Origin of the sequence: Novosphingobium sp. GV079 (genome assembly GCF_003058045.1) — a bacterium.
Taxonomy (GTDB): domain Bacteria; phylum Pseudomonadota; class Alphaproteobacteria; order Sphingomonadales; family Sphingomonadaceae; genus Novosphingobium; species Novosphingobium capsulatum.
This window is the reverse complement of the sequence record NZ_QBUE01000003.1, coordinates 339,465-442,013: the sequence shown is the minus strand read 5'-3', so window position 1 is coordinate 442,013 and position 102,549 is coordinate 339,465. Positions and strand designations below refer to the sequence as shown.

Sequence of the window (102,549 nt, the reverse complement as noted above, 5' to 3'; positions counted from 1 at the left end):
GCCACCACCACCGGCAAGAACGTTGCGCCGCGCGTCGCTGCGCTGCTCGACGTGGCGCAGGTATCCGACATTCTCTCGGTCGAAGGGCCCAAGACCTTCACCCGGCCGATCTATGCCGGCAATGCCATCGCCACGGTCGAATCCAGCGATGCCAAGCTGGTGGTGACGGTGCGCGCCACCGCCTTTGCCAAGGCAGAGGCGAGCGGCGGCAGCGCCAGCGTGGACGCGGTGAGCGGCGTGGGTGACGCGGGCCTCTCCAGCTTTGTCGGCGCGGAAATCGCCAAGAGCGAGCGCCCTGAACTGACCAGCGCCAAGATCATCGTCTCGGGCGGCCGCGCCTTGAAGGACGCGGAAACCTTTGCCGCGACGATCACCCCGCTGGCCGACAAGCTGGGCGCCGCGATTGGCGCGAGCCGCGCGGCGGTGGACGCCGGCTATGTGCCCAACGATTACCAGGTCGGCCAGACCGGCAAGATCGTGGCGCCGCAGGTCTATCTCGCGGTGGGCATTTCCGGGGCGATCCAGCACCTTGCCGGCATGAAGGACTCAAAGACCATCATCGCCATCAACAAGGACGAAGACGCCCCGATCTTCCAGGTGGCCGACGTGGGCCTGGTGGCTGATCTGTTTACCGCCGTGCCGGAGCTGGTGGGCAAGCTTTGAGCATTTGCGTCGGTCTTCTCGTACGGATTAGCTTCCGGGATCGGCGCTAAAGCTTACCTTCTTTTCGACGCGCTTGGGATTGCCCGGTTCGTCGCGAAACTTGAGCCGCCAGAGCTTGCCGCCCGATGGCTGGACCAGCAGGAACAAGCCCTTTTCGTCCGCCAGCTTATAGGGCTTCGCTTGGGGCTTTGCATTGCGGATTGCGGTGTCCGTCAGCGCCATTGGGGGCCACGCCTTTCGCCGTTTTCAGGATGGCCCTCAAGGTGGCCCCCTGAATTACCCGATTGCGGGCGAACAAAGGCGGTCATCAGCGGTTAGGCCGATAGTGAAAATGGCAGAAAACTGCGCTTTTTTCAACTTTTGGCGAATGGTGGCGAATAAGGCAATGGTGCCCGGGGACGGAATCGAACCGCCGACACCGTGATTTTCAGTCACGTGCTCTACCAACTGAGCTACCCGGGCTTGCCGCGCTGGCGGGCCGTTTGGCCGGCGCCTTGCGTTTGGTGAAGCGCCCTATGGCGAGGTGGCCGAAGGTTGTCCAGCCCTCAATTGCATCTATTTTTCCACAATCGGCTTTTTGGCTTTAGCCGCGGACGCTTCAATCCGGGCCTTCCTCTTCGGCGTCGGCGGGCGGGCCGGGCAGGGCATAGCCGTCTTCCAGCCAGCGCATCAGGTCGCGGTCGCGGCAGCGGGCAGAGCAGAATGGCTTGTGCGCATCGCTGCGCGGTTTGCCGCAGATGGGGCAGCGTTTGGGGGTGGTGGTCATGGGGCAATGGCCTGGGCAAATCCGGCGGTGGGCGCAAGGGTTTCGTCGAGGGACCAGTGCAGCAGGCGGCCGGTGCGGCGGGCCAGTTCATCCTGCCAGGCGGGCAGCACGGCACGTGCGAGGGCAGGGTGGCAGGTCAGCAGCAGGGCGCCGGGATCGCGCACCTTTTCCGCGCGGCGCAGCAACTGCCGTGCCGCTGCGCCCAAGGGGTGGCGGGCAAACAGCGCGGGCAGCGACGGGCGCTCCAGCCGGCTGACCAGCTGGACGAAGCCATAGCCGTTCATGGCCGTGCGCTCACCACGCCAGCCGGTCTGGGCGCCACGGACTGCCAGTTCCTGTGCCAGTGCCGCATCCACCGCCTGGCGATCGCGCTTTTCACCCAGCGTGGGGAAATCGATACCGATCGACCCGCCGATATCCATGCGCATGATCGCGGCGGCGATGGCCGGCACTGCGGCAAGGGCAAGGGCGGTGAGCGGCGGGCTGCCGTCAATATCGATCAGGGTCATCGCCGGGGTCGGGCTGATGCACAGGGCGCCGCGCGCGAAGGCGATCTCGCCGCTCATCGCCTCGTCCACCAGGTCATCCCAGCCGGCCTGGTCGAGCGCGGGATCGGTGGCGTGGATCAGGCGCACGGGCTGGCCGGTGGCGGCCAGTTGCTGCGCCAGGGTGGGGGCAGGGCAGGCCTCTTCACCAGGGGCAGCAGGGCGCGCCATCGGCAGCTTGGTGCGGCCCTTTTCGGCAATGGCGGCGCGCGTGACGCGGAACAGGCCGCTGGCGCCCTCGGGCAGGTCGGGCGTCAGGCCATCGACCAGGGCAACGGCGCCGTCGGCAAACTGGACCGTGCCGCGCCGCGTGCCGGCAAGGCGGCTGGCGACGCGCGCGGGCGCTACCAGGCCCACGGCAAGCCCGCCCGGCCATGCAAGGCGCGCAGCCAGGATCTGCGCACCATCGACCAGGGCGGCGCGGGTTTCGCCAATGCCTTCTTCCACCAGCCAGGTGGCGGTCATGGCGTGCTCAGGCCAGCAGGCCGGCGGCCACCAGCAGGCGCCGGGTTTCGAACAGGGGCAGGCCGATCACGCCCGAATGGCTGCCGGCCAGCCAGGCGCAGAAGCCTTCGGCGCTGCCCTGGATGGCATAGCCGCCGGCCTTGCCGTGCCATTCGCCGCCGGCGATATAGGCGTCTATCTCAGCTTCGGAGAGGCGCTTGAAGCGTACGATGGTTTCGCTCAACGCTTCGCGCAGCGTGCCATCGGGCATCAGCAGGGCAACGGCGGAGAATACGCGGTGGCGGCGGCCCGACAGCAGCGCCAGGCAGTGGCGCGCGGTGGCCTCGTCCTCGGCCTTGGGCAGGATGCGACGCCCGGCGCCGACCACGGTATCGCCCGAAAGGATGGCGCCATCGGGCGCGAGTGCCGCCGCCGCGCGGGCCTTTTCCGCAGCCAGGCGCACGGCGTGGACACGCGGCGTCTCACCCGGCAGCGGGCTTTCATCGATGTCGGTGGCGATAATGCGATCGGGCACTAGCCCCAGGCGCGCGATCAGGTCACGCCGGCGCGGGCTGGCCGAGGCCAGCACCAGCGGCGGCACAGTCGCAGTCATCAGAACGAGCCCGGCAACGGTACAGGCCCGGGCATCAGTACTGGCCGGGGCCGCCTCGGCCAGGCATGAAGCGGTAGGTGATGCGCCCCTTGGTCAGATCGTAAGGGGTGAGTTCCACCAGCACTTCGTCGCCCACCAGAACGCGGATGCGGTTCTTGCGCATCTTGCCGGCGGTGTGGCCCAGGATCTCGTGATCGTTTTCCAGACGCACGCGGAACATGGCATTGGGCAGCAGTTCCACCACCGTGCCGCGCATCTCGAGGAGTTCTTCTTTCGCCATCGGCGGGGTCAGTAGCCTTTTGTCTTGAATGGCCGGAACGACAACCGGCACCGACGTGGCGCAAGCTGCATAGCCATGATCGAGGGGGTCGCGATAAAACGACGCGCGTGGCGCCCATAGCGTTCCGGCCGGCAAAAGAAAAGCCCCGCATTTGCAGCCAGGTTCCAGTGGTGATCCGGGCATCGGCACCGCGCCCGGCCAGCCGATGTTCATCCACGCTGGACGACAAATTGATACGATTTGTGTGTTGTTTCAATTTGTCAGGCGCGCCAGCAGGATCGCCTCGAAGCCATGATGGGGTTTGTTGCGCGTGTCTGTTCGTCTTGCCTTGCTGTGTGCCGTTTCCGCGCTTGCCGTTTGCGGGGGTGAGCGGGCCTTGGCCGCAGACCAGGCTGCGCAGGCGCCCGCTCCTGCCCCTGAGGCCGATGGCACCACCGGCGCAACCGCTGGCGGCAGCGGCCAGCAGATGGTCAATACCCAGGGCCAGTTGGGCGTGGATGCCAACGGTGACGGCGTGGACGACGTGACCGGTGAAATCCTGGTCAACGCCGCGCCGATCAAGGGCGTGGTGCAGGCCCAGCAGCCCCCGATCGTGACGCTGGATGAAGACGAAATCGCCGCCTATGGCGTCAATTCGATCCAGGATCTGCTGACCGTGCTGGCGCCGCAGACCGATTCCGGGCGCGGGCGCAGCAGCGACGGGCCGGTGATCCTGCTCAATGGCATGCGCATTTCCAACTTCCGCGAAATGCGTGGGCTGCCGCCCGAGGCAATCCGCCGGGTGGAGGTTCTGCCCGAGGAAGTGGCGCTGAAATACGGCTATCGCCCCGATCAGCGCGTGGTCAACTTCATCCTCAAAGACCACTACAAGAGCATCAGCAGCGAAACCGAGGCCAGCGTGCCGGGCAACGGCAGCTATACCGGGTTGAGCGAGGAAGCCACGCTGGCCAAGATCGCCAACAAGGCCCGCATCAACGTGACTGGCACGGTATCGACGCAAAGCGCGATCACCGAAGCCGAGCGCGGCATCAGCCAGGCCAGCGCGGCCACAGGCACTGGCACGGGCGGCAACAGCACCGTGGCGGGCGATCCCAACCAGGCCGATTACCGCACGCTGCAGGCCAAGGCCGATAGCGCCGCGCTCAACGCCACCTGGTCCAAGCCGATCGGCCTGGGCACCGGGTTGACGCTTAACGCGCTGGCGCAGCGTGATTACAGCCGCAGCTGGAACGGCCTCAATACCGTGACGCTGACCGATCCCGACAGCGGCAACAGCGTGACGCGCACCACCACCGCGCCCGAGCCGCTGACCACGCGCACCTATACCACCACGCTCTCGGCCGGCGCCGGGCTCAACACCGGCATCGGCGCCTGGCAGCTATCGGTGACGGCCGACGGCAGCCATGTTACCACCGATACGCGGATCGATCGCTCGGCCGATCTTTCGGGCCTGCAAACGCTGGTCGACGATGGCAGCCTGAGCGCCACGGGCGCGCTGCCCAGCGGCGCGATCATCGCTGGCGGGGCCGATCGCGCGCTGAGCCGCACCGACAGTCTGACCTCGCTGGCGACGGCCAACGGCCAGCCGTTCCGCCTGCCGGGCGGGGCAACTTCGCTCACAGTCAAGACCGGCTTTGCCTATTCCGGCATCCACAGCACCGATACGCGCACCGCCAACGGGGCGATCGATCTCAAGCGTGGCGACGCGCAGCTGGGTTTCAGCCTCGACGTGCCGATCACCAGCAAGCGCGAGAACTTCGGGGGTTTCCTCGGCAACCTGTCGCTCAACATGAATGCCGAGGCGCACACGCTGTCGGACTTTGGCGCGCTCTATGATTATGGCGCTGGGCTGACCTGGCGCCCCACCGACAAGCTGAGCTTCACCGGCACGTTCATCGGTGCCGAGACCGCACCGTCGTTGACGCAATTGGGCGCGCCGACGACCACCACGCAGAACGTGGCGATCTATGATTTCATCAAGGGCCAGACGGTGCTGGCTACGGTGACCAGCGGGGGCAACCGCGACCTGCTCAAGGAGCGCCAGCGCGACGTGAAGCTGGCCGGCAACTGGACCTTGCCGTTCCTGACCAATTCGACCTTCGTGGTGGAATATTTCCACAACCGCAGTTTCAACACCAGCAACAGCTTCCCCCTGCTGACGGCCGAGGTGGAAGCGGCCTATCCCGGGCGCGTCACGCGCAATGCTGCGGGCGATATCGTGTCGGTCGACGAAAGCCCGGTAACGTTCGCGCGCCAGGAAAGCGAAAGCCTGCGCTATGGCATCAACCTGGCGGGCAGTTTTGGCACGCCCGATCCCAATCTGGTGCGCCAGCGCGGCATGCGGGGCATGATGGGGCCGGGTGGGCCGCGCATGGGTGGCGGTGGACGTGGCGGGCATGGTGGTCCGGGCGGTCCTGGTGGGCCCGGTGGTCCAGGTGGTCCAGGTGGTCCAGGTGGCCCCGGTGGTCCGGGCGGCTTTGACGGGCGCGGGCGCTGGAACCTGTCGCTGACCCACACGATCATGCTGATGAACCGGGTACAGCTGACGCCGGGCGGGACGGTCTACGATCTGCTGGGCGGCAGCGCGCTGTCGAGTACCGGGGTGGCGCGGCACAGTATCGAGCTGGAAGGCGGCGGCTTCTATCGCAGCTTTGGCGTGCGCCTGACCGGCACCTACACCGGATCGGCCCACGCGGATTCGGGCACGACCAGCCTGGATTTCCACCCTATCGCCAAGTTCAACTTGCGCCTGTTTGCCGATCTTGGCCGCCGCCCCGGCGTGGTCAAGGCCGTGCCGTTCCTCAAGAATGCACGGCTTTCTCTGGCGGTGAACAACGTGTTCGATGCCCAGCAGAAAGTGACCGACCAGACCGGCGCGATCCCGCTGCGCTATCAGGCCGGCTATCTCGATCCCACCGGGCGGGTGTTCAAGCTGGAATTCCGCAAGATGTTCTGAGGGCCTAGACGAACCGCCGGCCCTGGACGAATTCTCGCGCCGCGGTGCGTTCCTGTTCGCGGCGGTGTTCGCTGAAATGATCGGCGAACTGGCGCAGGGCGATCACCTGTTCCAGCGCCAGTGACTCGTCAAAGTGAAAGCCGCAATGGCCGTCCCTGATCCACACGGCGGCGCCGAACCCTTCGAGGCGGTTGATTTCCAGCACCCCGGTTTCGCCCAGCGCCGGCGGGCATTGCAGGACCAGGCGCGCCCCGGTGCGCGACAGGTCTTCCACCAGGCAGGGGCACACGCCACGGCGCAAGATCAGGCGCCCGGGAATGTTGAGCCTTGCCCGTGCATCCGCGCGGCGGCCGCGCGTTGCACTATCACCGGTGACGGGGGCATTCACCATGGCTGCCACGTTTACCCCGGCATGGTAAAGGTATCATCTGCAATCATCTACGTAGATATACGGATGATACTTGTCCACGATCGGCATCCTTTCGGGCTCTCCCCAAACGGGGTAACAGCCACTATCTGGCAGGGATGGCCCGCAAGAGCGCATCTTCCCCTCCCGACCGTGATACCGAGCGCTTCCACGAAGACGCTGCGATCAGCACGATGCGTGGCAGCGATCAGCCCGATCTGGAACGCGGCGTGGAAACCATCCGCGACGTTGTCCGCACGCTCAAGCCCAAGCCCGGCGTCTATCGCATGCTCGATGCGCGCGGCGACGTGCTCTATGTGGGCAAGGCGCGCGCGCTGAAAAATCGCGTGGCCAATTACACCCAGGTTGATCGGCTGCCCAACCGCCTGCGCCGCATGGTCAGCCAGACGCGGTCGATGACGATCGTGACGACCAATTCCGAGGCTGAGGCGCTGCTGCTCGAAGCGCAGCTGATCAAGCGCTATCGCCCGCCTTACAACGTGCTGTTGCGCGACGATAAGTCGTTTCCCTTCATCCTGTTGCGGGCCGATCACGCGTTTCCGCGGATCATGAAGCATCGCGGCGCGCGCAAGGCCAAGGGCAATTACTATGGGCCCTTTGCCAGCGCCGGCTCGGTCAACACCACGATCAATGCGCTGCAAAAGCTGTTCCTGCTGCGCAGCTGCAACGATGGCTTCATGGCGCGGCGCGACCGGCCCTGCCTGCTCTATCAGATCAAGCGCTGCAGTGCCCCGTGCGTCGATCGCATTGCCGAGGCGGACTATGCCGAACTGGTGCGCCAGGCGAAGGATTTCCTCGGCGGCAAATCGGGCGCGGTGCAGCGCGAGATCGAAACCCAGATGAGCGAGGCGGCCGAGAATCTGGACTTCGAACGCGCGGCCATGCTGCGCGACCGCTTGCGCGCGGCCACGTTCATCCAGGGCAGCCAGGCGATCAATGCCGAAGGGGTCGGCAATGGCGATGTCTTTGCCATGGCCAGCAAGGGCGGCCAGATCGCCATCCAGGCATTCTTCATCCGGGGCGGGCAGAACTGGGGCCACCGCGCGTTCTTCCCCACCCACACCGAGGGGCTGGAAGAGGCCGAGGTGATGACCAGCTTCCTGGCGCAGTTCTACGAGGAAGTGCCGCCGCCGCGCCTGATCATGGTCGATCGCATTCTGCCCGAGGCGGAGTTGCTGGCCGAGGCCCTGCACGAAGGTGCGGGCGGCAAGGTGGAGATCACCGTGCCGCAGCGTGGCGACCGGCGCCGGCTGATGGAGCAGGCCAGCCGCAATGCGGTGGAGGCGCTCGATCGGCGGCTGGCGGAAACCGGCACCAAGGCCAAGATCCTGCGCGAACTGGCCGAATTCCTGGAACTGCCCGATGTGCCGCAGCGCATCGAGGTTTACGACAACAGCCATATCCAGGGCACCAATGCGCTGGGTGGCATGGTCGTGGCCGGGCCGGAAGGCTTTCAAAAGGGCCAGTATCGCAAGTTCAACATCAAGCGCGCCGAAACCCGGCCGGGGGATGACTTTGCCATGATGCGCGAAGTCATGGCGCGCCGCTTTGGCCGCGTGCAGGAGGAAGACCCCGATCGCCAGGGCGGCACCTGGCCCGATCTGGTGCTGATCGATGGCGGCAAGGGCCAGATGACGGCCGTGCGCGAGACGCTGGAGGAACTGGGCATCGAGGATGTGCCGCTGATTGCGGTGTCCAAGGGGCCGGATCGCAACGCCGGGCGCGAGCATTTCCACTTTCCCGATGGGCGCGAAAAGCTGCTGCCGCTCAATTCCCCGGTGCTGTTCTACTTGCAGCAACTGCGCGACGAGGCGCACCGTTTCGCCATTGGTGCGCACCGCGCCAAGCGCAGCCGGGCGATCACCGCCAGCCCGCTCGACGAGATTCCGGGAATCGGTCCGGCGCGCAAGCGTGCGCTGCTGTTGCATTTTGGTACCGCCGGCAAAGTGCGCGCCGCCTCGCTCGAAGACCTCATGCGGGCGCCTGGGGTGAGTGCTGCGGTGGCGCAAACCATCTATGATTTCTATCATCCCGGGGCGTAAACAGCTGCCCCAGTGGCATTTGTGGAAATTATCAGACAATTGTCGTGCTGGTGGCGTGCCAGCGTGAAGTACCGCAGTGGTTATTTGCGGTTTCCCTCAAATAGGGGATGACGAAAACACCCTTAATGCTCGATAACCGTGTTAGGCAACGTCTCTGCACATAGCTTGCGGCATGACAGGGATGACAAGCGTAATGTGGCAAGGATCGGCAGCCCACCAGGGGACGTGGTGGAGCAGGACCGACCGGCAGGGTGGTCCGTCGCTGCCTGGGGGGTACGATGAAGCAGGGGGTTGGGCGCGCGCCGCAGGTTGGCGCGTCGCACCGTAAGGAGTGGGGACAAGTCGTGGTGCCGGGTGTCGGTGCGGGGCGGCGGCCGGTTAGCCGGCTGGTGCTGCGCGTGGCGGCCTTGGGTGCCTTGGCGCTGGGGGCGCTGCCGCTGGGCACTGCGGCGGCCCTGGCGCAGGATGCGGCCGTTTCCGACAAGACGCTCGAACTGGAATTCTGGCGCTCGGTATCGACCAGCAGCGATCCCGAGATGTACGATGCCTATCTGCAGCAGTTTCCCAACGGTACCTTTGCCCCACTGGCCAAGGTAAAGGCCGCAGCGCTGCGGCGCGGGGCGACCAGTAGCCCGGCGGCAGCGCCGGCTACGCCGCCTGCGCCGGCGATTGCCGCGCCAGTGCCGGTTGCCGCCGCGCCGGCCGCAGTCACCCCGCCGCCCGCAGCTGCCCCAACCGCTGCGGTCGCTGCCACCGCGCAGGCCGGGCCCAACGAAACCGCCGCCGCCAGCCTGCTGGCGAGCCTGGCCGCCGCGCAGGAAACCCCCGCGGCACCGGCCGCAGCTGCCTCTGCTGCAGCCCAGGCTGCCGCCCCGGCACCGCAGGACATTACAGCCGGTCGGCCCCATCTGGAAACGGTGCCGGCGGTCGTCCTGCCCGCCCGTTTTTGCAGTGCCGAGGAACGCAACGCCTTCCACGCGCAAACCTATCGCCCGGCCAGCGAAGCGGCCGAGGCCAACAACGGCAAGGCCATCGCCTATCTGCAATCGATCCAGGCCCGCTATGACGCGATGGCCGCAGGCGATGCCGACATGCGCAATGCGCTGGCCAAGGAAGCACGCGATTACAAGCCGATAGCCGACGCTGCCTTTCAGGCGCAACAGGCGCTGGTGCGCCAGTTCGATGCGCTGATGGCGGTTCCGATCACGTCTTGCGGAGTGGCCAAATGATGCGACGCGTGCCCTTTGCCCTGGCGACCCGAGGCGTGATGCTGCTCGCCCTTTGCCATGCCCCGCTGGTCCAGGCCGCCGCGCCGCCGCCGATCTCGCCACCGGCCTCGTGCCTCGATAGCCCGACGTTCGAAGCCGCGCGGTTTCATCAGTTCCAGACGATGATGATGACCGTGTCGCTGCGCTGCAAGAGCCACGGCATGGATGTGGAAAGCAGCTTTTCGCGCATGATGATCGTGCACCAGGGCGTGTTCGCGGCCGCCGACAAGGCCATCCGTGGCTATATCAGCCCGGCCCACGGCTTTGCCGACAAGCGTGCCTTCGATAGCTATGCCACGCTTGTGGCCAATCGCTATGGCGGCGGCGCCACCAACCTGCAGGCCTGCACCGCGATCGACCGGGCGATCAAGACGGTGACGGCCGACATCACCGGCACCACGCTGCGCTTTGTGGCAACGGCCATGGTAGCCCACCCGGAAATGGAGCGCATGGCCTGCGCCCTGGTCGGTCAGCCTACCAGGCCTGGCACCACGCCCGCCCCGCCGGCCGCTGCCGGCGCGGCGACCATCGCAATGGCCAGCCCCGCAGCGCCGCGGCCCGGCAAGTAGCGCGGCGACGGTTCAGGCGCGGCGGCGCACCAGGCCTTCTTGCGCGGTTTCGGCCACCAGGCGGCCATCCTGGGTAAAGATGCGGCCACGGCTGAAACCGCGCATGTTCCCGGCCCACGGGCTGTCGCAGGCATAGAGCAGCCATTGATCGGCGCGGGCATCGGCGTGGAACCACAGCGCATGGTCAAGGCTGGCCACCTGGCCGCTGCCGGCCTTGCCGCTGATGCCATGGGGCAGCAGGCTGGTGCCGAGCAAGGTCATGTCGCTGACATAGGCGATCACCGCGCGGTGCAACCCCGGATCATCGGGCAGGGGCGCCACGCAACGCAGCCAGGTGTGCGCCACCGGTTCGGCCGGGGTTTCGCGGAGCCAGTTGAGCGGTTCGGCCGGGCGCATCTCGATCGCGCGCGGCCGCGACAGCAGGGCGCGGCGCTGCTCTGACAGGCGATCGGCATAGATCGTCAGCAGGTCTGCCTCGCTCGGCAGGTCATCGGGGCTGGGCACCGAAGGCATCGGCAGGCCGTGCTGCAGGGCAAGGCTCTCGCCGGCCTCGCTACGGCGGTGGAACGAGGCCGTCATGGTGAAGATCGGCGCGTCGCCCTGGCTTGCCACCACGCGGCGGTTGGCAAAGTTGCCGCCATCGAGATCGCGCATCACGGTATAGCGCGTGTCGGCATCCTCGCTGCCCGGGCGCAGGAAATAGGCATGCAGCGAATGCACCGGTCGATCGGCGGCGACGGTGGCCTGCGCGGCGGCAAGCGCCTGCGCCACGATCTGCCCGCCAAACACGCGTCCCACGCCCCCGGGCTTGCGCGGCCCGGTAAATAGATCGGCGCTGGCCTCGGGCTGAACCGTCAGCAGCCGGACAAGGCCGGCGGCCGTCGCGGCAGGATCATTGGAATCGGACATCAGAGTGGAAGAGAGCGGGTGCAGCATGATCGCGCGCCTATTCCAGGCGTTCCGCCAAGGTCAACGCATCGCGGCGGCTCGTCACAAATATGAAACCACGGGCAGGTGATGAACCACCCGGGCCAGGAAACAGGCCCCACCCAGCCTTGCGGCCAGACGGGGCCTGTCCTTCTCCTCCCCAACCTCGGGCCCATGCGGGCGGGGTTTTCCCCGCTTTTCCGCGTGTCTGCCGTGGGCCACCGGTCCAGCATGCCGGCAGCCCACGGAAGCCGGTTCAGCCTGCCGCGTGGCTGGCCAGGGCGGCCAGCAGCAGCAGGGCAACGATATTGGTGATCTTGATCATCGGGTTCACGGCCGGGCCAGCCGTGTCCTTGTAAGGATCGCCCACGGTGTCACCGGTCACCGCCGCCTTGTGCGCTTCGGAACCCTTGCCGCCGTAATGGCCATCCTCGATATACTTCTTGGCGTTGTCCCACGCCCCGCCGCCTGATGTCATCGACAGGGCCACGAACAGCCCGCCCACGATCACGCCCAGCAGCAGCGCGCCCAGCGCGGCAAAGGCATTGGCCTGCCCTGCCACCGCCATGATCACGAAATAGACCGCGATCGGCGCCAGCACCGGCAGCAGCGAGGGCAGGATCATCTCCTTGATCGCCGCGCGCGTGACCAGGTCCACCGTGCGGGCATAGTCCGGGCGGCTGGTGCCGGCCATGATGCCCGGATCGGCGGCGAACTGCTCGCGCACGTCCACCACCACGTCGCCAGCGGCGCGGCCCACGGCGGTCATCCCCATCGCGCCGAACAGATAGGGCAGCAGCGCGCCCAGCAGCAGCCCGACGATGACATAGGGGTTCTCCAGGCTGAAATCGACATTCAGATCCGGGAAGAACTCGCGCAGGTCGGTGGTATAGGCGGCAAACAGCACCAGGGCGGCAAGCCCGGCCGAACCGATGGCATAGCCCTTGGTGACCGCCTTGGTGGTGTTGCCCACCGCGTCGAGCGCATCGGTGCGTTCGCGCACGGTGTCTTCCAGGCCGGCCATTTCGGCAATGCCGCCGGCATTATCGGTTACCGGGCCATAGGCGTCGAGCGCCACGACCATGCCGGCCAGCGCCAGCATTGCCGTCGCGGCATAGGCAATGCCGATCAGCCCGGCGAGCTGATAGGCGACGATGATACCCGCGCAGATCACCAGCGTGGGCAGGGCCGTGGCTTCCAGGCTGACGGCCAGGCCCTGGATCACGTTGGTGCCGTGGCCGGTGACCGATGCCTTGGCGATCGATCGCACCGGGCGATAGCCGGTGCCGGTGTAGTATTCGGTGATCCAGATGATCAGCCCGGTGATCGCCAGGCCGACCAGCGCGCAATAGAACAGCGTGCGGCCGGTAAAGCCCTGGTCGCCGATCGGCGCTTCCATGCTGCCCAGCGCGGCCTGCGTGGCGAACCAGATCGCCGGGATCGAAAGCAGCGCGGTGACCAGGAAGCCCTTGTACATGGCGCCCATGATGTTGTTGCTGCGCCCCAGCTTGACGAAATAGGTGCCGATGATCGAGGTGACAATGCAGACCCCGCCGATCAGCAGGGGCAGCGACATGAGCGGCAGCAGCAGATCGCCCACGCCCTTGATCAGCAGTGCCGTAAGTACCATCGTGGCGCCCACGGTGACGACATAGGTTTCGAACAGATCGGCCGCCATGCCGGCGCAATCGCCCACGTTGTCGCCCACGTTGTCGGCAATCACGGCCGGGTTGCGTGGGTCATCCTCGGGAATGCCGGCTTCCACCTTGCCCACCAGATCGGCGCCCACGTCGGCCGCCTTGGTGAAGATGCCGCCGCCCAGCCGGGCAAAGATCGACACCAGCGAGGCGCCCAGCGCCAGCGTGGTGAGCGCGGTGACCACGGTGCGATCGCCCGGGGCATAGCCGGCTACGAACACCAGATACCAGAAGAAGCCCGCGATCGCGAGCAGGGCCAGGCCCGCCACCAGCATGCCGGTGATCGCCCCGGCGCGAAACGCCAGGGTAAGGCCTTGTTGCAGGCCGCTTTGCGCGGCAGCGGCGGTGCGCACATTGGCCCGCACCGACACGTTCATGCCGATGAAGCCAGCCACGCCCGAAAGCACGGCACCAATCACAAAGCCCACTGCCGGCAGCGGGTGCAGTGTCATCGAAACGATGGCGGCCACGACCACGCCCACCAGGGCAATGGTGCCGTACTGGCGTTTGAGATAGGCCTGCGCCCCTTCCTGGATGGCGCCGGCAATGTCTTGCATTTTCTGGTTTCCGGCCGGGCTTCCCAGCACCTGACGGCTGGTAATGAAGCCATAAAGCACAGCCAGTAACCCCAACCCGATTGCGGTTACGACAAGGTTCACGATGGCATCCCCCTAACTTCCCGTGCCCCGGCTTGTTTGTGTGCCAGGTACACCATGTCCCCGCACTTTGGTTGGGAACCAGATGGAAGCTAAATCATTTGCCGCCGCTCGCAAGCGGTATTGTACGGTTGTTCGGTTATTCCCGGCGACTACGTTTTAGCCGCGGTGTTCATAGCCCAGCGGCCCTTGCGGGCAGGCGCCATCGAGCAGCAAGGGTACGGGGCCAGCGGTCTGCGCCTCGCCGATGCAGGTGGCCGGGCAGGGGGGCGTGGTGCCCGCTGGCAGGGTGAACAGCAGTTCGTAGTCATCACCCCATGACAGCGCCTCTTGCCGGCGGGCAGAGGGAAGGTCTGGCGGCACGGGGCAGGCGGCGCTGTCGATCGCCAGGGTCACGCCGCTGGCACGGGCCATGCGCGTCGCATCGAGCAGCAGCCCGTCCGACACGTCCATCATCGCGCCGACCAGCGGGGCCAGCGCCCGCCCTTGGGCCAGGCGCGGCACCGGGCGGGCAAAGCGCGTGGTATCGCGGCCAGTGCGCCCCTCGCGCCCGTCACGCAGCGCCTCGAACCCCAGCATGGCATCGCCCAGGCTGCCGGTGACCCACAGCCTGTCGCCCACCTGTGCGCCGCTGCGCGTGGGCACGGGGCAATGCGTGGCGCGGCCCAGCGCAGTAAGGCCATGGGCCGCCGGGCCGACCCGGCGCACGGTGTCTCCGCCCAGCAGCGGCACGGCAAACGCCGCCAGCGCCTCCGCCAGCCCGGCCAGGAACCGCTCTTCGCCGCCACCCAGGCCATAGCCCAGCAGCACGCCGAGCGGCGCCGCGCCCTTGGCCGCCAGATCGGACAGGTTGGTCGCCACCAGTTTCCACGCCACGTCGGCCGGGTCCTGGCCCGGCAGCCAGTGCACGCCTTCCACCATCATGTCGTGGGTGAGCACGAGATGCTCCCCGCCCAGCGCGATCACCGCCACGTCATCGTCCAGCCCGCGCGCGGCAGGGTCTGGTGCCAGGGCGCGCAGGGCGGTGATGAAGGCTGCTTCGTCCATGGGTGCTGCGGTAGTGGCTGAAGCGTTGTTTGCAAGTAGCTTGACCCTGGCTGGCCGCGCCGCCTAATCGATCGGTTGAAGAGGACCACGGCGACATGACCAACGCAGGACCACAGACCGCGCACGACCATGCTGCGCCGCCGCCTGATGCGGCCGCTGCATCGGGCGGCGCACGCGATCTGCTGCTGGCGGCGGCCTCTGCGGTGATGCGCGAGGGCGACCTGGTCGATATCTCGCTGTCCGAACTCTCGCTGCGCTCGGGCCTCAATTCGGCGCTGGTGAAGTATTACTTCGGTAACAAGGCCGGGCTGCTCACCGCGCTGCTTGATCGCGACATGGCCGAGATCGTCCGCTCGGTCGACGCCCTGGTGGCCAAGGGCGACATGGCCCCGCAGGACAAGCTGCGCCATCACATTTCCTGCTGCATCGATACCTATTACCGCTATCCCTATCTCAACCGCCTGCTCATGCGCCTGGTGCGCGATAGCGACGATGCCGAGGCGCGGCGTATCGCCGACAAGTACCTGCGCCCGCTTAGCCGCGCCTATGACCAGCTGATCGGCGAAGGGGTGAAAAGCGGGGTGTTCCGCCCGATCGATCCGCAGATGTTCTATTTCACCGTCAGCGGCGCGGCTGACCGGTTCTTTTCCGCGCGGCTGGTGCTGCGCCACTGCTTTGGCCAGGATTCGTTGACCGAACAGCTGCGCGACCGCTATCGCGAACACACGGTTGATTTCATCATGGCGGGCATTCTTGCAGACTGAACAGGAAACCCAGGCGCCGGGCGCGCGCTGGCGCATCGGGGTGATCGGCGGCTCGGGGATCTATGATCTTTCGGTGCTGGACGATGTGCAGGAAATCGCGGTGCAATCGCCGTTTGGCGCGCCATCCGGGCCGGTTACGCTGGGGCGCATCGGCGGGCAGGAATTCGTGTTCCTGGCGCGCCACGGCGCCGGGCACCGGATTTCCCCCGAAGCCATCAACCACCGCGCCAACATCGACGTGATGAAGCGCTGCGGGGTGACCGACCTTGTCGCCATTTCCGCGATCGGCTCGCTGCGCGAAGAGCTGGCACCGGGCAGCTTCGTGGCGGTGGACCAGTTCATCGATCGCACCCATGGCCGCCCGCAAAGCTTTTTCGGGGAAGGGCTGGTGGCCCATGTCTCGCTCGCCGATCCGGTCTGTGCGCGCCTGTCGGGCCTTCTTGCCGATGCGGCCCAGGCCGCCGGGGCCAGCGTGCACCGGGGTGGTTGCTATCTGGCGATGCAGGGGCCGCAGTTTTCCACCCGCGCGGAAAGCCGCCTCTACCGCCAATGGGGTGCCGACGTGATCGGCATGACCGCCATGCCCGAGGCGCGCCTCGCGCGCGAGGCAGAGCTGCCCTATGCCCTGATCGGCATGGTCACCGATTACGATGCCTGGCGCGACGGCGATCATGTCGACGTTGCCCAGGTGCTGTCGGTGATGCGCGGCAATGCCGCAACGGCGAAGGCCACTGTCGTGGCGCTGGCCGGTCTTTTGCCGCAGCTGCGCACGCCCAGTCCGATCGACCGCGCGCTCGACGGCGCGATCATGACGGCGCCGGCGCAGCGCGATCCCGTGCTGGTCGCCCGGCTGGGTGCGGTGGCGGGCAGGGCGCTCAAGGCATAGCCGACAGGCGGCTGCGGTCTGTGATCCTGTTGCATCGCAGCGCGTATCGAAAGTTGCGCTGCGATAGCTTGTCTTGCACGATTGCAAGAGTTCATAGCGATTAAAGAGAAATATCGTTATTGCCATTGCCGCTGGTTTCCGTAGATACGAAACCATGCCCGGAACCCAGACCCGTCTTGCCGAATTCGTGCCTTATCGCATGGCCATCACCTCTGGTGCGGTGAGCCAGGCCATTGCCAACGAATATCGTATGCAATTCGGGCTCAAGATCTCGGAATGGCGGGTCATGGCGGTGCTCGGCGATGCCGGCCCGCTGACCCAGCGCGACCTGGTGCGCGCCACCCAGATGGACAAGGTTGCCGTCAACCGCGCGTGCAAGGTGCTGGAGGATCGCAACCTGCTGCAGCGCAGCCCGAATGTGGCCGATGGACGCTCCCACCATCTCGAACTTACCGCCGAAGGCCGCGCCATCCATGCCCAGATTTGGCCGCAAGCGCTTGAAATTTATGAGGAAATATTCTCCGCACTGACCCCGCGCGAAACGGAGAAGCTGCGTGCCCTGCTCGACAAGCTGCTGGGCGCGGTGCGGCGGTTCGAAGCGCGCGCCAAGTAACGTACAAGACAAAAACCATACCAGAATAGAACCGGGATAATATCGTCGCAGCTGAAACAGGAGAGGTGAACATGAAACTGGCATCGTTGCCGCAGGGGCGCGATGGGCGCCTGATCGTGGTGTCCGACGATCTCGCCTGGTATGCCGACGCCGATCATGTGGTGCCGACGATGCAGCGGCTGCTGGACGAATGGCACCGCCACGCCGATCTTCTCGAAAGCCTGAGCATCGAACTGGCGCACGGGGCGATCCCGCGCAAACGCTTTCACGAACGCGAGGCGGCCGCGCCCCTGCCGCGTACGTTTCACTGGACCGATTCGGCCGATGCCCTGCGCCACCAGCCTGGCGACGGGCTGATGGGCGCGCGCGATCCGCTGCGCCGGCCCGGTGCTTCGGCGGTGGGCCTGGTGGCGATGACGGCCGATGTGCCGCAAGGCGCCAGCGCGGCCGAGGCCTTGGGCCGGGTGCGCCTGGTCGGCCTGGCCCACGCGGTTGCCGTGCAGAGCGCGCCAGGGGCCACGGGGCATTTCTCGCCGGTCTTCGTTACGCCCTCGGCGCTGGCGGAAGCGTGGGTGGATGGCGCGTTGGCCGTGCCGCTCAAGGTGACGCGGGGCAGCCACACCCAGGACGTGATCCTGCCGCCCACCCTGGGCGATACCATCGCCGGTCTGGCCGCCGAACGCGCGCTCGCCGCCGGAACCCTGGTCAGCCTGTCGGCGCCGCTGCCTGGCGATCCGCTGGGGCCGGGCGAAACCCTGCGCGTCGAAGCCCGCAACAGCGCCGGGCGCAGCCTGTTTGGCGCGATCGAGCAGGCGGTGCGCGTTCCTGCTTGAGGTTTGGCGGTACAGTGTCAGGCCCAGCACCACCCCCCGACCCCCTCCTCTAAAGAGGATGGGGAATTAAAGCACTGACAATAAAAGCCCCCTCCTCTTCAGAGGAGGGGTTTTGGGGGTGGTGCGAAGCCCGGCACCAAGCCCGCCGCCCAAAGCCTTACGGCCCGGGCTTGCGGTTGATGAACTGGTCGCTGATCGCGCAGGCCGCCGGGCCCAGGATGACGATGAACAGCGTGGGCAGGATGAACAGGATCAGCGGCACGGTCATGATCGCGGGCAGGCGGGCGGCCTTTTCCTCGGCGCGCATCATGCGTTCGTTGCGGAATTCGGCCGACAGCACGCGCAGGGCGGAGGCCAGCGGCGTACCATAGCGTTCGGTCTGGACCATGGTGGTGGTCACGCCCTTCACCGAATCGAGGTTCACGCGATAGGCCAGGTTTTCAAAGGCCTGGCGCCGTTCGGTAAGGAACGACAGCTCGATCGCGGTGAGTGCGAATTCATCGCCCAGTTCGGGATAGGCGCGGCCTAGCTCGCGCGCCACGCGGCCAAAGGCAGCGTCCACGGTAAGGCCAGCCTCGGCGCAGATCACCAGCAGGTCCAGCGCATCGGGCAGGCCCTTGCGGATGGCATGGGTGCGCTTGGACACCAGGTTGGCGATCCAGATATCGGGGGCCTTGTAGCCGAAGATGACCATGACCGCGAAACCCATGAAGCGCTTGAACGCGCCCCATTCGGGAAAGAACTGCAGCACGTAGATCCACAGGATAGCGAGGCCGCCCAGCACGATCGGGCCGATCATGCGGCCAAAGATCACCGCGACGGCCCATTCCTTCTTGCGGATGCCGGCCTGGGCCAGCTTTTGCTGCACCACGGCCAACTGGCTGTCCTGCAGCACGCGCAGCTTTTCCAGCACGCCGCGGATCGTGTCGGTGGTCTGGTTGCGGCGCACGATCGAATGGCGCTTGCGCGCGGCCGAGGTGATGATCCCGGCCTTGAGCTGCTCGCGTCGCTCGCTCAACGCCTTGACCCGCTTGGCCATGGGATCGCGCACGGTGATCGCGGCATAGATCGCCAGGATCATCGCCGCGGCCGCGATCATCAGCATGATCGAGCCGGCATGGACGACATTGATGCCAAGCAGCGTGGGTGCGGGGTTCGGTTGCATCAGCGCGTTCCTTGGCTCAGATCTCGAAGCTGACCATCTTGGCCATGATGAAGGCGCCCAGGCCCAGCCAGCACAGCCCGCCCAGGCCGGCGATGATCAGGCGCTCGTCGACGAAGAACTTGCCCATGTAGACCGGGTTGATCCAGTAGATCAGGGCAAAGACGATGAACGGCAGGGCGCCGACGATATAGGCCGAAGCCTTGGATTCCGAACTCATCGCCTTGATCTTGAGCTTCATCTGCGCACGCTTGCGCAGCACGTCAGCCAGGTTGGCGAGGGTTTCGGCCAGGTTGCCACCGGTTTCGCGCTGGATCGCCAGCGTAATGCAGAAAAAGCTGAACTCGGCCATGTCGAGGCGGTCGGCGGTATCCTGCAGCGCCTCTTCCATGGTCTTGCCCACCTTGATGCGGTCGGTCACCAGCTTGAATTCTTCCCCCACCGGGCCGGGCAGTTCGCTGGCGACGACGCCCAGCGTCTCGGTGATCGGCAGGCCAGAGCGCAGGCCGCGCACGAGCAGTTCCAGCGCATCGGGAAAGCGGGTGACAAAGGCGTTGGCGCGCTTGGTGATCGCGCGGTTCACCACCATGTGCGGCAGCCCCGCGCCGACCAGAACGCCGGCCGGTATCGCGAGAAGCAGCGAGCCGGACTTGAGGAAGATCAGCGCGGCGATACCCAGCCCCAGGCCAAGCGAGGCATAGAGATACTGCGACAGGGTCCAGCCCTTGCCGGTGCGGTGCAGGCGCAGAGCCAGCGCCTCGGTGCGCGAGGCAGAGCCGGCGACGCGATAGGCGCGGGGTGTGCGCGAGGCGATCGCCTTGCGATACTGCGCCTCCACCTTGTCGACCGCGCTATCCGAATGGCGGAAGCGCACCTGTTGCAGGCGGCGTGCGCCTTCCTTGCCGGCGCTCGGCCCGCTGAACGCCGCCACGGCCAGCAGCAGCGCGATACCAAGCCCGCCAAAGAGCAAGATCAGCTGGGGATTGAGCATCGGGGAACCTGCCTACCTGAAGGAAACCGTAAACTGCATCGCGCGGTGACGGCGTGGCACGGGGCGTAAAGCGCCAGACCTGGCCAGCTTTAGACTGGGGCGCCGGTCTTGGCCTTGCCTTTTGCCGGCAACATCTTCTTGAGATCGAACTTGCCCAGGAGCGAGGTGGACTTGGCCTTGGGCTTGTCCGCCGGGCTGGCGTCGGTATCGGCGGCAAGGCTGGAGATGGCCTGCGCCACGTCCTTGATTGCCAGCGCCGCCTTGGTCGAGCGGTTGGCGCCGATGAACGTCTGCCCCAGCTTGGCGGCATTGGCTGCGGCCTTGGCATCGAACGGCACCTGGAAACCCAGCTTGCGCTCGATCGAGGATTCGAAATCGGCCCGGCTGATTTCGCCCACGCCCTGGTGCACCTTGTTGGCCACCACATAGACATGGGCGTGGCTGGCGTTGGACTTGAGCCAGGCCAGCAGGCGGATCGCATCGCGCGCGCCGGCCAGGGTCAATTCGGTGACCAGTGCCACCGCGTTCACATCGGCCAGCAAGTGCGGGAAGTTGATCAGCATGTTGCGCGGCATGTCGATCACGGTCATCTCGAACGCCTGGCGGAATTCCTCCTGCAACTGCACGAAGGCGCTGCCATCAGTCATCAGCGGCGCGGTGATCGGCGCTTCGGCCGAAAGGATCGCCAGGTTGTCGTTGGCCCGGATCATCGCGCGTTCGATGAACAGCCCGTCGATGCGGCTGGGGCTGTCGATCGCGTCGGTCAGGCCACGGCCGGGCTCGAGATCGAGCGTGAGCGCGCCGGTGCCGAAGTGCACGTCAAGATCGAGCAGCGCGGTCGACAGCTTGAAATCGGCGCCAAACGACCAGGCCAGCGAAGTGGCGATGGTGGAGGCGCCAGCCCCGCCGCGGGTGCCGACAACCGCAGTGGTCACGTGGCGCTTGGCCGCGCTGCCATCCTGGTTCTTTGGCGCATTGAAGATCGCCTGCGCCTGGCTCAGCGCGTCGCGCACCTGGGCGACTGACAGCGGCTTGAGCAGGTAATCCTGAATGCCCGAAGCGATGAGATCGCGATAGAGCCGCACATCGTTGACCTGGCCCACGGCGATGACCACCGTGCCGGGTTCGCATACTTCGGCCAGGGCATTGATATCGTTGAGGGGATCGCCGCTTTCCGACAGATCGACCATCAGGATCGCCGGGCTGGCGGTGATCGAGAGCGATTGCACGGCATTGCGCAGGCCGCCGCGCGCGCACTTTTCCGGCGCCCAGCCCATGTCGGCCGCCACGGCGCGCGCGACGTCGAGCGCCGCATCGTCGCACAGGAATGCTGCGAACAGGTCGCGATTGCCGGATTTCCAGGGTGCGCTCATGTCAGTTGCTCGCCGCTGAAGTGGAGGTGTTGACCTTCTTGACGGTGGCGCCCCCCATGCCGGAGGGTGCATTGTCGCGGTAGGCCTGGATCGCCTTGTTCGAGGTCATCACCGTGGTGCGGCCGTCGTCAGACTGGCCGTGCACCAAGTCTTCCTTGTTGGCCACCATCGCGGCCAGGTTGGAGTTGACCGCGCAGCCATAGTTGGTCGAGGTGGCGTTGTTGCCATTGCCATCGTTGTGGGTGGACCAATCCGGGCAACCCGGCACGGCAGCGGTGGTGCGCATGATTACCAGGCGCGCGATGCCCGGCGCCACGCTGCCAGCCGTAATCGGCGCGCCTTCGGCCAGGCTCATGCCGTGGCCGGCAAGCACCGCCTGCACGGCATCGTGCGTGGCCGGATCGCGGGCGGGATCATCCAGCGCCACTTTGTCGCCATAGCCAAGATCAAGCGAGTCGAACCATCCGGCCATGCGACGCTGTTCGCTGACCGAAACGCCGCCACCGGGCAGCGTATTGATGTCCAGCGTGTAGCTGGTGCGTTCGACCACCGGCTGGTGCACGCTGTTGAGCGAGCGGTTGGTCGGCTGGCCGCCGACGCAGCCGGCGAGGGCCGTGGTGAGGGCCAGGGCCAGGGCCACAGGGCCGATGCGATTGCGCGTTGTGGACATGGTCTGGTTCCTTGTCGCGTAGGCGGTCACAGGTTGAAGCCGGGTTTGGCGTCGGCCTTGGCCTGCTTGTTCTTTTCGGGCTGGGCGCCGCTGGCGTCGCCTACCTTCGGCGCTGGGCCGCCTTGCACGGTACCTTCGCGTTCGGTCGGCATCGGGCGACCTTCGCCCTTGGACGGTACGGTTTCCTGGTTGCCCAGCAATTGCTGCACGGCATCGGCGGCGCGGAAGCCATCGGTGGGCAGCTTGATATCCTTGGCATCCACCGGGTTGACCAGATACGGGGTAACCACGATCACCAGTTCGGTCTCGCCCTTCTTGAACGAGGTGGAGCGGAACAGCGAGCCCAGGATCGGCAGGTCGCCAGCGCCCGGTAGCTTGGTGATCGTGTTCTGCGCCGAATTGCTCAGCAGCCCGGCGATCATGAAGCTTTGTCCCGATCCCAGTTCCACCGTGGTTTCGGCGCGGCGCACCTTGAGCGCAGGGATGGAAAAGCCGCTGAGCGTGATCGCGCCGTCAGTGGTGAGTTCGGAGACTTCCGGCCGCACACGCAGCGAGATGCGGCCATTGGCCAGTACGGTGGGCGTGTAGGACAGGCTCACACCATACTTCTTGTATTCGATGCTGGTGGTGCCCAGGCCCTGCGAAAGCGGGATGGGAAATTCGCCGCCGGCCAGGAATTCGGCTGTTTCACCCGACAGCGCGGTAAGGTTCGGCTCGGCCAGGGTGTTGGACAGGCCGATCGTTTCGCCCAGATCCAGCGCGCCCAGCACATCCATGCCAAACAGCTTGCCGTTGCCGACCAGGCGGGTGCCTGTCGTGGCCGAGTTGACCACCGTGGTCGTGGCGTTCATCGCCACGTTGCCGCCAGCCAGTAGCGGCCCGCCCGCGACATACTGGGTGAACGCGTTGCCCTGGCCCACGCCGAACTTGAAGCCGCTGGTGGCATCGGCCGTGGCCCAGTTCATGCCGATCGCACGGGTCAGCGTGCGGCTGACTTCGGCAATCCGCACCTGCAGCATGACCTGCAGGGGCGTGGCCATCTTGAGGCGGCTGATCACCTGCATCTTGTCGCCCACGAAGGCCTTGACCAGGCGCTCGGCCTCGGCCGCATCTTCGGGGGCTCCCACCGTGCCGGTCAGCAGCACGGTGTTGTTCATCGTCGCGGTCTGCACCTTGGCGTCGGGCATGGCGAGGTGGAGCATCTGGTCGATGCTGTCGATGTTGGTGCCCACGCGCACATTGGCCGACCAGATCACGTTGCCCTTGGCGTCGCTGGCATAGACCGTGGTTTCGCCCGGGCCCTTGCCGAAGACATAGAGTTGGTTGGTCGATTTCACCTGCACGTCGGCGATCTTTTCGTCGGCGACAAACACATCGGCCATGCGCGAGGGCAGGGTGATCAGTTCACCCCGGCCGAGGCCCACCGCGATGGCGCGGGCCGGGCTGGTGACGCTCTGCGCCTGGGCCGCAGGGGCCAAGGCAGCGACGGCAAGGGGCGCGGCAAGCGGCGCGGCCACGATCATGGCGGTGCGCAGCGCGGAAACGAAGCGGTGGGACATGGCTTGGCCTTTGGCGCGATGCCGGAAGGGAATGGGCGGGCAGATCGTGGCAATCGTGCTCATCTCACTGCGCTCCCACGCTGACGGTGACAGTGTCCTTGCCGCGCGTGATGTTGACCACCGGGCCACGCGGGCGCGGCGGCACGGCCGGGCCGGCCATGGCCGCCACGGGCGCCGGGGCGGGCGGCGCGGTAAAGCCGCCGCCGCCACCGCCAGCGCCACCCATCGGCGGCATCGACTTGCGCTGGAAGCGCGAGACATCGCCACCCGTGGCAAAGCTGGTGCCGCCATCGAGCGGGTGGGCGAGGGCCTGCTTGAGCAGCTTTTCCTCGTCCTGCGGGGTGGCCCCGGCCGGAACCTTGACATCGCCCGAGGCGATCGCCTGCTCCAGCTCGGCCGAATTGTCGGCCAGCGAGCGCAGCGAGAGGCTGAGCGTGCCGATGGTCTGGGCCACGGCGATCTTTTCCGCGATCTTGGGCGTCACTTCCACGGTGACCGTGCTGAACGCCTTGACCTTGGTCTTGCCCTCGATCTGTTCCTGCGTGGCGGACTGGTCGGTGGCGAGCACGCGCAGGTTGCGGATGATGGTTTCCGATGCCTTGAGCGGCTGCGGATCGTTGCCCTTGACGGTCTGAGTCAGCACCAGGTCGATATGGTCGCCGGGAAAGACGAAGCCGGCCACACCGGTGCGGGCGGAAACCGGAATGGTGACGGCGCGCATGCCAGGCCCAAGCGCGGCGGCGAGGAAGCCGCGATCGCCCGGTGCCACCAGCGAACCCTGCGTAATCGGTTCGCCGGCGGTGATCGGGTTGCGCACCACGGTCCCGAGCATCTTCTGCATGTCGGCCTCGCCTTCCACGAAATAGGCGTCCTGCACCATTTCCTTGGGCCAGGCCTTGAAGCCAATCGAATCGGCGGTGATGATCGTGCCGACGGGCAGGGCGCGCTGGGCCACCAGGACCTTGGAACCCATTTCCACCTTGGCGGCAGCGATCGCCTGGGGCGAACCCGAGCCACGAATGAGGCCAAGGCCGAACAAGGCCGATGGAATGCCCAGCACCAGCGAGGCCCCCAACAACAGTAGCTTCTTCTTGTCCATCGCCAGTTTATCCCGCCCTTACAGAATAGCGCGCAGCCATCCGACAAATTGGTTAAGTTGGCCTTAGCCCGCAGCGAGCGCGTGAATGCCCGCGCCATAAGTGGTGCCAAGAACACACAGCCCCGCCGTGGCGATCGCCACGCCATAGGGAATCTTCAGCCGGTCCTTGCGGCGCCGCATCAGGTGCCACATGCCCATCCCCACGGTGAGCAGGCCGCCCACCAGGGCCATGATCAGCAGCAGCTTGGCAAACAGCACCGGCCGCAGCCACAGCGCCAGCGCGGTGAGCAGCTTGACATCGCCGCCGCCCATCATGCGCAGGGCAAACAGCCCCGCCAGCACCACGAAAGCGGCCAGCGCCACGCCCAGTTGCAGCACGACATCGGGCCACAGGTGCAGCCCGCAGGCCCACCAATAGACCGGGGCCAGCGCCGCGATCGCGGCGTTGAGCCAGTTGTCGATCTGTCTGCGGCGCAGGTCGGTAAAGGCTGCGATCAGCAGCGCGATTGCCAACACTCCGGCCAATCCGTAAACCATGGAAATCCCCCTCGATGATGTGGGGATACCGGAAAATCACTTACCAAACGGTAACCAAGCCAAGCGGCGGGATCGGGCGTGAAACAGGGCGTCGCAAGCAATGGTTAAGCATGTCTGGAAGGGCATCGGTGGGCGCGAGATCCCCGCTGGTGCGAGCGAATCGACCTGGTCCGCCAGCGATGGCACCGCCATCCGCCGGATCGACTGGCGGCGCGGCGATGGCCCGCCGAGGGGGTCGATCCTGTTCCTGCCCGGGCGCGGGGACTTTTATGAAAAGTATTTGGAAACGTTCGATTACTGGGCGTCTAAGGGCTGGTGCGTAACCGCCGCTGACTGGCGCGGGCAGGCTGGCTCTGCCGGGCCGCAAAGCGGGCCACCGGTGGGTGACATCGCCGATTTTTCGGTCTGGGTGGATGACCTTGCCCATCTTTACCAAATCTGGCGCGCGCAAACACCGGGGCCGCATGTGGTGATCGGCCATTCGATGGGCGGCCACCTGGTGTTGCGCACCTTGGCCGAGCAGCGAATCGCCCCGGATGCCGTGGTGCTGAGCGCGCCGATGCTCGGATTCGCCACCGTTCTGCCGCGCCCGGTGCAGCGCGTCTATGCCGCGCTGATGGTTCGCCTGGGCGATCCGGCGCGCCCGGCGTGGAAAAACAGCGAGAAGCCTGGCGCCCGGGTCGCGCTGCGTGCCAACCTGCTGACGCACGATGAAACCCGCTACGCCGATGAACAATGGTGGCGGGCACAGCGGCCCTGGCTGGCGCTGGGTCCGGCCAGTTGGCGCTGGCTGAAAAAGAGCAGCGAATCGTTCGACCGGCTCGATGCGCCTGGGATGCTGGAGCGCGTAACCACCCCGGTGCTGCTGCTTGCCACGCGCCACGATGCGCTGGTGTCGTGGCCAGCTATCGCGCGCGCCGCGCAGCGCCTGCCCAAGGCCCAACTGGTGGCCTGGGGGCGTGAGGCGCGGCACGAACTGCTGCGCGAATGTGACGCCGTGCGCGATCGGGTGCTTGCCTCGATCGACGAATTCCTCGAACGGGAAGCCCCACAGCGGCAAGACACGGCCGCCATGGCGGAATAAGGCAGGCAGGGGCGCGACCATGGACGAGTTCGACATCGCGATCATCGGCGCCGGCATGGCCGGGGCCAGTCTCGCCGCCGAATGCGCGCCCCATGCCCGCGTCCTGCTGGTCGAGGCGGAGGACAGCCCAGGCTACCACACCACCGGCCGCTCCGCCGCGTTCTGGGACGAGATCTATGGCGGGCCGGCGGTGGTGCCACTCACCCTGGCCTCGGGGGATTACCTGGCACAGCACGGCTTTCTGCAGCCGCGCGGCTCGCTGGTGATCGGGCGGACAGAGGATCGCGCCGCGCTGGAAACCTTCGTGTCCGACTATGGCGCGCTCGGCGCCACGGTGGACATGATCGATCGCGCCGGCATGATCGCGCTGGTGCCTGGCCTGCGCGAGCAATGGTGCCTGGGGGCCTGGCAGCCGGGCTGCGCCGATATCGACGTGGCCGGGCTGCACCAGCACTACCTGGCCCTGGCGCGCCGCACCGGAACCGTCGTCTGCCTGCGTGCGCGTATCGATTCGCTGGTACACGAGGGGGCTGGCTGGCGCCTGGCATGGCGCGGGGGGCAGGCGCGCGCCGGGGTGGTGGTCAACGCCGCCGGGGCCTGGGCCGACGAAGTCGCCAGGCTCGCCGGGGCGGCTTCCCTGGGCATCGCGCCGCTGCGCCGCACGATCACGCAACTGCGTGTCGATCCACCCGTGCCGGCCACACTGCCGCTCACCTTCGGGCTGGCCGGAGACTTCTATTTCAAGCCATCGGGCGATCGGCTGTGGCTTTCGCCGCACGATGAAACGCCCGACGTGGCGCACGATGTCGCGCCCGAGGAAATCGACGTGGCACTGGCGATCGATCGCCTGGAACAGGTGGTGGATTGGCGCATCGCCGCAGTGGAGCGGCGCTGGGCCGGGCTGCGCAGCTTTGCCCCCGATCGCGCGCCGGTCTATGGCTTTGATCCTGCCGTGCCGGGCCTGTTCTGGTTTGCCGGGCAGGGCGGCTTTGGCATCCAGACCGCGCCCGCCGCCGCGCGCCTGGCCGCGCAACTGCTGCTGGGCCAGTCGGCCGATACGATGACCGAACGGCTTGATCCGGCGCGCTATGCCCCGGCGCGCTTGTCGCCCGCTGGTCTTGCCCTGGCTTGAAGCGGGCCGGCGCAGAATGGTTATGTCATGCAGTTAACGCGGTGTTTGCGCTCTATTCCTTGATGCGCTTTTCCATCACCCGCTTGTCGTGCAGCGGGGGATGGCGTGGCGGCACCCGGCGCGCTGGGCGAACGGCCACATCCACCGTGCGCGTGGTGGTCACGGTGCGGGTTTCGCCACAAGGCTGGCAGCCCCCGGTACGCGGCAGCGGCACAGGCACCATGACCACCCCTGCCACGTAATAGCCCGGCGGCGCGATCCAGCTGCCGGTATAGACCGGCACTTGCCCGGCATAGCCCGGCGCGGAATAGGCCTGGGGTGGATGGCCCGGTGCATAATAGCCAGCGCCGGGATAGGCCGGAGCAGGCATCGCCTCGCATGGCGGCGGCCAGCCGTGCCGTTGCGGTTCGCCGCCATCGATGCCGGGCACGCTGCACGGGCCTGGCCCTGGGCCATAGGGAACCATCGCGGAGGGCGTTGCCGGCGTGGCGACCGGTGGCGGTGGTTGGTGCCGCGCCACGGCTGGTGATGCTGCCGCCGCCATCAGGCTGGCAGCCGCCAGCACCCACCCCGCACGGTTGACCGTGAACTGGCACACCATCGAACATCCCCCGCGATCGGCCGGCGCCAAGGCGGCCTGTGCGCGGCAGTTTACCATGAAGCGCCATGCCGCCAAACCGGATGGACCGCAGCTGAGTCCCGGAATGGATCAGGCTCGCGATGAATCAGGCGGCCTTGGCCGCGTCGCTGGCGAGTTTGTCCACCCGCTCGTTTTCCGGGTGGCCGTCATGTCCCTTGACCCACACCCACTCGATCTTGTGCGGGCGGGCAGCGGCCACCAGTGCGCGCCACAGGTCTTCGTTCTTGACCGGCTTGTTGTCGGCCGTTTTCCAGCCTCGTTTCTGCCAGCCAAAGATCCACTTGGTGATGCCGTCGAGCACATACTTGCTGTCGGTGTGCAGGGTCACCTGGCAGGGCTGGGTCAGCGCTTCCAGCGCGCGGATAGCGCCCATCATTTCCATGCGGTTGTTGGTCGTCTCGCGCTCGGAACCGACCAGTTCCTTTTCGTGCTCGCCCATGCGCAGCAGCGCGCCCCAGCCACCCTTGCCGGGATTGCCCTTGCAGGCGCCGTCGGTGAAGATATCGACCTGCTTCACAGTGCGAACACTCCACCATTCGCCGGATCGGCATAGAATTGCAGCCGGCGGGCAAAGGCCATCGGGTCTTTCCGCGTCACCAGGGCATCGGCCGGGGTGTTGAGCCAGTCATAGGCGCGGCTCATGGCAAAGCGCATCGCCGCCCCTTGCGCCAGCACCGGCAGCGCCGCCCGTTCTGCCCCAGACAGGGTGCGCACACTGGCATAGCCTTCAAGCAGCGCCGCCGAAAGATCGGCGCGGAACGCCAGGCCCGCCGCATCGAAACACCAGGCGGCATGCGTCACCGCCAGATCATAGGCGATCACGTCGTTGCAGGCGAAATAGAAGTCGATCAGGCCAGTGACCGTTTCCCCCTGCATCAACACGTTGTCGGGAAAGAGATCGGCATGGATCACGCCGGTGGGCAGGTCTTGCGGCCATTGCGCGGCCAGGCGAGGCAGGTGCTGCGCCACCAGGCTGGCCAGCACGGGATCGATGCTGGCCAGGCCCTGCGGCCCGCAGGCATCGGCGAGCCGCTGCCATTCGGCCAGGCCCATGCCATTGGCGCGCGTGGCCGGGTAATCGGCCGCTGCGCCGTGCAGCGTGGCCAGCGCCGCGCCCACTGCGCGCGCCTGGCCGGGCGTGGGTTCGTGCAGCGAAACGCCGGGCAGGAACTCGATCAGTGCCAGCGCGCGTTCCCCACGCGGGGTATCGACCACGCGATAGAGATTGCCCGCGCCATCGTGGATCGAGCGCGGCACCGGGCAACCCTTGGCCGCGAGGTGATCAAGCAGCCCGAGGAAATAGGGCAGGTCGGCGATCTCGATGCGGAATTCATACATGGTGAGAATGAAGCGCGTGGCCTTGCCAGGCTCTTGCGCGGTTTCGATCAGCCAGTTGCTATTGGAAACGCCTTCGGCAATGCCCTTGGCGGAAACCAGATCGCCCAGGTGATAGGGAGCGAGCAGCGCGGCCATGTCCTCCGCGCCGAGGTGGGTATAGACAGCCATGATGGGGTCTTTCAGCTCATCAACTGGCGGGGCAGCTTGAACACCATGTGTTCTTCCGTGGTGGTCACCGGCTCTTCGTGAACCTGGCGCCAGGTGCCAAGCTTGGCCACCACTTCGCGCACCAGCACTTCGGGGGCCGAAGCGCCGGCCGTCAGCCCCAGCGAGGTGACCCCTTCCAGCCAGGCCGGATCGATTTCGGTGGCGCGCTGGATCAGGCGGGCCTTGGAACCCTCGCGTTCGGCCACCTCGACCAGGCGCAGCGAGTTCGAGCTGTTGGGCGCGCCGATCACCAGCACCAGCTGGCAGCGCGGCGCGATGGCCTTGACCGCCGCCTGGCGGTTGGACGTGGCATAGCAGATGTCTTCGGCGCGGGGGCCGACGATGCTGGGAAAGCGCGCCTTGAGCGCGGCGATGATCTCGGCCGTATCGTCCACCGACAGGGTGGTCTGCGTCAGGAACGCCAGGCGCTGGTCGGCCGGGAAATCCAGCCGGGCCACGTCTTCCACCGTTTCGACCAGGGTCATCGCGCCTTCGGGCACCTGGCCCATCGTGCCGATTACCTCGGGATGGCCCTTGTGGCCCACGAACAGGATGTGGCGCCCGGCTTCCACCTTGCGTTCGGCCTGGCGGTGCACCTTGCTCACCAGCGGGCAGGTCGCGTCCAGCCAGTCGAGCCCGCGCTCGGTCGCGGCCATCGGCACCACCTTGGGCACGCCATGGGCGGAAAAGACCACCGGCTTGCCATCGGGCACTTCGTCCAGTTCCTCCACGAAGACGGCGCCCTTGGCCTTGAGCGTATCGACCACGAAGCGGTTGTGGACGATTTCGTGGCGCACATAGACCGGCGCGCCATAGCGTTCGATCGCCCGCTCCACGATCTCGATCGCACGGTCCACCCCGGCGCAGAAGCCGCGCGGGGCGGCAATCAGAAGGTGCAGCGGCGGCAGGCCCGTTTCGGGCAGGGTGGCGGCGGCGGCGGAATCCGGAAAGCTGGCGTTCATGGGCCTGTCCTTAGCAGCGCAGGGCCCACTCGTAAAACAACGCCGCGTTTAAAAGATGCAGCAAAACATCGCCGTCGCCCAGGCAGCGCCATTGCCCAAGCGCCAAGGGGTGGGTAGAGGATGCGCTGCATCCGCTGCTGTTTCAGATCGGGCGGCGCCTGTGCTGCCCCTGTTTGCGCCTTAAGGAAGTTGCCCTGATGATCGCCAAGAGCCGCCGTCTCTCGCTTGCCAAGGCCGTGATCGGCACACCGTTGCTGGCCGGGCTGCTGGCCGGTGCCCTGACGGGCTGTGCCAAGAACAAGGGCGAACTGGTGGTGGAAGATGGCGTGGGCGTGACTGCGCTGCGCACGGCATGCCCGACGGTGGAAATCCCTGAAATGACCGGCGACGTGACCGTGTTCACCGATCCGGCCCGCACCGATTCGCAGGCGATCGATCTGGTGGCCGCGATCACCAACCTGCGTTCCACCTGCGCCGAGGCGGCCGATCCCGTCACCAGCGAGGCGACCTTCGATGTCGAGGCGCGCCGCACCGACACGCGCGGGGCGCGCCATGTCGAACTGCCCTATTTCTCGGTGGTGATGCGTGGTGGCACGGCCGTGGTGGCCAAGCGCCTTGGCACGGTGGCGATCGATTTTGCCGATGGCCAGGATCGCGCCACTGGCCATGCCAAGGCCGGTGCCAGCGTCGATCGCGCCGCCGCCAGCCTGCCCGCCGATGTACGCGCCCGCCTGTCGCGCAAGCGCCGCGCCGGCCAGGCCGATGCCGCGATCGATCCGCTCTCGCTGCCCGAAGTGAAGAAGGCCATCGCCTCGGCCACGTTCGAGCATCTGATCGGCTTCCAGCTGACCAACGCGCAGCTGGAATACAACGCGCGGCGTTGAGGCGTCTGTGCGGTGACGGCTTAAGGTTTCCACCACCCCCAACCCCTCCTCTGAAGAGGAGGGGAGCTTTTGGTGATGGAAATCTGCCTTTAATTTTAGCGCGAGCCCAGCCCGCGCAGCGATACGCTGAACAGGAACGAGTTACCGGCCGTGGCGTCACCGGTCGTCACGTAGTCGCGCTTCCAGGTGATCGACAGGTCAAAGCAATCGTCGGTATAGGCCACGCCCAGGCGGTGGCGCAGCATCTGGAACCCGTCTGAACCATAGACCGGATCGCTGGCCTTGGTCGTCAGGTTGACCACGCCCGAGGCGAAGACCGAGAAATAGCGGGCAAAGCCCACCCGCGCCGCGGCGCGCAGTTCCTCGCGATCACGCAGGTCTTCGAACGTGATCGGGATATCGCGGTTGAGGCGCAGATAGCCGATCTCGGCATAGGTCCGGTGATCGCCGATCGTCGCATCGATTTCGTTGCGGCGCAGGACGAAGCTGTCCTTGTCCAGGCGATAGCGGTGGGTGAACTGGATGATGTCCTTGATCCGCAAGTCGGTACGCCCGACGATATCGGAAAAGCGATCGGTCAACCCGGTGCCCGGCGGCAGCAGGCTCTGCTCGTCCGACAGGCGATAGCTTTGCCCCACGGTGGAGGAAATGCGCCAGCCCGGCCGCGTCAGCTGCCAGTCAAAGCCATAGGTCACGCGCACGCCGTCTTCATAACGGTCATAGCCGTTGAAGCGGTTGAGCGAGAAGAGGTTGGAATCATCCAGGTCTGCGGCGCGCGAATCCTCGTTGGGGATCGAGGTGTTGCGCACGTGCGGCGTGGCCACCAGCTGCACCCGCGGGGTCAGCACCTGCGTTCCGCCGAACAGCGCGCCGACCAGCGGCCACTTCACGTCCACCGCCGCCGTGGCGATGCCGCGCGCCTGCCAGCCCGACACGCCGCGATAGATATCCACCGTGGTCAGCGCGTTGGCATCGCTGTGATAGACGTCGCCGCGCATCATCGCGGTAAATGTCACTTCCTGGCCAAGCCCTGTTACCGTGCGCAGATCCCACTGCGCGCGGGCAAAGGCGCGCTGGGTATCCTGCCCGGCAGAGCGGCTGATCGCCAGGGTATTGGCTTCCAGTTCCAGGTGCCCGCCAATGCCCGGCGTGGCGATGCGATAGCGCCAGTCAAGCGCGGGCAGGGCGAGCGGGACCTGGCCCTGGTTGTCACCCACGCGCAGCGTCTGCACCGCCCAGCCGGCCAGGCTGAAATAGCTGTCGTCGCCAATGCGTTCGAGGTTGATCGACGAGCGCAGCCGGTCATCGCGGCTGATGTCGTAACGGCGCAGGAACGTGCGGTCGCTGGCATAGCGGCCATAGGCGGTCAGGCTCCAGTTCTCGTCGAACTGCAGCTTGCCGTTGGCCTCGAGATAGCCGCGCCACTGGCTGGTGCCCACGCCCGAACCGGCGTCGATCGCCGAATAGACCGGAATGGCCGAAGAGCGCGTGAGGTAGCCGGTGATCTGGAACGCGCCCAAGCTGGTAAGCTGGCGATAGGTGCCCGAGATCATCGGCAGCGCACCGGTATAGAGGTGGCCGGCGATCTCCAGGTCCTTGTTGTCGCCCAGGCGCCAATAGAACGTATCGGCAAATTCTACGCCGTTGGCCGCGGTGGAGCGGATATCGGGGATCAACAGGCCGGTTTCGGCGCGAAAATCGCTGGTGTGGGTCAGCCCGGGCAACGGCAGCAGCGGAATGCCAAACACGCGCAAGGTGGCGCCGGAATAATGGACCTTCTTGGTTGTCTGGTTCCACGTTACCTTGACAGCGGTAACTTCCCAGCTCGGCTTCTTGGGGCAGCCATCCTCGTTTTCCACGGCGCAGCCGGAAAAGGCGGCATCGTGCAGGGTAAGGTTGCCGTTGGCATCGCGCGTGCCCTCGCGTGCGGCCAATCGCCCACCTTCGCGCAGCACCACCAGCAGATCCTGCATGGCGCCGGCCTTCAACTCGTCGGTCAGCTCTACCTTGTCGGTATAGAGCACGTTGCCGCCTTCATCGACCGCGCGAATGTTGCCGGTTGCCTCGATCTTGCCGGTCTTGCGATTCCACGTCACGGCATCGGCGCGCACGGTCTGCTCATCGCGCCGCAGCACGACATTGCCGGTGGCGGTGACCACGTCGGGATCGCTGGCATATTGCAGCTTGTCGGCCTCGAACCGCACCTGGTCGCTCTGGGCGGCGTTGGTTTTCGTCGCATCACCCTGCGCGGCATCGCTGCCCGTGGCCGTACCAGCAGGGGCGGCGATCACGCTGCCGGCGTTGGTGTCTTCGGCCACGGCATTGGGCGGCGTTACCGGCGCGGGCGCCTTTTCCGTCACCGGTGCCATGCCCACAGGGGCATCTTGTGCCAGGGCCGGCATGGCCCAGACACTCGCGCCAAGGCCCATGGCCCCGGTCAACAGGGCATGCCGGGCGCTGCCCAGCGACAGGCAATGGGAAAACTGGCGCCGATTTCGAGCGGAGAAGGCGGCGGAAAGCGGCGTAACGGGGGACATGCGGTTGCCTATCGCACTGGTCGGTCGTAACTGCAAACCCACAATTGCGGCGCGGTTTCCCTTGTGGGCAACGTGTTGCCGCTTTCGGACAGGAGTTTGCTGATGAACATCGTATTTGCCCCGGGCCGAACCGATCTGCCGCGCCTGGTGGGCCGGATCGTGGGCGAAGGGCCGCTGCCTGAAGGCACGCCCGCCCTGGTGGCGCAAGGCGCCGCTGCAGCCCGCTTTGCGGGCAAGGTGGGGCAGACGTTCGAAGCCTTTGTCGATGGCCCCGCAGGCCTGGCGCGCCTCGCCTTTGCCGGCGCGGGTGATCTTGCCGCCGGCGCCGCGCCGGCCGATCGCCGCGCCGCGCTGGAGCGTGCCGCCGGCGCGCTCGTGGCCAAGTATCTCACCTCGGGCGAAGAAGCCCTGGCGATCGATTTTGCCGACAGCGGCCTCTCCGCCAATGAAGCGGCTGCTGTCCTGCTGGCCGCCCGGCTGCGCGCCTGGCAGTACCTGGTCTATCGCACCCGCCTCAAGGACGAGCAGAAGCCCTCGCTCAAGACCATCGTGGCGATTTCCGCGCCTGAAGGGACCGAGGCGGTGTGGGCGGTGGAAAGCGCCGTGGCCGAAGGCGTGGAATTCACCCGCGAGCTGGTGACCGAGCCGGCCAACGTGATCTATCCCGAAAGCTTCGTCGCCCGCTGCCAGGAACGCCTGGCCGGCACCGGCGTCGAAATCGTCGTGCTTGATGAAAAGCAGATGGCTGACCTGGGCATGGGCGCGCTGCTCGGCGTGGCGCAGGGCTCGGTCAAGACGCCGCGCCTGCTCGCCATGCGCTGGAAGGGCAAGGCCGGCACCAAGCCCACCGCGTTCGTCGGCAAGGGCGTGTGCTTTGACACCGGCGGGATCAGCATCAAGCCGGCCGCCGGCATGGAAGACATGAAGTGGGACATGGGCGGCGCTGCCACCGTTGCCGGCACCATGCTCACCCTGGCGCGGCGCAATGCCGCAGCCGACGTGATCGGCGTGTGCGGCCTGGTGGAAAACATGCCCGATGGCAATGCCCAGCGTCCCGGCGACGTGGTCAAGAGCATGAATGGCCAGACCATCGAGGTGATCAACACCGATGCCGAAGGCCGCCTGGTGCTGTGCGATGCGCTCACCTGGGTGCAAAAGGAATATCAGCCCGCCACGATCGTCGATCTGGCGACGCTGACCGGCGCCATCATCATTTCGCTGGGCCACGAGCATGCCGGCATGTTTGCCAACGATGATCTCCTCGCCAGCCAGCTCGACGCGGCCGGCAAGGCGGTGGGTGACATGCTGTGGCGCATGCCGATCGGCCCGGCCTATGACAAGCTGATCGACAGCCCGATTGCCGACATGAAGAATGTTGGCCCGCGCGGTGGTGGTTCGATCACGGCGGCGCAGTTCCTGGCCCGCTTCATCGACAAGGGCGTGGCCTGGGCCCACCTCGACATCGCTGGCACGGTGTGGATCGACAAGGCCGGCGCCACCCACGACAAGGGCGCCACCGGCTTTGGCGTGCGCCTGCTCGACCGCTACGTGCGCGACGTGCTGGAAGGCTAAGAGCCATGCCCAAGATGCGGCGCAAGTCTGACCTGCCAAGCAAGACCTGCGCCGCATGTGGCCTGCCGTTCACCTGGCGCAAGAAATGGGAGCGAGACTGGGACAATGTGAAGTATTGTTCCGACCGCTGCCGGCGCGGCAAGGGTGGGGCTGGGGCGGCTTAGGCCTCCACCACCCCCGATCCCCTCCTCTGAAGAGGAGGGGGAGAACAGCGCTTCTCTCAGCCCCCTCCTCTTCAGAGGAGGGGGTTGGGGGTGGTGCGAAGCCAAGCGCAAGCCAAGAAGGAACCCCATGCGCGTCGATTTCTACCAGCTGTCCCGCGATCCGGCCGAACTGGTCTTGCCGCTGATCGCGCGCAACACGCTGGGTGCGGGCGAGCGCCTGCTGGTGGTGTCCGAAGACAAGGGCCAGCTTGATCGCATTGGCGAGGCGCTGTGGACGCGGCTGCCCGATACCTTCCTGGCCAATGGCCAGGCCGGCGGACCGCACGATGCGCGCCAGCCCATTCTCCTGTCCACCACGGTCGCGCCGGCCAATGGCGCGCAGTTCCTGGCACTGGCCGATGGCGGCTGGCGCGAGAGCGAGGCGGCCCGCGTGTTCCTGCTGTTCCCGCCCGATCGCATCGACGACGCGCGCGCCACCTGGCGCCTTTTGGGCCAGCGCGAAGGCGTGGAGCGCAAATATTGGCGCCAGGATGGCGGGAAATGGCGTGAAGGCCCGTAAGATTGCCGGCGTGCCTTGCGGTTGCGCCCCTTTCCCGCTAGGGGCGCGCCCAACAAAACCAGCATTCTTCTTTCGCTAAGGAACGCATCATGGCGGTTACCCGCACCTTCTCGATCATCAAGCCCGACGCCACCCGCCGCAATCTGACCGGCGCGGTCACCAAGATGCTGGAAGAAGCCGGCCTGCGCGTCGTTGCTTCCAAGCGCATCCAGATGACCAAGGAACAGGCCGAAGGCTTCTATGGCGTGCACCGCGAACGCCCCTTCTTCGGTGACCTGGTCTCGTTCATGACCAGCGGCCCGGTCGTGGTGCAGGTGCTCGAAGGCGAAGACGCCGTGAAGCGCAACCGCGACATCATGGGCGCCACCAACCCGGCCAACGCCGATGCCGGCACGATCCGCAAGGAACTGGCCGAATCGATCGAAGCCAACACCGTCCACGGTTCGGACTCGGAAGAAAACGCCGCGATCGAAATCGCCTTCTTCTTCAAGCCCGAAGAAATCGTCGGCTGATCCCATCGGATCACCGCCTGAAAAGGGCCGGAAAGCAGCGCGCTTTCCGGCCCTTTTTTATGGGCTTCACAACAGCGGGCTCATCATGGCCAGGGTATTGCGCCACAGTCGCTTGATCAGCGTGGTGCGCGCCGCCATTGCCGGGGTGATCGCCAGGCACTGTTCCAGCCATTGCTGCTGCCGCGCGGCAAGGTCGCGTGCCAGGGTGGCATCGGCGAACAGGATGTTGTTCTCGAAATTCAGCTCGAAGCTGCGGCGGTCGAGATTGGCCGAACCGATGATGCCGGCATTGTCATCAGCCACCATGGTCTTGGCGTGCAGCAGGCCGGGAAGGAATTCAAAGATTTCCACGCCCGCTTCCAGCAGCGATGGATAATAGCTGCGGCTGGCGGCGGCCACGAACCGGCTGTCGTTGCGGCGTGGCACGATCAGCGTCACGGCAACGCCGCGCCGTGCGGCGCTGACCAGCGCGGTCAAGACTTGCTCGCCCGGCACGAAATAGGGCGTGGTGATGGTCAGGCTGCGGCGGGCGGCGTGGATCAGGGCGGCAAAGCAGGCGTTCATCGCGCCATAGGCCACGGTCGGCCCGGTGCCGATGCCCTGCGCCACCACGCCTTCACCGCACAGCGCCAGCGGGGCGGTGAGCAGGGCAGACAGATCGTCGCCGCCTTCGGCCATCCAGTCGGCCGCGAACAGGAATTGCCAGTGGCGGGCGATCGGGCCGTTCCAGCGGGTCATCACGTCAACCCATGGGGCAAAGCGTGGCTTGATGCGGAATTCGGGATCGGCGGCGTTCTGGCTGCCGCACCAGGCGATGGCGTTGTCCACGATCATCGCTTTGCGATGGTTGCGCAGGTCGACCCGGCCACGGATCATCGTCCACACCAGATTGCCCACCGGCAGCGCCTCGCGCGCATCGACGCCGGCCTGGCGCATCGCCGCCCAATGGGTCGAGCGCAGGAAGCGGCGCGACCCCAGCGCATCGGCCAGCACCCGCACCACCACGCCGCGCCGGGCCGCGCGGATCAGCGCCTGGGCCAGCGCAACGCCGCTGTCATCATCGAGCCAGATGTAAAAGCACAGGTGCACGCTGGCCTGCGCCGCGTCGATATCGGCGATCATGCCGGCAATCGCGGCGCGGTTATCCGGCGCGATCGTGGCGCGGTTGCCGGCGGTGGGGGCAAGGCCGTTGATCGCCGCGGCCAGGGCAAAAGGCGGCTGCCACGGGCTGGCCGCGACCATGGCCGCGCCGCCGGGATCGACCGGCGGGCGGGGCAGGGCGGCCTCGATCGCCAGGCCGTGCAGCCGGCGGCGGCGGATCAGGCGCGTATCGCCCCACAGGATATAGGCGGGAATGCCCAGGCCCGGCAGCACCATGACCGCGACCAGCCACGCGAGGCGCGCCGCCGGATCGCGATGGGGCCGCAGGATCACCCGCAAGAGCGTGACCACTTCTGCCACGGTGGCCAGGGCCAGGAATATCCAGTGGTACGCGGTCATGCCCGGACTACGTCCCACCCCGGCGCGGGTTTGTCCAGCGCCGGCGCTGCGCGATCAGGCGGTTACGCCCTGGCGGCCATACCACAGCGCCAGCATGCGCCAGATCGCCGCCACCGCGATCAGGCCCAGCAGGATCGGCAGACGAAAGCCCGCGCCTGCTTCCAGCAGCCCCGCCGCGATCAGGCAGGCGAGCGAGCAGCCCAGGTCCCAGCCACCCTCGGTGGCCATGTTGAAGCGCAAGGTGCACGACGAGGCCCGCGCCATGGCATAGAGCGGCGCCAGCATGGCCGTGGCCGCCATCGGCGTGACCAGCGCGCCCAGCGCCGTGGCGCCCACTGCGGCGAGCGGCGTGGCGAAGGCCAGGGCTTTGGCCACCAGCGCCAGGATTGCCGCGCCATAGGCCAGCGCCAGCGAATGGAGCGGCCGCCCGCCGTCAATCAGGTGCCCGATCAACAGGCTGCCAGCCGCCGCCGCGACGCCGGCCACGGCAATCGCCCCGCCAAAGGCATCGAAGTGCTGGCCCAGCGTGACGAACAGCGCCAGGTTCCAGATCACCGTGGCGCAGCCGGCGTGAAACCCTTCCGACAGGTAGAGCCGGCGGGCAAAGGCGGTGAGTTGGCGATCGAGCATCGCCTCGCGCGCGACATGCGGATTGGGCGCGCCGATCAATGGCAGCACGGCCGCGAGCTGCACCAGCGCGATCGTGCCAAAACCGATCATCGGCCCGGCGCGGTCGACCAGCACGCCGCCCACCAGGGGGGCGACGATGCCGACCACGGCGGTGGTGGCCTGCTGGATCGAGACCTGCCGGCCGCCACGGTCGCTATCGGCCAGCGCCGAGACAAAGCTGTGCCAGCCGGTCCAATAGAGCACACTGCCCAGGCCCGTCACGAGGATGAACAGCGCCAGCATGCCGGCCGCTGGCACCGGCCCGACGCCGGGCACCAGCGGCAGCAGCAGGAAGCTGACCACCCGCACCAGCACGCCTGCCAGCACCACGGTGCGCAGGCCTGCTCGCCACGCCAGCGGCAGGACCAGCCCGCGCAGGGCAAAGCGCGCCAGCAGCGTGCCGGCAAAAGCGGCCAGGGCCATGCCGTTGGAAAAGCCCTGGCTGACCAGGAAGCCAGCGATGAACAGCCCGCCGCTCGATTCAACAAACGATTGCAGGCCGACGTGGATATAGACCCGGCGCATGGGATCGGCGGCCATCGGTCTCAAAACTCCAGCATGGCCGCCAGCCGGCGCGGCGCGATGGCCATCCAGCTACGCTGCAACCAGGCGGCGATATCGTCCCAATCCACTGCGCCGGTATCGAGGCGGATGGCGATCCAGCCGTCGCCGAAATAGGCCGGGCGGTAAAACCGGTCGGGATCGTTCTCGATCAGTTGCGCCTGTTCCTCGATCCCGCTGATCTTGACCAGCAGCGCCACGCGCCTGTCGCCATGGTGATCGGCGCTGACATAGGCAAACTTCTTGCCCTTGGTCACGCCAAAGCAGGCCATGCCATGGCTGCTCACTTCATCAGCTTCGGGCAGAGCCATGGCGCGGGCACGCACTTGCGCCGTCAGCCATTCGGGGCTGGTCTCGCGCGTCACCAGGCGTTCGAGGCAACGGGAATAGAGCTGGTGCTCTGCAAACAGCACGCGCGCGGCCAGGGCTTCGGGCGTGTCGCCCGGCAGGATCGCCACCGGCGTCTGGCCCAGGATCGGCCCGTCGTCCAGTTCGGGCGTGACCAGGTGCACGGTGCAGCCGCCATGGCTGTCACCCGCCGCGATCGCGCGTTCGTGCGTGTGCAGGCCCTTGTAAAGCGGCAGCAGCGAAGGGTGGATGTTGAGCATGCGCCCCTCCCACCGCGCCACGAATTCGGGCGAGAGGATACGCATGTAACCCGCCAGCGCGATATAGCGCGCACCGGAGGCCAGCACTTGCGCTTCCATCAGCGCATCATGGTCTGCGCGGGGGATGCCCTTGTGCGGCAGGGCAAAGGTGGCCACGCCCTCGGCCGCAGCCAGGGCCAAGCCCTTGGCCGCCGGATCGTTGGATAGCACCAGCACGATCTCGTACGGGCAATCCTGGGCGCGGCTGGCATAGAGCAGGGCAGCCATGTTGGTGCCGCTGCCCGAAATGAAGACCGCTACCTTTGCCTTGGCCACTTTGCTCATTCCTTGGCACGCTGAGTTGGCGCTGCGGCCTTCGACAAGCTCAGGCCGAACGGAGTGTGGGGTAGGGGGGAAACGACATCTATCCCGTTCGGGCTGAGCTTGTCGAAGCCCCGCGCAGCCCGAAGCCTCAGCCGATATGCACCGCTTCCCACGGTTCGCGCGCAGACCAGGCCTCGGCGCTGCCGAATACGGTGCAGCCCTTGTCGCCTTCCACCACCGTGCCGATAGTGAACACGGTTTCACCCGCCGCAGAAAGGTCGGCTGCCAGGCTTTCCGCCTCGCTCGCTTCTACGGCCAGCACCATGCCGATGCCGCAGTTGAACGTGCGCGCCATTTCGCCCGGCTCGATGTGCCCCTGTGCCTGGAGGAACGCCATCAGGCGCGGCTGTTCCCAGCTGTCGGCATCGATCCGCGCATGCAGGCCCTTGGGCAGCACGCGCGGCACGTTTTCGAGGAGACCGCCGCCGGTGATGTGCGCCAGGGCATTGATCCGGCCCGACCGGATGAACGGCAGCAGCGTCTTTACATAGATGCGCGTCGGCTCGATCAGCACGTCGATCAGCAGGCGCTCGTTGTCGAACAGGGCAGGGCGATCGAGCTTCCAGCCCTTGTCGGCGGCCAGGCGCCGCACCAGCGAATAGCCGTTGGAGTGCACGCCCGACGAGGCCAGGCCGAGCAGCACGTTGCCCGCGGCCACCTTGTCGCCGGTCAGCTGTTCGCCGCGTTCCACCGCGCCCACGCAGAAGCCCGCCAGGTCATAGTCGCCATCGGCATACATGCCGGGCATTTCGGCGGTTTCGCCACCGATCAGCGCGCAGCCAGCCAGCTTGCAGCCATCGGCAATGCCCGCCACGACTCGTTCGGCCACGCCGTTGTCGAGCCGGCCGGTGGCGAAGTAATCGAGGAAGAACAGCGGCTCGGCGCCCTGCACGATCAGATCGTTGACGCACATCGCCACCAGATCGATGCCGATCGCATCGTGGCGGTCATGGTCGATCGCCAGCTTGACCTTGGTGCCCACGCCATCGTTGCCGGCCACCAGCAGCGGGTCTTTGTACCCCGCCGCCTTGAGATCGAAAAAGCCGCCGAATCCGCCCAGTTCGGCGTCTGCGCCGGGGCGTGCGGTGGCCTTGGCGAGCGGGCCGATGGCCTTCACCAATGCGTTGCCGGCGGCGATGTTCACGCCTGCCTGTTCGTAGGAATAGCTCTGGGGCTTGGAGGTGTCGTTGGCCATGATGATCGGCGCCTAGCCGTTTCCGGCTTGGATTTCCACTTGCCTTTGGGCAAAAGCGCCCGGCACCCTTTGTCCGGAGTTCCCTTGGCCGTTCTGCGCCTGTCCCGCTCGACCCGTTTTTCCCGCTCGTGGCTGGCATTTGGCGCCGGGGCTGCGGCGCTGGCCGTGGCCGGTGTCCTGGCCGGGCCGGCGATCATGGCCCAGATCGAGGGCGATCGCGGCATCGCGCCGATCGCCAGCACCGGCGATTTCGAGGTGAGCGGGATCGAGGTCAACGTATCGGGCAGCTCTGCCGCCGATGCCCGCGCCAAAGGCTGGCAGGAAGCGGAAAAGCTTGCCTGGCAAAAGCTTTGGAAAACCAACGGGCTGGGCGGTGGCACGGCACCCGCGCTCGATGCTGGCACGCTCGACGCGATGGTCGCGGCCGTGGTGGTGGAACAGGAACAGATCGGCCCGCACCGCTATATCGCGCGTCTGGGCGTGACATTCGACCGGGCCCGCACCGGCGGCTATCTCGGCATGCATGGCCAGATCGCGCGGTCGGCACCCCTGCTGATCGTTCCCGTGCTGTACGAAGGCGGCGTGGCCTCGGTCTATGAAACGCGCACGCCGTGGCAGCGCGCCTGGGCCGAATTCCACACCGGCGAAAGCGCGATCGATTACGTGCGCCCCAATGGCGGCGGCGCCGATTCGCTGCTGCTCACCGAGGGCCAGCTATCCCGGCGCAGCCGCAACTGGTGGCGCTTGGTGCTCGATGAATTTGGCGCAGCCGACGTGATCATGCCGATCGCGCGGCTCACCCGCGAATTTCCCGGCGGGCCGATCCACGGCACCTTCACCGCGCGCCACGGGCCTGACAACCGCTTCATCGGCCAGTTCGAACTGACCGCGCCCAGCGACGAACAGCTGCCGCTGATGCTGGCCGATGCGGTGCATCGCCTCGACGCGCTCTATACCGGCGCGCTGCAACAGGGGCAGCTTTCGCCTGATCCCTCGCTCAACATGGCGCCGCAGTTCGATGCCAAGCTGATCAACCAGATCCTCGATTCGCTCGGCCCGGTGCAGCAGACCGCGCCCGGTACGGTGGCACAGCCCGGCGCCCCGGCAGCGGTCGGCGCGGCCCCGGCAGCGCCTGCCGCCACGGTCACCGTGCAGGTCGCCACGGCCGATGCCGCCGCGCTCGATGCCGGCATGGCGGCGGTGCGCGGCGTGGCTGGCGTGCAGGGCGTGGCCACCAGCAGCGTGGCGATGGGCGGCACCTCTGTCCTGCGCGTCACGTATGCCGGCGATCTTGATGCGCTGGCGGCGGCCCTGCGCGCGCAAGGGTGGAAGGTAACCACCGGCGCTAACGCGCTATCGATTCGGAAATAGCCGTTTATCCCCACCTGCGGCACCGCGATCCACAGGGTAACCCCCAGATTCGCGCTTGTTTCGCGCGGCGGGGGGCGCTCTTGCCGTTCCCTTCCCGTTCCCGCCTCCCTATATGACCGCCATGACAAGCCAGATTGCCCTTCCGCTTTCGCCAGCTAACGGCGCCGAAAACATCGTGGTCGGCCCTTCGCTGCAGCCGGTGATCGATGGCCTGATGGCCGGCCATGACTGGCCCTATCGCAGTTGCATCCTGTCTGGCCCGGCGCGCTCGGGCAAAAGCCTGCTGGCGCGCTGGTTTGTGGCCTCGGACCTGGGCGATGCGCTCGATGGCGCCGATCGCCTGCCCGAGGACGAGGTGTTCCACGCCTGGAACCGCGCCCAGGCCAGCGGCCGCCCGCTGCTGTTGATCAACGATGCCGGGCCGGGCCAGTGGCGGGTGACGCTGCCCGATCTCGGCTCACGCCTGGGTGGATCGATGGCGCTGACGATTCCCCCGCCGGACGAGGAATTGCTGATCCAGCTGCTGGAAGAGCATGCCGCGCGGCGAGGGCTGGCGCTGGGCGATGCCGCGCTGGCGTTCCTGCTGCCGCGGATCGAGCGCAGCCACGCTGCCGCCGAGACGCTGGTGGAAACAATCGACCGGCTCAGCCTTGAGCGCAAGGCGCCCGTCACCATATCGCTGGTGCGCGATGCCCTGGCGCAGGTGCAGGGGGCGGATTGACCGATCCTGTCGGGATAAGGGATAAGAGGTGATGGTTTCAGGCCTGATTGCATACCTGGATTCCATCCGCGCCCGCGACCCGGCACCGCGCTCGCGGTGGGAAATCCTGCTCTATCCCGGCCTTTTGGCCGTGGGGCTGCACCGCGTGGCGCACTGGCTGTTCGAAGGGCGGATGTTCTTTGCCGCCCGGCTGGTCAATCACCTTTCGCGCTTCCTTACCGCGATCGACATCCACCCCGGCGCCACCATCGGCCGCCACCTGTTCATCGACCACGGCTTTACCGTGATCGGCGAAACCGCGCAGATCGGCGATGATGTCACGATCTACCAATGTGTCACGCTGGGTGGCACCAACCCGGCCAATGGCATTCCCGGCAAGCGCCATCCCACCCTGGCCGATGGCGTGATCGTCGGCTCGGGCGCGCAGATCCTGGGGCCGATCACCGTGGGCCCCGGCGCGCGCGTGGGCGCCAATGCCGTGGTCACCGAAGACGTGCCCGCCGGCGTTACCATGGTGGGCATCAAGTCGCGCCCCACCCACGTCTCGATGGAAACCTGGCTGCGCGATTTCGTGCCCTATGGCACGCCGTGCGATGAGCCTTGCGATGCGGCCGACGTCGCGCGCGTCGAAGCGCTGGAGGCAGAGGTCGCCGCGCTCAAGGCGCAGGTTGCCGAACTGCTCGCCGATCGCGCGGTGAAGCTCTGAGCGCGCCAGGCAAAGGACCGGGCGATCTGCCCGGCAATGTGGTGCCGCTGGTGCCCGTGGTCCCGCTGGCTGCGCGCCCGGTGCTGCAGGTGGCGTTCGATCGGCTCGAACTGCTGCGCATCCTCGATCTCTATGGCCGCATGGTGGCGGCCGGCCTGTGGCGCGACTATGCCATGGATTTCGGGCGGGAAGCGGCCAGTTTCTCGGTCTTTCGCCGCACGGCCGAGCGGCCCACGGCGCGGATCGAAAAGCGCCCCGCGCTGCGCGGCCGCCAGGGCATGTGGGCGCTGTATGGCGAGGCGGGCCAGGTGCTCAAGCGCGGGCACGAACTGGCCGGCGTGCTTTCGCCGCTCGAACGCCGCCTGCTCAAGGTGGTGGAAGATTAGCGGCATCGCGCGGCCAGTGCGCCTTGTTCTGGCCCTAGGTCCGCTGCTGTGGCTCCCGGCCTGCAGCGACGCCCCGGCCCACCGCGCCGCCAACCGCCACGAAACCCCGGTGATGCGCGTGCTCTATCGCGATGGGCATGACAGCATGCTGCTGACTTTTCCGCGCGATGGCCATGCCATGCCGGCAGACGAATGCCACGCCGCGCTGCTGATCGACGGGCAAAGCGGGGCCGCCCGGCAGATATCCCCGACCGAAGCAGCGGCCCGCACCCGCACCATGCAGCTTTCGGGGGCCACGCCGGGCGTTTGCCCGGCATAGCTGGATTCAGTTCGCGTCGGGTTGCGCGCCGATGGCCTCTGCCGCCAGGTCGCGGATCGGCACGCGCGCGCGCATGCGAACGGCCAGCAGCGCCGTGCCGCTGACCTTGCGCTGCACCAGCAGGGTTTGCACCGGCGGCACGTGCCAGGCGCTGCGGTCCTCGGCAATCGGGCGGCCGATGCGGCGCAGGTCTTCGACAAAGGCACGGTCGGAAAAATCGAGCGGCCCGGGGCGCGAGAGATGCGCCATCAGCACCGCGATCATCGCATCGATGCGTTCGCCATGCCGCTGCAGCAGGGTGGGGGAAACAAACCCCACCGCCAGGATCGCGTCGCGCAGCGCCTGAGGATCTTCGGCCAGGCCCGCTGCTAGCACGGCGCGATAGGCGGCTGCAGTTTCCGCCGGAACTGGACGCGCTGCCCCGAAATCGAGCAGCACCAGCTTGCCGGTTTCGGGCTGCCAGCGATAATTGGCAAAGTTCGGGTCGGTCTGCATGTAGCCGAACACGAACAGCTCGTGCAGCGTCAGGTTGAGCAGCGCGGTCAGCATTGCGTCGCGCTGTTCCTGCGGCGCCTGCGCCAGGGTATCGATCGCACGCCCCGCCACATAATCCATCGCCAGCACGCGGGTGGTGGTCAAGGCATCAACCGGGGAGGGCACCAGGAACTGCGGGTCACCAGCCAGCAGATCGCGATAGTGGCGCATCTGCGCGGCCTCGCGCACATAGTCGGCCTCTTCGTGCAGCTGGCGCTTGGCCTCTTCCAGCAGCGGCGCGATGTCGAGCGAGCTGGGCAAGAGGTTAGACAGGCGCAGCAGCGTGGCCACGTTGTCAACATCGGCATCGATGCTGGCGGCCACGCCGGGATATTGCACCTTGATCGCCAGTTCGCGTCCATCGGGCAGGCGTGCGCGGTGCACTTGCCCGATCGAGGCGGCGGCCAGCGGGCGCGGATCGAAATGGACAAAGCGGCGGCGCCAGTCTGCGCCCCATTCGGCGTTGAGCACCTGTTGCAGTTGCGCCGGTGGCATGTGGTGGGCAGAATCGCGCAGCCGCGCCAGGATCGCTGTCAATTCGGCCGGCAGCATGTCTCCGGCATCGAGCGACAGCATCTGGCCCAGCTTCATCGCCGCGCCACGCAGGCGCGAGAGTTGCTCGGTCACGCGCATGGCATTGGCCGGGGTCAGCACCAGATCGCTCAACTGCGGGCGCTCGCCGCGGGCCAGGCGGCGCGCGCCTTCTGCCACCACGCCGCCGGCCAGGCCGCCAGCCAGTTGGCCAAACGCGGCCAACCGTGAAAACCGCCCGCTTGGCACCTTGCGTCCTGCCGAATCGCTCACGCCGGTTCTTTCAGCAACAGAGGCAGCAAGGCGGGGATCTCCTGTTTCAGGACAAAGAAACCGCGCCGGCAGTGCGGCCATACGGTGTTGTCCCAGGTGCGCAGATGTTCGGCCAGGACCAGGCCCTCGCTTTCGACCAGCGCGCGGATGACGGGCAGGGCATCGGCCAGCGGGCCGACAGGGACGAAACCGGTCACGATCTGGCTGGTTCCAGCAGCGCGCGCGGCATCGGCCAGATCGGCCGGGCTCTCGATCCATTGCGCCGGTGCCTGCCAGTGCGCCGCCGCGCGCGCCAAGGCATCGTCCAGCGCGGCGGCATCGGCAGCGTCGCCGGCATGGCTGCGGCAGGCGACCACGCCGCGCACTGGCAGGCGCGATAGCGCCGGTTCCTGCTCAAGCCCCGCATCTTCGGGCGTGATCCACACCAGCGTCGCTTTGCCCGAATGGGGAGCAAGCGGCGCGCGCCAGGGTGCAGCGGCGGGCGGCGGCGCTTCGGCCGGGATCGTGGCGGTGCTGGCCAGGCCCTTGGGGGCAAATCGGCCGCCGGTCATCGCGGCAATGCGTTCGGCATCGGCCAGATAGGCCTTGCCGGCCGTGTGCAGGCCCGCCACCCAGCGCCACGACAATGTGTTGGATGCCGGATCGCCATCGCGCAACTGGTCGAGGAAATGCGCCGCGCCCAGTTCCCACGGCAGGCCCAGGGTAAAGATCCAGATCGAGGCGACCTGCATGCGCGCCCAGTTGTGCAGGTATCCGGTCTGCGCCAGTTCGCCCATCCAATGGTCGAACGCGTCGATGCCGGTATGGCCGGCCACGGCATCGCCATGGCGCTCAGCCAGATCGGTATCGCGGCGCAGCGCCTGCCGTGCCGCATCACGCCCGGCCAGATAGCGTGCCCAGATCGCCGGGCGCTGTTCCAGCCAGCCTTTCCAATAGGTGCGCCAGAACACCTCGCTGATGAAGCTGGCCGCCGCATCGGGGCCATGGGCCGCCACCACCGCGTCGACCACGTCCGCCTCGCTCAGCACGCGGCGGCGCAGCGCGGCCGACAAGCGCGAGACGGCGTCGTGATGGCCTGGTCCCTGATCGAAATTGCGCCGCCTGGCATAGTCCACCCCGGCATGCGGCACGAACTGCGCCAGGCGTTCGAGTGCTGCGGCGCGTGTGACGGGGAAGATGGGGGTATCGGCCATGTCCAGCCTATCGGCGCGATTGCCGATGTGGGCGAGCCGTCCCTTAGTTCAGTACATGCGGCCGGCGTGGTCAGGCAAAGACGGTGGCCTGCGCCAGGCTGGCCTGCGCGTGGTTCACCGTGCGCACCAGGCTGCGCAGCAAGATGCACGCCGCGAAACCCGCCACGGCCACCACCGGCACCAGCACGAAACGGCCAAACTCGGTGGCTTCGATCCCGGCGCGGTTGCTCAGGTTCATGCCGATCATCGCCACCAGCCAGGCGCCCCACCATTGCGGCAGCGTGGCGGTATCCTGCCCGGTGGCCTGGCCATCGTGCAGCACGCTTTCGCGCCAGATCTCGCGCATCACGTCATAGGGCTTGAACAGCCCGGCCACCGGCACGAACGTCCACAGCCAGGCCATGACGGGCCCGTGCTTCAGGTTGCGGCCAGCCGCGCGCAGGTTGGCATTGGCGCGCGACAGCCACATGCTGGAAAGGATGATGGCAAGCAGCGCGGCGATCACCCCCAGGATGGCGGCCGGGGCCATGACCGAGGGGAGGGTGCGCATGCCGTCGATGGTGCTGGTGCCAACCAGGGCAATGGCCATCATCACGCCGCTCACCGGCAGCAGCCAGGATAGCACCGCCGTCAGCCGGTTGAGCCGGAAAAGCCCTTGTTCCAGTGTCAATTTCGCCACGCGCATCCCCCGCCGTTTCCTTGGGGGATAAGCGGGGGCTGGCGCGGCGGCAAGCGCGATCAGGCGATCTTCTTGACCCAGCCGTGGCTATCGGCCGCTTCGCCGCGCTGGATCGAGACCAGGCGCTGGCGCAGCTTTTGCGTCAACTGGCCGGGGCCGCCCGAACCGATGGTGAATTCGCCGTTGTGATCGGCCACCTTGCCCACCGGGGTAACCACCGCTGCGGTGCCACAGGCAAAGGTTTCCACCAGCTTGCCCGATGCGGCATCGGCGCGCCACTGGTCGAGGCTATAGCGTTCCTCGCGCACGGTCAGGCCTTCCTCGCGCGCCAGGGCGATCAGGCTTTCGCGAGTGATGCCGGGCAGGATCGTGCCGCCCAGCGGCGGGGTGACGATCGAGCCATCGTCGAACGCGAAGAACAGGTTCATGCCGCCCAGTTCCTCGATCCACTTGTGCTCGGCCGCATCGAGGAACAGCACCTGGTCATGGCCGCGCGCAAAGGCTTCGGCGGTGGGCACCAGGCTGGCGGCATAGTTGCCACCGCACTTGGCTGCGCCCGTGCCGCCCGGCGCCGCGCGGGTATAGTCGCTCACCCAGATCGACACGGCGGGCGAGCCCGACTTGAAATAGTTGCCGGCGGGGCTGGCGATCACCATAAAGCGATAGGCCTTGGCCGGGCGCACGCCCAGGAATGCTTCGGACGCGAACATGAACGGGCGCAGGTAGAGCGAGCCGCCTTCGACCGTGGGGAACCAGTCCTGGTCGGTCAGCACCAGTTGCTCAACTGCGGCGATGAACAGGTCTTCGGGGATTTCGGCCATGGCCAGGCGGCGCGCCGAGGCATTGAAGCGCGCGGCGTTGGCTTCCGGGCGGAACAGGGCGATACCGCCATCGGCCAGGCGATAGGCCTTCAAGCCTTCAAAGATTTCCTGGGCATAGTGCAGCACAGCGGCCGCCGGATCGAGCGCGATCGGGCCATAGGGCAGGATCTGCGCGTTGTGCCAGCCTTCGCTTTCCGACCAGTCGATCGAGACCATGTGATCGGAAAACTTGGTGCCAAAGCCGGGATTGGCCAGTACCTGCGCGCGCACATCGGCCGCAGCGGGTGCGGGATGGGGAACGCGGGTAAAGCGCAACGCAGGCGCGGCGGTGGTCGCCATGGCACAATCATCCTTGAAGATAGGGAATCGGTGATTCGCCCGTTGAACGATTGTTGCGTTTAACGCAAGGAAAAAGAAATAAATGTGAAGGGCCGCCTCGGCAATCCGAAGCGGCCCTTCGCATGGTCAGCGGCCGGAAGTGCCGCTCACGAAGCCTTTATCGCTGTGCTGGAAATCAACGATAATGCCTCGCGCTGCGGAATGCCGACCTCTCTGCTGAACCATGAGACATCGGATCACCTCCTTTCGCGCTGTTGAGCCAAAGTCGCTGCCCGGGGCGTTCCGAACAGCTGGGCCGGGAGGGTTTCAGAGCCGCTCACCAACCTTGTGATCTATGTGCGCAATCAGAGGCCAAACAACAAGACTTGCATTCATTTATTTTGCCGTCAAAATCGTCGCTTCGCGCCTGCGTCGAGACGGCCAGGATAAGCGTCAAAGCCCCGGTTTTGCGGGGTTTCAGCGGCAATCCTCGATCACCCGGCCCACTTCTGCCCATGCGGGCAATACCAGGGCGGGCAGGCCGTTGACATCCACCATGAAGCGCCCCCGGCTGAACGCCATGGCATCGAGCAGGTTGTCGCGCGCGGGCAGGGTGATCGCCAGGGTCTGCGTATCGAGCGGCACCGCGCTCATCGCGCGCTGCTGGCTGGTGGTGGTGATCGTGGCGGGCACCGGCTGGCTGGCGGCGCCAGCGATGCGCAGGGTGACCTGGCCCTGGCGGCATTCCATGGCAAAGACCGCGCCCACGCCGGGCTGGCCGAACTGCGCCAGGCCATTGGCATAGCGCCAGGTGCCCGGCGTTTGCGGCAGATCGCGCCAATCGGCCGGCGCACTGGCCATGGGCGGCGGGGCATAGGACGGCGGCGGTGCCGGGGCAGGGCGCACCGGCGCAGGCGGAATCACCGCTTGCGAGGCGCAGCCGGCGGCCAGCAGCGCCAGCGTGGCGGCGCCAAGCCCGGCCCAAGGGGAATTTCGCGGCGGAGAATTGCGCCCTTGCCGGGCGGCGCGGTTGATCTTCATGCCCGGCTTATGGAAGGAAGCGGGCGTGACCACAACCCGAACGCCCTCGCCCGATCCGGCACCGCGTGCCAAACCTGCGTCCAAGCAGCGCATCGACCAGTTGCTGGTCGAACGCGGCCTGGCGGAAAGCCGCGCCCGCGCCCAGGCCCTGATCCTGGCTGGCCTGGTCTATGTCGGCCAGGCCAAGGTGGCCAAGGCCGGGCAGGCCGTGCCCGCCGATGCCCAGATCGAGGTGCGCGGCCGCGATCATCCCTGGGTGTCGCGCGGCGGAATCAAGCTGGCCCACGCGATCGACCATTTCGGCCTTGATCCCGCCGGGGTCATCGCGATGGACATCGGCAGTTCCACCGGCGGCTTTACCGATGTGCTCCTGCAAAAGGGCGCGGCGCATGTCTTTGCGGTGGATTCAGGCACCAACCAGCTGGCCTGGAAGCTGCGCCAGGACCCGCGTGTCACCGTTCTGGAGCAAACCAGCGCGCGTATCCTGACACCCGCGCATATCGACCGGCCCGCCACCTGGGTGGTGTGCGATGCCAGCTTCATTGCTCTCGCCAAGGTGCTGGAAGTGCCACTGGCGCTGGCGGCGCGGCCCACCCGGCTGGTTGCGCTGATCAAGCCGCAATTCGAAGTGGGCCGGGCCGAAGTGGGCAAGGGCGGGGTGGTGCGCGATCCCGCGCTGCATGCCCGCGTCTGTGCCGAGGTGCGCGATTGGCTGGAAAGCGGCGGATGGACCGTGGAGGGCATCGTCGAAAGCCCGATAACCGGGCCAGAGGGCAACGTAGAATTCCTTATAAATGCGTTTCGGAATGAGATTCCCTCGCCAATTGCCTAGAGCGACGACACTTGCCATACCGTTCACGGGGCCGGGCACCTTCCGGAACCATTTGCTTGAGGCAGACGTAAAACCACACCATGCGTTACCTTGCTTCACCCGCGCAGCTTCGCGCCAGCCTCGTGCGCTGGTCGCTGTTCACCATTCCCCTGGTGCTGGGGCTGGGTTTCCTGTCCGGCCGCTCGGCTGGCAGCGGGCCTGACAACCCGTGGTTTGCCGGGCTGGTCAAGCCGGCGATCTTTCCTCCGCCGGTAACCTTTGGCATCGTGTGGAGCCTGCTGTACCTCGCCATGGGGCTGGCCTTGGCCATGGTCCTGTCCGCGCGCGGCGCACCGGGGCGCCCAGTGGCGGTGGTGGCCTTCATCGTGCAATTGCTGCTCAACCTGTCGTGGAGCCCGGTGTTCTTTGCGCTGCATCGCATGGTCGTGGCCCAGGGGATCATCCTGGCGCTGATCCCGCTGGTGGCGCTCACGCTCTATCTGTTCTGGCGCGTGCGGCCTGCGGCGGGGTGGCTTTTGGCGCCCTATCTTGCCTGGGTATGCTTTGCTGCGTTTCTCAATTTCCAGTTCATCCAGGCCAATCCTGGTGCCGATGGGGCAATGGCGCCAGCACCGGCCGCCGTGCACATCGATTTCCAGCAGGGATAACTGCATTGGGCGCTTGCGGTTCGTCGGCGCCCACACCATGTAGACGGCAAGACGTTCAACCCCAGGATGGGCCGCCATGCAGACCGAAAACCCGATGATCGCCGATTTCGTCAAGGTGCTGAACAGCGCCGCCGGTACGCTGGCCGGGCTGGGCCGCGAAGCGGGCGAAACCGCCCGGGAAAAGGCGCGCGAGGTTTTCGGCGGCTTTGACTATGTCACCCGCGAGGAATTTGCCGCGGTCAAGGAAATGGCCGCAACCGCCCGTGAAGAGGCAGAAGCGCTCAAGGCCCGCATCGCCGCGCTCGAAGCGCGCCTTGCCGGCAACTCCGGCAGCGCCGACCAGGCCTGACCGCGCAAGGCAGTGGCGCGCCCAGTGTGCCACTGCCACGCCAGCCCGGTAAGGGCTGGATCAGGACGTGAGGGTGCGTGCCAGCGTCGCGTCGCAGTCCAGGCGCCAGGCCAGGCCATCGGGCGCGTAATCCAGCGTCACCTCTGCCTTGAGGCTGCGCGACGGGATATGCCGGATCAACGTGGTGCCAAACCCTGAATTTTCCGGCGGTGTCACCCGTGGCCCGCCGCGTTCGCGCCATTCCACCACGAACCGGTCGGCGCGATCCTCCCAATAGAGCCACACCTGCCCACCGGGCTGTGACAGCGCGCCATATTTGAGCGCGTTCGTCGCCAACTCGTGCAGCGCCATGCCGATGATCTCGGCCGTGCGCGGCGAGAGCAGCATGTCTGGCCCACAGACCTTGACCAGCGCGCGGCTGTCGCGATCGAGGATCGCCAGTTGCGCGTCGACCAGCTCGGCCATGGGAATGTGCTGCCAGCCGCGCTTCACCAGCAAGTCCTGATTGGCCGACAGGCTCGACAGGCGGTTTTCAAAGCGGCGCAGGAATTCAGGATCACCCCCGCCCGAGCGGCGCGCCAGCGCCTGGACCACCGCCAGCATGTTCTTCGACCGGTGGTTCACTTCCATGAGGAGAAGGCGGATCTGCTCTTCCTTCTCCAGCATTTCGGTCACGTCGGTGTTGGTGCCGAACCAGTTGACGATACGGCCGGTCTCGTCGCGAATGGGCTTGGCCCGCGAAAGGAACCAGCGATAGCTGCCATCGCGCCCGCGCAAGGGATAGGTATCCTCCCATTCGCGGCCGGCAGCGATATCGCCGTAGAATTTCGAGACGACGCGTTCCAGATGATCGGGATGGTGCACCGAAAGCCGGCGCTGCCCCACGCACTGGTCCTCGCTCAGCCCGGTGTAATCGTACCACCGCTTGTTGAACCACAGCAGGGTGCCGTGCGGATCGGTGACCCAGGTCAACTGCGAGATGTTGTCGGCCAGCATCTGCAGACGGTGTTCGCGCTCGGCCAGGGCAGTAAGCGCAGCGTGGCGCCGGGTCACGTCGCGGGCGATCTTGCTGGCGCCCACCACCGTGCCATCGGCGGCCAGGATCGGCGACACGGTTAGCGAGACGTGGAACTGGCTGCCATCCTTGCGCTGGCGGATCGTCTCGAAGCTCTGCACCTGTTCGCCCCGCGCGATGCGGGCGATGATGTCGTCTTCTTCGGCCTGGCGATCGGCCGGGATCACGCGGCGTATCGACTGGCCCACCATCTCTGCTTCGCTAAACCCGAAGATGCGGGTGGCCGCCGGGTTCCACGTGAGAACGGTGCCATCCAGCGCCTTGCTGATGATGGCATCGTTCGATGATTGCACGATGGCAGAAAGGTGGGCTTCCGCCAGCACGTTTTCGCTCCGGTCCAAAGCCCCGTTGGCGGGCACCTTAGGCGGCAACGTCAGCATGTCAAACGGCCGATGGGACAGGGAAAAAAGGGTTGATCACAGCCCCACCGCCCTGAGCGCCTGGTCGAGATCCTCGATCAGGTCATCCGGGTCTTCCAGGCCGACGTTGAGGCGCAGCATGCCTTCGCCCACGCCCATGTCGGCGCGGCCTTCGGGGCCCACGCCGTGGTGGGTGGTGGTGGCGGGGTGGCACATCAGCGAGCGCGAATCCCCGATGTTGTTGGAGATATCGATCAGCTTGAGCGCGTCGAGCAGGCCATGGGCCTGGCTGCGGCCGCCATCCAGCACGATCGAGAAGATCGTGCCGCCCGCGCTCATCTGGCGCATCGCCAGGTCATGCTGGGGATGGCTCTTGAGGCCGGGGTAAAGGATCGTCGGCACGCGCGCTTCGACGAATACGGCCACTTTCTGGGCGTTCTGGCTCTGCCGCTGGATGCGCAGGTCCAGCGTCTCCAGGCCCTTGAGCACGACCCAGGCGTTGAACGGGGCGCAGTTGGGCCCGGTGTTGCGCTGGAACGGCAGCAGCACGTTGTCGATGAAATCCTGGCTGCCGCACACCGCGCCGGCCAGCACGCGGCCTTGGCCGTCCATCATCTTGGTGGCGGAATAGGCGACCACGTCGGCGCCGAATTCCATCGGGCGCTGCAGGGCATAGGTCGCAAAGGCATTGTCCACCACCGTGGTGATGCCATGGGCCTTGGCCAAGGTGCAGACATATTCCATGTCGACGATGCCCATGGTCGGATTGGCCGGGCTTTCAAAGAAGAACACCTTGGTGTTGGGCCGGATCGCCGCTTCCCACGCGGCATTGTCGGTCGCGTCGATCAGGGTGCCTTCCACGCCAAAGCGCGGCAGCAGGCTTTCCACCAGCCAGCGGCACGAACCGAACGCAGCCTTGGCCGCCACGATATGGTCGCCGGCGGAAAGCTGGCAGAGCAGGGCCGTGGTCATCGCGGCCATGCCGCTGGCCTGGGTGCGGCAGGCTTGCGCCCCTTCCATCAGGGCAATGCGCTCTTCCAGCATGGCCACGGTGGGATTCTGCAGGCGGGAATAGGTCATGCCCGGTTGTTCACCGGCAAAGCGCGCGGCCACCGTGGCCGCATCGTCATAGGCATAGCCCGAGGTCAGGAACAGCGCCTCGGACGTTTCGCCCATTTCCGAACGCCAGGTGCCACCGCGCACGGCCTTGGTGGCCGGGCGCCAGGATTGGGTGATCGAGCGGTCTTGTCCGGTGGTGCGTTTCATGGCCCGCAGCCTTAGTTTGGCCGGCCCGACCATGCAAGGCGTTGCAAGAGCAGGGGCCATTGCACCGGCGGGGCCATTTGGCGTATCGCGCCCGGTCAATGACCCAGCCCATTCCGCTGCCCCCGCGCGCATCCGAACCCGATCCGATCCGCGCCGTGCTGGCGATCGTGGCCTGTTTTGCCGTCCTGGTGTTCTGGCGCCTGGGCACGCCATCCAAGATCATGTTCGATGAAGTGCATTACCTGCCGGCAGCCCGCCATCTCATCGCCCTGTCCAGCCGGCTCAATCCCGAACACCCCCTGCTGGGCAAGGAACTGATCGCGCTGGGCATGATGACCTGGGGTGACAACCCCTTTGGCTGGCGGTTCTTCAACGCGCTCTACGGCGTGATCGGGCTGTATGCCGCGATTCGCGCGTTCTGGTGGGCCAGCCTCTCGGCGCGCGGCACCGTGCTGTTCGCGCTGTTCATGGCCACCAACTTCATCTGGTTCGTGCTGGCGCGCATTGCCATTCTCGACATGGCCATGGCCGCCTCGCTGGCGCTGGCGTTCTGGCAGTGGGCGCTGGCGGCGCGGCGCGGCGCGCGCGTGCACCTGGTCTTGGCCGGCCTGTTCATGGGCCTGTCGATGGGCGGCAAGTGGACTGGCGTGCCGCTGATGGTCTTTCCCGGCCTGTGGTATGCCTGGGCCCGCTGGCAGGCCAGCGCCGGCGTGACCGGCCTGCGGCGGGGCCTGGCCTGGCTGATCGGGCGCCAGGGCGGGCCGGTGCCGGGCGTGTGCCTGGCAGAAGCGGCGCTATGGCTGGGGATCTGGCCGGTGCTGGTCTATTTCGCCACCTTCATCCCGGCGATGTTCTACCAGATCAACCCACTCAGCCCGTGGCACCTGATCGAATGGCAGCAGACCATGCTGAAACTGCAGGACAGCGTGGTGAAGCCGCACCGCTATATGAGCCATTGGTACCAGTGGATGTTCAACGCGCGGCCGATCTGGTTCTTCTATGAAAAGTGGGACGGCGCGCAGCGCGGTGTGCTGATGATCGGCAATCCCTACAGCATGTGGGCGGGCCTGCCCGCGCTGCTGTGGTGCGCGGCCGATGGGGTGCAGGCGCTGCTGCGGCGCGGCCTGGCCCTGCCGGGGCGGTGGTGGCCCACCGGGCGCGACCGGCTCTCCGCGCTCTCGGGCATGGCGGCGCTGCTTTATGTCGGCGCGCTGTTCTTCTGGGCGATCAATGGCAAGCCGGTGCAGTTCTATTACCACTACCAGCTCGCCGCGGTGTTCCTCGATGCCGCTCTCGCCCTGGTGCTGGCGCAGTTGTGGCGGCGCGGATTGCGCTGGCCGACCTGGGCCAGCGTGGCGCTGACGCTGGTCGGCTTCGTCTATTTCTTCCCGATCCTGGCCGCCCTGCCACTGCCCGGCGTCAAGTCGTTCCGGCTGTTCACCTGGCTGCCGGTGTGGAAGTCATGATGGGCGTTGTGTCCTGACGGCACGGGGCTTCGATGCCAGGCGCCGCGCGGCGATGAGCGCGGCCGCCACAATCGCCCCCACGCAGGCGCAGGCCATGTCCTTTTGCGAGTCCCACAGATCGCCCTGCTGCCCGTTATAGGCGTCGGCGTCCTGGCCAGCGAGGAACACGGTGAGCAGCCATTCGAAAATCTCGTAAAGGCAGCTTCCGGCCATCACAAACTCCACCGCGACATAGAGCGACAGGCGCGGCCCAACGCCGCCTTGCCGCATCAGCGCCTGGCGAATGGGGTGGACCATCAGCAGGCCGAACGAAAAGTGCACCAGCCGATCATAGGAATTGCGCGGCAGGCCGAGCAGGTGGTTGGGGCTAGGCAGGCCCAGACCCTGCGCCCAGTGTTCATAGGGCACGTAGGAATAGATGTATTTGCCGCCCAGTGCATGCAGCGCGAGAAAGCCGCAAAGGCACGCCAGGGCCGATGTCGGCTGCGGGCGTCGCCACGCCCACATGAAAACGCCGCCCAGAATGGCCAGTGTCGGGCCATTCTGCAGCGGCGCATAATAGGGATAGGGTGAAGTCAGCAGGCAATAGATGGTCCAGATGCCCGTTGCCGCCACGATCGCAATCTGCAAGCGGGGCAGCACACGGGCACCGGTTTCATCAGCCATACTTGCCCCAGACGAACTTGTTCGACAGCGCGAAGTTCCACACCGATGCCAGCACGATGCCGACCAGCGCGGCCGAGATCGGGTGGAAGCCCACGCGCACAAGGGCGGTGGATACGCCGATATTGGCGAGCATGCCGAACGCGCAGGTCGCGGCAAACTTGAGCCAGCCGCGCGCCAGCGGGAAGAAGCCGCGCAGGCGCTTGTCGGCATAGGTGAGTTCGTTGTTGAGCACGAAATTGAAGGTCATCGCCGTGATCGCCGCCAGGGTCTGGCCAACGATGAACGCGGTTTCCTTGGGATAGTGGCTCAGCGCCAATTCCCGGCCGAACAGGTGTAGCACCACATAGAGCACGGCCAGGTGGACTAGCGCACCCAGCGCCCCCACCGTGCCGAACAAGGCAAAGCGGGTGGGAATGATGCGGCCAAGCCACTTGTCGTAAAGGCCGATGAGAAATTCAAACACTACGGTCCGATCCAGTTTCGATTCGCCTTCGGCCCGTGCGGCGAAGTTCAGCGGAAATTCCTTTACCCGCAACGGCGCGTCAACCGTGGCGAGAATGTCGAGCAGGATCTTGAAGCCCACGCCCGACAGGCGATGCGCATCGGCGCGCAGGGTGGCGGCCGGCAGCATGAAGAACCCGCTCATCGGGTCAGACAACTGCACGCCCGTCACCTTGCGGGCGATGGCATTGGCCAAGCCGGATGCCTTGACCCGGTCGGGCCGGCCCCAGGCTTCGGTGCTGGCGCCTTCGGCAAAGCGCGAGGCATAGGCCACATCGCATTCGCCGCTGGTGATCGCTGCCAGCATCTGCGGCAGCAGCGCCGGATCGTGCTGATGGTCGCTGTCCATCACCGCGACGATGGGGGCGGCGCTGGCGCACATCCCCTCGATCGCGGCAGAGGCCAGGCCCCGGCGCCCGATCCGTTCGATCACCCGGATGCGCGGATCGGTGCGGCCGATGGCCCGCGCCACATTGGCGGTGCCATCGGGGCTGTTATCATCAACGAAGATCGCTTCCCAGGCGATGCCGGCAAGCGCCTTGTCGAGCCGTTCGACCATCGAGGCAATGTTCTTGCTCTCGTTGTAGGTCGGGAGAATGACTGCCAGTTGCAACATGGGGCGCGCGCTTACAGCTTTGCGAGCACCGCGTCACCAATTTCCGCAGTCCCGGCCGTTCCGCCCAGGTCTCCGCCCAGCACGCCATCGGCCAGCACGGCTGCCACGGCCGCCTCGATCCGGTCTGCTGCCTGGGCCAAGCCCAGCGAATGGCGCAGCAGCATGGCGGCCGACAGGATCGTCGCCATCGGGTTGGCCAGCCCCTTGCCGGCGATATCGGGTGCCGAACCGTGGATCGGCTCGTAGAGGCCGAACGTACCGTGCGCGGTCTGACGCTCGCCCAGCGAGGCCGAGGCGAGCAGGCCGATCGACCCCACGCACATGCTCGCCTGGTCAGACAGGATATCGCCAAAGAGGTTGCCGGTAACGACCACGTCGAACTTGCCGGGCGCGCGCACCAGCTGCATCGCCGCGTTGTCGACATACATGTGTTCGAGTTCGACCTGCGGATAGTCCTTGGCCACATCCACGATCACGTCGCGCCACAGCTGCGAGGTTTCCAGCACGTTGGCCTTGTCCACCGAACACAGGCGCTTGCCCCGGCCCATGGCCGCGCGGAACGCGACGTGGGCGATGCGGCGCACTTCGCTTTCGCTGTACGACATGATGTCATAGCCTTCGCGCTCGCCCTTGGCGTTCTGGCGAAAACCCTTTTCGCCAAAATAGACGTCGCCGTTCAATTCCCGCACGATCAGCAGGTCGATCGCGCCGGCCACTTCCGGGCGTAGCGCCGAATGGCTTTCCAGGCCGGCAAAGACCTTGGCCGGGCGCAGGTTGGCAAACAGGGTCAGTTCCTTGCGCAGGCCCAGGATCGCCTGTTCGGGGCGCAGGTGGCGTTCCAGCGCGTCGCAATCGGGATCGCCCACCGCGCCAAACAGGATGGCGTCGGACGCGCGCGCCAGGTCGAGCGTTTCGGCCGGCAGCGGGTGGCCCTTGGCCTTGTAGGCGCAGCCGCCCACCAGCGCTTCGTCCATCGCGATGCCAAGGTCGAGCGCCTCGATCACGCGGACCGCTTCACGCGTCACTTCGGGGCCGATGCCGTCACCGGGCAAAACCGCAATTTTCATGGTATAGGCCTTTTCAATCCGATCCGATGCGCTTCAGCCTGTCGAGCAGAATCGCGCGGGCCGCCATAACATCGCGCCGCCGTTCGGCAAGCAGTTGGCTTGCGATCGCCGGCCCCTGGGCATCGAGCAGGGCGAGCAGGCCGGGCCAATCGCCCGTGGCGGCGCGCGCCGGGGCCAGGCCATGGCCCGCCTCGCGCAGCAGCAGCGCTTCATAGCCGGCCAGCGCCCGCGCCCAACCGCGCGCCGACGGCGCCAGGCAGATGGCATCGAGCAGCGCGGCCAATGCGCCGTGGATCGCGGGCAGGGGCAGGCCTTCGGGCAGGGCGGCGGCGGTCAGCGCGCAGGCCCAGGCGATGCCGGCGCTGGCCAGCGGTTCGCCCAGCCAGGGGCCACGGCTGGTGACCAGTTCCACCCGCGCGGTGGGCAGGCGGCTTTCGCTGCGCCGCACCAGGTCTGCCGCCACCAGGTTGCCCGGGATCAGCACGGGCCGCAGCGTGCGGCCCCGCGCGCCGGCAACATAGGCTGCGACCAGGCCCGTCTCGCTGCCCAGCAGGCGCACCACCGCGCCGGTTTCGCCATGCGCCAGCACCGCGCAGACGATCTGCGGCACTGGCCCGGCATCGGGAAGCGAAGGCGGCGTTGCGTCATCCATCACCTGCCTGCCTGTGCCGCGTGGCGTCGCCCAGGGCAAGCGTCCTGCCGGGAAAGTCCATTTCGGGCATTGGAACAAAGGCGCAAGTGCGTTAGGTTGCCAAGGATGAAGCAGCTATTCCAGCATGCCGCGATCACGCAGGGAATGACCGTCCGGGTGGCGGTCAATTTTCTGCCGGAGCAATCGCGCGTGGCGGCCGGCAAGTGGTTCTGGGTCTATCACATCCGCATCGAGAACGATTCGGCCGAGCCGGCCCAGTTGATCACCCGGCATTGGCGCATCACCGATGGGCGCGGCCATGTCAGCTTTGTCGATGGCGAAGGCGTGGTGGGCGAACAGCCCCGCCTGCTGCCGGGCCAGGCGCATGACTATGTCTCGGGCTGCCCGCTCGGCACGCCCACCGGCAGCATGGAGGGGCACTATACCATGCGCCGTGACGATGGCAGCGTGTTCGACGTGGCCATTCCGTTCTTTCCGCTGGCCGCCCCGGCCACGGCCAACTGACCGCCAAGCGAAGGGCGATACCACCAATGAAGCGGACCCATCTCCCGCTCAACGGGCTGCGCGTGCTCGACGCGGCCGCACGCCACTTGTCGTTCACCCGCGCGGCCGACGAGTTGGCGGTGACGCCCGCCGCCGTGGGCCAGCAGATCCGCGCGCTGGAAGACCTGCTCGGCGTCGTGCTGTTTCGCCGCACATCCAAGGGGCTGGAACTGACCGACGAGGCTGCGGCCGGCCTCGATGCCATCCGCGAGGGCTTCCTGCGCTTTGAAGAAGGCGTGCAGGCGATGCAGGCGGGGCAATCCAGCCACGTCTATACCATTGCCTGCCCGCGTGATTTCTTTGCCGCCTGGTTCAGCCAGCGGCTGGCCGCGTTTCGTGCCGAAAACCCGGCATTGCGCTTTTCGCTGGTCGGCGGCGATGGCGATATCGATTTTACCGAGGCCAATCTCGATCTGGCCGTGCGCTGGGCCGAAGGGCCGGGCGAACTCGAAGGCATTCCGCTCGGCGCGCCGCAAACCGTGATCGTCGCCGCGCCCGGCTTTGCCGAGGTGAGCGGCGAAAACGGCGATGGCGCCTGGATCGGCTGGCCCGGTGATCCGGTGCCAGCGGGTGAGGGGCGCGAAGTGGCGTTTTCCGTGGGCGACGCCGGCACTGCGATCAGCGCCGCTGCGGCGGGCCTGGGCAAGGCGCGCGTGCCGCTGCTCCTGGCCGAATATGCCCTCTCGACCGGCCGCGTCGTCGCCCTGGGCGAGGTGGAGAACAGCCGGCGTGGCTATTGGCTGGTCGCTCCCTTGCCGCAGTGGCGCCAAAAAAAGGTCAAGGCCCTGGTTGCGGCCCTGGCGGAGACCTGAATCCGCGCGATCCCGGCGTGACAGCGTTGGCAGACAACCTGCTGTAACAAACCGTGGAAACGCCGACGCATACCACCTGTTAACCGCCTGGGTCCTATGCCCGCGAGATGGAACCCCTTAGTGGAAACCCTCAGGCGGAACAGGTTGGGATGGTCGCTGCCATCGCGGCCGAATCCTTGCCGCTGCGTCCGCGCCTGCGCGCCCGCAGCCGGGTGATAGGGGCCCTGCTGGGCGCGATCATGGATGGGGCCCACCGGCGCGCTTACCGCGGCGAGGCGATGGTCGCGGCCTATACGCACAATCTCTCCCGCCGCCTGCCGCTGCTGTCGTTGCTGGCGTTGCTGGCGGTCGGGCTGGTGATCATGCGGGTGGCCGGCACCGTGCCGTGGCCGGTGCTGGTGCCGGGCGTTGTCATGATGGTGTTCGTGGCAGAGCGCGGCTGGCACTGGCTGCCTGTGCAAGTGGAGCGCCGGCCCCTGGCGCTGCGGCGCAAGGATCTCGATGCGCTGCCAACCAGCGTGGGCCTTTCGGTGCTGTTTGCGGTGCTGTGGGCCCTCTATCTCTATTGTGTCGGCGGCGAGGCGCAGCGCGCATTGCTCTGCGTCTTGCTCTCGGTAATTTCCGTGGCAGGGGTGCTCGGGCTGGCGCATGCTCCAGCGGCGGCGCTGCGGCTGGTCTTTGCCTCCACCGTGCCGGCTTGCACCGTCTATCTCGTGGTGGATGGCACGCACCTGTGGCCGGTGGTCCTGCTGCTGGTCATGGCCAATCTCACCGTGCTGGCCATGACATTTGGCTTCCATGCCGATTTCGTGCGGCTGGAACTGTCACGCCAGCAATTGGCGCGGCGCGAACGCCTGGCGGCGCGGCTGGCGGAAAGGAATTTCGAACAGGCCTCGCGCGATGCCTTGACCGGGGCGCTCAATCGCCGGGCAATCCTGGCGCGGTTGGATCAGGATGTGGGCCGGCATGAATTGGCGGCCCCGTGGCTGGCCCTGCTCGATCTCGACGGGTTCAAGCACGTCAACGACACCTATGGCCATGCCGCCGGTGACGATGTGCTGCGCGCGGTGGCCACGCGCATCGGTGCGATTTCCGGCGTCCTCGCGCATGGGCGCTTGGGCGGCGATGAATTCGCGATCCTGTTTGATGGCCGGCTCGATGCCACCGGCGTTACCGCTGCCGCGCAAGACCTGGCGCAGTCGGTGCGCGCGCCGGTGCTTCACAACGGAGTCAGCCTGCGCCTGCACGCTTCCACCGGCCTTCATCGCGTGCGCGGGCCTAGCGTGGGCGCCTGCCTGGAACGCGCCGACGCCGCGCTCTACAAGGCCAAGAAGCGGGGCGAGGGTGCCATCGTGCTGTTCGGCCCGGACGACGAAACCGCCCTGCAGCAGCGCAGCGCGATGACTCGCCAGTTCAACGATTGCCTGTTGGATGATCGGCTGCGCCTGCTCTACCAGCCCTATTATGATGTCGACAGCCTGGCGGTCGTCGGGTTCGAGGCCTTTGCCCGCTGGTCGCCCGATGGGCAGACCTGGCTGGCACCGGGCGAGTTCATCGATCTGGCCGCGGCGACCGGCCGCACCGGCGAACTGACCCAGGCGGTGATGGGCCGGACGCTGGCGGAATGCGATGCCTGGCGCCAGGGGCTGACGGTGGCGATCAACCTGACCCCGCGCGATGTGACGCGCGAGGGCGCGGTCGACTCCCTTGCCCGGCTGGTGCGCGATGCCGGCGCCGACCCGGCGCGCTTCATGCTGGAAGTGACCGAAGCGGCGCTGATCGCCGATCCGCGCCGCGCCCACGCCCAGCTCGAGGCATTCCGGGCGGCGGGTTTCCGCCTCGCGCTCGATGATTTCGGGGCGGGCTGGTCAAGCCTGTCGCAATTGCGCGATCTGCCGCTCGACATGGTCAAGATCGATCGCGGGCTGGCCGCCGCGCTGTCCAGCGATCCGGGCGCGCGGGCGATCGTGGGCACGATCGTCTCGTTTGCCTGGCAACTGGGCATCGAGTGCATGATCGAAGGCGTGGAGGATGAAGCGCAGGTCGCTACGGCCCGTGCGCTCGGCATCCGCCTGATGCAGGGCTATCACTTCGCCCGGCCCGAACGCGCCGGCGTGGCGCTGGCTGCCATCGGCCGTGCCGTGGCCTGACAGGCGATCAATGCACGTCCACCAGCACCCGCTCCCCGCCCGGCGGAATCAGGCGGCGGAACAGGCGGCCGCGCTCGGAATAGAGCACGAGGCACAGCGATAGCAGCCCGCAGGTGACGAATGCCAGCGACAGGGGCCGCGCCGTGCCGTCATAGACCTGGCCGATCGCGATGCCGATCAGCGAGCCGATCAGCGTGCGCATGAACATCTGCATCGAACTGGCCGCGCCTGCGGTGCGGGCAAAGGGCTGCAGCGCGATCGAGCTGAAATTGGCGCCGATAAAGCCCATCGCGCAAATGTTGGCGGCCATCACCGGCATGAAGCGCAGCAGCGTCTGGTGCGGGCTGAAGGCGAAATGCACCTGCAACAGGCTGAGGCAGATGCACGCCAGCAGCGCCGTCTGCGACACGCGCCGCGCGCCAAAACGTTCGACGATGCGGGCGTTGAAGAAATTGGAGAACGATAGCGACAGCGCCGTGGCGCCAAAGATCAGCGGGAAATAGTGCCCCGCGCCAAAGTGTTCGGCCACCAGCTGCTGCGAGCAGTTGATGTATCCGAACATCGCCCCGAACACGAGCGCTGCCCCCAGGACATAGCCGGCCGAAGACCGCTCGATCGCCGAATGGGCCATGTTGCGCGCGATGGTCATCGGCATGATCGGCTGGCGGTTGGCCGGGTCGAGCGTTTCGGGCAGGCGCATGAACACCCACACGCCCATGATCGTTGCCAGCACCGCCAGCACCCCGAAGATCCAGCGCCAGCCGGCAAACAGCAGCACGAATTGCCCCACACTGGGCGCCAGCATCGGCACGACCATGAACACGGTGGAGACGGTCGAGAGGGTGCGTGCCATCTGGTCTCCGGCAAAACGATCGCGCACGATCGCGGCCGGCAGCACCGCCACACCGGCACTCGACACCGCATGCAGTGCGCGCAGCACCAGCAGGGTATCGAAATCAGGCGCCATGGCGCAGCCCAGGGCCAGCGCGACATAGAGCACGATCGTGACCAGCAGCACCGGGCGCCGGCCGTGGCGATCGGCCAGCGCGCCAGGCACCAGCGCGCCCACGCCGGCCGAAACCAGGAATATCCCCACCACCAGCTGGCGGCGATTGGGATCGCTGACGCCCAGGTCTGCGGCGATCTGCCCGAGCCCAGGCAGCATGGCATCGATGGCCAGCGCCTGAAGCGCCATGAGCAGCGCCATCATGGCAATGAATTCGCGCCCACCCAGCGCCTTGATCGGGCGCCGTCGGGCTGGATAGTCAGGTTGCATAACGATCCTATGGCAGGCAGGGCGCGGCAATCCAAGGTTTTGTTGCAGCCCTTGACCGTTGTTTGTGGCATGACGGACGCCGCATTCATGCCGATGTCCGAATCCCCGCCTTCGCCCCCTTTTCCCGTGCCCGATGCCGATGAGGCGCCGGGCCTGCGCAAGATCATCCATGTCGACATGGATGCCTTCTATGCCAGCGTGGAGCAGCGCGACGCGCCCGAGCTGCGCGGCAAGCCTGTGGCCGTGGGCGGCAATGCCGCGCGCGGGGTGGTGGCCGCGGCCAGCTATGAGGCGCGCAAGTTCGGCGTGCGTTCGGCCATGCCCTCGGCACGCGCGGTGCAGCTGTGCCCTGATCTGATCTTCCGCCGGCCGCGCTTCGATGTCTATCGCACGGTGTCGCAACAGATTCGCGCGATCTTTCTGGATTACACCCCTGATGTGGAGCCGCTGTCGCTCGACGAGGCCTATCTCGATGTCACGCGTGACTTGCGCGGGATCGGATCGGCGACGCGTATCGCCGAACTCATTCGCCAGCGCATCCGCGCGCAGACCGGGCTGACCGCCAGCGCCGGGGTGTCCTACAACAAGTTCCTGGCCAAGCTGGCGAGTGACCAGAACAAGCCCGATGGCCTGTGCGTGATCCGCCCGGGTGAGGGGGCGGCCTTCGTCGCCGGCCTGCCGGTAGCCCGGTTTCATGGGGTGGGGCCGCGCGGCGCGGAAAAGATGGCGGCGCTGGGCATTGCCACCGGAGCAGACCTGCGCGCGCAAAGCCTGGCCACCTTGCGCCAGCATTTTGGTGCCCAGGCCGATTATCTCTATCGCGCCGCGCGGGGGATTGATCTGCGCGCGGTGACCGCCGATCGGCCGCGCAAGTCTGTGGGGGCAGAGCGCACGTTCGATCGTGACCTGTCGTCGGGCCCAGTCCTGCGTGAAACGCTGGAAACGATCATCGACCTGGCGTGGGATCGCGTGGCACGGGCCGACGTGACCGGCCGCACCGTGACGCTCAAGCTGAAGTTCAAGGACTTTACGGCGATGAGCCGTGCCCGTTCGCTGGCAACCCCTGTGGCGAGCCGCGATGCACTGGCCGATGTGGCGCGCGGCCTGCTCGACCAGGTCTTGCCGCTGCCACAGCCGGTGCGGCTGATGGGGGTAACGCTCTCGGCACTGGAAGAGCCGGGCCAGCCAGCCGCTGTTGCCGCGCCGCCGGGGCAGGCGCAGCTCCCTTTTTGACGCCTATTGCTGCTGCTGGCGCGCGTAATCCTGCCACAAGGCGATCATCTCGCGCGTGGCGGGGCTGGTGGTCTCGGGCAGCGCTTCAATCGGAAAGAACGTTGCCTCCAGTAGCTCGCGTCCATCGGCGCGCGGACTGCCCAGCGCGGTTCCCGCCACCAGGGCGATCTGGTTGAGCCAGCCGCCGCGATCGCGCAGGTGATCGGTAAAATGCACCGCATCGTGCAGCGTGCAGCCGGTTTCCTCGGCCAGTTCACGCGCGGCGGTTGCCACCGGGCTTTCCCCGCGCGCCAGGCCTCCGCCGGGCAGCATCCAGGCATGGCTGTGGTGATAGCTGTGCCGCACCAGCAGCACGCGGCCTTGCGCATCGCGTGCCACCACCATGCAGCCGGGCACCGGCACGCGGCGCCAGCGCCACCAGGCCACGCGCAGCCGATGGGCCAGCCGCAGCAGGGCGCGGTGCCAGGAAGATGGAAACCAGGCGGGCATGCCCTTGGCCTAGCGGCTAGAGCTACCGAAATCGAGCCTTTCGCGCATCCTGCGCGCGGGCCTGTGGCTTACCCTGGCTGCGGCAATGGGTGGGGCAGACAATGGGCAAGCAGGCGCAGGGCATGGCGGGATCGGCATCGTTGGCGGGGCAGGCCTTGTGGCGCTGGCGAGACTGGCGCTGGCGCATAGCCTCACCGCGCTTTGGCAGACTACCGCTGGCCGCGCTTGTTGCCGAAGTGGCGCTCCTGGGCAGTGTGGCGGCGCTGCTTGCCATGCTCGGCTGGGTACTCTTGGCGCCGCTCACGCCGGCGACGACGGGCGACAGCGCCGGCCTGGTGGTGCTCGATGCCCCGGCGCGCGCCGCGCTTTTTGCCCAATTCGATCCATTTGCGCGCGATGTGCCAGATGGCGGTGGCGGGGGCGGTGCGGCGGGTGCTGCGCTGCCGTTCACTCTGCTCGGCACGCGATCCACGGCCGATGGGCAGGGCGGCGGCGCGATCCTGGCCGGCGCCGACGGGGTGCAGCGCGCGGTGCCGCAGGGGGCGGACATCGCGCCTGGCGTGCGGCTGGTGCAGGTGGCATTCGATCATGTGGTGCTGCAGCGCGCCGGGGGCACGCTGGTGCTGCGCGTCGCGGGGCAGGATGGCCGGCCGGCTGACAGCACCGGCGGCAAGCCGCCGGCGCCCCACTTCCGCCTTGCCGATGCCGCGCACGGCGCGCCAGGTTTGGTAGCGTCTGGCGCAGTGGGCGAGGCGCAGTCCCTGGGCCTTTTGCCGGGAGACCGGATCGTGGCGCTGCGCGGCAAGCCCGTGCGCGACGCACGCGATGCCCGGCAGATCGAGGCCATGCTGGCGGCCGGTCAGGCCGTTGCGGTAACGGTGCGCCGCGCCGGGCACGATCTGGCGCTCTCGCTTGGCCCGGCCGGCGGGGGACAATGATGGGGCGGCTTTTGAAGTGTGAGGGCTTGGCCCGGCTCGCCGCACTGGCGCTTGCGCTGGCCTGGCCGCTGGCAGCGCAGGCGCAGTATCGCCTCAACGTGCGCGAGGCGGATATGCGCGCCTTCATCGCCGACGCCGCCGAAGTGACCGGGCGCACGTTCATCGTCGACGCGCGGGTTGCCGGCAAAGTCAGCGTGGCGAGCGAGCGGGCCTTGAGCGCCAGCGAATATTTCGAGGTGTTTTTGGCCACGCTGCGTGCCAACGGCCTGGTTGCCGTGCCCACCGGCAACGGCGCCTTTCGGATCCAGCCGGTGGAGGGCGCAGCCAGCCAGCCCACCGCCGCACCCGCCGGGCGCGGCATGGCGGCGCGCAACCAGATGGTCACCGAAATCGTGCGCCTGCGCGCTGCCGATGCGGTCCAGGCACTCGACACGCTGCGCCCGCTGGTCAGCAAGGATGGCGCGCTCACGGCCAACAAGGCGGCCAATTCGCTGGTCGTGGTCGATTATGCCGACAACCTCGCTCGCATTCGCGCCTTGGTACGCCAGATCGACCAGGACCGGGCCACCGTGCTGACGCTCGATCTGGCCCATGCCGGCGCGCGTGAGGTGGCAAGCGCCCTGGCCCAACTGGTGGCTGCGGGCGAAGGCGGGCGCAGCGCGGCGAGCGTCGTGGCCGTGGACAGCGCCAATGCCGTGGTGCTGCGCGGTGACCCCGCTACCCTGGCGCGGCTGGCCGATGTGGCGCGGCGGCTGGATGCGCGCGCCGGGCAGGGCGGGGCGATCCGCGTGATCTGGCTCGACCATGCCGATGCCGCGCTGCTCGTGCCCGTGCTCGAACGGCTGGTGGGCGGCAGCGGCGGAGAGGCCAGCGCCGGATCGGCCGCGCCAGTATCGCTGGGCAACATGGGCAGCGGCGCGTCGGGCGGCGTTGCGGGCAGCGCGACGGCGCCGGGCCAGGAGGCGGGTGCGGCGGTTAATCCCTCTGGCGGCACCACCAGCGGCCTGGGCAATGGCCCCATCCGCCTCGATGGCGGGCGCGGCACCGCCACGATCACCCGCTATCCCGGCGCCAATGCCGTGATCATTGCCGCCCCGGCCGATGAACAGCGGCGCCTGGCCGATCTGGTCCATGCCCTCGATCTGCCGCAGCAGCAGGTGCTGGTCGAGGCGATCATCGTCGAAGTGTCTGACGATGTGGCGCAAAAACTGGGTGTGCAACTGCTTGTCGGCGGCAAGCATGCGCCCTTTGCCGTCACCAGCTTTTCCAATGGCGCGGCCAATATCCTCGATCTGGCTGGCGGTGTTTATGCCGATCGGCTGGATCAGACGACCACGGTGATCAACGGCGCCACCGTCACCACCAGCACGTCGGGCGGCACCGCCGATCTCTTGCGGCAGAATGCCGCGCAGGCCGCGCTTGCCGCGCGCGGCGGCATTGCCGGTTGGGCCACCAGCCTGGGCGGATCGGGTTTTTTCGGCACCCTGATCGATGCGGTGCGGGCAGACAGCAAGTCCAACGTGCTGTCCACCCCGCATATCGTCACCAACAACAACGTCCCGGCCTCCATCCTGTTTGGCAAGGAAATCCCGGTGGCCACCGGCGAGGCGCTGTCCAATTCGCTGGCCGGCGCATTCCGCACGATCCAGCGCCAGAACGTGGGGATAGAGCTGGACGTGACGCCGCAGATCAACGCGGGCAATGCCGTGCGGCTCGATCTGCGGCAGCAGGTCAGTTCGGTGGCCGGGCCGGTCTCGTCCAGCAACAGCGAACTGGTGGTCAACAAGCGCGAAATCCGCACCACGGTGACGGTTGGGGATGGCGAGATCATCGCGCTGGGCGGCCTGCTCGACGATGCCGAGCGGCGCACCCTGGAAAAGGTGCCGCTGCTGGGCGACGTGCCACTACTGGGCGAACTGTTCCGCTCGCGCAGCAAAAGCCATGTGAAAACCAACCTGATGGTGTTCATTCGCCCCACCATCCTGCGCGACGGGGCAGGGCGCGCGGCGCTGACGGCGCGGCGCATGGATGCCGTGCGCGGCGCGCAGGTGGCCTATGCCCCGGGGCAGGAACCGTCGATCGATGAACTGGTCCGCGATTACCTGGGAACGGCACGGCCGGCAGCAAGCGGGGCCAGCGACACGGTGATCCGTCCGCCCGATCCGGCCGCAGTCCCAACCGGGGCGCAGCCATGACGCCGAAGCAAGACAGCGCCACCTGGCGCCCTGATTACGCGGCAGCGCGCACCATGGGCCTGCTGGTGGAAGGGCGTGAGCCAGGCGGTCTGGCCGTGGTCCTGCGCGAAGGGGCTAGCGCATTGGCCCTGCTCGATGTGCGGCGGCTGGGTGGGCCGATCGCCAGCTGGCGCCGCGTGCCACACCCAGCGTTCGAGGCGCTGCTGGCGCAGGTCTATGCCGATGGCGCCATGGCCGCCGCCGATGCCCTGGCCCGCGACGATGCCGCGCTGCCGGCACTCGATCTGCCCAGCGCCGAAGACCTGTTGGGCAGCACCGACGATGCCCCGGTAATTCGCCTGATCAATGGCCTGCTGGCCGAAGGGCTACGCCAGGGCGCATCGGATATCCATCTGGAACCCTATGAACAGGCGCTGGTCGTGCGCCTGCGCCGTGATGGGCAACTCGCCGAAATGCTGCGCCTGCCCGCGCATGTCGCGCCGCTTCTCGCCAGCCGCATCAAGGTCATGGCGCGGCTCGACATCGCCGAACGGCGCCTGCCGCAGGACGGGCGCATGGCGCTCGATCTCGCCGGTAGGCTGGTTGACGTGCGCGTGTCCACACTGCCTTCGCGCGCGGGGGAGCGGGTCGTGCTGCGCCTGCTCGACAAGGCGCGCGCCGGCATCGATCTGGCGGCGCTGGGGCTGGACGCGGCGGCCGATGCCGTGCTGCGCCGGGCGTTGACCCAGCCTAATGGCATTGTGCTGGTCACCGGCCCAACCGGTTCGGGCAAGACCACCACGCTCTATGCCGCGCTTGGCCTGCTGCGCGATGGCGCACGCAATATCCTCACGGTCGAAGACCCGGTGGAATATGCCGTCGATGGCGTGGGGCAAACCCAGGTCAATCCGCGCCTGGGCCTCACGTTCGCGGCCGGGTTGCGCGCGATCTTGCGGCAAGACCCGGATGTGGTGATGGTCGGCGAAATTCGCGATGCCGAAACCGCGCAGATCGCCGTGCAGGCGGCGTTGACCGGCCATCTCGTGCTGGCAACGGTGCATACCAACGATGCGGTTGGCGCGGTCACCCGCCTGCGCGACATGGGGGCGGAACCGTTCCTGCTGGCCGCCACATTGCGCGCTGTGCTGGCGCAGCGGCTGGTGCGGCGGCTATGCCCGCAATGCCGCGCCCCGGCACCGGTCGCACCGCACCTGGCTGCGGCGCTGGGCCTGGCCATCGGCACCATGGTCAGCGATACCCCGGGCTGCGCGGCTTGTGGCGACAGCGGGCACCAAGGCCGCGTCGGCGTGTTCGAGGCGCTGTGGGCTGATGACAGCCTGCGCCGCCTGATTCACGATGACGCCGGCGAGGACGCGCTTGTTGCCCATGCCTTTGCGACCAACCCGCGCCTGGCCGATGCGGCGCGGGCCTTGGTCCTGGCCGGCATGGTTGGCGCGGCAGAGGCAGCGCGCATCCTGCGGCAGGACCAGGGATGAGCCGCACGGCGTTCATCTATCGCGCGCTCGATCGCAAGGGGCGCGAGCGGCAGGGCCGCCTGGCCGCGCCCGATCCGGCGGCGGCGCGGCAGAACCTGGCGGCGCGCGGCTGGCATGTGCTGCGCGTCGATCCTGCACAACCGCGCGACGTGCGGCCGGTTGCCCGGCTGCGGCTGGGCCTGGCCCGGCGCGCGCTGCTCACTCGGCAACTGGCTGCGCTCGTGGCTGTCAGCCCGGTGGAAGAGGCGCTGCGCACCATGCTGCGCCAGGCCGGCGCCACGCGGGAAGGTGCGGTGATCGGCGCAGTCCACGCCGGAGTGTGCGAGGGGCTGGGCCTGGCCGAGGCGATGGGCCGCGCGCCGCGCGCGTTTCCGCCGGTCTATCGCGCGATGATCGGCGCGGGGGAAAGCGCTGGCCGCCTGCCGCAGATCGCCACGCGCCTGGCCGATCTGGCCGAGCGGCAGGCGCAGGTGCGCGCGCGCCTGGCGGGTGCGCTGGCCTATCCCCTGGCGTTGGCAGCGGTGGCCGTGGCGGTGGTTACCGGCCTGATGGTAGCCGTGGTGCCGCGCGTGGTGGAGCAGTTCGACGCGGCCAGCCGGCAACTGCCATGGCTGACGCGCGCGGTCATCGCGGTGTCGGGCTTTCTCGCCACCTGGGGCTGGGCCATGCTGCTGGCGATCGTGCTGGGCGGGCTGGCGTTTGTCCGCGCGCTGGCATGGCTGCCGTTTCGCGCGCGGGTGGATCATGCGCTGTTGCGCCTGCCCGTGCTCGGGCCGCTGTGGCGCGATGCTCAGGCCGCTGCCTTGGCGCGCACGCTGGCGACGATGATCGCGGCGCGCCTGCCGCTGCTCGAAGGCTTGCGCCTGTCTGCGCGTACGGCGGCCAATCACAGCCACGCCCGTGCCCTGGCACAGGTGGCGCAAGGCGTGCGCGAGGGCGGCTCGCTCGCCGCAGGGCTCAGCCAGGCCGGGCTGTTTCCGCCGCTGCTCATAGCCATGGCTGCTAGTGGCGAGGCATCGGGCCAGCTTGGCCCCCTGCTGGAAAGCGCGGCCGAAGCGCTGGATCGCGCGTTCGAGGCCACGGCGGCCACCGCGCTCGCTCTGCTGGAGCCAGCGATCATTGTGGTGATGGGCGCGATCGTCGCGCTGATCATCCTCGCGATCCTGCTGCCGATCCTGCAATTGCAAACCCTTGTTGGAAATTGACCCATGGCTGTCGTGCATGCTCACCCCCGTCGCCCCGCGCCCAACGGGTTCAGCCTGGTGGAATTGATGGTGGTGATCTTCATCCTGGGCCTGCTGACTACGGTCGTGCTGATCAACGTGATGCCCAGCCAGGATCGCGCCATGGCGGTGAAGGCGCAAAGCGATATCGCCACGCTGGAGCAGGCGCTGGAGATGTTCCGGCTGGACCAGGGCAGCTATCCCAGCCAGGCGCAGGGGCTGGCTGCGCTGCGTGAGGCGCCGCCCGATCTTGCCGTGCCGGAAACCTGGCGCAAGGGGGGCTATATCCAGCGCTTGCCCAATGACCCCTGGGGCCGGCCCTATCTCTATCGTGTGCCTGGCCGCGATGGCGCGCCGTTTGCGCTTATGTCGCTGGGTGCCGATGGGCAGCCCGGCGGCAGTGGCGCCAATGCCGATATCGTGGCGCAGGGGCAGGGCGGCTGAGGTGCCGGATCACGGCCTGATCCTGTTGCTGGCCGAAACCGGCGGGCCGCCGGTTGCCGCATGGTGCGTGGGCGATGGGCGTATCGATGCCTTGCCGCCTGGGCAAGACCTGGCGGGCTGGCGCGGCCGCATCACCGCGCTGGTTCCCGCCGCGCAGGCACCCGTGCTGGCCCTGACCGCGCAGGAAACCGCCACCGCCGACCAGGCCTTGGCCGTGGCGCGGCTGGCGGCGCAGGATCATGGCCTGGCGCCCGGCAGCACGGTGGTGGCGGGCCGGGACGATGGGCAGGTCGTGACGACGCTGGTTGCGCAGCAGGCCCTGGCCGCTTGGCAGGCGCAGGTTGTAGCGTTGATTGGCCGCAGTGCCGATGCATTGCTGCCAGCCGGATTGCTGCTGCCGCCGCCGCCAGCGGGCACGGTCCACCGCGCCAGCCTGGGGCGCGGAATGGTGCTGGCGCGTACCGACCAGGCGGCCTTTGTTGCCGAAGCGCCGCTGTGGCAGGCGCTCGTGCCCGATGGCGCCCGGGTGGTGGATTGGGCAGAGCGAGACCTCGGCCCGCGCTTGCTGCAGGCACATGCGGCGCCCTGGCTCGACATGCAGGGTGGCGCGGCGGGGCAGGCCGCCTGGCCGGTACGCCGGTTGGCGCGCCTGGCAGTGCTCGTCAGCGTGCTGGCGCTGGCCGTGCCCGTGGCGCAGATCGTGCGTTGGCGCGTGGATGCGGCGCGGATCGCGGCGGCCAGCGTGGCACAAGTGCGCGCGCGCTTTCCCGCCGTCACCGATCTGGCCAGCGCAGAACAGGCGGTCAATGCGGCGCGCCTGCGGGCGCAGGCCGGAGCCGATGGCTGGGCGCCGCCCACTGCTGCGTTGTGGCAGGCGCTGCGGGCAGCGCCGGGGGTGCGCCTCGCCGGCCTGCAGCACACGGCGCAGGGTAGCTTGCGGTTCACCCTCGCGGCGCGGGAGATCGCGCCGGTCGATGCGGTGCTGCTGGCCTTGCAGCGCGATGGCTGGCGCCTGGCCCAGCCACCGGCACCGGTGCGCGATGGCGCCGGCATTGTCGCCACTATCACGATGCGGGCGCCATGATGGCGCAGGTGCAGGCGTGGCTCTCCACACTGACCGCGCGCGAACGCGGCATGGTTAGCCTGGCGGTTGGCCTGGCCATGGCTCTCGCCCTGGCGCAGGGCGTACTGGTACCGCTGGCCCAGGCCTGGCAGGCGGCCCGCGCGCAGCATCAGGCAGCCGCGCAACGCAGCGCGCACCTGCTGCGCCAGCTTGCCGATCTGGACGACGGCGCGGGCGCGCCAGCCAAGATCGATCCTGGCCGCCTGGTGGCATTGGCGGGCCAGGGTGGGGTCAGCCTCGCCCCGGCGGAGGCGCAGGGGTCATCGGTGCGGCTGGTCGGCCAGGGATCGAGCGGTGCAGTGCTCGCCTGGCTGGAATCCCTGCGCGGGCAGGGCCTGATCGTGCAGCAGGTCACGCTTGCGCCATTGCCCGAAGGCGGCGTGAGCGTGGACGTACGCGTGATAGTAGCGCCCTAGGCGGCGCGGTCTTCCTTGCTGCGGGTATAGCCCACTTGCGGCACGTCGAGGTGGAAGGGGCGCAGCGGCTTGCCGAGGTTGCGTTCCATCGCCGGCACGATGCGGTTGCGGGCCTGCGCGGCGATGGCCTTGCGGCCGGGGCAATCGCGCGGATCGAACGGATCGAGGAAGTGGATGTCGAGCCGGAACGACCCGCGCCGCGCCAGGATGCGCAAGGCATTGGCGATGCCGCCCTCGGTGCCGATCCAGCCGATCCATTCCGCCACGGCGCCGTAATCGAGCACGACCGGTTGCACCAGCACGCCCGGTGGCGGCGGCTCCAGCACGCGCAGCATCGATGTCTTGAACGGCAGCAGCGACTGACCGTCGGTGGTGGTGCCTTCGGGAAAGACGGTGATGGCCCAGTTGTCGGCCAATGCCTCGCGCAGGCGGTTGATCTGGTCGGCCACGCCCAGCCGGTCTTCGCGGCTGACGAAGACCGTGCGGTTGAGCCGGGACAGCCAGCCCACCACCGGCGCCTGGCCGATTTCAGACTTGGACACAAAGGCCGTGCCGCTGGCGCCGCCAAGGGCCAGAATATCCACCCACGACAGGTGGTTGCTGATGTAGAACACATCGCGGCGCAGCGGCGTGCCGTGAACTCGCACGCGCGCGCCACACAGGCGTGCCGCCAGATAAAGGAACACGCGCGGCAGCGGCGAGCCATAGTGCACCGTGCGCCACACATAGTGCAGCGGCACGCAGATCAGCAGGGCGAGCAGAATGCCCACCGCGCGCCAGAACACGCGGAACTTGCCCAGCAGGCTGATCGGGGCATCGCGCTCGGGGCCGACGCTGCGCTGGCGGACCATGGTGCTGCTCAGCTTTCCCGGCCGAGCTTGACGCCGTAGAGTTCCATGCGGTGATCGACCAGGCGATAGCCCAGCTTTTCCGCAATCTGGCGCTGCAACTGTTCGAGTTCGGGATCGACGAATTCGATCACCCGCCCGGTTTCCACGTCGATCAGGTGATCATGGTGCGCTTCGGGCGTGGCTTCATAGCGGGCGCGGCCATCGCCGAAATCGTGGCGATCGAGGATGCCGGCCTCCTCGAACAGGCGCACGGTGCGATAGACCGTGGCGATCGAGATGCGCGGGTCGCGCGCGGCGGCGCGTTCGTGCAACTTTTCCACGTCGGGGTGGTCGCTGCTTTCCGACAGCACTTGCGCAATCACGCGGCGCTGGTCGGTAATCCGCAGGCCGCGTTCGGCGCAAAGGGCTTCGAGATCGATCACTCGGTGCACGCTGTTCTCGTCATTCTGGAAAGGTCAGTGCCCAATATAGGCGAATTGGCGTGGCTTGTTAACCGGCCAGACGCGGCGAAACCCCACGGGGAGGCTACGGCGCTGTGGATGACCGGGCCAAGGCCCACGGCATCACGCCGATCGGGCATGCAAAGGCCCGGCAAGCATAGCGCCTGCCGGGCCGAATTGCAGGTGCGGCGCGCCGGGATTGCTCCCTGTGCGCCAGCGCGCCTGATCAGGCCGATGCGGCAGCCTTGCCGCGACCGCGCTTGGCGGGGGCAGCGGCGGGCTTGCGGCCCAGGCCGATCTTCTTGGCCAGTTCACGGCGCTTTTCGGCATAGGCCGGGGCGACCATCGGATAGTCGGCCGGCAGGTTCCAGCGTGCGCGATACTGTTCGGGCGTCATGTTGTAGCGGGTGGCAAGATGGCGCTTGAGCATCTTGAGCTTCTTGCCGTCTTCCAGGCAAACGATGTGGTCATTCTTGACCGAAGCGCGGATCGATACTGCCGGTTCGGGCGCGGGTTCAGCGACCGGTTCAGACGGCTTGAGCCCGGCGAGCGCCGAATAGACATTGGAAATGAGCACCGGAAGATCACCCACCGCAACGCTGTTGTTGCTCACGTGGGCGGCCACGATGTCCGACGTCAGCGTGATCAGGGTTTCACGCATATCGTTTTCGATATCACTCATTGCGATCCGGCTTTCGTTCTATGTTGCTGTGCGACACGTTTTTAGACGACATCCCGCTTTGTCGGGAGCGTTGGTTGTCTATACGCTTTTATATTCGATAAACAACCGCGGGAAGATGCGGTATTCGATAAAATGACCGAAATTTCATAAACAGCTGATTTGCCGGAATTTCAAATCACAGTTTAAGTTCCTGGCTAATTGCCGCAATCCTTTCGCCAGTGGTGCTGCGATAGTAACCGGGCCTAATTCCAATGGGTTGGAATCCGTGTTTGCGGTAGAGGTTCCCGGCAGGATTGCCTTCGCGCATCTCCAGAAACAACCGCCCCATGCCCAAACTGCGCGCCTGGGCGATGAATCGTGCCAGCAGCGAGTCGCCCAGACCCTGCCGCCGATATTGCGGTGCAACAGCGAAGAGCAGCAGTTCTTCTTCGTCGAATATACTGCGCGACAAGAAGAACCCGGCAGTCGAGGCGAGGTCTTGGGGATGCTCGCCGCCATCGGCACCGATCAGGCCATAGCGGGTGCGCCCGATCAGCAGCGCGTCGCCCACCTGGCGGCGGTTCCAGGCTTCGCCATAGTCGGGCGGAAAGGCCGTGGTCATCACGGCCATGATGCGGTCGAGATCCTCGATCTGCTCCATCACGCCGGCAAGGCGCCGCCCGGCAACCGGGCGTCCGGCGCGCGGCCATAGGCAGGCGCGGCGCCATCGGTAAGGGCTGATGAATCGAGCAGATGGGCGCTGCGGGCATCGGGCCACAGCGGGCAGACCTGCACGGGGGCGTGCCCATCTGGCCGCGCGGCGGCGCAGGCAGCGGCCTGGCTGCCGGCCACCAGCGGCGCGGTCAGTCGCGCCAGCGCCAGGTCGGGTGACAGCGAGGCAAGCGGCGCGGTGGGCCGGCCGGCCGCATCGAACGGGCGGAAGAACCATTCCCCGTGGCCGCCGGTCATCACCACGTCGACCGGTTGCGGCGCCGGCCCGCCCTGCTGCGCGCGCGCCATGGCTGCCACCAGTTCCAGGCTCTGATAGCCCAGCACATGCGCATTCCAGGCAAGCGCCAGGGCACGCGCCGCGGCCAGCCCCACGCGAATGCCGGTAAAGCTACCTGGCCCGCTGTCGACCAGGATCGTGGCGGCGCGCCCCTTGTCGGGCAGCGCGGCAATCATCGGCACCAGCCGTTCGGCATGGCCACGGCCGAGCATCAGGCATTCGCCCGCGATCAGCGCGTCGTCTTCGTAGAGGGCGACCGAACAGCTTTCCGTGGCGCTATCGATCACCAGGCGGCGGCGGGAAAAAGGGGCAGCCTGGGGCACGACGAGTCCCGTTCCGATCAGGCCGCGCGCACTTCGGTCACTTCGGGCACATAGTGCTTGAGCAGGCTTTCGATGCCGTGCTTGAGCGTGGCGGTCGACGAAGGACAGCCCGAGCAGGCGCCCTGCATCTTGAGATAGACCACGCCTTCGCGAAAGCCCCTGTAGATAATGTCGCCGCCATCGTTGGCCACGGCTGGGCGCACGCGGGTTTCGATCAGGTCCTTGATCTGGTCGACGATATCGGCGTCGGCCGGATCATCGCCGAAATCCTCGTCCTCGTCGGGCACCATGATCCCTGCCGCGCTGCCGGCGGCAAACAGCGGCGCCTGCGACACGAAATGATCGAGCAGGATCGCCAGCACCTGCGGCTTGGCATCGGCCCATTGCGCGCCCGGCGCAATCGTCACTGCGACGAATTCCTGGCCGAACAGAACCTCGGTCACGTCGCCCAGCGAAAACAGCGCCTGCGCCAGCGGCGAGACCTCTGCCTCTTCGGGCGAGGTGAACGACCGCGTGCCGCTGGTCATGACCCGTTCGCCCGGCAGGAACTTGAGCGTGGCCGGATTCGGCGTGGTTTCGGTTTCGATGAACATGATTGTTGCATTTAGGACCGGGGGGGCGGGGGTCAAGGGGCGAGAAGGGCCGGCAGGCCGGCATGGGCCATGTATTTCGCTGGAATGGGCCTGTCTGGCTGCTATGAACCGGGCCATGATCACTGCTTCTTCGCGCGCCGCGCGCTTCGCCATGCTTGTTTCGTCTGCCGTGCTCGCCGTCTCGGCCCTGGCTGCACCGGTTGCCGCTGCCCCGGTCAAGCGGGCGGCTGCACCGGCTGCTCGCCCGGCCGCGGCCGCGGCGGCGCTGTCCACCGCCATCCTGCCCGTGCCGCTGATGCCGGTGGTGCCGGCCGGTCAGCGCCAGTGCAGCGCCAAGACCGCTTCGGGCCTGGGCACGCTGACGCTCAAGCCGTCGGCCGATGCCGCCCATCCGGCCAAGGGTGACTATGTGCTGGTCAACTATATCGGCTACCTTGCCGCCGATGGCCGCGTGTTCGATCAGAACACCGCCGCTGCCTTTCCGGTCGAAGGGGTGATCCCCGGCTTTTCCGAAGGCCTGCAACTGATGGCCAAGGGCAGCACCTGGCGGTTCTGCGTGCCGGCCACGCTGGGCTATGGCGCGCAAGGTGCGGGCGAGACCATCCCGGCCAATGCCGATCTCGTATTCCAGGTGGAACTGGTCGATTACAAGACCGCCGCCGACGTCGAAAAGATGCGCGCGGCGGCCGCCGCTGCAGGCCAGCCGGGCGCCGATGGGCAGCCTGCCACGCCGGCCCAGCAGGCGGCCCCGGCCGCCACGCCCAAGCCATAACGGCGTAATTAAGCGATATGAACGTGGTGAAGGGCCGGTCTATTCACTGGCCCTTCACAAACCCCCTCCCTATAGATGGGAAATGCGATCGAACACCTGGCGCTCGCGGCGCTTCGCTTTTCTCGTTCTTTCCCTGCTCGCCACCACGGCGCCCGCCGGCATTCCGGCAGCGGCGCAGGCCAGGGCCGCCCCGGCGGCGACGGCGGTGGACAACACGGCGCAGAACTGGCTCTACGTTGGCAGCGACGTGCCGCAGGACAAGGAATGGATCTTTGGCCGCCTGCCCAATGGCCTGCGCTATGCCGTGCGCCACAATGGCGTCCCGCCCGATCAGGTTTCGGTGCGCGTGCTGGTCGATGCCGGATCGTTTTATGAAACCGATGCCCAGCAGGGCTTTGCCCACCTTATCGAACACCTCACGTTCCGCGATTCCAAGTATCTCAAATCGGGTGAGGCGATCCCCACCTGGCAGCGCCTGGGCGCCACGTTCGGCAGCGATACCAATGCCGAAACCAGCGGCACACAAACCGTTTACAAGCTCGACCTGCCCGATGCCACGCCGGCCAAGCTGGATGAAACCTTCAAGCTGCTGTCGGGCATGATCGCCGCGCCGATCTTCACGCCGCAGGGGGTGAAAACCGAAGTGCCGATCGTGCTGGCCGAAATGCGCGAGCGTTCCGGCCCGCAGACCCGCGTGATGGACGCCACGCGCGAGTTGTTCTTTGCCGGCCAGCCTGCTGCCACGCGTTCGCCGATCGGCAAGGTCGAAACGCTGCAGGCGGCCACGCCCGAAAGCATCAAGGCCTTCCACGACAAGTGGTATCGCCCCGACAACACGATCATCGTGGTGGCCGGTGATGCTGATCCCCAGGCGATGCTGGCGCAGATCACCAAGTGGTTCGGCCCGTGGGCCGGCAATGGCCCCAAGCCCGCGCCGGTCGATTTCGGCAAGCCGGTGGCGCCCAAGGGGGCCAATCCCGCCAATCCCGTCGATGGTGCCCGCGTGCTGGTCGAACCCAGCGTGCCGATGCAGTTCAACTATGCGGTGGTGCGGCCGTGGAAGCGCCATGCCGACACCATCGCCTATAACCAGGGGCTGATGATCGACCGCTTGGCCATGGCGCTGATCAACCGCCGCCTGGCCGTGCGCGCCCGCGCTGGCGGCAGCTTCCTGTCGGCCTCGATCGATCAGCAGAACTATGCCCGTTCGGCCGATACCACGCTGGTGTCGGTCACGCCGCTGGGCGATGACTGGAAGGCCGCCGTGGCCGATGTGCGTTCGGTGATCGACGATGCACTGGCCTCGCCGCCCTCGCAGGCCGATATCGATCGCGAGGTGGCCGAGTTCGACCTGTCGTTCAAGGTGCCGGTGGAAACCCAGCGTACCCAGGCCGGATCGGACCTGGCCGACGATATCACCCAGGCGGTCGATATCCGCGAGACGGTGGCCAACCCCGAGACGGTCTATACCATCTTCAAGAAGTCAGTGCCGCTGTTCACCCCGCAGGCCGTGCTGGCGCATACCCGCGCGCTGTTCAAGGGCACGGTCGTGCGCGGCATGCTGACCACGCCGCGCGATATCGGCGCGACGGCGGCCGATGTGCGCGCCGCGCTGATCGCCAAGCCGGTGCCAACCGGCAGCGTGCGCCTGCCGACCGACAAGCTGACCTTTGCCCAGTTGCCGCCGATCGGCACGCCGGGCACCGTCGCCCAGGCGCAGCCCACCGGCGTGCTCGGGATCGAGCGGCTCACCCTGTCGAACGGGGTCAAGGCGCTGCTGTGGGCCAATGATGCCGAACCGGGGCGGATCATCATCCGCATTCGCTTTGGCGGTGGCCTGGCCGCGATCGCGCCCAAGGATGCGGTCTATGCCTCGCTCGGCGATATGGCGCTGATGGAAACCGGCTTTGGCAAGGTGGACCGCAACGCGCTGGATGAACTGGCCACGGGCCGCAAGTTCAACCTCAACTTCAAGCTCGACGATACCGCGTTCGAGTTTTCGGCCGATACCCGCCCGTCCGATCTCAAGGACCAGCTCTACCTCTTTGCCGCCAAGCTGGCCGCGCCGCGCTGGGATACCAACCCGATCCTGCGCGCGGTGGCAGCGGCCAAGCTGCAATATGCCGCCAGCGGCTCTTCGCCCCAGGCAGTGTTGCAGCGGGACATGGGCTGGCTGCTCAAGGACAAGGACCCGCGCTACAAGGTGCCCGATCCGGCCGCGCTCGACACTGTGACGCCTGCCGATTTCCGCCGCGTGTGGGAACCCCTGCTGGCGCAGGGCCCGATCGAGGTGGACATGTTCGGCGATTTCACGCGGCAGCAGGCGCTCGATGCGCTCAACGCCACGTTCGGTGCGCTGCCGGCCCGCACTGCGGCCAACCCGCCGCCGCTCGATCCGCATTTGCCCGCGCACAATGAAACCCCGGTGGTGCTGACCCACACGGGCGATGCCAATACGGCCGCAGCCATGGTGGCCTGGCCCACCGGCGGCGGGCGCACCGGCGTGCACGAATCGCGCCAGCTCGAAATCCTGGCGCAGATTGTCAACAACCGCCTGTTCGACGAGATGCGCGAAAAGATCGGCGCGTCCTATGCCCCGCAGGTTGAATCGGTCTGGCCGATGGATCTGCCCTCGGGCGGTTATCTCGGCGCGACAGTGCAACTGCGGCCGCAGGATCTCCCCGCGTTCTTTACCGCGACGGACAAGATCGCCGCCGATCTGGTGGCCGCGCCGCCCACGCCCGATGAAATCGAGCGCGTGACCGAGCCGCTCAAGCAGCTGATCACCCGCGCCAGCACCGGCAACGCCTTCTATATGTCGCTGCTGGAAGGCGGAGCGCAGGAGCCGGGCAAGTTCGACGATATCCGCTCGATCCTGGTAGATTACAGCAAGACCACGCCCCAGGCGATGCAGGCGCTCGCCGCGCGCTATCTCCAGCACGATCGCTCATGGCGCGTCGAAGTGGTCCCCGAAGCCAAGAAATAACGTGCAAAATCCTCCCTCCGCAAAGCGGGGGGAGGTGGCGGCCGCACGCCGCCGGAGGAGGTGTTTTTCTTCCCCCCACGCAACAAAATGTCGATCACACTATGCGAAAGGCTTTCTTTGCAATCCTGCGCGCGTGCGCCTATGTCCGCCGGTCTTGAAAGGAATGAGGACAGTGGCACAGAACTGGAATGCAAAGAGCTGGCGGGATCAAGAGGCGCGGCATCTGCCGGTCTATCCCGACGCGGACAAGCTGAACGCGGTGGAAGGCACCCTTGGCAGCTTTCCGCCGCTGGTCTTTGCCGGCGAGGCACGCGCGCTCAAGGCCGATCTGGCCCAGGTGGCGGCGGGCAAGGGTTTTCTGCTCCAGGGCGGGGACTGCGCCGAAAGCTTTGCCGAATTTCATCCCAACAACATCCGCGACACGTTCCGGGTGCTGTTGCAGATGGCCGTGGTCCTCACCTTTGCCAGCAAGCAGCCGGTGGTGAAGGTTGGCCGCATGGCCGGCCAGTTCGCCAAGCCGCGCTCCTCGCCGGTGGAGCGCCAGGGTGATGTGGAACTGCCCAGCTATCTGGGTGACAACATCAACGGGATCGATTTCACGCCCGAACAGCGCATCCCCGATCCTGACCGGATGCTGCGCGCCTATAGCCAGGCGGCCGCAACGCTCAACCTGCTGCGCGCCTTTGCCGGCGGCGGCTATGCCAACCTGCGCCAGGTGCACGGCTGGACGCTCGACCATATCGCCAAGAGCCCCTGGGCCACCAAGTTTGGCGAAATGGCCGACAAGATCGGCGAAGCGCTGGACTTCATGGAAGCCTGCGGGGTCAACCCGTCGAATGTCCCGCAACTGCAGGGCACCAGCTTCTATACCAGCCACGAAGCGCTGCTGCTGCAGTATGAAGAGGCGATGACGCGGCAGGATTCGCTGACCGGTGACTGGTACGATACCAGCGCGCACATGCTGTGGATCGGCGATCGCACCCGCTTCGAAGGTTCGGCCCATGTCGAATTCCTGCGCGGCGTGGGCAATCCCATCGGCATGAAGTGCGGCCCCAGCCTGACGCCCGACGCGCTGCTGCGCATGCTCGACACGCTCAACCCCGCGCGAGAAGCCGGCCGTATTACCCTGATCAGCCGCTATGGCCACGACAAGGTGGAAGCCGGCCTGCCCGCACTGGTGCGCGCGGTGAAGCGCGAAGGGCACCCGGTGGTGTGGAGCTGCGACCCGATGCACGGCAACGTGATCAAGGCCGACAACGGCTACAAGACGCGGCCGTTCGACCGCATCCTGGCCGAAGTGAAGGGCTTCTTCGCCGTGCACCGCGCCGAAGGCACGCATGCGGGCGGCATCCATATCGAGATGACCGGCCGCGATGTGACCGAATGCACCGGCGGCGCCGTGGCGATCACCCAGGAAAGCCTGGCCGACCGCTACCACACCCACTGCGACCCGCGCCTCAACGCCGCGCAGTCGATCGAACTGGCGTTCCTGCTGGCCGAAATGCTCAACCTGGAGCACGCCGACAAGAAGGCCGAAGCGGCCTGAGACTACCAAAAGCCCCCTCCTCTTCAGAGGAGGGGGTTGGGGGTGGTGCGAAACCAGGCGCTAGATCCCGAACAAGCGGGACCCCGGATCAAGCCCTGGGTGACGTTAAACTGACGTTATATGGTTCGTCACCCCGGGCTAGACCCGGGGTCCCGCTTTCCTTCGAAATCGGCCGCAACGTGCGTTGACGCTCCGCATGTGTCTGCGCGACGATCCGCCCATGGATCGCGAAACCTATAGCGGCTGGGTCTATATGATGGCCGATCGCTATCGCGGCACGCTCTACATTGGCGTGACAGCGGACCTCGCACAACGGATCGATCAGCATCGCAAGGGCGCCGGATCAGACTTCTGCGCGCGCTACGGTTTGCATCGGCTGGTCTGGGCGGAGCGCGGGGAGCCGATCGACGCCTGCATCGCGCATGAAAAGCGGTTGAAGCGCTGGCGCCGGGACTGGAAGTTTGCGCTGGTTGAAACGGCCAATCCAGAGTGGGACGATCTGTTTCGGTTTCTGGTGTGACTGTTTTCCAAGGAAAAGCGGGACCCCGGGTCAAGCCCGGGGTGACGTTGTAAATTGATGCTATCGTGTTCGTCACCCCGGACTTGATCCGGGGTCCCGCTTGTTGGCGGATAGCACGGCGTACGCCACTTTTTCCGGGCACAACCCCACGGCGCCACTTCCCCCCGCGCACGCCATCGCGCACAGTGGCAGGCATGAGCCAGCCCAACGCCCAAAAGCCCATGGACCCGCTTGCCCAACGCGCGCTGTTTGCCAGGGCGGTGGACCTGCTCGGCGGGATCAAGGCCGCTGGCCAGGCGATCGGGGAAAGCGAACTGGGCATGGCCGCGCTGCTTTCGGGCGCGGAGCCATTGCATCCGCGCGTGCTGGAGCGGGCGAGCAAGGCCTTGATCGCCCATGCGGACGCCTGCCGCGCGATGGAGCGGCGGATTTCGCCGGCCTTTACTGCCAACCTGACCAACGCGCAGATCGGCAGGGGCTGAAGACCACAGCGGGCTGCCCCCAAGGCGGCCGAACGGATACGGTATAACGCTGATCGGCGCGGGTTGGTCGTTCGTCGAACGGTTGGGAACCTTTGCTTGACACCATCGCGCCCGCGCGCGTTCGATGCGGCCGCCAAACCGGTTTCGCCTGTAAAGGAATTCACCCTTGCGCTCCGCCCTGTCGCTTGCCGCTGCCGTATCCCTGCTTGCTCTCAACCCCGTGCTGGCCCTGGCCAAGCCTGATGACGCCGCCAAGGCGGACAAGGCCGACAAGGACGCCAGGTCTGATGCCGCGCGCAACGATCCCGATGGCGTGCCCGATCCCGACAGTGCCACCACCACGCGCTTCTTCAAGGCGCGCAAGGTGCTTTCGTCCGGCATGGTGACCGTGGGCGGCCAGAAGATTGACTACACCGCCGAAGCCGGCACCGTGGTGGTGCACCAGGCCGATTGGGACGATACCGATTGGCGCGAGACCGCCGCGGCCGGCAAGACCAAGGACGATGCCAAGGACGCGCCGGCCGAGGCCTCGATGTTCTACACCGCCTATTTCAAGAAGGGCGCGCCCTCGGCCGATCGGCCAATCACGTTCCTGTTCAACGGCGGCCCCGGTTCGGCCACGGTCTGGCTGCACATGGGCGCATTCGGCCCGCGCCGGGTGATCACGGCCAACGACAGCCACACCCCGCCGGCACCCTATAACCTGGTGGACAACGCCTATAGCCTGCTCGACGCATCGGACCTGGTGTTCATCGATGCACCGGGCGCTGGCTGGTCGCGCATTGCCGGCAAGAACAAGGAAAAGGCATTCTGGGGCGTGGACCAGGATGTCCATGCCTTCCGCGAATTCATCAAGGCGTTCCTGTCTGACCATGGCCGCTGGAACTCGCCCAAGTTCCTGCTGGGCGAAAGCTATGGCACGCCGCGCGCCTCGGCCCTGGTCAACGCGCTGCAATCAGACGATTCGATCGATTTCAACGGGGTTGTCCTGCTTTCGGCGATCCTCAACTTCGATCTTTCGGCCGATGGCCCGGAACACAACCCCGGCGTGGACAGCGCCTATGTGGTGAGCCTGCCCACCGTGGCGGCAACGGCGTGGTATCATAACCGCCTGCCCGGCACGCGCCCGGCTGACCTGGAAACCTTCCTGCGCGAGGTGGAGCACTTTGCCACCACCGACTATGCCATGGCCCTGATGCAGGGCAGCACGCTGCCCGATGCCCAGCGCCAGGACATGGCCAAGCGCCTGGCCGGCTATACCGGCATTCCGGCCGAATACTGGCTGCGCTCCAACCTGCGGCTCAACGTGGGCCAGGTGATGCAGCACCTGCAGGAAGAGCAGGGCCTGACCACCGGCCGCCTCGATTCGCGTTTTTCGGGCCCCACGCTCGATCCCACGGCCAAGGAAGCCGGCTATGACCCGCAGAGCGCGGCGATCAGCTCGGCCTATATCTCGGCGTTCAACGCCTATGCGCGGGACAGCCTGCACTATGCCACGCAGGCGACCTACAAGCCGTTTGCCGGGCTGACCGAATGGGACATGACCCACCGCCTGCCCGATGGCAGCCGGTCGGAAAGCGGCCCGCTCAACGTGATGCCCGATCTGGCCAACGCGATGAAGCAGAACCCGCAGCTCAAGGTGCTGCTGGCCGGCGGCTATTACGATCTCGCCACGCCCTATTTCGAAGGGCTGTTCGAGACGCGCCACCTGCCCATGCCGCAATCGCTGCAGGGCAACATCAGCTTTGCCTATTACCCGTCGGGCCACATGGTCTATGCCAACGAGGCCTCGCTCAAGGGCTTCCACGATGCCACGGCGGCGTTCATCGCCCGCAACAGCGGCAAGCACTGATCCCGTTCAATAGAACGCGGTCACGTTGAACGAACCATAGGTGGTGGATTGCCCCGGCTGCGCATTGGGCGCGGTCTGCATGAAGCCACCTTTGGCCAGATAGACCCCATCGAATTCCAGGCGCAGCCGGCGGGGCACCGCCCAATAGCGCAGCCGGGAATCGAACTGGTGCCCGGCAAACCTGCCGCTGGTGCCCGCCGCATCGCGCACGCCCGAACTGCCAAACATATCGTGCGCATTGGCCAGCCACATCGGGTGCCATGTCAGCAGATAGTCAAACCGCTTGGACGGCGCGCCTTCCAGCCGCAATCCGGGGGCGATGATGTTAGCGCGATAGGGCACGTTATAGAGCCCGGCCGGGGCGAAGTCGTTGCGCCGCGTGGCGTAGAGCGGATCATAGCGGGTGATCGTGCCGCCGGGCGTATCGCCGGTGGCAAAGTCCAGCTCTGCCGTCAGATGCGTTTTCGCCCTGTCGGCAAAGGTATAGCCCAGGCGCACGTGCAGGTTGCTGGCGCTGACGGGCAGCAGCGGCGCATTGGGCGCCATGACCATGGCTTCCTCGCCCCACTGGTAATTGCCTTCCAGCTCGTAATCCAGGTGCGCCGGCGCGGGCTCTGCCGCCAGGCGCAGGCTGGAGGTGTTGAGCGAGCGGTCGCGCGTCGGGGTATCGGGCCGATCGCGTTCGCCAAGGTGCAGCAGTCCGGCCTCGATTAAGGTGACCGGCGCCCCCTTGGCCGAGATCACCTTGCCGACAAAGCCGCCCCACAGCATCAGGTCAAAGCCCTCATGGTCCCAGGCAAAGCGGTGGACATGCATGCCGCGCCGGTCCAGCGGCAGGCGCTGGTCGGGCAGGGTGAAGACGAGTGACGCGCGCCATCCGCTGGGCCATTGGGCCTCGGCATGAAGGCCGGTATAGCTGTTGATGGTGTTGCGATAATCGTCGGCCGCGATCAGGCGGCGCGATCCGATGTTGAGCGTTTCGCGCCCCACTCTGACATTGAGCTTGCTGCCCTTGCCGAGGCGGCCGGGCAGGTCCAGCCCGACATAGCCTTGCACCAGCTCGAAAGCGTTGATCTCTCCGGTGGTGATCGGCGTGCCGGGATTGTCGTTGAACACGCGCGCGTCCCACAACTCTCCCACCACCTGCCACGGGCCCTTGGTCCACGCGGCCTTGATCGTGGCGCGGGTGTTGATCAGCTGGTCGGTGCGGTTGGCGTTGGGCCGCGCCTGGCCATCGATCGCTTCATAACGCAGGCGGATCTGGCCAGAGATGGCCAGGCCATCGGCCGGCGGTGCCTCTCCCGCCAAGGCCGGCGGGGCGGCTGCCAGGGCCGTGGCGGCAAGCAGCGCAGCGCCCGGCAGGCGGGCGCGGTGGCAAAGGGCGGGCATCGGCGGTTTCCCTTGTGGCACAGTGATGCCACCGGGATTAGCGCCGCGCCCGCCAAGCCGGCGTGAAAGCGGCCTTAAGCGGAACTACGCGTCGTCGAACAGCACCACCGCGCGGGCGCCATCGCCACGGCGCAGCGCGGCAAAGCCATCGTTGACCTGATCGAGCGTGATCCGCGCGGTCAGCATCGTGTCGAGCTTGAGCTGCCCACCGAGGTAGAAATCAACCAGGCGCGGCAGGTCGATCGGAAAGCGGTTCATGCCCATCAGCCCGCCTTGCAGCGTCTTGCCCGACAGCAGGTCCATCGCCGAAAGGCCGACCTTGTGATCGAGCGGCATCATGCCCAGGATCGTGGCCGTGCCACCCCGGCGCAAGACCTGCACCGCCAGATCGGCCGAGGCCGGGCGGCCCACGGCCTCGATCGCATGTTCCACGCCGCCGCGCGTCAGTTCCATTATCGCGCCGGCGGCATCGTCGGCACTGGGGTCGATCGTGTCGGTCGCGCCCATTTCCTGCGCCAGCGCGCGCTTTTCGGGTGAAGGGTCGGCGGCGATGATGCGGCCGGCCCCGGCAATGCGCGCGGCGTTCACGGCCGCCAGGCCCACGCCGCCGCAGCCGATCACCGCCACGCTGTCACCCGGCGTCGGCTTGCAGGCATTGAACACCGCACCAGCCCCGGTGGTGACCGCGCAGCCCAACAGCGCCGCGCGATCGAGCGGCATGTCGGGCCGGATGGCGACGCAGGCGTTTTCGTGCACCAGCATCATTTCGGCCAGCGCCGACAGGTTGAGCATCTGCTGCACCGGTGTGCCGTCTGGCCGGGCGAGGCGCGGCGCCGCGCCGCGCGGGCGGCGGGTGCCGCTGCCCAGGCACAGCGCCATGCGGCCCGACAGGCAGAATTCGCAGGTGCCGCAAAAGGCCGAAAGGCAGGTGACCACGCGATCACCCTTCTTCACCCGCCGCACTTCCTCGCCCACGGCCTCGACGATGCCGGCGGCCTCGTGCCCGGGCACGGCGGGCAGCGCGTGGGGATAGGCGCCGTCGATGAAATGCAGGTCGGAATGGCACAGGCCGCAAGCCACCGTGCGGATCAGCACCTCATGCGGGCCGGGCCGGTCAACCACCAGATCGGCCAGGGTCAGCGGCTGGCCCGCTTGTTCGAGAACGGCAGCTTTCATCGGTGGTCCTCTTCGTGGCGCCGGCGGATCGTGTCGCGGCTGCGCTGGTTCATTCGCGCAAATGCGCGGCCGGTCAACGCCCGGTAAGGGTGATCATCCAGAAATCGGGCCGCGTGCCGATGCGCAAGGGAAAGCTGCCCGATCCCACGCCGCTGCCGATCAACACGATCTGGTCCTGCCAGCGCACGATGCCACAGCGAAACCGCGCGTCGTAATAGCGATTGCCGGTGATGGGGTTGCCGGCGATGCTGATGCCGGGCAGGTGAATCTGGCCGCAATGGGTGTGGCCGGCCAGGATCAGCGGCACGCCGGGGATCACGCGCGGCACATGCTCCACCACGATCACCGGTTTGCCCGCGGCGCGCGCGGCGGGCAGCAGCGGCGCGGCGATCAGCCGGGCACGGGGCGTATCGGCCAGGCCCAGCAGCGTGATCGGCCCCACGCCCTGGCTCTGGTTGTTGAGCACGGTGATCCCGGCGCGGCGCAGCAGCGCGGTAACCGCGTGCGGATCGGTCCATTCGTCATGATTGCCCAGCACGGCATAGACGCCCAGCGGGGCATGCAGGCGCGCCAGTGCCTCGGGCAGCAAATCCAGATGCACCGCCGGATCGTTGCGCCGGTCACCATTGACGAAATCGCCGGCCAGCAGGATGGCATCGGGGTGCTGCGCCATGATCTGGTCCACCACGCGGTCCAGCCGGGCGGCGCTCATCCCGTGGCTGCCGACATGGATATCGGAAACCAGCGCCACGTCGATCTTGCGGCCGGCCATGGCCGGGGTATCGAACACGATCACCGCGCGGCGCACCAGCGGCGGCCAGGTTTCCACCCAATAGCCCCAGCCCAGCAAGGCCAGCCCGGCCAGAATCAGGGCAAGGAGAGTCCAGGCCCACCACATCCGGCGATAGCTTGGCGGCGATGGCTCGATCTCCACGGCCGCCACGCGATCAGTGCCGGGTCAATTCGCGGACAAAGCCGATCAGACCGGTCTGGCGCGCGCGCTTGAGGCGTTCGGCCGCCAGGATCTGGCAGATCTGGGTATAGCAGGCATCGATATCGTCGTTGACCACGACATAGTCATAGCCGTCCCAGTGGCTGATTTCGGCCTGGGCGCGGGCCATGCGCGCGGCGATCACTTCGGCGCTGTCGGTGCCGCGCCCGGTCAGGCGGCGGCGCAGTTCCTCGATGCTCGGCGGCAGGATGAACACGCGCACCACGTCGGCCTCGGCCTTTTGATAGAGCTGCTGCGTGCCCTGCCAGTCGATGTCGAACAGGGTGTCGCCGCCTTCCTTGAGGCGGGCGCGGATATGGGCCTTGGGCGTGCCATAGCAATTACCGAAGACTTCGGCCCATTCATAGAATTCGTTGGCTTCGACCATGGCATCGAACGTGGCGCGGTCGACGAAGTGGTAATCCTTGCCATCCACCTCGCCGGGGCGGATCGGGCGCGTGGTGGCCGAAACCGATGCCTCGATCTGCGAATCGTGCGCCAGCAGGCGCTTGGCGATCGTCGTCTTGCCCGCGCCCGATGGCGAAGACAGGATCAGCATGAGGCCGCGACGATGCAGTGCATCGGCACGGGAAACGGGCAGGGTGGGGGGCAATGCGCTGTCGGCCATGGTCGCAGATGGACCATGGCCGCCCTGCCGGTCAAGCCGCAGTTTGTGGCACCGGGAAGGTTTGCCAGGCTCTGCCGCAAAGGGGCAGGCGCTGCGGGATCAGCGCGGCTTGGCTTTCACCGCGGCGCGGGCGCGGCGGGTCTTGCGGCGATCATAGAGCGCCTTGGCGACCAGGCCGCCGCCAACCACGATCGCGCCGGGCACCGAACGCGTGGCGACGCGGGCAATCGCGGTGCCAACCAGGCTACCCACCAGCGAGGGGCCGCGGATCAGCCCGCCGGGCGTGCGCACCGGCAATGCCTTGCCCAGCACGCGGCCAGCCAGGCCCTTGCCGGCAACGCCGCGGGCCAGCAGGGCGCTGCCCGCGCTCATCGCGATATCGGTGAGGATCAGGGTGGTCAGCGGGCTGTTGAGCGGCTGATCGTCCTTGGTAGGCGCAGCCTTGGCCGGTTCTGCCTTGGCCGGCACGGCCTGGGTGCCGTCCTCGTTGATATCCTGTTCCGACTTCGCCGCTTTGCCCTTGGAAACCATGTGCGGGTGCCCCGTGTACCTTGATGGCCTGCGGCAAACGCGATCGGACTGGGCCGGGATCAGGTCTGGCGCAGGCGGTTACTTCTTGCGGCCGAAATCGACCGTGACGACATTCGAGCCGTCGTCGCTGCGTTCAACGGCGGGCTTGTCGGAAGTTTCCCCGGGGTTTGCGGAAGAATCGTTTTCCGCGTCCTCGTGGATGTCATCGTCCATCTCGTCGGCCGCCTGGAACTGCAGGCCGAAATCCACCGCGGGATCGACAAAGGCCGTGATCGCGCGGAACGGGATGACCAGCGTTGACGGCACCTGGTTGAAGCTCAACCCGACCGAGAAGGTATCTTCCTCCACCTTGAGGTCCCAGAACTTGTTCTGGAGCACGATGGTCATCTCGTCGGGAAAGCGTTCTTTCAGCCGGTTGGGGATGGAAACCCCCGGCGCCCCGGTGCGGAACGTGATGTAGAAATGGTGCTGGCCGGGAAGCATCCCGCCGGATGCCTCCACCTGGCCCAGGACGCGGCCTACCACGGCGCGCAGGGCTTCCTGCACGATTTCGTCATAGGGGATCAGGCTGTCGGGCGTTTCGCTCATATGCAGCACAACTGGCGCTGGCACGGGCGCGGGTCAAGAGGGAGTGATTGATTCTCGCATATCCGGGCGTATAGGCATGGCCCATGCGCACCGGATCGATCACCCGCACCACCGCCGAAACCGATATCAAGGTCAGCGTCAACCTGGATGGCTCCGGGGTCTATGACGTGAACACCGGGATCGGCTTTCTCGATCACATGATCGAGCAGTTCTCGCGTCATTCGCTGATCGATGTGACGCTGTTCGTGAAGGGCGATCTTCACGTGGACGAGCATCACACCGTGGAAGACAGCGCGATCGCGCTGGGCCAGGCGATCGGCCAGGCGCTGGGCGACAAGAAGGGCATCACCCGCTACGGTTCGACCTATGCCCCGATGGACGAGGCGCTGGCCCGTGTCGCGCTCGACATTTCCGGCCGCCCGATCCTGGTGTGGAAGGCTGCGTTCAGCCAGCCGCGCCTGGGGACGATGGACACCGAGATGTTCGAGCACTGGTTCCAGTCGATCTCGCAGGCCGCCGGCATCACGCTGCACATCGAGTGCCTCTATGGCACCAACAACCACCATATCATCGAGGGCATCTTCAAGGGCTTTGCCCGTGCCATGGCCCAGGCGATCGCCATCGATCCGCGCAAGGCCGATGCCATTCCCTCGACCAAGGGCATGCTCGGTGGCTGAACGGCTGGCCCTGATCGACTATGGCGCCGGCAACCTGCGCTCTGTCGCCAATGCGCTGAAAGTGGCTGGCGCGGAAAACGTCATCGTCACCGCCGATCCTGATGTGGTGCGCCGCGCCGATCGCATCGTCTTGCCTGGTGTGGGCGCCTATCGCGCCTGTGCCACGGCGCTGCGCGGCGTTGTCGGCATGATCGACGCGCTGGAAGAGCGCGTGCTGGCCGATGCCGTGCCGTTCCTGGGTATTTGCGTGGGCATGCAATTGCTCGCCTCGCGCGGGGTGGAGCATGGCGTGACCGAGGGGCTCGACTGGATCGCGGGCGAGGTGCGCCTGATCGAGCGGACCGATCCGGCGATCAAGGTGCCGCACATGGGCTGGAACGATGTGTCGCCCATGCACCACGGCGATGGCGCCAGCCTGATCCGGGGTGGGGAAGCCTATTTTCTGCACTCGTATCACTTCGCCGCTGATGACGGCGCAGATGTTGCGGCGATGACTGACCATGGCGGCGGCCTGGTGGCGGCCGTGGCGCGCGACAATATCCTGGGCGTGCAGTTCCACCCGGAAAAGAGCCAGGCCTATGGCCTTGGCCTGTTGTCGCGCTTCCTCGGCTGGCAGCCCTGAGGCGCCCAGCCTGAGCCACCCAGCCTGAGGCGCACGGCCCCGCCAAAGGGGCAGGGCGCGGAACCAGCCGCGCCGCGAGGCTTTCCCTTTCCTGACACCGGCAGGAAAAGGACGCATCATGGCAATAGGTTACGCGGCAACCGGCGGGGCAGCGGGGCATACCGCGCAAACCCCGTTGACCGGACGGCGCATCGCCATCACCGGCGGCACCACCGGCATTGGGCGCGCGGCGGCACTTTTGCTGGCCGGCGAAGGCGCGCAGATATTCACCTGCGGACGGGATCCTGAGCACCTGGGCGATTGCCTCGCCGCCGTGCGCGATGCCGGGGGAACGATCGACGGCCTGGCGCTGGATCTCGCGCACGAAGGCGCGGTCGATCGCTTTTTCGGCGCGGCCGAGCAGGCAATGGGCGGGATCGACGTCGCGGTCATCAACGCGGCGGTGCCGGCCTCAGGACTGACCGAGATGGACGAGGCGGCGCTGCGCTATGCCATCGCGGCCGATTTCACCGCCTATCTCGTCTCGGCCTGGCGGGCAGCCGCAGCCTTGTCGGGCAAGGATGGCGACATCGTGCTGGTCGGCTCGATGAGCGCGCACGTCCTTGGTGGCCATTCCACCGTCTATGCCGGGATGAAAGCCGGCATTGCTGGCTTTGCCGAAGCGCTGCGCCGCGAAATGGGCGGCAAGGGCGTGCGGGTCGGCCTGGTAGAGCCGGGCCTGGTTGGCACCGATTTCCAATATCCCGATATCCCGGCCGACAAGCAGCGCGCGATGATCGCGGACGAAAAGATGCTGCGCGCCGAAGATATCGCCGTCGGCATCCACTATTTCCTCACCCAGCCGCGCCGCACCGTCGTGCAGCAGTTGGTCATCGTTCCCAGGGTCAACGAAGAATGAAATTCCCCCACGACCGACTGGTCATCACCCCCCACGTCATCGATCTGTCGCGCTCGCCGCTGGCGGGCCATTTCGATGCGGAAACCTTTGTGCTGGGGGCGTTCAATCCCGGCATGACCACGCTGCCCAATGGCAACGTCCTCCTCATGGTGCGCGTGGCCGAGGCGCTGCGCGAGCCGATCCGCGATGGCAAGGTGCACGCGATCCGCTGGGATGGCGATGGCCGGCTTGTCGGCGGTCAGCCGTTCGGGCGCTTCGTGCTCGATGCCTGGCCACTGGAACTGGCCGATACCCGCGATCCGCGCAAGTTCATGGTGCCCGGCGGCGGCTGGAAAGTCATGGCGCTCACCTCGCTATCGTGGCTGCTGCCAGTGGAAATGACGCCAGATGCCATGGAAATCGTGGCGATCCATTACGACAAGGTGATCGCGCCGGCTGGGCCCTGGGCCTGCTATGGTGTGGAAGACGCCCGCATTTCCCGCGTGGCCGACGGGCAATATCTGATGACCACCTGCTCGGTCAGCCCGGAACGCCATTCCACCACGCTTTACAGCTCTGCCAATGGCCTCGACTGGACGTTCGAAGGCTTGGTCCTCGACCACCAGAACAAGGACATGCTGATTTTCGAAGGCCTGGTCGATGGGGCCTATTGGGCCCAGACGCGGCCGCTGGGCGATCTGTGGTTCGCCTATCCGCCCGGCAGCCCGTTCCGTGCCGGCCCCTCGATCAACCTGGCAACATCGCGCGATGGCCGGCACTGGAAGCCCCATCTTTCGCCGCACATCCGCCCGCGCGTCGATCGCCCGGCCACGGCCCGGATGGGCGGCGGCGCGCCGCCGATCCTGACGGAAGTGGCGGGCCAGCGTGGCTGGCTAAGCCTGTGGCACGGGGTGGAGCCCAAGGAAATCGTCGGTATCTACCGCACGTTCTGGTCGCTGCTCGATGAAGCCGATCCCACCCGCATCCTGGCGGAGGGAGAGGTGCCGCTGCTCGAGCCCGAACCGGCGCTGACCCAACCGCTCGAAGACCTGCTCTATCTGCGCGATGTGGTCTTCACCACCGGGGTCATCGACCAGGGCGATCGCTTCATCGTCGCCTCGGGCGAGGCCGATCTGGCCTGCCGCATCACCCATGTGCCCAAGGATGCGTTGGGGTAGGGCAGCAAAGGGGCTTCGACAGGCTCAGCCCGAACGGACTTCACGGAAGTCGGTCCTGCCCCCGTTCGCCCTGAGCTTGTCGAAGGGCACCAAACGCGACCCACGCAAAACCCGTTGGACATGGCCGCGCGCAATGCTAGGCGCGCGGCCATGATCGTATTTCCCGCCATTGACCTCAAGGGAGGTCAGGTCGTCCGCCTTGCAGAAGGCGATATGGATCGTGCCACTGTCTATGGCGATGATCCCGCGCACCAGGCCGGGCTGTTTGCCCAGGCCGGTTCGCAATACCTGCATGTGGTCGATCTCGATGGCGCCTTTGCGGGCGAGGCGCGCAATGCCCGCGCGGTGGAAAGCATTCTCAAGGCCTTCCCCGGCCATGTCCAGCTGGGCGGTGGCATCCGCAATGCCCGCGCGGTCGACGGCTGGTTCGATCTGGGCGTCTCGCGCGTGGTGATCGGCACCGCCGCACTCAAGGATCCGCAGTTCGTCAAGGATATGGCCAAGGCCTATCCCGGCGGCATCGTGGTGGCGGTGGACGCGCGCGACGGCATGGTCGCCACGGCTGGCTGGGCCGATGTGTCCGACGTGTCGATCACCGATATGGCCCGCCGGTTCGAGGATGCCGGCGTTGCTTCGCTCCTGTTCACCGACGTGGGCCGCGATGGCCTGCTCAAGGGTTGCAACATCGAGGCGACGGTCAACCTGGCGCGCGCCACGCGGCTGCCGGTGATCGCCAGCGGCGGCGTGAAAGGCATCGATGACATCGCCATGCTCAAGGTGCATGAAGCCGATGGCATCGAAGGCGTGATCACCGGCCGCGCGCTCTATGACGGGCGGCTCGATCTGGCCGCCGCGATCCAGATCGCGGAACGCTAAAGACTTGCACCAACGAAAGGCGCCTGTGTCATGACCGTCCGCGTCCGTGTCATTCCCTGCCTCGATGTGGCCGAAGGCCGCGTGGTCAAGGGCGTCAACTTCGTCGACCTGCGCGATGCCGGCGATCCGGTGGAACAGGCCCGCGCCTATGACGCGGCCGGGGCTGACGAGCTGTGTTTCCTCGATATTTCCGCGACGCACGAAGGGCGCGGCACGCTGCTCGATGTGGTCGCCCGCACGGCCGAGGTGTGCTTCATGCCCTTGACCGTGGGTGGCGGCGTGCGCGCGGTGGAGGATGCCCGCGCGCTGTTGCTGGCCGGCGCCGACAAGGTGGCGGTCAACAGCGCGGCGGTGGCGCGGCCCGAACTGGTGCGCGAGATTGCCGAGAAATTCGGCGCGCAATGCGTGGTCGGCTCGGTCGATGCGCGGCGAGTGGGCCCAGGCAAGTGGGAAATCTTCACCCATGGTGGGCGCAAGGGCACGGGCATTGATGCCCTGGTCCATGCCGAGCGGTTGGCCAGCTTGGGGGCGGGCGAACTGCTTGTCACCTCAATGGACGGCGATGGCACCAAGGCCGGCTATGACCTGGAATTGACCCGCGCGATTGCCGATGCCGTACCGGTTCCGGTCATTGCCAGCGGCGGGGTGGGCACGCTCGATCACCTGGTCGATGGCGTGACCAAGGGCCATGCCAGCGCGGTCCTCGCCGCCTCGATCTTCCACTTCGGCACCTATTCCATCGCCCAGGCCCACGCCGCGTTGCGTGCTGCGGGATTGCCCGCGCGGGGCTGAGCACCTCTGCCCCTCCGTCAGGCGGGGAGGATCTGATCCTCCCCATGGCATGGGGAGGGGGACCAGCCGCAGGCTGGTGGAGGGGCGGGGCAAGAGGCTTGACCCTCGGCCCGCGCCGTTCCATGCCGCGTGCCATGGACCAGAGCACGCTTGCCCGCCTCGAGGCGACCATCGCCGCCCGCCGCAGCGCCGATCCCGATGCCAGCTATGTTGCGCGCCTCCATGCCAAGGGGCTGGGCAAGATCGCGCAGAAAGTGGGCGAAGAAGGCGTGGAAACGGTGATCGCCGCGCTTTCGGGCAGCGCCGATGAACTGGTGGGCGAGGCAGCCGACCTCTTGTTCCACCTCATGGTCCTGCTTGGCGCGCGCGACGTGCCGCTGGCCCGCGTGCTGGCCGAGCTTGACCGCCGCGAAGGCCTGTCGGGCCTCGCCGAAAAGGCCGCGCGTCCGCGCGATTGAGGGTCGCTTCGCTGCTGTGAACTTTTCACCAGCGTGAAGGCCTTGATTCCCAGCCCCTTAGCGAAAGCACTGTCCCATGCCGATCGATGCCACGCTGCCCTATGATGATCAGAACGTCTTTGCGAAGATCCTGCGCGGGGAAATCCCGTCAAAGAAGGTCTATGAAGACGATTTTGCCCTGGCATTCCATGATATTGCGCCCCAGACGCCGGTGCATGTGCTGGTCATTCCCAAGGGTCCTTATGTCAGCTGGGACGATTTTTCCGCCCATGCCCCGGCCGATCTGATCGCCGGCTTCGTGCGCGCGGTGGGCAAGGTGGCGCGCGATCTCGGTTTGGTCGAGCCAGGCTATCGCCTGCTGGGCAATGTCGGCGGGCACGGCGGGCAGGAAGTGCCGCATCTGCACGTGCATCTGTTCGGTGGCGCGCCGCTTGGCCCGATGCTGGCGCGTTAATCCTTTCGCACCGCAGCAAGATAGGGTAACACAATCGTGTCATTCCGTCGCAAGGCAGGCACGTTTCGCCTATGATCGGCCCGGAAATTCCCTCTGGTTGTCTTAACGGCACGGTCCATCGCCTGGGCGTGCGGGTCTATTACGAAGACACCGACCTTTCCGGCGTTGTCTATCATGCCAATTACTTGCGCTGGTTCGAACGCGCGCGATCCGATCTGTTGCGCCTGATCGGCATTGATCAGCGCGCCGCCCACGAAGCGGGCGAGGGCGCCTTTGCCGTGGCCGACATGGCCCTGCGCTATGCCAGCCCGGCCCGCCTGGACGATGGCATCGTGGTCGAATCGCGCCTTTCTGCACTGCAAGGTGCCAGCTGCACGCTGCTTCAGCAGGCGTTCAGGCACCAGAGCCTTTTGTGCGCCGCGCGGGTTCGCGTCGCCTTTGTCACGCCAGGCGGACGACCACGCCGTCTGCCGCCGTCCTGGCGCGATGCCTTTGCCGCCCTGATCGATCCAGCAATGGACCTTGAGAAAGCCTTCCCATGACTTTGGCCCTTCTAGCCGCCGCAGCAAGCGTGACTGCCGGCGCTCCTACCCGGCTTAATCCTGTTGCCCTGTTCCTGCATGCCGATATCGTCGTGCAGCTCGTGATGAGCGCGCTGGTTCTCGCCAGCGTGTGGGTGTGGATGATCATCGTGTCGTTCAGCCTGCGCATGGCCGGCGCGTCGCGTCGCTCCACCCGCTACGAGCAGGGTTTCTGGGAAGCGCGCGATATCGATGCTTATCACAAGGAAAACGGCAAGGGCGACGTGCCCGCCGCCCGCGTGGTGACCGCCGCGCTGGCCGAATGGCGCCGCTCCACCGCCGGCAAGAATGTCGACCGCGAAGGCACGCGCCAGCGCCTGCAAGTGGCGATGGACAGCGCCGTGGCGGCCGAGACCGACCGCCTGTCGGGCCGCTTGAACTTCCTTGCCACGGTCGGTTCGGTCGCGCCGTTCGTGGGTCTGTTCGGCACGGTGTGGGGCATCATGGACAGCTTCTTCAACATCGGGGCGCAGGCCAATTCCTCGCTCGCGGTGGTGGCGCCGGGTATTTCCGAAGCGCTGTTTGCCACGGCGATCGGCCTGGTGGCGGCGATCCCCTCGGTCATCGCCTACAACCGCTTCAGCAACACGGTGAACCGCTTTGAAGCGCGCCTGTTCCGCTTTGCCGACCGGTTCCACGCCACCTTGAGCCGCGAACTGGAGCAGTAAGCCATGGCCATGAACCTGGGCCAGAGCAGCGGCGGAGGCGGGGGGCGGCGGCGTCGTTCGCGTGGGGCCCCGATGGCCGAAATCAACGTGACGCCGCTGGTCGACGTGATGCTGGTGCTGCTGATCATCTTCATGGTGACCGCGCCGATGCTCACCGCCGGCGTGCCGATCGACCTGCCAGACAGCAAGGCCGAGGCGCTGCAGGAAAAGAAGAACGAGATCACGGTGAGCATGGACGGCCAGGGCCGCCTGTTCCTGGATGACCAGGAACTGGCCCCAGGTGAACTGGCCGATCGGCTGGCCGCCGTGCAGCGCCCCAATGGCGAGGCGCCGCTGGTCACGTTGCGGGCAGACAAGGCGCTCGATTATGGCCGCGTGATCGCGGTGATGGGCGAATTGAACGCCGCTGGTTTCAAGCAGATATCGCTGGTCAGCAATGGCGTGGGTGGTGGCGGTGAACCGGCTGCTCCGGCGCCCGCTGCCCCAGCCGCCGCCGCACCGGCGCAGGGTCAGCCCTGACGCCCATGGCCACGCGCGATCCTCTTGACCAATCTCCCGCTGGTTTGCGCCGGGAAGAGAAGCTGGCACTGGGCGTGGCGGTGGTGGCCCACGCGGCGCTGATCGCCGCGCTGACGCTCTCGCCGCCGGGCAAGTCGATCAAGCCGCCGCCCCAGCGCATGGTGGTGACGATCGCCGACGACGTGGCCGACAAGGCCACCTCGCCCGAGCCCAACGCCCAGACCGCGCCCGACGTGGCGCCCGCGCTGGGCGAGCAGCAGCAAGCCGCCGAGCCGGAAACGGCACCGCCCGCGCCGGTGGAAAAGGTTCAGCCTGCCCCTCCGCCGCCCGCGCCGGTGGAACGGCCGCAGCCCAGGCCCGAGCCGCCCCGGCCTGCGCCGCCCAAGCCCCAACCCAAACCGCAGCCGGTGGTGCGGCATGAGCCGCGCCCGCAACCGCGCCCGCAGCCCCGGCCCGCGCCGCCGCCGCCCAAGCCCGCGCCGGCCCGTCCAGCACCTCCACGCCCGGCGCCACCCCGTCCGGCTCCTGAGCATTCCCCGGCAAAGCCGGCGCCGCGCCAGGCCGAGCACGCTCCGGGCCGCGACAAGCCTGCGCCCACCCCGCCGCGCAAGGCGCCCCAGGGTGGCGATCGCATCGGCAAGGATTTCCTCGCCGGGCTGCCCAGCAACAGCAACCTCGGTGCCTCGCGCAATCCCCCTGCGCAGACCGCCGGACCCGACGTGCGCGCGTCACTGGGCATGGCGCTGTCGCGGCAGATCAAGCCGCATTGGCAAGGGCCGTCTGGCGTCGAGGTGGACAAGCTCGTCACCGTGGTGGCCTGGAACCTCAATCCTGACGGGTCGTTGGCTGGAAAGCCGGTGATCGTATCGCAAAGCGGGATTACCGACGCCAATCGTGCCCAGGCCCATCGCCATGCCGAACTGGCGATCCGTGCAGTGGAACTGGCCGCGCCGTTCAATTTGCCGCCGCAGTACTACAACAGCTGGAAGCGCGTTTCCGCGTTTCGCTTTGACTGGAAGCTGTCACAATGAAGCGAATTTCAACCGCTCTTCTTGGTGTCTTGCTGGCTGGCCTGGGGGCCGGGCCGGCGCTTGCCCAGCAACAGACCCTGCCAGCCTCAAACGCGCCGCAGGCAGCGCCCACCACCGCCGCGCCCGATGACGGCGGCTTGACCGGCTCTGTCACCGGCGAGGGCGCCTGGCAGGATCTGGGCGTGGCCATTCCGGCGTTCCCCACCGACAACGCCGTGCCAACGGCGGCCGATGGTGGCAATACGGCGGCACTGGGCAAGAACCTGGCGCGGGTGGTCTATAATGACCTCAAGAACAATGGCCTGTTCAAGCCGACCGGCCCTGATGCGCTGCCGGGCATCGGCTATCAGGAAGTGGCCGCCCCCAATTTCAGCGGCTGGCGTGCGCGCTCTGCCGAAATGCTGGTGCAGGGCTTTGTGCGCGCCGCCGCCGATGGCCGGCTGACAGTAGGCTGCTATCTCTATGACGTGGGGCTGGGCAGCGAACTGGCGCGCCAGGGCTATGTCGTCCAGCCCGGCGATTGGCGCCGCGCCGCGCACAAGTGCGCCGACATGGTCTATTCGCGCCTGTCGGGCGAGAGCCCGTTCTTTGACAGCAAGATCGCCTATATCGCCGAAACCGGGCCCAAGGATCACCGGCGCAAGCAGCTGGCGATCATGGATTCCGATGGTGCCAACCATCGCTTCATCACCAATGGCCAGGCCACCGCGCTGACGCCGCGCTATTCGCCCGATTACCAGCAGATCGCCTATCTGTCGTATCTCAACGGCAATCCGCGCATCTATGTCTATGATATCGGATCGGGCACGCAGCATCTCGTGCTGCAAAGCCGCAACCCCACGTTCGCGCCGCGCTGGTCGCCCGATGGCAAGTCTTTGCTGTTCTCCATGGCGATTGGCGGCAACACCGATATCTATCGCATCCCCGCGACCGGGGGTGAACCGGTGCGGCTGACCAATACGCCGGGCATCAACGTGGGTGGTTCCTACAGCCCCGATGGCAAGCGCATCGTGTTTGAAAGCGATCGCTCGGGCAGCCAGCAGGTCTATGTGATGAACGCCGATGGCACCGACCAGAAGCGCATCAGCTTCTTCGGCGGCCGCGCGGCGACGCCGGAATGGAGCCCGCGCGGCGACCAGATCGCGTTTACCTGCATCTGCGGCAACCTGCGCGTGGCCGTGATGAACCCGAGCGGTGGCGACATGCGCTTCCTGACCAACAGCTGGCAGGATGAAGCGCCCACCTGGTCTCCCAATGGCCGTATCGTGCAGTTCTTCCGCACGGAAAAGAACACGGGCCATACCTCCATTTGGCAGGTCGATCTGACCGGCCTCAACGAACGCAAGCTCAATACCCCGGTCGATGCTTCTGACCCGGCTTGGGGTCCTGTCTTGCCGTAACCGGTGCAGCCTGGTGGCTGCACCATTTCTCAGCCCCCCGACGTTTTGTGCAGTGCAAAACTTTCTCATCCGCCCTGAGGAGAATATGATGAAACGCACGCTTCTTACCGTAACGCTTTTGGCAGGCAGCATTTCGCTGGCCGCCTGTTCGTCGAACTCGGCGAAGAATCGCACGGCCGCCGAACTGCCGCCGCCACCGGCTTCGTCGACCACCACCACCCCGCCGCCGCCGCCGAGCGGCCCGGCTGCTGGCAGCCAGGCTGATTTCGTGGCCTCGGTGCAGTCTGACACGATCCACTTCGACACCGACCGTTACAACGTCGATGCGCAGAGCCAGACGATCCTGCAGAGCCAGGCGCAGTGGCTGGCCCGCTATCCGATGAAGCGTGTCACCATCGAAGGGCACTGCGACGAACGCGGTACCCGTGACTACAACATCGCCCTGGGCGAACGCCGCGCCAATGCGGCCAAGAACTACCTGGTCAGCCTGGGCGTCGA

General features: G+C 67.0%; 106 protein-coding genes and 1 tRNA gene (1 of these 107 cut by a window edge). 56 read left to right on the top strand and 51 right to left on the bottom strand.

Features of this window, described 5'->3' with window-relative positions:
• Positions 1-663, top strand: a 663-nt coding sequence (locus C8K14_RS05925; RefSeq protein WP_107715991.1) for an electron transfer flavoprotein subunit alpha/FixB family protein, incomplete at its 5' end; no start/stop codon positions are given.
• A 27-nt stretch (positions 664-690) separates the two neighbouring features.
• Here C8K14_RS05925 and C8K14_RS05920 read toward each other — a convergent pair.
• The 6 genes from C8K14_RS05920 to infA form a co-directional block, all read right to left on the bottom strand.
• Positions 691-885, bottom strand: a complete 195-nt coding sequence (locus C8K14_RS05920; RefSeq protein WP_233250922.1) for an Arm DNA-binding domain-containing protein — start codon at positions 883-885, stop codon at positions 691-693.
• Positions 886-1,049: 164 nt separating this feature from the next.
• Positions 1,050-1,125, bottom strand: a tRNA-Phe gene (locus C8K14_RS05915).
• 136 nt (positions 1,126-1,261) lie between these two features.
• Positions 1,262-1,429, bottom strand: a complete 168-nt coding sequence (yacG, locus tag C8K14_RS05910; protein ID WP_062786044.1) for a DNA gyrase inhibitor YacG — start codon at positions 1,427-1,429, stop codon at positions 1,262-1,264.
• Positions 1,426-2,439, bottom strand: coding sequence for a ribonuclease E/G (locus C8K14_RS05905; RefSeq protein WP_107715990.1), 1,014 nt, complete (start codon positions 2,437-2,439; stop codon positions 1,426-1,428). Before C8K14_RS05905 ends, yacG begins: the two co-directional genes overlap by 4 nt.
• Positions 2,440-2,446: 7 nt before the next feature.
• Entirely contained in the window at positions 2,447-3,031 is a 585-nt protein-coding gene (locus C8K14_RS05900; protein WP_062786050.1) for a nucleoside triphosphate pyrophosphatase, read from the bottom strand.
• Positions 3,032-3,065: 34 nt separating this feature from the next.
• The gene (gene infA, locus C8K14_RS05895) at positions 3,066-3,311 is read right to left on the bottom strand and encodes a translation initiation factor IF-1 (protein ID WP_022675624.1); all 246 of its coding nucleotides are present in this window, start codon (positions 3,309-3,311) and stop codon (positions 3,066-3,068) included.
• Between the two features lie 376 nt (positions 3,312-3,687).
• Between infA and C8K14_RS05890 the strand changes: the two genes are divergently transcribed.
• Complete coding sequence (locus tag C8K14_RS05890; protein WP_158273583.1) at positions 3,688-6,267, top strand: TonB-dependent receptor; 2,580 nt, start codon at positions 3,688-3,690, stop codon at positions 6,265-6,267.
• A 4-nt stretch (positions 6,268-6,271) separates the two neighbouring features.
• On the opposite strand, the gene C8K14_RS05885 is transcribed toward C8K14_RS05890, so the two are convergent.
• A complete protein-coding gene (locus tag C8K14_RS05885; RefSeq protein ID WP_107715989.1) occupies positions 6,272-6,658 on the bottom strand; it encodes a PilZ domain-containing protein in 387 nt (128 codons plus the stop codon).
• 134 nt (positions 6,659-6,792) lie between these two features.
• Here C8K14_RS05885 and uvrC point away from each other — a divergent pair, with 134 nt between their 5' ends.
• From uvrC to C8K14_RS05865, 3 genes are all read left to right on the top strand, one after another.
• Positions 6,793-8,736, top strand: a complete 1,944-nt coding sequence (uvrC, locus tag C8K14_RS05880; protein WP_107715988.1) for an excinuclease ABC subunit UvrC — start codon at positions 6,793-6,795, stop codon at positions 8,734-8,736.
• A 278-nt stretch (positions 8,737-9,014) separates the two neighbouring features.
• Positions 9,015-9,965, top strand: coding sequence for a hypothetical protein (locus tag C8K14_RS05870; protein ID WP_158271871.1), 951 nt, complete (start codon positions 9,015-9,017; stop codon positions 9,963-9,965).
• A 38-nt stretch (positions 9,966-10,003) separates the two neighbouring features.
• Positions 10,004-10,573: a hypothetical protein gene (locus tag C8K14_RS05865; protein ID WP_133726766.1), complete on the top strand. Its 570-nt coding sequence runs from the start codon at positions 10,004-10,006 to the stop codon at positions 10,571-10,573.
• Positions 10,574-10,585: 12 nt separating this feature from the next.
• On the opposite strand, the gene C8K14_RS05860 is transcribed toward C8K14_RS05865, so the two are convergent.
• From C8K14_RS05860 to thiL, 3 genes are all read right to left on the bottom strand, one after another.
• Entirely contained in the window at positions 10,586-11,482 is an 897-nt protein-coding gene (locus C8K14_RS05860) for an acyl-CoA thioesterase II (RefSeq protein WP_107715984.1), read from the bottom strand.
• A gap of 274 nt (positions 11,483-11,756) precedes the next feature.
• Positions 11,757-13,856, bottom strand: coding sequence for a sodium-translocating pyrophosphatase (locus tag C8K14_RS05855; protein ID WP_107715983.1), 2,100 nt, complete (start codon positions 13,854-13,856; stop codon positions 11,757-11,759).
• Between the two features lie 156 nt (positions 13,857-14,012).
• Complete coding sequence (gene thiL / locus C8K14_RS05850; RefSeq protein WP_107715982.1) at positions 14,013-14,900, bottom strand: thiamine-phosphate kinase; 888 nt, start codon at positions 14,898-14,900, stop codon at positions 14,013-14,015.
• A gap of 95 nt (positions 14,901-14,995) precedes the next feature.
• On the opposite strand from thiL, the gene C8K14_RS05845 reads away from it, so the two are divergent.
• The 4 genes from C8K14_RS05845 (at position 14,996) to C8K14_RS05830 (ending at position 17,996) form a co-directional block, all read left to right on the top strand.
• The gene (locus C8K14_RS05845) at positions 14,996-15,664 is read left to right on the top strand and encodes a TetR family transcriptional regulator (protein ID WP_107715981.1); all 669 of its coding nucleotides are present in this window, start codon (positions 14,996-14,998) and stop codon (positions 15,662-15,664) included.
• Positions 15,654-16,550, top strand: coding sequence for an S-methyl-5'-thioadenosine phosphorylase (gene mtnP, locus C8K14_RS05840; protein WP_216643476.1), 897 nt, complete (start codon positions 15,654-15,656; stop codon positions 16,548-16,550). The genes C8K14_RS05845 and mtnP overlap by 11 nt, the downstream gene beginning before the upstream one ends.
• A gap of 154 nt (positions 16,551-16,704) precedes the next feature.
• Positions 16,705-17,163, top strand: a complete 459-nt coding sequence (locus C8K14_RS05835; protein WP_022674476.1) for a MarR family winged helix-turn-helix transcriptional regulator — start codon at positions 16,705-16,707, stop codon at positions 17,161-17,163.
• Positions 17,164-17,234: 71 nt separating this feature from the next.
• Positions 17,235-17,996, top strand: coding sequence for a hypothetical protein (locus C8K14_RS05830; protein WP_062786068.1), 762 nt, complete (start codon positions 17,235-17,237; stop codon positions 17,994-17,996).
• 157 nt (positions 17,997-18,153) lie between these two features.
• On the opposite strand, the gene C8K14_RS05825 is transcribed toward C8K14_RS05830, so the two are convergent.
• From C8K14_RS05825 to C8K14_RS05795, 7 genes are all read right to left on the bottom strand, one after another.
• Positions 18,154-19,161 (bottom strand): type II secretion system F family protein, encoded by a 1,008-nt coding sequence (locus tag C8K14_RS05825; RefSeq protein WP_022675891.1) that lies wholly within the window; start codon positions 19,159-19,161, stop codon positions 18,154-18,156.
• Between the two features lie 16 nt (positions 19,162-19,177).
• Positions 19,178-20,149, bottom strand: coding sequence for a type II secretion system F family protein (locus C8K14_RS05820; RefSeq protein ID WP_022675892.1), 972 nt, complete (start codon positions 20,147-20,149; stop codon positions 19,178-19,180).
• An 89-nt stretch (positions 20,150-20,238) separates the two neighbouring features.
• Complete coding sequence (locus tag C8K14_RS05815) at positions 20,239-21,522, bottom strand: Flp pilus assembly protein ATPase CpaE (RefSeq protein WP_022675893.1); 1,284 nt, start codon at positions 21,520-21,522, stop codon at positions 20,239-20,241.
• Position 21,523: 1 nt separating this feature from the next.
• The gene (locus C8K14_RS05810; protein ID WP_107715980.1) at positions 21,524-22,192 is read right to left on the bottom strand and encodes a CpaD family pilus assembly protein; all 669 of its coding nucleotides are present in this window, start codon (positions 22,190-22,192) and stop codon (positions 21,524-21,526) included.
• 26 nt (positions 22,193-22,218) lie between these two features.
• A complete protein-coding gene (locus C8K14_RS05805; RefSeq protein WP_107716031.1) occupies positions 22,219-23,751 on the bottom strand; it encodes a type II and III secretion system protein family protein in 1,533 nt (510 codons plus the stop codon).
• A gap of 64 nt (positions 23,752-23,815) precedes the next feature.
• Positions 23,816-24,850: a Flp pilus assembly protein CpaB gene (cpaB, locus tag C8K14_RS05800; RefSeq protein ID WP_107715979.1), complete on the bottom strand. Its 1,035-nt coding sequence runs from the start codon at positions 24,848-24,850 to the stop codon at positions 23,816-23,818.
• 63 nt (positions 24,851-24,913) lie between these two features.
• On the bottom strand, positions 24,914-25,387 hold the full coding sequence (locus C8K14_RS05795; RefSeq protein ID WP_043610870.1) for a prepilin peptidase: 474 nt from the start codon (positions 25,385-25,387) through the stop codon (positions 24,914-24,916).
• Positions 25,388-25,487: 100 nt separating this feature from the next.
• On the opposite strand from C8K14_RS05795, the gene C8K14_RS05790 reads away from it, so the two are divergent.
• Positions 25,488-26,471, top strand: a complete 984-nt coding sequence (locus C8K14_RS05790) for an alpha/beta fold hydrolase (RefSeq protein WP_107715978.1) — start codon at positions 25,488-25,490, stop codon at positions 26,469-26,471.
• A 19-nt stretch (positions 26,472-26,490) separates the two neighbouring features.
• A complete protein-coding gene (locus C8K14_RS05785) occupies positions 26,491-27,603 on the top strand; it encodes an FAD-binding oxidoreductase (protein ID WP_107715977.1) in 1,113 nt (370 codons plus the stop codon).
• Between the two features lie 52 nt (positions 27,604-27,655).
• Here C8K14_RS05785 and C8K14_RS05780 read toward each other — a convergent pair whose 3' ends face one another.
• The 4 genes from C8K14_RS05780 to ispH form a co-directional block, all read right to left on the bottom strand.
• The gene (locus tag C8K14_RS05780) at positions 27,656-28,261 is read right to left on the bottom strand and encodes a hypothetical protein (protein WP_133726765.1); all 606 of its coding nucleotides are present in this window, start codon (positions 28,259-28,261) and stop codon (positions 27,656-27,658) included.
• 67 nt (positions 28,262-28,328) lie between these two features.
• The gene (gene rnhA, locus C8K14_RS05775) at positions 28,329-28,760 is read right to left on the bottom strand and encodes a ribonuclease HI (RefSeq protein WP_054130713.1); all 432 of its coding nucleotides are present in this window, start codon (positions 28,758-28,760) and stop codon (positions 28,329-28,331) included.
• The gene (gene thrB, locus C8K14_RS05770; RefSeq protein ID WP_107715975.1) at positions 28,757-29,749 is read right to left on the bottom strand and encodes a homoserine kinase; all 993 of its coding nucleotides are present in this window, start codon (positions 29,747-29,749) and stop codon (positions 28,757-28,759) included. The genes rnhA and thrB overlap by 4 nt, the downstream gene beginning before the upstream one ends.
• 11 nt (positions 29,750-29,760) lie before the next feature.
• Positions 29,761-30,750 (bottom strand): 4-hydroxy-3-methylbut-2-enyl diphosphate reductase, encoded by a 990-nt coding sequence (ispH, locus tag C8K14_RS05765; RefSeq protein WP_062786091.1) that lies wholly within the window; start codon positions 30,748-30,750, stop codon positions 29,761-29,763.
• 197 nt (positions 30,751-30,947) lie between these two features.
• Between ispH and C8K14_RS05760 the strand changes: the two genes are divergently transcribed.
• Positions 30,948-31,634, top strand: a complete 687-nt coding sequence (locus C8K14_RS05760; protein ID WP_054130710.1) for a hypothetical protein — start codon at positions 30,948-30,950, stop codon at positions 31,632-31,634.
• 95 nt (positions 31,635-31,729) lie between these two features.
• Here C8K14_RS05760 and C8K14_RS05755 read toward each other — a convergent pair whose 3' ends face one another.
• Positions 31,730-34,171, bottom strand: a complete 2,442-nt coding sequence (locus C8K14_RS05755) for an LPS-assembly protein LptD (RefSeq protein ID WP_233250921.1) — start codon at positions 34,169-34,171, stop codon at positions 31,730-31,732.
• A gap of 102 nt (positions 34,172-34,273) precedes the next feature.
• Between C8K14_RS05755 and C8K14_RS05750 the strand changes: the two genes are divergently transcribed.
• The 4 genes from C8K14_RS05750 to ndk all read left to right on the top strand — a co-directional run bounded on the left by C8K14_RS05750 (position 34,274) and on the right by ndk (position 36,978).
• Complete coding sequence (locus C8K14_RS05750) at positions 34,274-35,743, top strand: leucyl aminopeptidase (RefSeq protein WP_054130708.1); 1,470 nt, start codon at positions 34,274-34,276, stop codon at positions 35,741-35,743.
• 5 nt (positions 35,744-35,748) lie between these two features.
• Positions 35,749-35,907 carry a DUF2256 domain-containing protein gene (locus tag C8K14_RS05745; protein ID WP_082349726.1) on the top strand — a complete coding sequence of 53 codons (159 nt, stop codon included), beginning with the start codon at positions 35,749-35,751 and terminating at the stop codon, positions 35,905-35,907.
• 127 nt (positions 35,908-36,034) lie between these two features.
• Entirely contained in the window at positions 36,035-36,466 is a 432-nt protein-coding gene (locus C8K14_RS05740; protein ID WP_107715974.1) for a DNA polymerase III subunit chi, read from the top strand.
• A gap of 89 nt (positions 36,467-36,555) precedes the next feature.
• Complete coding sequence (ndk, locus tag C8K14_RS05735) at positions 36,556-36,978, top strand: nucleoside-diphosphate kinase (RefSeq protein WP_022675339.1); 423 nt, start codon at positions 36,556-36,558, stop codon at positions 36,976-36,978.
• Between the two features lie 66 nt (positions 36,979-37,044).
• Here the strand turns inward: ndk and C8K14_RS05730 are convergent, their stop codons facing one another.
• From C8K14_RS05730 to purM, 4 genes are all read right to left on the bottom strand, one after another.
• A complete protein-coding gene (locus C8K14_RS05730; RefSeq protein WP_107715973.1) occupies positions 37,045-38,478 on the bottom strand; it encodes a phospholipase D-like domain-containing protein in 1,434 nt (477 codons plus the stop codon).
• Positions 38,479-38,532: 54 nt separating this feature from the next.
• Positions 38,533-39,687 (bottom strand): MFS transporter, encoded by a 1,155-nt coding sequence (locus tag C8K14_RS05725; RefSeq protein ID WP_054130705.1) that lies wholly within the window; start codon positions 39,685-39,687, stop codon positions 38,533-38,535.
• Between the two features lie 5 nt (positions 39,688-39,692).
• On the bottom strand, positions 39,693-40,631 hold the full coding sequence (gene purN, locus C8K14_RS05720) for a phosphoribosylglycinamide formyltransferase (RefSeq protein ID WP_107716029.1): 939 nt from the start codon (positions 40,629-40,631) through the stop codon (positions 39,693-39,695).
• A 136-nt stretch (positions 40,632-40,767) separates the two neighbouring features.
• Positions 40,768-41,874 (bottom strand): phosphoribosylformylglycinamidine cyclo-ligase, encoded by a 1,107-nt coding sequence (purM, locus tag C8K14_RS05715; protein WP_107715972.1) that lies wholly within the window; start codon positions 41,872-41,874, stop codon positions 40,768-40,770.
• An 84-nt stretch (positions 41,875-41,958) separates the two neighbouring features.
• Between purM and C8K14_RS05710 the strand changes: the two genes are divergently transcribed.
• The 5 genes from C8K14_RS05710 to C8K14_RS05690 all read left to right on the top strand — a co-directional run bounded on the left by C8K14_RS05710 (position 41,959) and on the right by C8K14_RS05690 (position 45,377).
• Positions 41,959-43,245, top strand: coding sequence for a heavy-metal-associated domain-containing protein (locus C8K14_RS05710; RefSeq protein ID WP_233250920.1), 1,287 nt, complete (start codon positions 41,959-41,961; stop codon positions 43,243-43,245).
• A 112-nt stretch (positions 43,246-43,357) separates the two neighbouring features.
• The gene (locus C8K14_RS05705; RefSeq protein WP_022676136.1) at positions 43,358-43,966 is read left to right on the top strand and encodes a hypothetical protein; all 609 of its coding nucleotides are present in this window, start codon (positions 43,358-43,360) and stop codon (positions 43,964-43,966) included.
• A gap of 31 nt (positions 43,967-43,997) precedes the next feature.
• Complete coding sequence (gene epsC / locus C8K14_RS05700) at positions 43,998-44,672, top strand: serine O-acetyltransferase EpsC (protein ID WP_022676137.1); 675 nt, start codon at positions 43,998-44,000, stop codon at positions 44,670-44,672.
• A gap of 41 nt (positions 44,673-44,713) precedes the next feature.
• Positions 44,714-45,058, top strand: a complete 345-nt coding sequence (locus tag C8K14_RS05695; RefSeq protein ID WP_233250919.1) for a DUF2794 domain-containing protein — start codon at positions 44,714-44,716, stop codon at positions 45,056-45,058.
• Between the two features lie 16 nt (positions 45,059-45,074).
• Complete coding sequence (locus C8K14_RS05690; RefSeq protein WP_107715971.1) at positions 45,075-45,377, top strand: hypothetical protein; 303 nt, start codon at positions 45,075-45,077, stop codon at positions 45,375-45,377.
• 6 nt (positions 45,378-45,383) lie between these two features.
• Here the strand turns inward: C8K14_RS05690 and C8K14_RS05685 are convergent, their stop codons facing one another.
• From C8K14_RS05685 to C8K14_RS05665, 5 genes are all read right to left on the bottom strand, one after another.
• Positions 45,384-46,715: an AarF/ABC1/UbiB kinase family protein gene (locus tag C8K14_RS05685; protein ID WP_233250918.1), complete on the bottom strand. Its 1,332-nt coding sequence runs from the start codon at positions 46,713-46,715 to the stop codon at positions 45,384-45,386.
• Positions 46,712-47,908, bottom strand: coding sequence for an FAD-binding domain-containing protein (locus tag C8K14_RS05680; protein ID WP_107716027.1), 1,197 nt, complete (start codon positions 47,906-47,908; stop codon positions 46,712-46,714). The genes C8K14_RS05685 and C8K14_RS05680 overlap by 4 nt, the downstream gene beginning before the upstream one ends.
• 70 nt (positions 47,909-47,978) lie before the next feature.
• Positions 47,979-48,593 carry a DUF4328 domain-containing protein gene (locus C8K14_RS05675; RefSeq protein WP_107715969.1) on the bottom strand — a complete coding sequence of 205 codons (615 nt, stop codon included), beginning with the start codon at positions 48,591-48,593 and terminating at the stop codon, positions 47,979-47,981.
• 53 nt (positions 48,594-48,646) lie between these two features.
• The gene (locus tag C8K14_RS05670; RefSeq protein WP_022676762.1) at positions 48,647-49,747 is read right to left on the bottom strand and encodes a branched-chain amino acid aminotransferase; all 1,101 of its coding nucleotides are present in this window, start codon (positions 49,745-49,747) and stop codon (positions 48,647-48,649) included.
• A 456-nt stretch (positions 49,748-50,203) separates the two neighbouring features.
• Positions 50,204-50,767, bottom strand: coding sequence for a hypothetical protein (locus C8K14_RS05665; protein ID WP_107715968.1), 564 nt, complete (start codon positions 50,765-50,767; stop codon positions 50,204-50,206).
• Positions 50,768-50,792: 25 nt separating this feature from the next.
• Between C8K14_RS05665 and C8K14_RS05660 the strand changes: the two genes are divergently transcribed.
• From C8K14_RS05660 to C8K14_RS05650, 3 genes are all read left to right on the top strand, one after another.
• On the top strand, positions 50,793-51,599 hold the full coding sequence (locus C8K14_RS05660) for a TlyA family RNA methyltransferase (protein ID WP_062786403.1): 807 nt from the start codon (positions 50,793-50,795) through the stop codon (positions 51,597-51,599).
• An 80-nt stretch (positions 51,600-51,679) separates the two neighbouring features.
• Positions 51,680-52,246: a TspO/MBR family protein gene (locus C8K14_RS05655; RefSeq protein WP_107715967.1), complete on the top strand. Its 567-nt coding sequence runs from the start codon at positions 51,680-51,682 to the stop codon at positions 52,244-52,246.
• A gap of 76 nt (positions 52,247-52,322) precedes the next feature.
• The gene (locus tag C8K14_RS05650; RefSeq protein WP_054130696.1) at positions 52,323-52,595 is read left to right on the top strand and encodes an accessory factor UbiK family protein; all 273 of its coding nucleotides are present in this window, start codon (positions 52,323-52,325) and stop codon (positions 52,593-52,595) included.
• A 60-nt stretch (positions 52,596-52,655) separates the two neighbouring features.
• On the opposite strand, the gene C8K14_RS05645 is transcribed toward C8K14_RS05650, so the two are convergent.
• Positions 52,656-54,050: a PAS domain S-box protein gene (locus C8K14_RS05645; RefSeq protein WP_211185630.1), complete on the bottom strand. Its 1,395-nt coding sequence runs from the start codon at positions 54,048-54,050 to the stop codon at positions 52,656-52,658.
• 36 nt (positions 54,051-54,086) lie between these two features.
• Positions 54,087-55,295 (bottom strand): PLP-dependent aspartate aminotransferase family protein, encoded by a 1,209-nt coding sequence (locus C8K14_RS05640; RefSeq protein ID WP_107715966.1) that lies wholly within the window; start codon positions 55,293-55,295, stop codon positions 54,087-54,089.
• 98 nt (positions 55,296-55,393) lie between these two features.
• On the opposite strand from C8K14_RS05640, the gene C8K14_RS05635 reads away from it, so the two are divergent.
• Positions 55,394-56,761: a phospholipid carrier-dependent glycosyltransferase gene (locus C8K14_RS05635; RefSeq protein WP_107715965.1), complete on the top strand. Its 1,368-nt coding sequence runs from the start codon at positions 55,394-55,396 to the stop codon at positions 56,759-56,761.
• Here C8K14_RS05635 and C8K14_RS05630 read toward each other — a convergent pair.
• Genes C8K14_RS05630 through C8K14_RS05615 form a run of 4 tightly spaced genes read right to left on the bottom strand, consistent with a single transcriptional unit; the run spans position 56,756 to position 60,263 of the window.
• Positions 56,756-57,427, bottom strand: a complete 672-nt coding sequence (locus C8K14_RS05630; RefSeq protein ID WP_054130693.1) for a DUF2238 domain-containing protein — start codon at positions 57,425-57,427, stop codon at positions 56,756-56,758. The two genes, C8K14_RS05635 and C8K14_RS05630, sit on opposite strands and share 6 nt — an antisense overlap.
• The gene (locus C8K14_RS05625; RefSeq protein ID WP_022676770.1) at positions 57,420-58,544 is read right to left on the bottom strand and encodes a glycosyltransferase family 2 protein; all 1,125 of its coding nucleotides are present in this window, start codon (positions 58,542-58,544) and stop codon (positions 57,420-57,422) included. The genes C8K14_RS05630 and C8K14_RS05625 overlap by 8 nt, the downstream gene beginning before the upstream one ends.
• Before the next feature lie 11 nt (positions 58,545-58,555).
• A complete protein-coding gene (gene leuB / locus C8K14_RS05620; RefSeq protein WP_022676771.1) occupies positions 58,556-59,611 on the bottom strand; it encodes a 3-isopropylmalate dehydrogenase in 1,056 nt (351 codons plus the stop codon).
• Positions 59,612-59,624: 13 nt separating this feature from the next.
• Positions 59,625-60,263: a DNA repair protein RecO gene (locus tag C8K14_RS05615; protein WP_107716025.1), complete on the bottom strand. Its 639-nt coding sequence runs from the start codon at positions 60,261-60,263 to the stop codon at positions 59,625-59,627.
• Positions 60,264-60,368: 105 nt separating this feature from the next.
• On the opposite strand from C8K14_RS05615, the gene apaG reads away from it, so the two are divergent.
• The 3 genes from apaG (at position 60,369) to C8K14_RS05600 (ending at position 63,768) form a co-directional block, all read left to right on the top strand.
• Positions 60,369-60,767 (top strand): Co2+/Mg2+ efflux protein ApaG, encoded by a 399-nt coding sequence (gene apaG / locus C8K14_RS05610; protein WP_022676260.1) that lies wholly within the window; start codon positions 60,369-60,371, stop codon positions 60,765-60,767.
• A 26-nt stretch (positions 60,768-60,793) separates the two neighbouring features.
• Positions 60,794-61,618: a LysR family transcriptional regulator gene (locus tag C8K14_RS05605; protein ID WP_107715964.1), complete on the top strand. Its 825-nt coding sequence runs from the start codon at positions 60,794-60,796 to the stop codon at positions 61,616-61,618.
• Between the two features lie 149 nt (positions 61,619-61,767).
• Positions 61,768-63,768 carry a bifunctional diguanylate cyclase/phosphodiesterase gene (locus C8K14_RS05600; RefSeq protein ID WP_022676258.1) on the top strand — a complete coding sequence of 667 codons (2,001 nt, stop codon included), beginning with the start codon at positions 61,768-61,770 and terminating at the stop codon, positions 63,766-63,768.
• Between the two features lie 7 nt (positions 63,769-63,775).
• On the opposite strand, the gene C8K14_RS05595 is transcribed toward C8K14_RS05600, so the two are convergent.
• Positions 63,776-65,044 carry a multidrug effflux MFS transporter gene (locus C8K14_RS05595; protein ID WP_054130690.1) on the bottom strand — a complete coding sequence of 423 codons (1,269 nt, stop codon included), beginning with the start codon at positions 65,042-65,044 and terminating at the stop codon, positions 63,776-63,778.
• A 93-nt stretch (positions 65,045-65,137) separates the two neighbouring features.
• Here C8K14_RS05595 and dinB point away from each other — a divergent pair, with 93 nt between their 5' ends.
• On the top strand, positions 65,138-66,277 hold the full coding sequence (gene dinB, locus C8K14_RS05590) for a DNA polymerase IV (RefSeq protein ID WP_062786414.1): 1,140 nt from the start codon (positions 65,138-65,140) through the stop codon (positions 66,275-66,277).
• A gap of 3 nt (positions 66,278-66,280) precedes the next feature.
• Here the strand turns inward: dinB and C8K14_RS05585 are convergent, their stop codons facing one another.
• Positions 66,281-66,766 (bottom strand): NUDIX domain-containing protein, encoded by a 486-nt coding sequence (locus C8K14_RS05585; protein ID WP_107715963.1) that lies wholly within the window; start codon positions 66,764-66,766, stop codon positions 66,281-66,283.
• Positions 66,767-66,888: 122 nt separating this feature from the next.
• Here C8K14_RS05585 and C8K14_RS05580 point away from each other — a divergent pair, with 122 nt between their 5' ends.
• The 7 genes from C8K14_RS05580 to gspM are packed head-to-tail and all read left to right on the top strand — an operon-like array spanning position 66,889 to position 74,580.
• Positions 66,889-67,704, top strand: coding sequence for a type II secretion system protein N (locus C8K14_RS05580; protein ID WP_158271870.1), 816 nt, complete (start codon positions 66,889-66,891; stop codon positions 67,702-67,704).
• Positions 67,705-67,730: 26 nt separating this feature from the next.
• Entirely contained in the window at positions 67,731-69,899 is a 2,169-nt protein-coding gene (gene gspD / locus C8K14_RS05575; protein WP_233250917.1) for a type II secretion system secretin GspD, read from the top strand.
• Complete coding sequence (locus C8K14_RS05570) at positions 69,896-71,374, top strand: GspE/PulE family protein (RefSeq protein ID WP_107715960.1); 1,479 nt, start codon at positions 69,896-69,898, stop codon at positions 71,372-71,374. The genes gspD and C8K14_RS05570 overlap by 4 nt, the downstream gene beginning before the upstream one ends.
• Positions 71,371-72,579 (top strand): type II secretion system F family protein, encoded by a 1,209-nt coding sequence (locus tag C8K14_RS05565; protein WP_107715959.1) that lies wholly within the window; start codon positions 71,371-71,373, stop codon positions 72,577-72,579. The genes C8K14_RS05570 and C8K14_RS05565 overlap by 4 nt, the downstream gene beginning before the upstream one ends.
• A 12-nt stretch (positions 72,580-72,591) precedes the next feature.
• Entirely contained in the window at positions 72,592-73,041 is a 450-nt protein-coding gene (gspG, locus tag C8K14_RS05560) for a type II secretion system major pseudopilin GspG (RefSeq protein WP_369801213.1), read from the top strand.
• 1 nt (position 73,042) lies between these two features.
• Positions 73,043-74,125: a hypothetical protein gene (locus C8K14_RS05555; RefSeq protein WP_107715958.1), complete on the top strand. Its 1,083-nt coding sequence runs from the start codon at positions 73,043-73,045 to the stop codon at positions 74,123-74,125.
• Positions 74,122-74,580: a type II secretion system protein GspM gene (gspM, locus tag C8K14_RS05550; protein WP_107715957.1), complete on the top strand. Its 459-nt coding sequence runs from the start codon at positions 74,122-74,124 to the stop codon at positions 74,578-74,580. The genes C8K14_RS05555 and gspM overlap by 4 nt, the downstream gene beginning before the upstream one ends.
• Here the strand turns inward: gspM and C8K14_RS05545 are convergent.
• From C8K14_RS05545 to C8K14_RS05520, 6 genes are all read right to left on the bottom strand, one after another.
• The gene (locus C8K14_RS05545) at positions 74,577-75,431 is read right to left on the bottom strand and encodes a 1-acyl-sn-glycerol-3-phosphate acyltransferase (RefSeq protein ID WP_062786153.1); all 855 of its coding nucleotides are present in this window, start codon (positions 75,429-75,431) and stop codon (positions 74,577-74,579) included. The two genes, gspM and C8K14_RS05545, sit on opposite strands and share 4 nt — an antisense overlap.
• Before the next feature lie 8 nt (positions 75,432-75,439).
• Entirely contained in the window at positions 75,440-75,862 is a 423-nt protein-coding gene (locus tag C8K14_RS05540) for a Fur family transcriptional regulator (protein WP_022674705.1), read from the bottom strand.
• A gap of 235 nt (positions 75,863-76,097) precedes the next feature.
• Positions 76,098-76,553, bottom strand: coding sequence for a MucR family transcriptional regulator (locus C8K14_RS05535; RefSeq protein WP_022674704.1), 456 nt, complete (start codon positions 76,551-76,553; stop codon positions 76,098-76,100).
• A 175-nt stretch (positions 76,554-76,728) separates the two neighbouring features.
• Positions 76,729-77,193 carry a GNAT family N-acetyltransferase gene (locus C8K14_RS05530; protein ID WP_233250916.1) on the bottom strand — a complete coding sequence of 155 codons (465 nt, stop codon included), beginning with the start codon at positions 77,191-77,193 and terminating at the stop codon, positions 76,729-76,731.
• Positions 77,193-77,864 carry a tRNA (adenosine(37)-N6)-threonylcarbamoyltransferase complex dimerization subunit type 1 TsaB gene (gene tsaB / locus C8K14_RS05525; RefSeq protein ID WP_054130681.1) on the bottom strand — a complete coding sequence of 224 codons (672 nt, stop codon included), beginning with the start codon at positions 77,862-77,864 and terminating at the stop codon, positions 77,193-77,195. The genes C8K14_RS05530 and tsaB overlap by 1 nt, the downstream gene beginning before the upstream one ends.
• A gap of 17 nt (positions 77,865-77,881) precedes the next feature.
• Positions 77,882-78,457 carry a NifU family protein gene (locus C8K14_RS05520; RefSeq protein WP_022677436.1) on the bottom strand — a complete coding sequence of 192 codons (576 nt, stop codon included), beginning with the start codon at positions 78,455-78,457 and terminating at the stop codon, positions 77,882-77,884.
• A gap of 115 nt (positions 78,458-78,572) precedes the next feature.
• Between C8K14_RS05520 and C8K14_RS05515 the strand changes: the two genes are divergently transcribed.
• The 6 genes from C8K14_RS05515 (at position 78,573) to C8K14_RS05490 (ending at position 86,615) form a co-directional block, all read left to right on the top strand.
• A complete protein-coding gene (locus tag C8K14_RS05515) occupies positions 78,573-79,229 on the top strand; it encodes an FKBP-type peptidyl-prolyl cis-trans isomerase (RefSeq protein ID WP_158271869.1) in 657 nt (218 codons plus the stop codon).
• Between the two features lie 82 nt (positions 79,230-79,311).
• Positions 79,312-82,215, top strand: coding sequence for a pitrilysin family protein (locus tag C8K14_RS05510; protein ID WP_107715955.1), 2,904 nt, complete (start codon positions 79,312-79,314; stop codon positions 82,213-82,215).
• A gap of 172 nt (positions 82,216-82,387) precedes the next feature.
• On the top strand, positions 82,388-83,761 hold the full coding sequence (locus tag C8K14_RS05505) for a class II 3-deoxy-7-phosphoheptulonate synthase (RefSeq protein ID WP_054130678.1): 1,374 nt from the start codon (positions 82,388-82,390) through the stop codon (positions 83,759-83,761).
• 220 nt (positions 83,762-83,981) lie between these two features.
• Positions 83,982-84,281: a GIY-YIG nuclease family protein gene (locus C8K14_RS05500; RefSeq protein WP_107716023.1), complete on the top strand. Its 300-nt coding sequence runs from the start codon at positions 83,982-83,984 to the stop codon at positions 84,279-84,281.
• Positions 84,282-84,475: 194 nt separating this feature from the next.
• Positions 84,476-84,763: a hypothetical protein gene (locus tag C8K14_RS05495; RefSeq protein ID WP_022677432.1), complete on the top strand. Its 288-nt coding sequence runs from the start codon at positions 84,476-84,478 to the stop codon at positions 84,761-84,763.
• A gap of 166 nt (positions 84,764-84,929) precedes the next feature.
• A complete protein-coding gene (locus tag C8K14_RS05490; protein WP_107715954.1) occupies positions 84,930-86,615 on the top strand; it encodes a S10 family peptidase in 1,686 nt (561 codons plus the stop codon).
• A 6-nt stretch (positions 86,616-86,621) separates the two neighbouring features.
• Here the strand turns inward: C8K14_RS05490 and C8K14_RS05485 are convergent, their stop codons facing one another.
• From C8K14_RS05485 to C8K14_RS05460, 6 genes are all read right to left on the bottom strand, one after another.
• On the bottom strand, positions 86,622-88,004 hold the full coding sequence (locus C8K14_RS05485; protein WP_233250915.1) for an alginate export family protein: 1,383 nt from the start codon (positions 88,002-88,004) through the stop codon (positions 86,622-86,624).
• Positions 88,005-88,088: 84 nt separating this feature from the next.
• On the bottom strand, positions 88,089-89,180 hold the full coding sequence (locus C8K14_RS05480; RefSeq protein WP_107715953.1) for a Zn-dependent alcohol dehydrogenase: 1,092 nt from the start codon (positions 89,178-89,180) through the stop codon (positions 88,089-88,091).
• Positions 89,181-89,253: 73 nt separating this feature from the next.
• Entirely contained in the window at positions 89,254-90,123 is an 870-nt protein-coding gene (locus C8K14_RS05475) for a metallophosphoesterase (RefSeq protein WP_107715952.1), read from the bottom strand.
• Between the two features lie 4 nt (positions 90,124-90,127).
• Positions 90,128-90,799 carry a guanylate kinase gene (gene gmk, locus C8K14_RS05470; RefSeq protein ID WP_022675787.1) on the bottom strand — a complete coding sequence of 224 codons (672 nt, stop codon included), beginning with the start codon at positions 90,797-90,799 and terminating at the stop codon, positions 90,128-90,130.
• Positions 90,800-90,898: 99 nt separating this feature from the next.
• The gene (locus tag C8K14_RS05465; RefSeq protein WP_054130673.1) at positions 90,899-91,330 is read right to left on the bottom strand and encodes a hypothetical protein; all 432 of its coding nucleotides are present in this window, start codon (positions 91,328-91,330) and stop codon (positions 90,899-90,901) included.
• 78 nt (positions 91,331-91,408) lie between these two features.
• The gene (locus C8K14_RS05460) at positions 91,409-91,918 is read right to left on the bottom strand and encodes an SspB family protein (RefSeq protein ID WP_022675789.1); all 510 of its coding nucleotides are present in this window, start codon (positions 91,916-91,918) and stop codon (positions 91,409-91,411) included.
• 83 nt (positions 91,919-92,001) lie between these two features.
• On the opposite strand from C8K14_RS05460, the gene hisB reads away from it, so the two are divergent.
• From hisB to pal, 14 genes are all read left to right on the top strand, one after another.
• Positions 92,002-92,595, top strand: a complete 594-nt coding sequence (gene hisB / locus C8K14_RS05455; protein ID WP_107715951.1) for an imidazoleglycerol-phosphate dehydratase HisB — start codon at positions 92,002-92,004, stop codon at positions 92,593-92,595.
• Positions 92,588-93,217, top strand: coding sequence for an imidazole glycerol phosphate synthase subunit HisH (gene hisH / locus C8K14_RS05450; RefSeq protein ID WP_022675791.1), 630 nt, complete (start codon positions 92,588-92,590; stop codon positions 93,215-93,217). Before hisB ends, hisH begins: the two co-directional genes overlap by 8 nt.
• Positions 93,218-93,335: 118 nt before the next feature.
• Entirely contained in the window at positions 93,336-94,115 is a 780-nt protein-coding gene (locus C8K14_RS05445; RefSeq protein WP_107715949.1) for an SDR family oxidoreductase, read from the top strand.
• A complete protein-coding gene (locus C8K14_RS05440) occupies positions 94,112-95,272 on the top strand; it encodes a glycosidase (protein WP_107715948.1) in 1,161 nt (386 codons plus the stop codon). Before C8K14_RS05445 ends, C8K14_RS05440 begins: the two co-directional genes overlap by 4 nt.
• A gap of 150 nt (positions 95,273-95,422) precedes the next feature.
• On the top strand, positions 95,423-96,148 hold the full coding sequence (gene hisA / locus C8K14_RS05435) for a 1-(5-phosphoribosyl)-5-[(5-phosphoribosylamino)methylideneamino]imidazole-4-carboxamide isomerase (protein WP_062786192.1): 726 nt from the start codon (positions 95,423-95,425) through the stop codon (positions 96,146-96,148).
• A 30-nt stretch (positions 96,149-96,178) separates the two neighbouring features.
• The gene (gene hisF, locus C8K14_RS05430) at positions 96,179-96,940 is read left to right on the top strand and encodes an imidazole glycerol phosphate synthase subunit HisF (RefSeq protein WP_022675795.1); all 762 of its coding nucleotides are present in this window, start codon (positions 96,179-96,181) and stop codon (positions 96,938-96,940) included.
• A 134-nt stretch (positions 96,941-97,074) separates the two neighbouring features.
• Positions 97,075-97,398 carry a phosphoribosyl-ATP diphosphatase gene (locus tag C8K14_RS05425; RefSeq protein ID WP_022675796.1) on the top strand — a complete coding sequence of 108 codons (324 nt, stop codon included), beginning with the start codon at positions 97,075-97,077 and terminating at the stop codon, positions 97,396-97,398.
• Positions 97,399-97,474: 76 nt separating this feature from the next.
• Entirely contained in the window at positions 97,475-97,852 is a 378-nt protein-coding gene (locus C8K14_RS05420) for a histidine triad nucleotide-binding protein (protein WP_107715947.1), read from the top strand.
• Between the two features lie 71 nt (positions 97,853-97,923).
• Positions 97,924-98,394 (top strand): tol-pal system-associated acyl-CoA thioesterase, encoded by a 471-nt coding sequence (ybgC, locus tag C8K14_RS05415; RefSeq protein WP_054130667.1) that lies wholly within the window; start codon positions 97,924-97,926, stop codon positions 98,392-98,394.
• On the top strand, positions 98,391-99,101 hold the full coding sequence (gene tolQ, locus C8K14_RS05410; protein ID WP_062786195.1) for a protein TolQ: 711 nt from the start codon (positions 98,391-98,393) through the stop codon (positions 99,099-99,101). Before ybgC ends, tolQ begins: the two co-directional genes overlap by 4 nt.
• A 3-nt stretch (positions 99,102-99,104) precedes the next feature.
• Positions 99,105-99,620 carry a protein TolR gene (tolR, locus tag C8K14_RS05405; RefSeq protein WP_054130665.1) on the top strand — a complete coding sequence of 172 codons (516 nt, stop codon included), beginning with the start codon at positions 99,105-99,107 and terminating at the stop codon, positions 99,618-99,620.
• 44 nt (positions 99,621-99,664) lie between these two features.
• The gene (locus C8K14_RS05400) at positions 99,665-100,651 is read left to right on the top strand and encodes a TonB C-terminal domain-containing protein (protein ID WP_233250914.1); all 987 of its coding nucleotides are present in this window, start codon (positions 99,665-99,667) and stop codon (positions 100,649-100,651) included.
• Positions 100,648-102,051, top strand: a complete 1,404-nt coding sequence (gene tolB / locus C8K14_RS05395; protein ID WP_107715945.1) for a Tol-Pal system beta propeller repeat protein TolB — start codon at positions 100,648-100,650, stop codon at positions 102,049-102,051. The genes C8K14_RS05400 and tolB overlap by 4 nt, the downstream gene beginning before the upstream one ends.
• A gap of 88 nt (positions 102,052-102,139) precedes the next feature.
• Positions 102,140-102,549: the 5' portion of a peptidoglycan-associated lipoprotein Pal gene (gene pal, locus C8K14_RS05390; RefSeq protein WP_054130901.1), read on the top strand. The gene runs 112 nt beyond the window's last position; only the first 410 of its 522 coding nucleotides appear in the window; it begins with the start codon at positions 102,140-102,142; the stop codon falls past the right edge of the window.

Coding starts and splice junctions, on each gene's coding strand:
- C8K14_RS05920 (WP_233250922.1), bottom strand. CDS start 885: ATGGCGCTGACGGACACCGCAATCCGCAATGCAAAGCCCCAAGCGAAG.
- yacG (WP_062786044.1), bottom strand. CDS start 1,429: ATGACCACCACCCCCAAACGCTGCCCCATCTGCGGCAAACCGCGCAGC.
- C8K14_RS05905 (WP_107715990.1), bottom strand. CDS start 2,439: ATGACCGCCACCTGGCTGGTGGAAGAAGGCATTGGCGAAACCCGCGCC.
- C8K14_RS05900 (WP_062786050.1), bottom strand. CDS start 3,031: ATGACTGCGACTGTGCCGCCGCTGGTGCTGGCCTCGGCCAGCCCGCGC.
- infA (WP_022675624.1), bottom strand. CDS start 3,311: ATGGCGAAAGAAGAACTCCTCGAGATGCGCGGCACGGTGGTGGAACTG.
- C8K14_RS05885 (WP_107715989.1), bottom strand. CDS start 6,658: ATGGTGAATGCCCCCGTCACCGGTGATAGTGCAACGCGCGGCCGCCGC.
- uvrC (WP_107715988.1), top strand. CDS start 6,793: ATGGCCCGCAAGAGCGCATCTTCCCCTCCCGACCGTGATACCGAGCGC.
- C8K14_RS05870 (WP_158271871.1), top strand. CDS start 9,015: ATGAAGCAGGGGGTTGGGCGCGCGCCGCAGGTTGGCGCGTCGCACCGT.
- C8K14_RS05865 (WP_133726766.1), top strand. CDS start 10,004: ATGCTGCTCGCCCTTTGCCATGCCCCGCTGGTCCAGGCCGCCGCGCCG.
- C8K14_RS05860 (WP_107715984.1), bottom strand. CDS start 11,482: ATGTCCGATTCCAATGATCCTGCCGCGACGGCCGCCGGCCTTGTCCGG.
- thiL (WP_107715982.1), bottom strand. CDS start 14,900: ATGGACGAAGCAGCCTTCATCACCGCCCTGCGCGCCCTGGCACCAGAC.
- C8K14_RS05845 (WP_107715981.1), top strand. CDS start 14,996: ATGACCAACGCAGGACCACAGACCGCGCACGACCATGCTGCGCCGCCG.
- C8K14_RS05835 (WP_022674476.1), top strand. CDS start 16,705: ATGCCCGGAACCCAGACCCGTCTTGCCGAATTCGTGCCTTATCGCATG.
- C8K14_RS05830 (WP_062786068.1), top strand. CDS start 17,235: ATGAAACTGGCATCGTTGCCGCAGGGGCGCGATGGGCGCCTGATCGTG.
- C8K14_RS05825 (WP_022675891.1), bottom strand. CDS start 19,161: ATGCAACCGAACCCCGCACCCACGCTGCTTGGCATCAATGTCGTCCAT.
- C8K14_RS05820 (WP_022675892.1), bottom strand. CDS start 20,149: ATGCTCAATCCCCAGCTGATCTTGCTCTTTGGCGGGCTTGGTATCGCG.
- C8K14_RS05815 (WP_022675893.1), bottom strand. CDS start 21,522: ATGAGCGCACCCTGGAAATCCGGCAATCGCGACCTGTTCGCAGCATTC.
- C8K14_RS05810 (WP_107715980.1), bottom strand. CDS start 22,192: ATGTCCACAACGCGCAATCGCATCGGCCCTGTGGCCCTGGCCCTGGCC.
- C8K14_RS05805 (WP_107716031.1), bottom strand. CDS start 23,751: ATGTCCCACCGCTTCGTTTCCGCGCTGCGCACCGCCATGATCGTGGCC.
- cpaB (WP_107715979.1), bottom strand. CDS start 24,850: ATGGACAAGAAGAAGCTACTGTTGTTGGGGGCCTCGCTGGTGCTGGGC.
- C8K14_RS05795 (WP_043610870.1), bottom strand. CDS start 25,387: ATGGTTTACGGATTGGCCGGAGTGTTGGCAATCGCGCTGCTGATCGCA.
- C8K14_RS05790 (WP_107715978.1), top strand. CDS start 25,488: ATGGTTAAGCATGTCTGGAAGGGCATCGGTGGGCGCGAGATCCCCGCT.
- C8K14_RS05785 (WP_107715977.1), top strand. CDS start 26,491: ATGGACGAGTTCGACATCGCGATCATCGGCGCCGGCATGGCCGGGGCC.
- C8K14_RS05780 (WP_133726765.1), bottom strand. CDS start 28,261: ATGGTAAACTGCCGCGCACAGGCCGCCTTGGCGCCGGCCGATCGCGGG.
- thrB (WP_107715975.1), bottom strand. CDS start 29,749: ATGGCTGTCTATACCCACCTCGGCGCGGAGGACATGGCCGCGCTGCTC.
- ispH (WP_062786091.1), bottom strand. CDS start 30,750: ATGAACGCCAGCTTTCCGGATTCCGCCGCCGCCGCCACCCTGCCCGAA.
- C8K14_RS05760 (WP_054130710.1), top strand. CDS start 30,948: ATGATCGCCAAGAGCCGCCGTCTCTCGCTTGCCAAGGCCGTGATCGGC.
- C8K14_RS05755 (WP_233250921.1), bottom strand. CDS start 34,171: ATGTCCCCCGTTACGCCGCTTTCCGCCGCCTTCTCCGCTCGAAATCGG.
- C8K14_RS05750 (WP_054130708.1), top strand. CDS start 34,274: ATGAACATCGTATTTGCCCCGGGCCGAACCGATCTGCCGCGCCTGGTG.
- C8K14_RS05745 (WP_082349726.1), top strand. CDS start 35,749: ATGCCCAAGATGCGGCGCAAGTCTGACCTGCCAAGCAAGACCTGCGCC.
- C8K14_RS05740 (WP_107715974.1), top strand. CDS start 36,035: ATGCGCGTCGATTTCTACCAGCTGTCCCGCGATCCGGCCGAACTGGTC.
- ndk (WP_022675339.1), top strand. CDS start 36,556: ATGGCGGTTACCCGCACCTTCTCGATCATCAAGCCCGACGCCACCCGC.
- C8K14_RS05730 (WP_107715973.1), bottom strand. CDS start 38,478: ATGACCGCGTACCACTGGATATTCCTGGCCCTGGCCACCGTGGCAGAA.
- C8K14_RS05725 (WP_054130705.1), bottom strand. CDS start 39,687: ATGGCCGCCGATCCCATGCGCCGGGTCTATATCCACGTCGGCCTGCAA.
- purM (WP_107715972.1), bottom strand. CDS start 41,874: ATGGCCAACGACACCTCCAAGCCCCAGAGCTATTCCTACGAACAGGCA.
- C8K14_RS05705 (WP_022676136.1), top strand. CDS start 43,358: ATGACCGCCATGACAAGCCAGATTGCCCTTCCGCTTTCGCCAGCTAAC.
- epsC (WP_022676137.1), top strand. CDS start 43,998: ATGGTTTCAGGCCTGATTGCATACCTGGATTCCATCCGCGCCCGCGAC.
- C8K14_RS05680 (WP_107716027.1), bottom strand. CDS start 47,908: ATGGCCGATACCCCCATCTTCCCCGTCACACGCGCCGCAGCACTCGAA.
- C8K14_RS05675 (WP_107715969.1), bottom strand. CDS start 48,593: ATGCGCGTGGCGAAATTGACACTGGAACAAGGGCTTTTCCGGCTCAAC.
- C8K14_RS05670 (WP_022676762.1), bottom strand. CDS start 49,747: ATGGCGACCACCGCCGCGCCTGCGTTGCGCTTTACCCGCGTTCCCCAT.
- C8K14_RS05665 (WP_107715968.1), bottom strand. CDS start 50,767: ATGAAGATCAACCGCGCCGCCCGGCAAGGGCGCAATTCTCCGCCGCGA.
- C8K14_RS05655 (WP_107715967.1), top strand. CDS start 51,680: ATGCGTTACCTTGCTTCACCCGCGCAGCTTCGCGCCAGCCTCGTGCGC.
- C8K14_RS05650 (WP_054130696.1), top strand. CDS start 52,323: ATGCAGACCGAAAACCCGATGATCGCCGATTTCGTCAAGGTGCTGAAC.
- C8K14_RS05645 (WP_211185630.1), bottom strand. CDS start 54,050: ATGCTGACGTTGCCGCCTAAGGTGCCCGCCAACGGGGCTTTGGACCGG.
- C8K14_RS05640 (WP_107715966.1), bottom strand. CDS start 55,295: ATGAAACGCACCACCGGACAAGACCGCTCGATCACCCAATCCTGGCGC.
- C8K14_RS05635 (WP_107715965.1), top strand. CDS start 55,394: ATGACCCAGCCCATTCCGCTGCCCCCGCGCGCATCCGAACCCGATCCG.
- C8K14_RS05630 (WP_054130693.1), bottom strand. CDS start 57,427: ATGGCTGATGAAACCGGTGCCCGTGTGCTGCCCCGCTTGCAGATTGCG.
- C8K14_RS05625 (WP_022676770.1), bottom strand. CDS start 58,544: ATGTTGCAACTGGCAGTCATTCTCCCGACCTACAACGAGAGCAAGAAC.
- leuB (WP_022676771.1), bottom strand. CDS start 59,611: ATGAAAATTGCGGTTTTGCCCGGTGACGGCATCGGCCCCGAAGTGACG.
- C8K14_RS05615 (WP_107716025.1), bottom strand. CDS start 60,263: ATGGATGACGCAACGCCGCCTTCGCTTCCCGATGCCGGGCCAGTGCCG.
- apaG (WP_022676260.1), top strand. CDS start 60,369: ATGAAGCAGCTATTCCAGCATGCCGCGATCACGCAGGGAATGACCGTC.
- C8K14_RS05605 (WP_107715964.1), top strand. CDS start 60,794: ATGAAGCGGACCCATCTCCCGCTCAACGGGCTGCGCGTGCTCGACGCG.
- C8K14_RS05600 (WP_022676258.1), top strand. CDS start 61,768: ATGGTCGCTGCCATCGCGGCCGAATCCTTGCCGCTGCGTCCGCGCCTG.
- C8K14_RS05595 (WP_054130690.1), bottom strand. CDS start 65,044: ATGCAACCTGACTATCCAGCCCGACGGCGCCCGATCAAGGCGCTGGGT.
- dinB (WP_062786414.1), top strand. CDS start 65,138: ATGTCCGAATCCCCGCCTTCGCCCCCTTTTCCCGTGCCCGATGCCGAT.
- C8K14_RS05585 (WP_107715963.1), bottom strand. CDS start 66,766: ATGCCCGCCTGGTTTCCATCTTCCTGGCACCGCGCCCTGCTGCGGCTG.
- C8K14_RS05580 (WP_158271870.1), top strand. CDS start 66,889: ATGGCGGGATCGGCATCGTTGGCGGGGCAGGCCTTGTGGCGCTGGCGA.
- C8K14_RS05570 (WP_107715960.1), top strand. CDS start 69,896: ATGACGCCGAAGCAAGACAGCGCCACCTGGCGCCCTGATTACGCGGCA.
- C8K14_RS05565 (WP_107715959.1), top strand. CDS start 71,371: ATGAGCCGCACGGCGTTCATCTATCGCGCGCTCGATCGCAAGGGGCGC.
- gspM (WP_107715957.1), top strand. CDS start 74,122: ATGATGGCGCAGGTGCAGGCGTGGCTCTCCACACTGACCGCGCGCGAA.
- C8K14_RS05545 (WP_062786153.1), bottom strand. CDS start 75,431: ATGGTCCGCCAGCGCAGCGTCGGCCCCGAGCGCGATGCCCCGATCAGC.
- C8K14_RS05535 (WP_022674704.1), bottom strand. CDS start 76,553: ATGAGTGATATCGAAAACGATATGCGTGAAACCCTGATCACGCTGACG.
- C8K14_RS05530 (WP_233250916.1), bottom strand. CDS start 77,193: ATGGAGCAGATCGAGGATCTCGACCGCATCATGGCCGTGATGACCACG.
- C8K14_RS05520 (WP_022677436.1), bottom strand. CDS start 78,457: ATGTTCATCGAAACCGAAACCACGCCGAATCCGGCCACGCTCAAGTTC.
- C8K14_RS05515 (WP_158271869.1), top strand. CDS start 78,573: ATGATCACTGCTTCTTCGCGCGCCGCGCGCTTCGCCATGCTTGTTTCG.
- C8K14_RS05510 (WP_107715955.1), top strand. CDS start 79,312: ATGCGATCGAACACCTGGCGCTCGCGGCGCTTCGCTTTTCTCGTTCTT.
- C8K14_RS05500 (WP_107716023.1), top strand. CDS start 83,982: ATGGATCGCGAAACCTATAGCGGCTGGGTCTATATGATGGCCGATCGC.
- C8K14_RS05495 (WP_022677432.1), top strand. CDS start 84,476: ATGAGCCAGCCCAACGCCCAAAAGCCCATGGACCCGCTTGCCCAACGC.
- C8K14_RS05485 (WP_233250915.1), bottom strand. CDS start 88,004: ATGCCCGCCCTTTGCCACCGCGCCCGCCTGCCGGGCGCTGCGCTGCTT.
- C8K14_RS05480 (WP_107715953.1), bottom strand. CDS start 89,180: ATGAAAGCTGCCGTTCTCGAACAAGCGGGCCAGCCGCTGACCCTGGCC.
- gmk (WP_022675787.1), bottom strand. CDS start 90,799: ATGGCCGACAGCGCATTGCCCCCCACCCTGCCCGTTTCCCGTGCCGAT.
- C8K14_RS05465 (WP_054130673.1), bottom strand. CDS start 91,330: ATGGTTTCCAAGGGCAAAGCGGCGAAGTCGGAACAGGATATCAACGAG.
- C8K14_RS05460 (WP_022675789.1), bottom strand. CDS start 91,918: ATGAGCGAAACGCCCGACAGCCTGATCCCCTATGACGAAATCGTGCAG.
- hisB (WP_107715951.1), top strand. CDS start 92,002: ATGCGCACCGGATCGATCACCCGCACCACCGCCGAAACCGATATCAAG.
- C8K14_RS05445 (WP_107715949.1), top strand. CDS start 93,336: ATGGCAATAGGTTACGCGGCAACCGGCGGGGCAGCGGGGCATACCGCG.
- C8K14_RS05440 (WP_107715948.1), top strand. CDS start 94,112: ATGAAATTCCCCCACGACCGACTGGTCATCACCCCCCACGTCATCGAT.
- hisA (WP_062786192.1), top strand. CDS start 95,423: ATGATCGTATTTCCCGCCATTGACCTCAAGGGAGGTCAGGTCGTCCGC.
- hisF (WP_022675795.1), top strand. CDS start 96,179: ATGACCGTCCGCGTCCGTGTCATTCCCTGCCTCGATGTGGCCGAAGGC.
- C8K14_RS05425 (WP_022675796.1), top strand. CDS start 97,075: ATGGACCAGAGCACGCTTGCCCGCCTCGAGGCGACCATCGCCGCCCGC.
- C8K14_RS05420 (WP_107715947.1), top strand. CDS start 97,475: ATGCCGATCGATGCCACGCTGCCCTATGATGATCAGAACGTCTTTGCG.
- ybgC (WP_054130667.1), top strand. CDS start 97,924: ATGATCGGCCCGGAAATTCCCTCTGGTTGTCTTAACGGCACGGTCCAT.
- tolQ (WP_062786195.1), top strand. CDS start 98,391: ATGACTTTGGCCCTTCTAGCCGCCGCAGCAAGCGTGACTGCCGGCGCT.
- tolR (WP_054130665.1), top strand. CDS start 99,105: ATGGCCATGAACCTGGGCCAGAGCAGCGGCGGAGGCGGGGGGCGGCGG.
- tolB (WP_107715945.1), top strand. CDS start 100,648: ATGAAGCGAATTTCAACCGCTCTTCTTGGTGTCTTGCTGGCTGGCCTG.